Source organism: Buchnera aphidicola (Cinara strobi), assembly GCF_900560745.1.
GTDB lineage: Bacteria > Pseudomonadota > Gammaproteobacteria > Enterobacterales > Enterobacteriaceae > Buchnera_F > Buchnera_F aphidicola_AJ.
This window is the reverse complement of record NZ_LR025085.1, coordinates 173,015-288,357: the sequence shown is the minus strand read 5'-3', so window position 1 is coordinate 288,357 and position 115,343 is coordinate 173,015. Positions and strand designations below refer to the sequence as shown.

The following is a 115,343-nucleotide window of genomic DNA, read 5'->3' as shown; positions in this document are numbered from 1 at the left end:
GATGGTAGAATTGATCCAGTTGGTGCTTGCGTAGGAATGAGAGGAGCGCGTGTTCAAGCTGTTTCTAATGAACTATGTGGAGAGCGTATTGATATTATTTTGTGGGATAAAAATCCAGAAAAATTTGTAATTAATTCTATGGCTCCAGCTGAAGTTTCATCAATTGTTCTAGATAATTGTAATCATACAATTAACGTGGCTGTTGAATCATGTAACTTAGCTCAAGCAATTGGCAGAAATGGACAAAATGTTCGGTTAGCATCACAATTAACTGGTTGGGAATTAAATGTCATGACATCTGATTCTTTATTACAAAATAAAAAATTAGGAAAAAATAATTTATTTTATATTTTTAAGAAAAAGTTTAATCTAAAAGAGGAAGATATTTCATTATTAATACATTCAGGATTTTCTTCTATTCAATCTATTGCAGATGCTTCATTAACACAACTATTATCTGTAAGAGGAATGAATACAGATTTAATTATTAACATACAAAAAAAAGCTATATTTATTTTGAAAGATCATCAAGAAAAATCAGTACAAATATTTCGAAAAAATTATTTAGATTCTGAATTATCTCATTTAAAAAATATTGATGAAGAGTTACTTCAAAAATTAATAGAAAAAAAAATATATACCTTAGAACATCTTGCTGAACAGAGTATTGAAGATTTAAATGATATTTCTATACTAACGTCTACTCAAGCAGGGAAATTAATTATGGAAGCTCGCAATATTTGTTGGTTTAATGATACTAAATAAATTAGAGTAAAATATGAGAAACATAACAGATATCATTATTAAAATCTTAAACAGTATAAAAGAATTTTTAGAGAATTTTTTTAATATGTGTTAGAAAAAAAAATAAAATTTATTAGTAATAACTATTTATTTATAAATAAAACGTCTATTTTAGACGATATTGTTTTTAAAATAATATTTTTATTATTTTAAATTAAATCTATATATAATTACAAAAAATTATTTAATAACTAGTTTTTATTTAATTAATGAAATTGTAAAAATAAAAGAGATTATTTTTAATATTGTAATTAAAAACAACATTAAATAAGGATAATAAAATTGTCAAAAAAAGATCAAAAAAAAGTATTGGTAAAGAAAAATAGAAAATCTACAGATTTTAGATCTTTTAATTCTCGTTTTTCTTCTTCAAATAAAAATAAAGATTATATTAACATCTTATTAGAAAAAAAAATAAAAAGTAAAAAGTCTTCTCATCAATTGTTAAATAAAAATAATATATTAAAAAATAAGAAGATAGATGATAATTCTTTAATTAAAGAGGATAAATTAAAAATAAAAAATAATAAAAGTGTTTATCAGATTAACAATAATTCTATAAATCAAAAAAAAATAGTTTTACCTAAAAATATTCGAAAAAATAAAAAAAAAAGTAATTTATTTACATCTTCTAGATTTGATAAATTTATTGGAGGAAGTAGTAATAGAAAATTTAAAGAATATAAAAAAAAGAGTTCTATTTTGCAACAGAAATTTCATAAACCTTTAAAGGCTTTTAGCAAACCAATTATTATACGAAATAAGATTTCTGTTTCAGATTTATCTAATAAAATGGCCGTTAAAAGCTCAAAGGTTATAAAAGAATTACTACTTCTAGGTGTTTCTGTAACTAAAAATCAGATTTTAGATCAAGATACAGCTCAATTAGTAGCTGAAGAAATGGGTCATCAAGTATCGATATGCAGAGATGATGAATTAGAAATTTCTATGATGAAAGATCGTGATTTAGGTGATTCAATAGAAAAAATACGTCCTCCAATAGTTACCATGATGGGTCATGTAGATCACGGAAAAACATCTTTATTAGATTATATTAGATCTACTAAAACAGTAGATCGAGAGAAAGGAGGTATTACACAGCATATTGGGGCATATCATGTAAGAACATCGCAAGGTGTTGTTACTTTTTTAGATACACCGGGGCATGCAGCCTTTACTTCTATGAGAGCCCGTGGAACACGAATAACAGATATTGTTGTTTTGGTAATTGCTGCAGATGATGGAATTATGCCTCAAACCATTGAGGCAATTAAACATGCTCAAAATGCAAAAGTTCCTATTATTGTTGCTATTAATAAAATTGATAAAACAGATGCTAACACAAATAAAATTCAAAAAGAATTATTAAAATATTCAATTATTTCTGAAAATTTTGGAGGAGAAAATATTTTTGTATCAGTTTCAGCAAAAACAGGTTACGGAATTGATAATTTACTATCTTCTATTTTATTACAGTCAGAAATTTTAGAATTAAAATCTGTTTATAATCGTATGGCTTCGGGGGTAGTAATTGAATCTTTTTTAGATTCTAAACGTGGCCCAGTAGCTTCTGTATTAATATATCAGGGAACATTGCGTGTTAATGATGTTGTTATCTGCGGATTAGAGTATGGAAAAATTAAATTACTGAAAGATGAATTCCAGAAAAATATTTTTTTTGTTGAACCTTCAATTCCGGTAGAAATCTTTGGTTTGTCTGGAGTCCCGAAGGCAGGTGACTTATTAAAAGTAGTTCGAAGTGAAAAACAAGCTAAGGAGGTATCGTTATATCGAAAGAAAAAATTTAGAGAAATTCGACTTTTATCTCATAAAAGAGTTCACATAGATGATTTATTTACTCATTTAGAATCAAAAAAAACATCAGAATTAAACATTATTTTGAAAGCTGATGTTCAAGGTTCCTTAGAAGCAATATTAGATGCATTGCGATTAATATCGAATCAAGATATTAAAGTTCATGTTGTTATATCTGGAGTTGGGGCAATTACAGAAACTGATGCATCTTTAAGTATCACTACTTCATCAGTTCTTATAGGATTTAATGTTCGAGCTAATTCTTCTTCAAAAAAGATTATAGAGGAGGAGAATTTAGATATCCGTTATTATTCAATAATATATGATTTAATTAATGATGTCAAATCATTAGTATCTGGTTTAGTTGTTCCGGTAAATAATCATAAAATTATAGGTTTAGCGGAAGTTAGAGATGTTTTTAAATCACCAAAATTTGGATTAATTGCTGGTTGTATGGTAATTGAAGGTGTTATTAAAAAAACTTGCCCCATACGAGTTTTAAGAAATAATATTGTAATCTATGAAGGTGAATTAGAATCATTACGTCGTTTTAAAGAAGATGTAACAGAAGTTCGAAATGGAATAGAATGTGGAATAGGTGTAAAAAATTACACCGATGTTCGTACCGGGGATATCATTGAATTATTTCAAATATTCAAATAGTTAATTAAGATATTAAATTAAACTTTAAAAATTTTTACATGTCCTTAAAATGAGAAGTATATTCATTATTAATAGGAAATATAATGTTAAAGGGTTGTCATCGAGCAGTAAAACTAGAACGGAATTTACATAAAGAAATTGCTATTATTATTCAACAACGTTTAAAAGATCCTCGATTGAATGAATTTATAACAATCTCAGAAGTAAAGTTATCTTTAGATTTAAGTTATGCAAAAATATTTGTTACTTTTTTAAAGGAAAAAAATAAGAAAAAAATTAAACTTATGTTATTCGTTCTTCAACGTTCTTCTAGCTATATTCGTTCTATCTTGAACAAGAATATATATTTACGAATTGTTCCGAAGTTATTTTTTATTCATGACGTATCTTTTTTAAATGGAATTTTTATTTCTAAATTGATTGACAAAAATATGCCAAGTTAATTAATTATTTAAATATATTTTTTTTGGGATTAATAAATGGATTATGTTAAATATTTTAATTTTAATGGAATATTATTATTAGATAAACCAAAAGGTATAACATCTAACTGCGCTTTGCAACAGGTTAAGAGAATTTTTTTTGCTAAAAAAGTAGGTTATACAGGATCTCTAGACCCCTTAGCTACAGGTATGTTACCAATTTTATTTGGAAATGCAACAAAATTTTCTAGATATTTAACTAATTCAATAAAAAAATATCATGTAATTGTTAAATTAGGGGAAACTACTGTAACTGGAGATTTATCTGGAGAGATATTAAAGAAGCGATCAGTGTGTTTAAATATTCATAATGTTAAAAAAATCTTAAAGACTTTTGTTGGAGAAATAAAACAAACTCCGCCAATGTTTTCAGCTTTAAAATATAAAGGAATTCCTTTATATAAATATGCTCGTTTAGGTATATCTGTTCCTAGAAAAAATAGGAATTTAATTATTTATCAGTTAAATTTTATTCAATTAATTGATAATTTTTTAGAATTTACAATTGTATGTTCTAAAGGAACATATATTCGAAGTTTAGTAGACGATGTTGGAAAAAAATTAAAATGTGGAGCTCATGTTATTTACTTATGTCGTTTGCAGGTTGGTTTATATGTTTCATCTCAATTAATTAATTTAACTAAGTTATATTTTATTGAAAATCAAAATATTAACCAAACGCATAGATTTTATCTTTTTAATATGTTGAGTACTTTTTTATTACCTATTAGTTCTTTTTTTTTAGAATATCCAATAGTGAAATTAACGAGTCAAGATGCTGATAATTTTAAAAAAAAATTATGTATCTATCTAGTAAATTGTTTTAAAATTGGTTTAGTACAAGTAACTACAGGTAAAAAAAATATATTTTTAGGAATTGGACGACTTAGTGCTTTAGGATTATTGACTCCGGAGTGCATTTTATTGAGTTGAATTTTATTAACTATTTTAAAAGTTTATTTTTAATAAAATATATGCGTGGAGTATGATTAATGTTAAAAAGCGATATAGTAGTACGAGAGTTAATTTTAAAATATGGAAAAAATTTTAAAAATAGTGGGTATTCATCAGTACAAATTGCTTTATTAACTAGAAAAATAAATTATTTACAAAAACATTTTTCTGAACATAAAGAAGATCACTGCGGGCGAAAGGGTTTATTAAGTATGGTTTCTCGTCGTAGAAAATTATTAGATTACATGAAATCAAGGAAATATAAAAAATATCTTTTATTAATTCATGAGTTAGGTTTACGCCATTAAGTGAATATAAATAATTATTTTATAATAAAAATTTTATTTAATAATTAAATGTGATACTTTTTATCCAGAAAAGAGCTATGTCAGCTCTTTTCTTAATATTTATTTTTATAAATATAAAAAATATTTTTATAAAAATTTTTTATTAGATGATAATGTCATAAAATGTAAATATTTTTTAAAAATTTTTTATTTCTTTTAAGGATATGAATTTTGTTAAAACCAATTATACATAAATTTAAGTATGGTCAACATTCTATTATTTTAGAAACGGGGGTGATTGCTCGACAAGCTACTGCTTCAGTGTTAGCAAAAATGGATGATACTACAGTATTAGTCACTATTGTTAGTGATGAATCAGTTCAAGCCGGACAAAAATTTTTCCCTTTAGTTGTAAATTATCAAGAACGAACTTATGCAGCTGGACGAATACCCGGGGGGTTTTTTCGTCGCGAAGGACGGCCTAGTGAAAATGAAATTTTAGTTTCTCGATTAATTGATAGACCGATACGTCCTTTATTTTCTAAAGATTTTTTAAATGAAGTTCAAATTATCGCAACTGTTATTTCTGTGAATCCTCAAATTAATCCAGACATTATTTCTATTGTTGGCGCGTCAGCTGCTTTATCTTTATCAGGATTACCGTTTTTAGGTCCAATAGGAGCAGCTCGTGTTGGATTATTAGAAAATCAGTATGTTTTAAATCCTTCTACAGAAATTATGAAAAATAGTTCTTTAGATTTAGTTGTTTCAGGAACAAAAGATAATATTTTTATGGTAGAGGCTGAAGCTAATATATTATCAGAAGAAAATATTCTGAATGCTATTTTATTTGGACACGAAAGTCAAAAATCGTTAATTGAGAATATTTTTTTATTTGCTAAAAAAGCAAATAAACTTCCCAATATTTATTCTAATGTATATCAACCAGATTTACAGTTATATGAATTAGTATCCGATAAGATTAGAAAAGATATTGAGAAAGCATATTATATTTTATCTAAAAAGGAAAGATTGATTAAACTTTACGATATTAAACAAAAAACTCTTTCAGAATTACTAAATGATAATAATAATATAAACAGTTCTGCTGTTGAAGAGATTATTTGTTACATAGAGCGTAGTATTGTTAGAAGTCGTATTTTACAAGGTAAGGCAAGAATTGATGGTCGATCAAATTATTCTATTAGACCCATTGATGTTCGGACTGGAGTTTTGCCGCGCGTACATGGTTCAGCTTTGTTTACGCGAGGAGAAACTCAAGCACTTGTGTCAGCTACTTTAGGTACATCGCGAGATGCACAAAATTTAGATGATTTGCTAGGAGATAGAACTGATAATTTTTTATTTCATTATAATTTTCCTCCATACTCTGTAGGAGAAATTGGAATTGTAGGATCCCCTAAACGAAGAGAAATTGGTCATGGAAAATTAGCTAAGCGTAGTTTTTTAGCTGTTATGCCAAAAATCGAAGATTTCCCATATACAATTCGTTTAGTTTCAGAGATAACAGAATCTAATGGTTCTTCTTCTATGGCTTCTGTATGCGGTGCATCTTTAGCATTAATGGATGCAGGTGTTCCAATTAAATCGGCAATTGCAGGGATTGCTATGGGTTTAATTAAAGAACATGATACATATGTAATTTTGTCAGATATTTTAGGAGATGAGGATCATTTAGGCGATATGGATTTTAAAGTTGCAGGAAGTAGGGTCGGCATTACAGCTTTACAAATGGACATTAAGATTTCTGGTATCACTAGTGATATTATTAAATCAGCGTTATATCAAGCAAAATCTGCAAGATTAAAGATTTTAGATATTATGGAAACTACATTACAAATTCCTAGAAGTGACATATCTAAGTTTGCTCCTAGAATCTATACTATGAAAATTAATCCTGAAAAAATAAAAGATGTAATTGGAAAAGGTGGTTCTATTATCCGTACATTAACTGAAGAAACAGGAACTGTAATTGAAATTAAAGATGATGGGGTGGTAAAAATTTCAGCTATAGTTGGTGAAAAAGCTAAACATGCAATGCGTAGAATTAAGGAAATTACTGAAGATATTAAAATTGGAAAAATTTATTTAGGAAAAGTAACACGTATCTTAGACTTTGGAGCTTTTGTCTCTATAGGATGGGGTAAAGAAGGATTAATACATATTTCTCAAATTTCACATAAAAGAGTAGATAAAGTTATTGATCATTTAAAAATTGATCAAACTATTTATGTAAAAGTTTTAGAAGTAGATCGACAAGGACGAATTCGTTTAAGTATGAAAGATATAAGAGTATCAAAAAAATAATAATATAAATATATTTTTATACGAATATTTATGATTGGAAGATACTATCTTATTTAGATTTTTTATTGTATAATAAAATTTTATTCATTAATTTTAAGATATTAATTATTTTAATATAAACTGTTTTTATTAAAATAATTTATTTTGTTTTTTTTTAAAGAAAATTTATATAAATCTAATTTAGCCGGTTTATACTCTTTAATGAAAATAGATAAAAAATTTTCATCATGGGTTGTGTGGTAGACTGGCCATTTTTGAAAAATAAGAGGCTCATACTCTACATGACTCAAATTCATAATTCTTTTTCCGTTTTTGGACTTAATTCTTTTTTACTTCAATCTTTGAAAGAGTTAGGATATATTAAACCTTCTCCTATACAATCTGCTTGTATTCCATCTTTATTATTAGGACAAGATGTATTAGGAATGGCTCAAACAGGTAGCGGAAAAACTGCTGCTTTTGCATTGCCTTTATTAAATAATATTAATATTGCATTGCGGTCTCCTCAAATTCTTGTTCTTGCTCCTACTCGAGAATTAGCTGTTCAGGTAGCCAGAGCATTTTCTGATTTTTCTAAATATCTAATCGGAATAACTGTATTAGCTATTTATGGAGGTCAACGGTATGAAATTCAGTTACAATCTTTAAGGAGAGGTCCTCAGATTATTGTAGGAACCCCGGGTCGTTTATTGGATCACTTAAAAAGAGGGACTCTTAGCTTAATGAATTTACGTAGTTTAGTATTAGATGAAGCTGATGAAATGTTACGAATGGGTTTTATAGAAGATGTAGAAAATATTATGTCAAAAATCCCCAAAAAACATCAAACAGCATTATTTTCAGCTACTATGCCAAATGCTATTTTACGAATATCTAGGCAATTTATGCTAGCTCCAAAGGAGATAAAAATACAGTCTACAGGAATGACAAAACCTGATATACAGCAAAGTTATTGGATAGTTCGCGGTAAAAAAACTGATGCTTTAATTAGATTTTTGGAAGTAGAGGATTTTTCTGCAACAATTATTTTTGTTAGAACAAAAAGTGCAACTTTAGAAGTTTCAGAAGCTTTAGAAAAAAATGGTTATAACAGCGCGGCTTTAAATGGTGATATGAATCAATTATTGCGTGAACAAACTTTAGATCGATTAAAAAACGGAAGATTAGATATTTTAATTGCTACCGATGTTGCTGCTCGGGGGTTAGATGTAGATCGAATTAGTCTTGTAATTAATTATGATATTCCTATGGACGCTGAATCTTATGTTCATCGTATTGGTAGAACGGGGAGAGCTGGGAGAACTGGTCGTGCTTTATTGTTTGTTGAATACCGTGAGCGTAGGTTATTGCAAAATATTGAAAGAACTATTAAACAATCTATCGTAGAAATTGAGTTACCAAAATCAGAGTTATTAATGGAACGTAGATTAAAGAATTTTTCAGAAAAAGTTCAGAAAAACTTAAATAGTCCGGACTTAAATGAATATAAGTTATTATTAAATAAATTAAATTTGAATGATAATTCAAACTTTGAGAATCTCTCAGCAGCTTTATTAAAATTAGCTCAAGGAGAACGACCATTAATTATTCGTCCTGACAAAAGATATCCATCATTATCTTTTAAAAGAAATAATTTATATTCAATTAATTGCAAAAAAAAATACACCTATAAGAAAAATTCTTTTATACGTCGTGGACGTAATAATGATGATCGAAAAAAAATAGAAAATATTTTAGTTTTTCGTATAGATGTTGGTCGAAATGATGGTGTAGAAGTTCGACATATTGTTGGTGCAATTGCTAATGAGGGTGATATCAGTAGTCGATTAATTGGAAATATTAGATTATTTCCTCATTATTCTACTGTAGAATTACCAAAAAATCATTCGAAACGTATATTAATTCGTTTATTACGTACCCGCATCTTAAACAAACCTATTAATATTAAATTATTTACAGATAATAAACTATCATTTGAAAATAGAATTTACAAAACACATTTGAAGAGAAATAATTATAAAAAAAATAAAATTTAATATTACCTTATGATTAAGAAGTTTTGTAACTTTATGCCACTGAGTGGCATATAAATATTTTATTCGACAGATAGTGATGCTACTGCTTCTATTTCAATTGCTACGTTTTTTGGTAATTGTGATACACCGATGCAAGATCTTGCTGGATACCTGATATTATTTTTTTTAAAAAATTTTTTATAGGATAAATTAATTTCATTTAATTTATCCATTTTAGTAGTAAAAATAGTTATTTTGACAATATTTTTTAATTTTAGTTTGTTTTTTTTTAATAAAATATAAATATTTTCTAATATCAATGTAGTTTGTTCATTAACGCCTTGTGGTATTATACCTGTTGTTGCATTTACTGGAATTTGTCCAGAAAGAAAAAATAAATTATCTGTTTTTATAATCGGGGAATATGGTCCAAATAATTTTCTGACAGTATTTTTTTTTTTAAACATAAGATATATTTTCCTTTTTTTTGAATATTTATAATTTTTTGTATATTAAATATTCTTATTTTTAATAAATTATTGAAATAATTAGAATGTATTTTTTTTAGTTTTAAAAAAATTTTTTTTTTGATAAACATGATACTAGTAAGGCTTTTAGTGTATGCATCTTATTTTCAGATTGCTGTAATATTATAGATTTATTAGAATAAAATATATCATCTGTAATTTCTAATCCATTTTTTAAATTAAATTGATTATGGATCTTTAATCCTATAGTAGATTTTTTATCATGTAATGCTGGTAAGCAATGTAATACTTTTACATTTGGATTATTGGTCATTTCAAGCATAGTCTTATTAACCTGGTAGGGGAATAATTCTTTTATTTTTTTTTTCCACTCAATTTTTTTTTCGCCCATCGAGATCCATACATCTGTATAAATAAAATCGACATTTTTTATTCCTTTTTTAATATCATCGGTATATAAAATATTTTTTTTTGTATTTAATTTTTCAGTTCTTGTAAAGATAATATTTTTTTTAGGCCAACATGATTTTGGAGCTACGATATTAAGTTTTAAATTTAATATAAACGCTGCCTCTAACAATGAGTTAGCGATATTATTTTGAGCATCACCAACATATGCACATTTAATCTTATTTAACGGAGTATTAGGATGAATTTCACTCATTGTAAATAGGTCTGATAGAATTTGAGTAGGATGGAATATATCTGTTAATCCATTCCATACAGGAATATTAGAATATTTTTGTAAGTTTTCAAGAATTTTCTGACAAAATCCTCTATATAATATTCCATTATAAATTTTTCCTAAAACGGCTGCTGAATCATGAACAGATTCTTTATATCCTAAATGTGTGTCGTTTGGTCCTAAATAAGTAGTTTTTGCTCCTTGATCATGTGCAGCTATTTCAAATGAACATCGAGTTCTTGTTGACGGTTTTTCAAAAATTAATACTATATTTTTCCCCTTTAGATATTTTTTTTCGGATTTACAATTTTTCATTTGTTTGAAAAATTTTGATAATTTAATTAAATATTGAATTTCTTTATGGTTGAAATTAAATAACCGTAAACAATTTTTTTGATATAATGTTTGCATTGAATCCTCTAAAATATGTAAAAATTTTATAAAAGATGTTAGTTTAATAAAAATAAAATATTTAAATTAATGGTTTTTTTTTAAGATGTTATCTAATAATTATTTTGATTTTTATTCTTGAAATATTATAATATTTAATTAAATTTTAAAAAATATTATATATTAATATATATTAAAAAACACTTTAACAATTATTATATATAATAAAATTATTTTAATTTATATGGTTTTAAAAAAAATAGATAAATCTTAAAATTTGACTAATGATTTTTTTAAAGATTGAACTATTTTTTCAATAAAAATAATATTATAATTTTTTTAAAAATAAGAATTTTTTAATATATTTTGTATATAAATTTTAGATGTTTTGTAATTTTGTAATTAAATATATAATTTAATAATAAATTATATATATTATGAGATATTTAGTATAAATATTAGTATTATTAATATTTGTAATTTTATTATCTTTATTACATTTAATATATCATTATTTCTTATGATATTGATATAGTAATATACGATATAAAAATATTTATTAAAAAAATATTTTTTTTTATTGTTTTTTTTAATTTTAAATATAACTATTCATTTTTTATGAATCAATACATGTGAATAAATAATAATATGGAAAAAAATTATAATTTTAAAGTTATTGAAAAGATAATACATAGGAATTTAGAAAAAAATAAATTTTTTTTTAATCAAAATGATTATTTAAATAGAGAAAATTTTTGTATTATGGTCCCTCCTCCAAATATTACTGGATATTTACATATGGGTCATGCTTTTCAACAAACTATTATGGATGTTATAATACGATATAACAGTATGATTGGAAAAAATACATTATTGCAGATGGGGACAGATCATGCAGGGATTGCAACTCAGATGGTAGTAGAGCGTTATTTATTTAATAAAGAGGGTAAGATTAAAAATGAATATACTCGAAAAGAGTTTATAAAAAAAATTTTTAGTTGGAAAAAACAATCTGAATCTATTATGTTTAATCAAATTAAAAAATTAGGTCATTTAATTGATTGGAAATCAGTTCGCTTTACTTTAGATTCTGAATTTTCTATAGCTGTCAATAGAGTTTTTATCTCTTTATATAAAGAAGGATTAGTTTATAGACGTAAAAAGCTAGTTCATTGGGATCCTAAGTTACAAACTGTAATATCTGATTTAGAAGTAGATAATAGAATTTGTAAACAAACTATGTGGTATATAAAATACTTGATTCTAAATAATAATAACCACATTTTTAATAAAAAATATTTAGTAGTAGCGACTACTAGACCTGAAACTTTATTAGGAGATACAGCATTAGCTGTTCATCCATCTGATAATAGATATACTAAATATATTGGCTCATTTGTTAAAGTTCCTTTAATTAACCGAGTTATCCCTATTATTAGTGATTCTTCTATAGATATATCTAAAGGAACTGGTTGTGTTAAAATAACACCAGCGCATGATTTTAATGATTATGCAATTGGCTTACGTCATAAATTATTAATGATTAATATTTTTACAAAAGATGGAAAAATATTAAATAAATTAAATATTTTTAATTATAACGGTAAAATAATAAAAACAATTGATAACAGAGTCCCGGAAAATTTAAAAAACCAAGATCGTTTTGTTGCAAGAAAAAAAATTTTATTTTTTTTAAAAAAAAATAATTATTTAAAAAAATTTATTTCATATAAAATTAGAGTACCTTACGGTGATAGAAGTGGTGTAGTATTAGAGCCTATGTTAACAAATCAGTGGTATCTGAGTATGAAGCAGTTATCTATATTAGCAATAAAAGCTGTTAAAACAGAAAAAATAGTCTTTGTACCTAAACAATATAAAAATATGTATTTATCGTGGATGAATAATATTCAGGACTGGTGTATTTCACGTCAATTATGGTGGGGGCACAGAATCCCTGTGTGGTATGATTCACAAAATAATGTTTATGTCGGAGAGAATGAAAAATTAATTCGAAAAGAATATGTCTTATCACAGGATATTATTTTGTATCGAGACCCAGATGTTTTAGATACTTGGTTTTCTTCAAGTTTATGGACTTTTGCTGGTTTAGGATGGCCTAAGAATACTAAAAAGATCAGTATTTTTCATCCAACTGATGTATTAGTTTGTGGTTTTGACATTATTTTTTTTTGGATTTCTCGAATGATTATGATGACAATGCATATTATAAAAGACAAACATGGAAGTCCTCAAATCCCTTTTAAAACCGTTTATGTAACTGGATTAATAAGAGATGAAGAAGGGAAAAAAATGTCAAAATCGCATGGAAATGTTTTAGACCCCCTAGACATGATTCATGGAATTAGCTTATCTAAATTGATAAAAAAAAGAACTAAAAATTTAATAAATTCAAATATGATAGATTTTATTACATCAAATACTATAAAAAGCTTTCCAAAAGGTATCTCTGCTCATAGCACTGATGCTTTAAGATATACTTTTTTATCGTTAGCATCAACTAGTAGGAATATTCACTGGGACATGAATCGTTTACAGGGATATCAAAATTTTTGTAATAAAATTTGGCATGCTAGTTGTTTTATAATAAAGCATATAAAAAAAAATAATATGAAACAGGTTTTTTTTAATTCATTTTTATTAAATGAATGGATTTTACTAGAATTAAATAATATTATTAAAAAATATCATCATTATTTTCATTTGTTTAGATTTGATAGTATCTCACAATTATTATATCAATTTGTATGGAATAAATTTTGTGATCAATATTTAGAGATAATTAAACCTATCTTAAAGAATGGTTCAGATTATGAAAAAAAGGTTATTAAAAACACATTGCTATATCTGATTAAAACTATTTTGATCTTACTTCATCCTATTATGCCATTTATTACTACATATTTATGGGATATTTTTCAAAAAAAAAATCAAACTCAATTAAATTCTATAATACTTTTAAATCCTATTCCTAAATATAATGTATATTTCAATAATATTAATATTATTAAATTTATGAATTGGTTTCAAAAAATGATTTTAGTATTTCGGAATATTAGATCAGATTTTAAAGTAAAACATACTAAATTACTAAAAGTATATTTAAAAAATCTTTCTTATAAAATTAGGATATTTTTACAAGAAAATTATTCTTTATTAAAAAAAGTAGCATATTTAAAATTTATGATTGAAATTCAGGAATTTAAAATCCCTTCTCCTTATATTATTCGTATTATTGATAATATTGAAATATTTATTTTAGTTGATTCATTTTTAGATGTTAATTTAGAATTACAGCGTTTAAATAAAAAAATTATTTTATTAAAAAACCAAATCAATAATATAAAAAATTTATTATTAAATAAAAATTTCTTAGTTGGAGCTCCTTCGCATGTGATTAAAGAAAAAAAATTTTTGTTAAAAGACAATATTCGTTTTTTAAAAAAAATAAATAATCAAAAAACAGTATTATTGAAAAAAATTTAATCTAATTATTTATTTTTTCTTAATATATTAAGATCTTTTTAAATTATTTATTTTTTGAACATAGTCGTTTATATTTTTAATATTTTATTTCAAATAAAGATGAGTTTTATTACATGTTTAAAAAAAATCAATTAGTTTTTAAAAAATATTTAAATAATTTTTGTGAAGACATACATTGTAAAAAACGTGTTATTTTATCTTTTTACAAATATTTTTTAATTATTAATCCTGAAAATTTATTTAATTTTCTTCAATTTCACTTAAAAAATAAAAATGTTTTAGGTCGTATTTATATTTCTAAAGAAGGGATTAATGCTGTTATTAGTATTCCATTCATATTATATAATTACTTTAAACGTTTTTTTAGAAATTTATATTCTAAAACTAGAAAAATGTATATTAATTATTTTTTTGAGAATAAAAAAATAGCGTTTTGGGATTTACGTATAAAGATTAAAAATCAACTTGTATCCAGTAAAATAATAAATTTTAATTTTTATCCTAATAATTGTGGAATTTATTTAAATGCAAGTTTAGTAAACAAATATCTTTTTAATAAAAATTTTATTTTTGTTGATATGCGAAATTCTTATGAATATGAAATCGGACATTTTTCTAATTCCTTATCTATACCATCAAAAACCTTCCGAGAACAACTAAAAAAATTACCTTATTACTTAAATTCTTATAGAGACAAAAATATTGTTTTATATTGTACCGGGGGGATACGTTGTGAAAAGTCAACAGCTTTATTAAAATATTATGGTTTTTCTAAAATATATCATATATATGGAGGAATTTTAAGTTATATTCAGCAGGTCAAGCAAAATAACTTACCAAATTATTTTAAAGGAAAAATTTTTGTTTTTGATTCTCGTTTATTTAAAAAAATTACTAACGATATTTTATCTAAATGTATTACTTGTAAAAAAAATACAAATCGGTCGCATATTAATTGCTTTAATAATTTTTGTCATCGTTTATTTATTCAATGTAAAAAATGCTCTATAAAATTAAATTCTTGTTGTTCTGTAGAATGTAGACGTATTCTTTATAAAAAGATATATTTATAGATTACTAGAAGAAATTTTTTATTTTATATATCTTTAAGTAGATTTTTTGTTGATAGTTTTTTAAAATTTTATTAAATTAGTACATATAAAAAATTTTTATCAAATAATGCAATTATTTAATGAAACATCTTGAATTATCGATATTTTCATGATATTTCATGAATATGATACAATTTATCTTTTATATGAATTTTTAATTACCAATATAGTGAATATAGATTAAATAAAATGTTATTCAAATTAACTCTTAATTTACGAATAAGTAGGTGTGCATATTTTATATATTGTTGTTAAAAACATTAATCTGTAATATTACTGGAAATTATTATGAAAATAATGTCTATATTAGAAATTTATTCTACAAATAACTGTTTACATAAGTTAGTAGTAATAAGTGGATGGATTCGAAGTAAAAGAGTATCTAAAATTGGAATATCATTTTTAACTGTTTATGATGGTTCTTCTATTCATTCTATTCAAGTTATTGCTTGTAAATCCTTATTAAATTACTTTACTGAAGTTTTAAAATTAACAACAGGTTGTTCTGTTATAGTAACAGGTTATTTACAATTATCTAGAGGATTATTACAAGTATATGAAATTAAATCTTGTAATATTCAAGTTATAGGGTGGGTTAATCATCCGGAATTATACCCTATGTCAGCAAAAAGACATACTGTTGAATATATTAGAAATTTTTGTCATTTAAGGCCCCGTACTAACTTGATTGGAGTAGTAACTCGTATTAGAAATATGGTCTTTCAAGCTTTAAATAAATTTTTAAATAATTATGGTTATTTTTGGGTTTCTACACCTATTATTACAAGTATTGATGCTGAAGGTGCCGGTTCTGTATTTAAAGTATCATTATTAGATTCGAATAGTAATTGTAAAATACAGACTAGATCTGAAATAAATAAGAAACTAAATTTTTTTGGAAAAGAAGTTTTTTTGACAGTATCGGGGCAATTAACTTTAGAGGCTTATGCTTGTTCATTATCTAAAGTATATTCTCTTGGTCCTACTTTTAGAGCTGAAAATTCGAATACAAAAAAACATTTAACAGAATTTTGGATGCTGGAGGTAGAGAGATCTTTTACAAATATAGACAAGATTTCTCAATTTTCAGAAAAATTATTAAAATATACAGTAAGTTATGTATTGGATCATTGTATTTCTGATTTAGTTTTTTTACAAAAAATAATTGATCCTAATATTTTTAACAGGTTAAATGATTTCTTAAATATAAAGTTTATTAATATTGAATACAGTGATGTTATTAATATTTTAAAAAAAAATAATATCAATAATAATTCTGTTATTTCTTGGGGTGATGATTTATTATCTATTCAAGAAAAATATTTGACAGATAATTATTTTAAATCTACAGTTATTATTAGAAATTATCCTAAATCTTTAAAAGCATTTTATATGAGAGTTAATGATGATAATCGAACAGTATCTGCATTTGATATTTTAGTCCCTAGAATTGGTGAAATTATTGGCGGATCTGAGAGGGAAGAAAGATTAGATTTTTTAGAAAATAGAATGAATGAAATTGGATTAAACAGTAATAATTATTCTTGGTATAAAGATTTAAGGAAATATGGGACTGTCCCCCATTCTGGTTTTGGATTAGGTTTAGAAAGATTAGTATTATTTATTACAGGAATTAAGAATATTAGAGAATCTATTCCTTTTCCTAGAACAGTAGGGAGTGCAGATTTTTAAAAAAATATTTCTATAAACAGATTTTTGAAAATAATATATATCAATATATATATTTTAAAAGTGCATATATCGTATATTATACATATATTTAATATTGGAAATTATAAAGATTATAAAATAACAACTTAATAAAAATGTTTTATAAAATTTAATGAAAATTTTTATTTTTTATTGAATAGAAATAATTTTTATATGCGTACAAAGATAAGATAAAATTTTTTAATATTTTATTTTCAGTAAAAAAAGATCAAATTCAAGATATTTTTATATAACAAAATATTTTTTATATTTAAATATAATTTATTAATTTTTATATATAAATATATTTTTTATTTTTATATACGTTAATAATCTAATTTAAATTATTCAATTAAACTGTCAAATTATTATTTATATTAAATAGTTTATAAAAATTTTTTTTTAATATATTAGATAATTCACTAAAATTTTTTTTAGTACATTTTTGAATAGTTTTAGCTATATAATATAAAAATGCTGGTTGGTTTCTCTCTCCTCTATGTGGCTCTGGAGACAGATAAGGTGAATCTGTTTCTATTAATAACCTATCTAGTGGTATGTATTTTACAATTTCTCTTAATTCGAATGATTTTTTAAATGTAATAATCCCAGAAAAAGAAATATAAAAACCAAAATTAAGGAATTTTCTTGCTAATTCAATATTTCCAGTAAATGAATGTATGACTCCAGGAGAATTCAGAAGATAACTTTTATTATCATCGAATATCTTAATAATATCTTTTTCAGAACATCTGTTATGAATAATTAGTGGTTTTTTTGATTGATAGGCGATGTAGATGTGTTTCTTTAATAATTCTATTTGAATTTCCTTTTTTTGTTTTGATTTATAAAAATCTAGTCCAGTTTCTCCAATAGCTATAACTTTTTTTTGATGAGATAATATTTTTAAATTTTTAATGTCACTAGAATTATGTGAATAACTTGGGTGTAATCCACATGATAAAAAAATATTTTCATATGGATCAGTTAGTTTAGATAAATCCATAAAATCTTGGATAGAGGTTGAAACAGATAAAAATTTTTTAACATTTTTAGAGTATGCTTTTTTTAAAATTGTATCTATTGAAATACTTTTTTTAGAATTACATAAATTATTTATATGGCAGTGTGTATCAATTAAAAACATATTTTTATCCTGATTACTTGTTTTTGAATATTATTTTTTAAAAATATCAACCCATAACAAAAATTGTTCCGTAAAAATTAATTTTTTATCTACTTTATATGAGTTAGATAATAAATATTTACATTTTATCCAAGATAATAAGTTTTTATTTAATACTTGTAATTTATTAACTTGAGTAATTTTTTTAATTAAATATACTTGATCTAAATTTTTAATTCTACATTTTTTTGAAATACTATAATTGATAGTATCAAGTAATAGATAACAAATCCATTTAATTACTTTTTGTTCATTATAATTATATATTTTTTGTAAAAAATTAATTTTTTTATGATCAAAAATATATTGATTTATTGCTTTCATTAACAGATTTCTTTCTTGAAAGATTTTTTTTTTAAAAAATTTATATGCAGCAATAGGGGCGTTTCGATTAATCCTTAAAGCTGTTACTATTTGAACTAACGAATATATTTTAATTTTATTATTTAACCATAGTATATTATTTTTTTCCTTAGGTGTATTAATATAATAAATATTTGATCTACTTTTTATTGTAGGATGAATTTGCATTATATTGGTGGTATGTAAAAAAAAAAATGTATTATTAGGTGGTTCCTCAAGTGTTTTTAATAAAGCATTATTTGCTTCATTAGTAATTTTATTGATATTAGAAAACCAAATTATTTTAGATCCCCCTTGTTGAGAAGTATAGTTGATATTATGTATCATTTGCCTGATAACATTAATGCCAATTTTTTTAGTTTTATTATAAAATATATAAAAATCAGGATGATTTTTTTTTTTTATTAATTGACATGATAAGCATTCATTACAGCTTTTATAATGTTTTTTTTTATAACATAATATCCATTTAGAAATTTTATAAATTAATTGTGAAATTCCAATACCTTTACATGCTTGAATTAAAATTATTGGATGTAACTTATATTTACAATACTTTTCGATAATCTCTATATATTGAGATTTTAACCAAGGATAATGTTTCATTATATTACCGTTTATTTTTTTTTATTTCGCTTTTAACACATGAAGCAAGATCGTATATATTCTTTATTTTTTCTGATTCTATATTAAATAATTCAATATTAAATTTTTCTTCTAGCAACATGATTAATTCTACAAAATCTAATGAATCTAATTTCAAATCTTCCTTTAATTCACTTTTTAATGAAATTTTTTTATTGCTTATTTTAAATTTTTTTTTAATTATTTTTTTTATATAATTAATAATGTCATTCATATTATAATTTCCACAGTATTAACTAATAGTAATTGAACTATATTTTTATAAATTATTAAAAAATATTTTTATATATCAAAATTTATATATGCCCCCCCATTTACATGAATATTTTGTCCTGTAATGTAAGATGATTTTTTTGAAGATAAAAAAGAGACAATGTGAGCTATATCTTTTGGTTTACCTATATACCCCATAGGTATTTTTTTTAAAATTTCCTTTTTGTGACGAGATAAAAAATTTTTTGTCATATTGGTTTTAATATAACCCGGTGATACTATATTTACAGTGATACCTTTAGTTGCCACCTCTAATGCTAGTGATTTTGAAAAACCAATTAAACCAGCTTTAGATGCCGAGTAATTTGTTTGTCCTTTTTGCCCTAAGTTACCAGATAACGATCCGATGATAATGATTCGTCCATATCTTTTTTTTATCATATAAGGTATTATGATTTTTGTTATGTAAAATATAGAAGATAAGTTGATATTAATTACATTATTCCATTCAGATTCTTTCATAGTTATTAATAAATTATCATATATTATTCCTGCATTATAAACAAATATATCAATAATTTTAAATTTATTAATTGTTTCTTTAATTTTATTTTTAGTATCAATAATATTTTTTAAATCGAGTATAATTCCTGTACCATTTTTTTTAAAATTTTTTTGTATTTCTTTTTTTCCTTTTTTAGTAGTGGTAGTTCCTATAACATATCTTCCTGATTTTATTAATTCTGTTGAAATGTTTTTTCCTATTCCTTTACTAGACCCAGTTACTAATGCAATTTTTTTATTTTTCATAGTTTTTTTATCGTCTCTCTAGTTAGTGACAGCGATTTTTTATGACAAGTAGAATAGAATAAAATTTTTTTATTTTTTGGATTTAAATTAGTTAATATTTCTCCAGGTCCAGATTCAATAATAATATCTATTCCAGAAGACATTATTTTTTTTATACTATTATGCCATTGTACTGTAGTATATAATTGTTTTAATAAAGAAGAATAGATTTTTTTTGGGGAACTAATAATATTAGCATTATGATTGCTGATTATTAAACTTTTTCCAGGAACTATTTTTATTTTCTTTAAGTAATAAGAAAATTTTTTTTTATAATGTTTAATTAATGGGCAATGTGGTGAAATTAACATTGGTAGTTTAATGACACGTGCAGACATTTGTTTTTTAAAAATTTGTCCAGTAGTATAAACTAAAGAATAATGTCCAGTAATAACAACTTGTGTGTTTGAATTAATTATCGAAATAAATACTTTTTTTTTATTAGAAACGAATTTACAAAATTTATCTATAATTCGATAGTTTAATCCAATAATAATTAAATTTAATATACGAGTATCTTTTACTGCCATTAACATAATATCATGGCGTATTTTAATAATTTTTAGCGCATCTGTAAATAATATATTTTTATTACAAACTAAGGCTGAATATTGTCCTAAACTATGTCCAGCCATAATTTTAGGAGTAAAATCAGATTCCTGAATTAACAATTTATATATTGCAATAGATGAAGTAAATATTAATAAATATAAATTATTATAATAATAAATAGAATTTTTTTTATTTTTTAAAAAACTTTCATATATATTGTAGTTTAATATACATGATGCTTCTTCAAATGTTTTTTGTACTAAATTATATTTTTTAAAATATAATTTTAAGAATTTCATATTATGAAATCCAAATCCTGGAAAAATCACTGCACATTTTTTCATAAAAAATTACCTATTTTAATTCTATATACTATTTTATATAGTATATAGACAATATTTTTTATTCTTTTTATGTGTTATTTGATAATAAGTTATTATGTATAGATATATTTATTTTAAAAATATTTTTTATTTGATAAATATTTTTATGCATAAAATTTTTTATGATTGTTATATATTTATTTTTTTTTAGATAACACATAAAATAAAGATGTTTTTTTACCTTTATAGTATCCTGTTTCTGTTATATGATGACGAAAATGTATTTCTTTTGAGATTTTATCTATAGACATTTTTCTTAATTGTAAATGATCATGAGATCGTCTCATCCCTCTCCTGGAGCGACTAGGTTTACTTTTTTGTACAGCCATTTTTTTTCCTATAATAATTAAAATTTATTTTTTATTGGTCGAAAATTATATATAGATATATTGTTTATTTTAATAAATATTTTTTTTAAAATATTTTAAACAATTTTTAAACTTCTTATCTAATGGAGCGATTATGCAAATTTTGATATTATTTTTTGGATGAAGAAAGGATATTTTGTGTGCATGGAGTAATAATCTATAGTTTTTTTTAATGATTAGGTTATTTTTTAATGTTTCTTCCCCATATCTTGAATCAAATATTATTGGATGTCCAAATTGTGATGTATGTACTCTAATTTGATGTGTTCGCCCAGTAATAGGCTGAATAGATAGTAGGGTAGTGTTTTTAAAATATTTTTTGACTGTAAAAAGAGTTTTAGCTGGTTTCCCGTTTTTATGAACACATACTTTTTTTTTTTGGTTATGGTTATTTTTTTTTAATAAGGGTAATGTTATGGCTGTATTTTTTTTTGACCAATATCCTTTAACTACTGCTATATATTCTTTATATATATTTTTTTTACGTAAATTTTCATGCATTTTTTTTAGAATAGAGCGTTTTTTTGCAAGTATAAGTATACCAGAAGTTTCCTTATCAATACGATGAACTAATTCTAGTGATAGTAGATCTTTTCTAATATTACGAAATATTTCTATTACGCCAAAACTAACTCCACTGCCTCCATGTACAGCGAGCCCACAAGGTTTATTGAAAATAATAAAATATTTATCTTCAAATAAAATATTTTTTAAAAATAAATTAATAGTAGATTTTTTTAAATAGATTTTTTTTTTTTTTAAATTAATAGTTATTGAATATATAGTTATATAATCGTTAGTTTTTAATTTATAGCTTGGTAGTATTTTTTTTTTATTGATTTTAATTTTTCCGACTCTTAAACTTCGATATATTAAATCTTTTGGTAAACTTTTAAATCTTTTAAATAAAAAATTATCTATTCTTTGTTCAGACATGTGTTTTTCAATTAAAATTGAATGATTTTTAGAATTTATTATATTTATATATTTTTCTTTTGTATAAAAATTTTAATGTTATATATTTAATTATATATGATATTTTTCTTTTGTATATTTTTTTTAAATAATATATTTAAATTTTAATATATTTTTATTTTATTTTTAATAAATACATTTTTGTTAATTATATCAAACAAAATTTTATTTATGATTTTTTATGGATTAATATTTTTGATTAAATCGTTTAAAGTTAATATAAGTTATTTTTTAATATGTTTTATTGATTAATTCGTAATATTAAAAATATAAAATAATCACTTTTTTTTTATAAATGAAAAAAAGGAAATTATTTTAAAGTTTTTTTTATAAAAATTTTTAATGATTATATAAATTGTTATAATTATTTTTTATTCTTTTTCCGTTAAAATAGAATCATTATTGAATAATGATAGATTTTTTATCTATATTTTTTCTAATAGTTATTAGAAAATTTTTAATATTTTTAATTTCTTATATTTTGATAGAATGGTTGTTTTTTTATTTTTATCTAGTATAATAAAATGTTGGAATAATTTTTAACTATTATTTATAGTTAGATTTTTTCTTTTAGAAAGAGTTTTATTAGAGAGAGAGCATTATTAAATAATTAATATATGAATACGTTTTATCGATATTTATTGTTTGTTTTTTTAATGTTTAGTAATAAATTATATTTTATGTATTTAGAATTTTAACAGTTTAAAAAATTTATTAAAAATGAATTTATTTTTGGGAATGTATAAAAAATAGTTAAAAACTAATATCAATATATTATATGTTGATATATAACATAATTTTGAATTTTTTATTATGAATAAAAAGTTTTCATGATCTTTTAGTATTGATTTTTTACAATCAATATTATAATAACTGTTGATTTATAAAAAGATAAAATAATTATTAAATTCTCGGTTTTTGTTATGTATTTTATTATGTGTTTAATATATATTTTTTTTAAAAGAAAAATTTTAATATATCGATGATAACATAATTTTTTATTTAAACGACATTTCGAAATACTTTCGATATGTTTTTTCGTTAAATAATATGATTATATTATCACCAATTTCGTATTTTTTAGTTAGTAAATCATTATGAATAATTTTTATTTTTTAGATTAACAAATATACAGTTGAATTTTTTAAAAATAGTTCATTTGATGAAATATCTTTATAAGATTAATTCTTTATATAAAATAAAGGTTATAAATATATTTATAAAAATATTTTTATATTTTTGAATAAAGAACTCTATCATTCAATATTATATATTTGATGATGATTAATATATACAATCATTTAAATTAAAAAATAATATTTTATAAATAAAAAAAATAATTTTACTATTTTTTTTGAAATACAAGTGATATTGATAACAAATTGTTAATGTAACATCTTTTAAGTAAAAATATTTTTTATAGAAACTGGTGCAATCTAGTTTCTATATTTTTTACTTAAAAGTTTTATTTTAATTTTTTTAAAAATTATTAATACTAATTATTTTCCGGTATTAATTTCATATCAGATTCAAGTGTTCTAACTACATTTAGTTTTTTAATTAGTTTTTCAGTTTCTTTTTCATTTTTTTCTATAATTTTTTGATTAGATAAAAATCTTGTTTCTAATTCTATTTCATTTTTTTTATATTTTTCAAATCCTGAGTCATTTAAATCACAAACTTTGCTATTATAACGTTCAACAATGTCATTGTTACTTAATGAAATAAATTTTAATTGCCCCAAAGATATTGGTTTTTTATTTTGTTTATTATGTTTTTCTTTTATTACAACTATCCCACCTAATTTAACAAAAATTTTTTTATTTTCTGGTACTTTAATTGGTTGATCTTGAATATTCAATAATACATAATTATTTATTGATACTTCATGATTTTCATTGACATCAATATTTCCTTCACGTAAAAATGCTTCATTCCCTTGTTCATCTAAAATAGAGAACCAACCAGTTTCTTTTTCATCATTTTTTATAGAAGATGGATTTTGTATTTTTGGTTTTTTAACATGTATTGAATCTAAAGTAACATCTTGTTTATTTATTATTTTTCCATATTCGGGATGAATTTTTATTTTGTAAATAAATTGCTTTTCAAAATTATTTTTTACCTGATCTTCTTTTTTCTTGTTTCTGATTTGACAATTGATTAGATATTTATTGTTAGATTCCATGAAAGGATTTATGATTTTGCCCATATATTACTCCGTATGATTTATCGAGATATAAATTTTTATTGTTAATATTTTAAATATTTGAAATTTTTTTATTTTTCAGTACATATCAAAATTTTATTAGATTTAATATTTAAATAATTTTAATAAACTTAATATTATATTTAATATTTTTTGAGATATATACTTTGTTTTATATTTTATATATTTGATATATTAATTTATCTACAATTTTTTGTGATGGCAATATCATTTTTAATATATTATCTTAATTATGTTGATAATACTACATATATTTTAAAAATCAATTTTATTAAGCATATTTTATATAAATTTTAAAATATTTATATTAAATTTTTATTTTTAGAGATTATATTTATAATAAATAATTTATATTATATATAATTAATGATTTTTAAAATATTTATTAGACCAAGCTATTTTTAATTGTCTAAATAATATAATGTTTTATTTAAATTAATAAAAAAATTTTTATATTATGATTAATGTATTGTATAATTATTACTATAAAAGAAAATATAATACATTTTTATATATATATTTTAATATGAATTTATGTAATATTAATTATTGAAAATAATTAATTATTTTATAAAAATAATTAATTATTTTATTAAAAAAATATTTTTAAGTATTTTATATATAAATTGTATTATTTATATCTTTTATTATTTTGTGTATATATAATTTATATATATATTTATACAATTTAATAAAAACTTTCTAGTTTTTAGAAATTTTTATAATTTTAATTGTTATTGATTTTTTTTAAACAGATACATTTATAATTTTATACTTTTATTCGTCTTTATTTGATTCTAGTGTGATATCTTAGTTATACTATCTTGATATAATATTCATTATAGTTTTTATAAGAGTCTTAAAAAAATTAATATATATTTATTATTTAATTTCAGTTAAATGATAATTGTATATGAATTAAAGAATTTTCATTTTGAGTGATTAAATTGTTATTGATTCAATATGAAGTGATTTTTAGTTTTACTTTTTTATGACAGTTATTTTTTATGTTAATATTTTTCTATTTTTTATTTATTATATAAATGTTTAATATATTTGAAAAAGATTTTTTGAATTAAGATTAGAATCTTATATATACAATTGATTTTTTTTATTGAAAATAATATGATTGTTTTTGTATAATAGTAAAATATTTTTGCTTTAATCTATGAAATAGATAATTCTTATATGTATTATTATTCTAATAATATAACTGATTTTATATATTATATATGTTTTTATATATTAGTTATTTTGGATTACAAAAACTAGTTATTTTAAGATTTTTTAGTATTTTTTTCTGTTTTTTTTCTAATGATTGAATATTTTTATGAAAAATACAGGTTAATAGTGAGATGCTATGTTATATATATTGAAATATTTATTACTTTAAAATCAGTTTAGTTAATTGTATAAATAAAAAATTTATATAATTGTTTATTAAAAAGCATGTATAACAATTTTTGTTGTTACACAATTAAATAATTATATAATAAAAATTATAAATATTTTTAATGTACATATTATATTAGATATTTTTTTATTTATAAAAATATATTTATTATAATTTGTATTTTTATACATACTGTTTAGTTAATCTAAGATATTTATTAACCAATAAAACAAAGATATAAATATATATAATTTATTATAGAAACATAAATTAAAGATCATTAATGATGAAAATTAAGGAACATATATGAAAAAAATTACTATTGTATTGATGTTATGCTTATCTAGTTTTTTTTCAGTAGCAGAAGCAAAATCTTTACCCGTTCACAGAAAATGGCATTTTGGTATTCAATGTAATTCATTACACCCTATTCAGATATTAAGGAAATATAAAACTTTATATCATTATCACTGTTATTCTATTATTCAAGGACTTTCAGCATTAAATCCTGGAGTTTTTCTAAAGTATAAATTTAATTCCTACTGGAATTTAGAATTAAAATCTAATATGATTGAAGATCGAATTAAAGATATTAAAGAACATGCAATGCGCACATATTCTTCAAATGTAGAATATGTAGCTAATGTTATATACCCAATTAGAGAAAATATTAAATTTTATACTAAAATGGGAGCACAGTTAACAGCTCATGTAAATGAGAAAAATTTAATAGATGTTTTTATGTTGAAAAAATATAAAAAATTTGCTCCTATATTTTCTGTTGGATTCCAGTATTTATATAATAATTACATTAATTTAAATATGAATTTTAATTTAAATAAATATTTAAATCAAGTTAAATGTAGCTTGTCTTCTTCAATATTAGAAAATGTTAATATAGGGGTATCATGGCAGTTATATCCATACCAAAATTTTTCTGATAAAATTTTAAATAAAAATAATGGAAAAGTATTTCTTCAAAAAAATACAAATCCTGTATATCAAAAAAATATAAAAAAATATACAACTATCCCTCAAAATAATTCTTTATTATCATCTACTTACTGTAATACTTTAAAGTTTTTAAAAAATAAAGTTTCTAATATAAAGAAAAATAGTATTTTTCTAAATCTAACTAGTTATTCCAAAATTTTAAAAAAAAAAATTTATAACTGTAAGTTACCCGCACAAAAAATTTTTAAGAACTCAAAATATTTTTTAAAAAATAGCTTTATAAATAAACAGTTATTTTCTAAAATCTTCCGAAGTAAAAAATCGATAGAATATATCACTTTTAATTAAAATATGTATTTAATTATTAAAATTTATTTTTATTTGATAGATTTTTGAATTATTTTAATTTAGATATTTTATTTAAAAATATTTTTTGATTTAAATATATATAAAAATTATTTTCTGTAATTTTATTTCTAAAAATATATTTTTAAGTTTTTAGTTAAATGATTTTGTTTTTAAATACGTTTTTTATAAATACTTTACTTTTTTTATTTTTTAGTATAATATATTTAACATATTAAACTTTGGAGGAATGGCCGAGTGGTTTAAGGCAGCGGTCTTGAAAACCGCCGATGAGAAATTATCCGAGAGTTCGAATCCCTCTTCCTCCAAAAATAATATAAAAGAAAAATTTTTAAGGCGCGTTGGCAGATTGGTTATGCAACGGATTGCAAATCCGTAGAATCTGGTTCAATTCCAGGACGCGCCTATAATTAAAGTTATTTTTAGTAAATAAAAATAATATTTATGCCCGGATGGTGAAATCGGTAGACACAAGGGACTTAAAATCCCTCGGCTTTTATAGCTTTGCGGGTTCAAGTCCCGCTCCGGGTATTAAAAATATTAAATTTATTTTTTATAAACGCTTTAATTACTTTATAAGATTTGTTTTTTTTTATTATTTCATATTTCATTTTATTTTTATTAAAGATTAATTCACAGGAAATAAAAGAATTTACTACAATTCTAATTTCACCGTTTTTTTTTAAGTATTTTTTCGATTTTTTTATTATTATATTTAATACTTTTAAATTAATTTTTCTATCGCTATGAATGGGGGGATTGGATATAATTAAATTATATTTTTCTTTTATATTAGAGTAAACATCGCTCAATAATACTTTTCCTTTTATATTATTATTCAATAAATTATTTTTACTGCACCAGATAGACAAATTATAATTATCTGTTAATGTTAAATTTATTTTTGGGTTATTTTTTGCTAAAGCAATTCCAATAATTCCCGTTCCTGATCCTACATCTAATATTTTTCCTTGAATATCTTTTTTAAATGTAGATATAAGTAGTTTACTTCCTTTATCTATTTTTTTATATCCAAATACTCCAGGTAAACTGTTAATTCTAATATTTTTCCAGGTATATGTTTTAATAAATTTCTGAAATAAAAATTGTGGTTTTTTTTTTATATTTCCTTTATATAAACAACAACTTCTTGCATAACTTTTTTTTTTAAAAGTAACATTTTTTTTTAATGTTTTTGGAACACTATTTATCCCGCTTTTTTTTTTTCCTATTATGTATATAATACATTTACTTGAAATACAGGATAATAAATATGTTAATTGTAAATTATTTTCACTTTTATTTTTTGTCCAAAAATAAATTAATTGCTGATATTTATAAAACGGATTATAGTGTTCAGTAAGATTAAGAATTATTTTTTTAATATTTTTTTTATACATCATTTTATATACGTCATAATATTGAGTATATATAATTAATTTTTTAAAAAAATTTTCATGAAATAATTGAGAAGGTATTAATCCAGATATAATAGTAGTTTTATTTTCAAATAATGAAAAATTTTTTATTAAAATTTCATATTCTTGTGATATTTTTACTGATTTAGAGTACATAATTTTTATTTTTTTTAAACTAAAATAATTTTATTATATTAATAATACATAATTGGTAATTTTATTTTTGAATTTTTATCTTATTTATTATTATATTTAATTTTTTATTCTATGTATTTTCATTAATAAATCATATAATGTTAATATGTTACTTTAGATTAAATTTATATACAACAATTTTTTTATTAAAATCACTTATATATAATTATATTGTTAGTATTTCGGATTAATTACTTATGAAAGATAAATTAATAACTTTTAAAAAAAATAATTTTACTGTTTTAGTAATTTATTTAAACAATATAACATTTAATTGTTTTAAAAAATTTTTACTCAAAAAAATTACCGAGTCTCCTAATTTTTTTAAAGATATACCTATTTTATTACATATAAAAAGATTATCTTGTTCTTTTGATTGGATTAATATTAAACGCTTTATTTTATCTATTGGTTTATTTTTAATAGGAATTACAGGATATCTAGATAAAAATTTAAAAAATATTATTTTACAGTCTGGTATAACTATTTTTCCTAAAAAAAAAAAAATTTGCAAAATATATAAAAATAATTATTTTACATATCCTAATAATAAAAAATCTAAAACATTATCTATTTCTTCGAAAATTATAGAAAATCAAAAAAGTTACTTAGTAAGTTCTTTAGTTCGATCTGGACAAAAAATATATACTCCGAATACTGATTTAATTATAACTAATAATGTAAGTTCCGGAGCCGAATTAATTGCAGGGGGGAATGTTCATATATATGGTATTATGCGCGGAAGAGTATTAGCTGGAGTGAATGGTGATGTTACAAGAAAAATTTTTTGTACACAACTATTTGCGGAATTAATTGCTATTGCAGGTAAATATTGGACTATTGAAAAAATTCCAAACCAATTTATAGGAAAAAGTGTAGAAATTAGTTTAATTAATAAAGCTATTTACATAAAAAGATTTAATTAAAAATATATATCATTTTATAAAGAGGTATTAATTTTATGTCCCGTATTATAACTATTACTTCAGGTAAAGGTGGGGTTGGAAAAACAACATCAAGTGCTTCTATTGCAACCGGTTTAGCTTTACATGGAAAAAAAACTGTTGTTATTGATTTTGATATAGGATTAAGAAATTTAGATTTAATTATGGGATGTGAGCGTCGTGTAGTATATGATTTTATTAATGTGATTAAAAAAGAGGCAACTATTAATCAAGCATTAATACGAGATAAGTATACAAATAATTTGTTTTTACTTCCCGCCTCTCAAACTAGAGATAAAGACTCTTTAACTAAAGAAGGGGTAGAAAATATTTTAAAAATACTCTTCGATATGAATTTTGATTTCATTATATGTGATTCACCTGCAGGGATAGAAATGGGAGCAATTTTAGCACTTTATTTTGCTGATGAGGCTATTATTGTAGCTAATCCAGAAATTTCTTCTATACGAGATTCTGACCGAATATTAGGTATTATTGCATCACGATCTAAGAGAGCTGAAAATTATGAAAAACCAGTTAAAGAGTATTTATTATTAACTAGGTATAATCCAGTTAAAGTAAATCAGGGGGATATGTTAAGTGTAGATGATGTCTCAGAAGTTCTTCAAGTTCCTTTAATAGGAGTCATTCCTGAAGATATTTCAGTTTTAAAATCTTCTAATAAGGGTTTGCCGGTTATATTAGATGTTATTTCAACTGCAGGGAAAGCTTATTCTGATACAGTAAAACGATTATTAGGTAATAATATTCCCTTGAGGTTTTTACTAGAAGAAAGAAAAAATTTTTTACAATGGTTATTTAGGAGATAAATGTGATATTATTAGATTTATTTTTATCAAAGAAAAAACCTACTGCACATACAGCAAAAAAGAGGTTACAAATTATTATTAATAATCAAAGAAATTTATTTAAAGAACCGGATTATTTTCCGCAATTAAAAAATGATTTATTATTAGTAATTGCGAGATATATAAAAATTAAACCAAATACAATATCAATTAAGTTAGAAAAAAATAGTGAGAATATGTTTATATTAGAATTAAATATTTCTAAAAAAAATAATGTTCGTTAAATATAATCTTATTATTATATAGAATATAAATATCTAGGATATATCTGTGTAGTATGATGTTTTTTATGTAAATTTAAATATTTAATAGTATAATTAATAATATCTTTAGAGTGTGGTGTAAAAATTTTTGTTTTAATTAACTTCATTGATCTTTTAAAAAAATTCATATTAAAATCTAATCCGATAGAAGACCAAGTTCCTCTTTGAGAATATACCATTTTTCGAATAATATTTATATTATGGTATAATTTCTCTGTATGTATTCCGATCCATAGACCGGATTTATTTTTTAAGTATTTTGCCCAAAATATTCTTTTTTTAGAAATTGGAATGGCAATTAAAACACGTTTAATTTGATTTATTCTCCAACTTTGCTCAGATAAAATTTGCAATGTCGAAAATCCAATAATTGGAATTTTATAAATAATAGAAATAGTTTGTGATACACCAATAGAAATTCTAATTCCTGTAAAACTTCCAGGCCCTATAGTGCAGGCAATATATCTAATTTTATTTAAAGTAATATTTACTTGTTGTAAAATTTTTTTAATCATAAACAAAATATTTTTTTCATGGTTTTTTTGACATAGCTTAAATAAGCTATATATTTTTTTTTCATATAATAATGATACAGAGCATGAATGTAATGTTGTATCTAAAGCTAAAACTGTATTATGAAAATTCATATTAAATATTATTCCTATAAATTTTATAGATTTAGTATTTGTTAGTTTAAATGACTTTTAAGAGTATTTTTTAGTTATATCTTTTGTTATTTTTACCAAATGTATCTGATATGAGTTAGATTTTAATATTTTAAAATGATAAGGAGAGAAATAAATATTTTCCCCTGTTTTAGGAATTTTTTTACATTTTTCTATTAAAAGATCAGCTAGAGAGCTACAATTCTTATTTAGTTTAGAAATATCTAAGTTTAAAATTTCTTTTAATAATCTAATTTTAACAGAACCTTGCATTATCCAATGATTTGGATTTAAAATAATTTTTGGAATATTATAAATCTTAGTTGGAAACTTACCAATTATTTTTTTAAAAATGTCTATAGGTTTTATTAATCCTTCAATTCCTTTTTGTTCATTATTAATTAAAAAAATATTTTTTTTCGAAAAAAGTAATATATGAAATATATGTATGATATTTAAAGTGTCAGGTATAATAATTGGAGGGTATTGTGTAGAAAAATTATATATATCTTCATTGTTATCTATAACAGAAATTAATTTTTTTGAAGAAACTATTCCTATAACGTCATTTAATTGATTATTACATATAGGCAACAGTTTATATGAAGTACGTAATATAATTTTTTTTATATCTTCATAATTACTATTGATATTAATCCAGGTAATTTTTTCTTTAGGGATCATAATTTCTTGAAGATTAGTATCACCTAATTTTATTATATTAATAATCGTGTTTATTTCATTAGGATGGATTATTTTTTTGTCTACATAGTTATTAATAAATTGATAGTTATTTAACGTATTTTTTTTAAAATTTAATATTTTATTTTTTTTATATTTTTGATTTTTGTTAATTACTTGATGTATATCATCTATAAATTTTTCACGAACTGTGCTATTTTTTTTAAAAATAGTTGAATTATAATTTTTAACTTGGTTAATTATTTCTATAAACACAGCAAATATTATTGATATATATAGATGTTTTGGAGAAATATAAATACCTAACGATTCTAAAATTAAATTAATACTAATCACTAATAATAAACTTAAACATAGTGTTGTTATTGTTTTTTGTGAGTGAATAAATTTAACTAATATTTTTGATAAAAAAATCATTATTATGGTAGATATTGTTACTGAAAATATGATTAAGAACCAATTATCTATCATTCCAACGGCGGTCATTACTGAGTCAATTGAAAAAATTGCATCTAATACTGCTATCTGAAATACAACATACCAAAAATTTGAGCTAGGTTTAGGTTTTTTTTTTTTTTGAACTATATTAAAAGTATGATGAAATAATTCTAATATCACCTTAATAAATAAAAAAATACCTCCAACTAACAAAATTAATTCTTTAGCTGAAAAAACAAAGAGTTTATTTACCAGAATTGGTTTTGTTAAATGAACGAGCCTTGATGTAATAAATAATAAACCACAACGCATAAATAGCGCTAATATTAAACCGGTATATTGAGCCTTATCACGCTGATCTTGCGGCAACTTTTTAGATAAAATAGCAATAAATATTATATTATCAATACTTAAAATAATTTCTAAAAATATCAGTGTAAACAGACCCGCCAAAATAGATGGATCTAAAAAAGAAGGCATGACAAATACTCCAAAAAAATTAATATTATTAATTATAAAAATAATATTTTAATTAAGAAAATATAAATAAAAATTTAACTATTTTAGTAAAAAATTAAGTATTGTAATCATATATATCTTCTAAATATAATAAAGAATATTTATTTTAAAATTTATTTTTTATTATATATTTAGATCTTTATGATAACATTTTAATGTTATTTTTGAAAACCGATATATGATTTTTAATGTTAATACTTAATTGATCATTTTTTATAAAAAATTAATTCTTTATTGAATTATAGTATTAATAAAAATATCTTAATAGTAATTTATGTATAATATAATATTTCTTATTTTAAGAAAATAAATATTTTAATATAGAATATATAAAAATATAAAATAAAATTCTATTTTAGTAAAAAGTATATTTTTCTTAAAATTAAAAATTAGGCTATTAATTATAAATATCTTTGTTCTTGAATAGCTTTTATTCTATCATCTATAGATGGATGTGAGGATAAATAATAAAATAGTAAATTACTATTTCCATTTATTCCTAAATTATTTATAAAAATAGATTCATCATACATGTAATGTTCCTTTAATCTAGTTAATGCTGCAATCATTTTTTTAGATCCTACCAACTTAACAGATCCTGCGTCTGCATGAAATTCACGTCTTCTGGAAAACCACATAATAATCATGGTAGAAAAAATACTGATAGTAAATTTTGTTATAGAAGTTGCTAATGAAAATAAAAATGATTGTCTATCAAGACATATGCTGCATATTTTAGAACATGAACAATTTCTATACTTTTTTTTCTTGAATATAGGAAGAAATTTTAAAAAATATCGTGAAAAAAAATTCATGAGAATATTAATATAAATATTTGAAATCCCTCGTATTAAAATCATAGTTACCATATCTCCGCTGGTAATATGAGAAATTTCATGAGCAATTACAGCTTCTATTTCTCCTCTATTCATTTTTTTTAATAACCCGCTAGATATTGAGATTAAAGAGTTATTTTTTTTAAATCCAGTTGCAAAAGCATTAACACTTTGAGATTCATAGATTCCAATTTCAAGATTTTTAATACCAGACAACTCAGATTGTTTTTTAACTATTTTTAATAACCATTTTTCCATGTTATTTTTTGGCAAATAAATTACCCTTCCATTTAAAGATCTTAATGTGACATATTTTGATAAAAATAATGAAATTATTGATCCTAGTATACTGAAAAGAATTGAAGAGAATATAATTTTATATATATTATTTAATGATACCCCAGTTATACTTAATCCTCCACCAATTACTACAAACATAGATATGTTAGTAATTAAAAAAAGAATGATACGCATCATCATAATTTTATTTTCCTGACTATTTATCACATATTTTTAAATGTACAAAAACTGATATATTCTTTAAGTTTAAGTTTTATTTTGAAAATACGCTATTATTTTGAATATAAAAAATATTTTTATAATTAAAAATATTAATATTTTTTATTATTCTGATTGCTATGTTAGTATATATATTATATTTTATATTTTAATTATTTAAACAATTATTTTTATTAATTAAATTATATTTAATCATATTAGTTTTTTATGAATTATTCCATTGTCTTCTATCTTTTTTTATTAGAAGATCGGATGACTGAGGACCCCAGGTTCCTGCTGAATAATTTTGTAATAAGGATGGATTTTTTTTATATGCCTGTATTATAGGGTCTATCCATTTCCAGGAATATATAATTTCTTTAGGATGAACGAATAAAAATTGATTATCTTTTATACTTTCCAATATTAGTGTTTCATATTCACTCGGTATGTAGGAATTCTTAAAAAATAATTGATAATTAAAATTTATTTCACAAGGTTTTAAAATAAATTTAGAATTTAAGCTTGGTTTTTTATTAAAAAATTTTATTTTAATATCATATGGAGGTTGTAAATTTATTATTAATTTATTTTCTACATTTTCTAGTTTAGGTATTGAGAATAGTAAATTTATATTTTTTTTAAAAAAAATAGTAATTTTTGAACTTTTTTTAGATAATCGTTTTCCAGTACGTACATAAAAAGGTATATTTTTCCATTTTTTTGTATTAATAAATAACTTTATAGCAACAAATGTTTCTGTTAAACTGCCTGATTTAGCTCCTCTTTCATTAAGATATGATTTTTTAATTTTATTATTAATTTTTCCTTCAGAGTATTGACCGAAAGATACATGATTACTAATATTAGCATCATTAATTACACATAAGGATTTTAAAATTTTTATTTTTTCTTCAGAAATATGTTTTTTAGTCAGTGACTTTGGAGTATTCATAGCTAAGATGGAAATTATTTGTAATATATGATTTTGAACCATATCTATGATTTGACCAGTTTGATTAAAATAATTCCATCTTTTTTCTATTCCAAGTATTTCTGACAATGTAATTTGAATGTGATCAATATTATTTTTTTTGAAACAGTTACTGAAAAAAGAATTAGCAAATTTTAATGAAATAAGATTTAAAATAGATTCTTTTCCTAAATAGTGATCAATTCGGAATATTTGTTTTTCAGTAAAGTATTTTTTAATAGATTCATCAATATTATAAAAATTTTCTAAAGATTTTCCAATTGGTTTTTCTATAATTATTTTAGAATTTTTTTGATTACATTGAATAAACTTTAAACCTTTACAAATCTTTGTAAAAATTTCTGAAGAAACAGCAAAATAATTCACTAGGATTTTATTAGTTTTTGTTAATATTTTTTTTAGTTTTATAAAGTCATTGATGTGATTAACATCCATTTGACAGAAAATTAATCGTTCTTTAAATATATTCCAAGTCTTTAAATGTAAATCTTGATTAAAAAATATTTTTAATGATTTATAGATTATTTGAGTATACTCGTTTAAAGTATAATTTAATCTACTTATACCAATAATTTTCATTCTTTTGTTTATTTTTTTTTTCTGTTCCAGTTTATATAAGGCAGGGAAAAGTTTTCTAATAGATAGATCACCAGTCGTTCCAAAAATAATTAAATAATAATAGTTCCTATTTTTTATCATATTTAACCTTTTGATATATGAATATGTATAAAATGTATGTTTTTATTAAGTATAATACATTTTACTTTAAATAAAAAAATATATTTTTTCTGATAAAAAAATTTAATAACTAATATAAATGATGTATATCTTTTATTTTTCATTTATAATTAATAAAAATTTTTAATAAAAATTTATTTTTTATTTAATAAATATTAAAAATACAATATGCATCATAAAAGATGTTATATAAATAATATATATTATTTTAAAAATTATTTTTCAACAAAAGAAATTACTTCGGTATATATTTTTCTTAAAATTAATTATGTAAATTTTAGAACAGAAACATAACCTACTATTTTAGTAGAAAGTTTTATTTTTCTTAAATATATAAATAATATTCAATATTTTAAATAATTATTACAAGGACTATTACATGTCTACTTCTACTAGAAGAACAAAAATTATTTCTACTTTAGGCCCTTCAACAGATGATGAGAAAATATTAAAAAAATTAATACAATCTGGAGTAAATGTATTTAGATTAAATTTTTCTCATGGTACTTCACAAGATCATATCAATCGGGTAAAAAAAATTCGCTTACTTGAAAAAGACTTAAATTGCTTCATAGCTATTATTGGTGATTTACAAGGTCCTAAAATACGTATTTCTAGTTTTAGTATGAAAAAAATTTTTTTAAAATCTGGGGATAATTTTTTATTAGATTTAAATATTTCTAAAAAACAAGGAAATGAACGTTCAGTAGGTATTAATTACATTAATCTTCCAAAAGAAGTCTCATGCAATGACATTCTCTTATTAGATGATGGAAAAATACAACTAAGAGTTCTTGAGACTAACATGACTCAAATATTTACAGAAGTTATTATTGGCGGTTACTTATCAGATCATAAAGGTCTAAATAAGTTAGGAGGAGGTTTATCGGCAGATGCTTTAACTAAAAAAGATAAAGAAGATATAAAATTAGCAGCTATGATTGATGTAGACTACTTAGCAGTATCTTTCCCTCGATCTAAAACTGATTTAAAAAATGCTCGATTATTAATGAAAAAGGCAGGAGGTAAAGCAAAAATTATTGCTAAAATTGAGAGAGCAGAAGCTGTTGCATCTGATAAAATTATGAAAGATCTTATTTTAGAATCTGATGTTATTATGATTGCAAGGGGAGATTTAGGTGTTGAAATTGGTGATCATCAGTTAATTGGGGTACAAAAGAAATTAATTAAAATGACTAATTCATTAAATCGTGCAGTTATTACTGCTACACAGATGATGGAATCTATGATTTCAAATCCATTTCCTACTCGCGCTGAAGTTATGGATGTAGCTAACTCAGTCTTAGATGGAACAGATGCAGTAATGTTGTCTGCAGAAACTGCATCAGGTAATTTTCCGGAAACTACTGTCAGAACTATGTCAAAAATTTGTTTAGGAGCAGAGAAGGTTTCATGCATAAATTCCTTTCAAAATCGTTTAAATAAAAAATTTAATAGTATCTCGGAAACAATTTCAATTTCGGCAATGTATGCTGCAAATCATTTTGAGAATATAGCTGCTGTTGTTATTATATTAACATCTAATAAAATTGCTTTATTTGCATCAAGAATTGAATCTAGTGTACCAATTTTTTACATATCGAATTCTATTAAAAATCTTCGTTTATCAGCATTATATAAAGGTGTCATTCCAATATTTTTACAAGATATTGGTACTTACGAAAAATCTACTAAAGTAGTAGTACAATTTCTAAAAAACAAAAAATTTTTAAAAAAAGATGATATAATTGTTGTTATAAAAAATGGAAAAGAGAACCATTCTAGGTTAGTAAATACATGTAAAATTATCAATATATGTTAGAAATATTTTAATAATACATATATATTTAGCATAGTCTGTTTTGACTACATATGATCAAACGGACATAAATTATCAATGTACAAATTACAAATTATATAGTAAAAATAACTAATAGTTCTTAAAACAAATTATGTATATTTTTAATGTAAAAATTTTAAATGTTTTATCATATATAGTCAATTCAGAAAATAGTTTTTTTAATTAAAAATTGAAAAATTCAATAATTGTAAAATAATATTAACTATAAAATATAAAAAGATTATTTTTTATATTTTTTATTATAAATAAATATTAAAAAGGAAAAATCTTTGTATACTTCTTATAAATAGATATTATATCTTAGCATTATGAATAACTTCTATAGTTTCCTTTAATTTTTTTAGATTCATAATCATGTTTATAAGAACTTTTTTATTTTCGTCATCAATAGGATATATGTTTTTAGGTTGAACTGTAAGTTTAAATGAACTGAATTGAATTCCGGATATTAAAAAATATTTTTTTATTTCTTTAAAATTACTCTTCTGAATTTTAATTACTAAGTATTGTTTTTTTATTCTATAATCTATTATAGATTTATTATGTTGTACTAAATTAGTAACGATATTTTTTTTATATGTGTCAAGATTTATTTGAATAGTAAATAAAAAATTAAATAGGTATTTAATGCTATTAAATTTTATTAAATGACTATTAAATTTAGAAAAAATATTTCTTATTTGAGATACTGTTCTATTACTATTATTTGTATTACAATGTATAATTATGGCTGTCCCTGAAGGGCCGTACCCTGAATATTTTTTGTTGTAAAAAATATCTTTTTTAGAATTTTTAGTACTTCTTTTTATTGCTTTTTCAATAATATCTTTTCCTACGTTAAATAAACGTGCTTTTTCTAAAAGATTTCTTAATTGAAAATTTTTATTGCTATCTGGACCGTTATTCATGCTAGATATTGTAATATCTTTAATGATTTTTGTAAAAATTTTACTTTTTTTAATATCTTGCGCAGTTTTCCTATGTTTAGTATTTGCCCATTTACTATGTCCAGCCATGAATCCTCATATATAAAATAAAATATTTTTAAGTAAAAGAATAGTGTTTATTAACACAACTATAGTTAAAAAATAAACATAAAAGTTACAGTATAGAAAAAATACTGTTATATTAGAATTAACAGGGAGCACCAGTCATTAAACATGTAGCAGAATTAGTTTTTGGAAATGCAATAACATCAGTAATAGTATCGCTATCTGTTAGAAGCATAACTAATCGATCTAAACCTAGAGCTAGCCCAATATGAGGCGGGGCTCCATATTTTAAAGCATTTAAAAAAAAACTAAATTCTTTTTTTATTACATTTTTTTGGTTTAATTCTAATAAATTAAAAATATAAGTTTGTAATTTATAATTATGAATACGTTGAGATCCACCTCCAATTTCATGTCCATTGATTACTAAATCAAATGCACTTGATATAATTTTTAAAGGATTAAGAGATTTAAAATCATCTAATTTATTTTTTGGGGATGTAAAAGGATGATGCATAGATTTTAAATGATTTCTTTTATTTTTTTTAAATAAAGGAAAATCAACAACCCATACTGGATATATTTTTTTTTGATCTGTTATTTTTAAATCAATTCCAATTTTTAATCTTAATTGACTTAAAATTTTATTAGCAAGATGATATTCTTCTGCTACTATAAATAAAATATCTCCGTTAGATACTAATGTATGTTGAAATAATTTTTTTAAAAATTCTTGATTAAGTTTATCCTTTAGATTATTGTCACATTCAATAATAAAACACTTTATATCAATAACTTTAATACATATAAAATAATTTAAATGTAAATCTTTTAAAAATTTTTTATAAAAATTTATTTTTTTATTTGAAAGAATAGTTACCCCGTTAGGGATATTAATTGAAACAATGCGATATTTAATATTTTTTGATAACCATGGAAATATATCATTAATATAATTACGAAAGATATTTTTTAATTCTATAAATTTAATTGGATTTCTTAAATCAGGTTTATCAGTTCCATATGTAAATAAACTATCACGATAACTAATCGTTTTAATTTTTTTTAATTTAACATTCTTAAAATAAAACCATAATTCTTTTATTAAATCTTCTATTAATGTTCGTAAAAAATCTGATTTTGTAAAAGCCATTTCAACATCTATTTGAGTGAATTCTGGCTGTCTATCTGCTCGTAAATCCTCATTTCTAAAACATCTTGCAATTTGATAATATCTATCTATACCAGATATCATTAATAGTTGTTTAAATAACTGTGGGGATTGAGGTAAAGCATAATATTTTTCTGGATATAATCGACTTTTTACTAAATAATCCGATGCCCCTTCTGGAGTAGATTTTGTAAGAATAGGCGTTTCAATTTCTAAAAATTTTTTCTTAGTAAAAAAATCTCTAATTAATGTTGTGATTTTACTTCTTATTTTAATTTTAGAAAACATTATTGAGCGACGTAAATCTAAATAACGAAATTTAAAACGTATATCTTCTTTATTTTCTTTCTTATAATCTAAAGGTATAGGAATGGTTTTATTAAAAATAGCTAATTTAATAGCTATTAATTCTATCGGATAATTAGATAATTTTTTATTTAAGGAGTAAATAGATTTTTTTAAAACTACTAATCCTTGAACTTGTATACAAAAGTCGTTTCTTAAATTAGATGCTAATGAAAAAAAAGAAACATTATTTTTTTTGAAAATTATTTGGATTATTCCTGTAATATCACGGATATTCACAAAAATTATTTCTTTCAATATTCTGATTTGATCAACCCACCCACATACAAGAACTGTTTCATTTATATTGCTAGATGTTATTTCCTTACAGTACTTTGTACGCATATATATCCTGTTTTTAAAATTACTAAAAAATTTATTAACTAATTGTTTATATCAAAAGTTATGGTAAAAATTAATAACTGTTAAAAAACGATATTTTTTAATTATATAAATTTTATTAATTATATTTATCTACTACGAAAAATTATTCTTCCTTTACTTAAATCATAAGGAGTTATTTCTAAAGTTACTTTATCTCCAGTTAAAATCCTTATATAATTTTTTCTCATTTTTCCGGATATATGTGCTATAATAACATGTTTATTTTCTAATTCTACTTTAAACATGGTGTTTGGTAAAGTATCTATTACTATACCTTGCATCTCTATACATTTTTCTTTCATAAGACAAACTCCTTATTTTTATTTTAAGCTGAAAAAAAATATTAAATATTATTTAAATATTTTTCAGCGTCAATAGCTGCCATACATCCACTAGCAGAAGCTGTGATAGCTTGTCTATAAATATGATCTGAAACATCTCCGGCAGCAAATATTCCGGGTATGTTCGTTTGTGTTTTTATAGAATTATTGTCATAGTTAATTTTTACATAATTATTTTTAATGTCAATAAATTTAGAAAAAATTATAGAATTTGGAGTATGTCCAATAGCAATAAATAAACCTGAAATATTTATAATCTTAGTTTTTTCATTTTCTTTTGAATAAATCTTAATACTTTTCATTTCATCATTATTTCCTAAAATGTCTAATACAATTGTATTAAATAATATAACAATATTTTTATTTTTTTTTATTTTTTCATATAAACGGCTAATTAATATTTTATCTGCCCGAAATTTATTGCGACGGTGAATTAAATAAACAATACGAGAAATATTCGATAAATAAATTGTTTCTTCAATAGCCGTATTACCACCTCCTACTATAGCAACATGCTTATCTTTATAAAAAAACCCATCACATACTGCACATGTAGATACACCTTTTCCCATATATATATTTTCTGCTGGAATATTTAATAATCTTGTAGAAGATCCAGTTGCAATGATAACTGCTTGACAAAAATATTGATATTTTTCTCCATTTATCTTAAAAGGGCGGTTTTCAAAATTTACTGATATAATAATGTCATCTATTATATTAATAGAAAATTTTTTAACATGATTAAACATACGATTCATTAAATTTATTCCGCTGAGATTATCATAATCTCCTGGCCAATTTTCAATTTCATTTGTTTTTATTAACTGCCCTCCGCGTTCTGGACCAGTTACTAAAATGGTATCGATATTAGATCGAGCTGCATAAATAGCAGCTGTGTATCCTGCCGGGCCTGATCCAATAATGATTAATTGTGAATATTTATTATTTAATTGATTCATGATGCATTCCTTTCTATAAAGGTATTTTTGTAAAATATTTTAAAAAAAATAGTTAATATTATAAAATAAAGATTTGTGTATAATTATATTATTATACAATATATTTTGTATACTAAACGTTGTTTGATGTATAAAATATAAGTAATAAACTTTATTTATATAAATAATACTTACAAAAGGAAGTATTAGAAGTTATTTAGAAACTAAAAATATTTTTTAATTATTTTTTATTAAAAATTTTTATAAAAGTAATGAATTAATTATTAAATAATTTATTGACTTTTTAATCCATAAATACCTAAAGATTATAAATTCTATGTTAAATTTTAATGATATTAAAAATAATTATTCTTTTTTTAAAAAACAACTAAAAAAAAGAAACTATCTTTTAGATATTAAACAGTTTAAAAAATTAGAAAAAAAACGGAAGAAATTACAAATAAATAGTGAAAATAAAATATCAGAACATAAAAGATTATCTAAACACATGATTTATCGAAAGCAAATTTATAGTGAAATAGATATTTTAAAAAATCAATTAATTTATTCTCGAAATTATATTTCTGCTTTAAAAAAAAAACTAGATGCAGTAAAAAAAAAAATATATACGATGTTAAGCTTTATTCCAAATATACCACATCCACACACTCCTATTGGAGTAGGAGAAAAGAGTAATAAAATAATTTATTATTGGGGTGAAAAAAGAAAATATAATTTTTCTGTTATTAACCATATAGACGTTGGAAGTCGATTACAAGGTTTTGATTGGAAATCTTCTGCACATATATCTGGATCAGGATATATTATTATGAAAGGTTCTATTGCTCATTTACATAGAGCTTTAGGTCAATTTATGTTAGATATCCATACTAATTTACATGGATATCAAGAAGTATATGTCCCTGTCGTTGTTAAAAAGTCTTGTATGTATGGTACTGGACAGTTACCAAAATTTCAAAAAGATTTATTTCATATATATACCCCCCAAAACAATGATAGAAAAGTAGAAGATAGTGATTTATTTTTAATTCCTACATCAGAAGTTCCATTAGTAAATTTAGTAAAAAATAAGATTATATTGTCTAAATTATTACCCTTAAAATTTACTGCTCTCAGTTCTTGTTTTCGATCTGAGTCGTCTACTTATGGTAAGAATGTTCGCGGGCTTATCAGAAACCGTCAGTTCGATAAAGTTGAAATAATACAAATTGTTCACCCTAGTCAGTCTGAAGAAACATTAGAAATATTAACTCATCATGCAGAAAAAATATTACAATTATTAAAACTACCATATAGAAAAATATTATTATGTACTTCAGAATTAGGGTTTTCTTCACAGAAAACTTATGATTTAGAGGTATGGTTACCATCAGAACAGTTATATCGTGAAATATCATCATGTTCTTTAATTGGTGATTTTCAGTCTAGACGAATTAACGCACGTTATAAAGATAATAGCAACAAAAAAAATTTTTTTTTACATACATTAAACGGTTCTGGTTTAGCTGTAGGGAGAACTTTAGCTGCTATTTTAGAAAATTATCAGTATTCAGATGGACGTATAAAAATACCTAAAGTTTTACGATCTCCATATATGAATGGAATAAAATATTTAAAAATACTATAAGTATATGACGTATACTACGTGATAAATAAAAAAAATAATCATATTTTTGTATATAAAAATTTTAGTTATAAGCTATAAAATAATTATTGGTGAAATTTATGCTTAAAAAATATAATTTTAATCCAGGTCCAGCAATGCTTCCTAAAAAAGTTTTGTCAAAAATAAAAAAAGAATTTCTTAATTGGAATAATTCTGGTTTTTCAATTACTGAAATTAGTCATCGAAGTCAAGGATTTATAGAAAAAACAATGCAAATTGAAAAAAATTTACGGTTTTTATTAAATATTCCTGAAAATTATTATATTTTATTTTGTCATGGGGGAGCAAGGGGGCAATTTTCAGCAATACCTATTAATTTTATAAAAAAATCATCTTTTCAACCAGATTATATTAATAGTGGATATTGGTCTCTATGTGCTGCAGAAGAATCTAAAAAGTATTGTAAACCTAATATTCTTAATGTTAAACAAGTTACAGATACTAAAAAATCATATATTTTACCAGTATCAAAATGGGAAATATCATCTCGTCAAGCATATTTACATTATTGTCCAAATGAAACTATTGAAGGGATAGAAATTTTTGAAGAACCAAATTTTTTTGAAAAAATTGTTATAGGAGATTTTTCGTCTACTATTTTATCTCGTGTTATTAATATAAAAAAATATGGAATGATATATGCATGCTCTCAAAAAAATATTGGTCCGGCTGGTATTACATTAGTTATTATACGTGATGATTTGTTAAAAAATACTAATAGAAAATCCCCTTCTATTTTAGATTATCAATTATTAGCTCAATCTCAGTCTATGTTAAATACACCAAGTGTATTTTCATGGTATGTTGCTGGACTGATTTTTAAGTGGATTATAAGTTTAGGTGGGCTAGGTGTCATAGAAAAAATTAATAAAAAAAAATCAAAATTATTATATGAATATTTAAATTCTACTCATTTTTATACAAATAAAATATTTCCAGAAAACCAATCTCGTATGAATGTAACCTTTGATTTAAATGAAAATCAATTAACTGATTCTTTTGTTAAAGAAGCAGAAAAATATGGATTATATGGATTGAAAGGACATTCCTTAGTGGGAGGGATTAGAGCTTCTATTTATAATGCAATGCCTATTGAAGGTGTGCGTAGTTTGATTAATTTCATGAAGATATTTGAAAAAAAATTTGGTTAATTAAAACAATTCATTATTTAGATTATGTCTATGATATTAAAATTTATAGGATAAGACTTATTATGCAAAACTCTTTAACTTTAAAACCTGTTAAACATATTTTTGGTGAATTAACATTACCTGGCTCTAAAAGTATTTCAAATCGAGCATTACTTTTATCGGCTCTATCTAAAGGTCAAACAATTTTAAAGAATTTATTATATAGTGATGATACAAAGTATATGTTAAGTGCTTTATCTAAATTAGGAATATCATATATTTTAGATAAAAAAACAATGACATGTACAGTTCAAGGATTTTCCGGTCCTTTGTTTTCAAAACAAAAAATTAAATTATTTTTAGGTAATGCTGGAACTGCTATGAGACCTTTATTGGCAGTATTGTCTTTAAAAAAAAATAAGATTATTTTAACTGGTGAGGAAAGGATGCAAGAACGACCTATTCATCATTTAGTAGATTCGCTACGACAAGGGGGGGCAAAAGTTGATTATTTAAATAAAAAAAAATTCCCGCCTTTATATTTAAGAGGCGGTTTTTTAGGTGGAAAAATTATTATAAATGGAACTATTTCTAGTCAATTCTTAAGTTCTTTGTTAATTGCAGCTCCTATGGCAGATATGGACACAGAAATTGTTGTACAGGGTACATTGGTATCAAAGCCATATATTGATTTGACTATTAACTTAATGAAAATTTTTGGAGTTACTGTAAATATTTTAAATGATTATAAATTATTTTATATTTTAGGCAATCAAAAATATATTTCTCCTCAAGAATACTTAGTAGAAAGTGATTTATCCTCGGCTACTTATTTTTTAGCTGCTGCAGCAATAAAAGGTGGTTGTGTTAAGATTCATGATATTAAAAATAATAGTATACAAGGGGATCGATATTTTATAGATGTATTAAAGCAAATGGGGGTATCAATTATATGGAAAAAAAATGTTTTAATTTGTACTAAAAAAAAATTATTTGGTATTACTATAGATTGCAATCATATCCCTGATGCAGCAATGACTCTTGCTATGCTAGGCTTATTTGCTAAGCAACTTGTATATATTAAAAATATATATAACTGGAGAGTTAAAGAAACAGATCGTTTGTATGCTATGGCAAAAGAATTAAAAAAAGTTGGTGCTCAAGTTCAAGAAGGATCTGATTTCATTATTATTCATCCAGTAAAAAAATTCTTTCACGCTACCATTGATACGTATAACGATCATCGTATGGCAATGTGTTTTTCTTTAATTTGTTTATCGGGGACACCTGTTACGCTATTAAATCCAGCTTGTGTAAATAAAACATTTCCTTCATTTTTTGAAAAATTTTATTCTATTTGTCATTATTAGAATAATGTTTAAAAATTGCAATTAAATTTTTACTTAAAATAAATATGTAGTTACTTTTAATATAAAGATATATTTAAATAAATATATGTAATTAATACCATTAAAAATTTTTATTATATAATCAATATAGTTATATTGTTTTTATATTTAATGAATAGAAAATAAATATTGTTTCTAATATGTTTTAAACACATATAAGAATAGTTTTATATAAATTTATATTCATATTTTACTTTTAATTAAACATTATAATTATTTTAAAAATTATTTTAAAGAAAATACTAAAAATAAAGAAAATATTATTTTTTTTTAAAAATTTATAATAATTTTTAGAAAAAATTATTTTTTTTTTAAAAAAATCGTTATTATATATAATAATTAATTAAAAGTAATAAAAGATACCTATTTTTAATTTTATACTTTTATACCTAACACCATTTTAAAATATAAATGGTTTTTATTGACCGCATTATTTGTATTTAATTAATTTTAAAATTCAATTGATTTAAATACTGATAATCTAATACTAATAGATTATTTCATATGACTACATCTTTTGCAGAATTATTTAAAGAATCATTAAAAAAAATAGAGACACGACCCGGATCTATAATTAAAGGTACAGTTATATCCATAAATAATGAAGTAGTTTTGGTAGATGCAGGATTAAAATCCGAATCTTCTATTCCAATAGAACAATTTAAAAATTCTAAAGGAAAAATTGAAGTAAAAATAGGAGATGTTGTAGATGTTTCTTTAGATTCTATGGAGGATGGTTTTGGTGAAACTATTTTATCCCGTGAAAAAGCAAAACGTCATGAATCATGGATGAAATTAGAAATAGCTTACAAAAAATCCTGTAATGTAGTAGGTATTATTAACGGAAAAGTAAAGGGAGGTTTTACTGTAGAATTAAATGAAATAAGAGCTTTTTTACCTGGATCTTTAGTAGACATCCGACCTATTCGAGATACATTGTATCTTGAAGGAAAAGAATTAGAATTTAAGGTTATTAAATTAGATCAAAAAAGAAATAATGTCGTTGTTTCTCGTAAAGCCGTCATTGAATCTGAAAATAGTGCAGAACGTGATCAGCTTTTAAAGAATTTGCATGAAGGAAGTATTATTCAGGGAACAGTAAAGAATTTAACAGACTATGGTGCTTTTATTGATTTAGGTGGTGTAGATGGATTATTACATATAACTGATATGGCGTGGAAACGCGTAAAACATCCAAGCGAAATAGTAAAAATTGGTGATGATGTTCAAGTGACAATATTAAAATTTGATGCAGAAAAAACAAGAGTATCATTAGGTTTAAAGCAACTAACAAAGGATCCATGGATTAATTTATCAAAACGTTATCCTGAAGGAAGTCGACATTCTGGTTTCGTTACAAACTTAACAGATTATGGTTGTTTTGTAGCAATAGAAGATGGAGTTGAAGGGTTAGTGCATGTTTCAGAAATGGATTGGACTAATAAAAATATTCATCCGTCTAAAGTAGTTGTATCTGGAGATAAAATAAGTGTTTCTATTTTAAATATTGATGAATCAAGAAGACGAATTTCCCTAGGGATAAAACAATGCCAAATTAACCCATGGACAAAATTTTCCGAAAAATATAATAGAGGTTCACAAGTAGAAGGGAAAATAAAATCTGTAACTGATTTTGGGATTTTTTTAGGACTAGAGGGCGGGATAGATGGTTTAGTTCATTTATCTGATTTGTCGTGGTTTGTTCCAGGAGATCTAGCTGTTAAAAAATATAAAAAAGGTGATGATATTATTGCGGTTGTTTTACAGGTTGATCCTGAAAGAGAGAGAATTTCTTTAGGTATTAAACAACTACAGGAAGATCCACTTCATCAATATATATTAAAAAATAAAAAAAATACTATTATTTCTGGAACTATTCAATGTATTGAAGAAAAATCTATATTATTAAATATAAAAGAAGGAGTTCAAGGATGTTTAAAATTTATAGATATTCCAGAAAACTATCGAAAAATATATCTATCTGATATAGAAGTTGGTAAAGATTTATTTGCACAAATTTCAGGAGTTGATAAAAAAAATAGGCTAGTCTATTTGACAATAACAGAAGAAATTCATGCAAAAAATATAAAAAATCAGTTTTTAAAAAAAAAAATAATAAATTCAGATTCAATAGATAATATTATGGTACAAGCTTTTGAAGATGCTAAAAATTAGAAATTACTAAAATATAAAATATTTTATAATATTTTTATTAGAGGGTTTATGAAAAAATCAGAATTATTTAACAGAATAACTGAAAAAAACACTCATATTCCTGCCAAAATTATTGAATATGCAGTAAAAAATATTTTAGAATATATGTCTTTATCTTTAGAAAAAGGTAATAGAATTGAAATTAGAGGGTTTGGTAGTTTTTCTTTACATTATCGGTTTGCTAGAGTTGGAAGGAATCCAAAAACAGGCGAAAAGGTTAATTTAAAGGGAAAATATGTTCCTCATTTTAAACCTGGAAAACAATTACGGGATCGAACAAATAATATATTTAAAAATATCTAGAAGAATTTATGTTATTCTATTATATAATTATATTGCTTGCGTAAATCTTTTTTATAATTCAGCAATTATTTGAGTATATCATATACTCCAATAATTGCTTACATAGGTACTTTTGAAATGATAAAACCTATTATTATAGGAAATTGGAAGTTAAATGGAAATACAAAATTAATTAGAAATTTCTTTAAACCATTAAATCTATTCTTAGAATCATATTCTAATAATTGCACTACTATTATTGCTCCACCAATTTTATATGCTAACATTATTCAAAATTGTATACCTTTAGATAAAAAAAATTTTTTTTTAGGAGCTCAGAATATTGATTGTCATTTAAGTGGTTCTTTTACAGGAGAAATTTCTTCTTTAATGATAAAAGATATAAAAATAAAATATGTTATTATTGGTCACTCAGAAAGACGTTTTTATCATAATGAAACTAATGCAATGATTGCGAAAAAATTTTGTATTCTAAAAGAACAAAATTTAATTCCAATTTTGTGTATTGGTGACACTATAAAAGAAAAAGAAGAAAATAAAACTAAAGAAGTGTGTATTCAGCAAATAGATACAATATTTAATATGAATCCTTATAAAACAAATATCTTTGATAACTCCATTATTGCTTATGAGCCTTTATGGGCTATTGGATCTGGACGCGCTGCTAATCCTAAGTCAGTACAATCAATAATTCATTTTATACGTAATTATATAATAAAAAAATCAGATCATAAAATTAAAAATCTTTTTATGCAATATGGAGGTTCTATTAATAAAAAAAATGCAAAAGAATTTATATATCAAAAAGATATTGATGGTCTTTTAATAGGAGGCGCTTCCTTGAAGATCAAAGAATTTACTAAAATTATTGAAATAATAAATACTTAACATATTCAATTTTTATTGTATTGAAATATATCTTCTGTTCTTATATAAAAATAGTTATAATTAAATTGTTAAAAATATTTTTATAATAATTATTAGGTTTCTTTTTATAAAATGAAATATAAGCGCCGGACTACCGGCACTTATAACAAATTTTATAGCTGGTTTTATATTTTAAATATCTATATTATGATAATTTTTGTAAAACATATAACCATTCTTTTTTGAAAGACTTTTTCATATATTTTAATGCATAATTAATATTATGATGAACCATTTTTTCATTAATTATCCCTACACATATCCCTTGATATCCTTTTAATAATAACTTAACTGCGTATTCTCCCATTCGAGATGCTAGAATTCTATCAAATGCAACTGGAACTCCTCCTCGTTGAATATGCCCAAGTATTGTAGCACGTGTTTCTTGATTAGTTTTTTTTTGAATATATTTAGCTAACTTAGATACATCGCATACATGTTCAGTAATCGCAATAATTGAATGGTTGTTCCCCTTCTTTATACTTTTCTTTATTTCTAGTAATAATAATTCTTTTTTATAAATAATTTCTGGAATAACTGTAAATTCACATCCCCCAGCAATAGAGGCTGATAATGTTAAATCTCCGCAATGACGACCCATAATTTCTACAATAGAAATTCTATTATGAGAAACAGAAGTGTCTCTTAATTTATCAATAGCAGCTACTACCGTTTCTAATGCTGTAAAAAAACCAACTGTATAATCAGTCCCTGAAACATCATTATCTATAGTTCCGGGGATTCCTATACAAGGAACACCCATATCTGTTAAAAATTTAGCTCCCATATATGAGCCATCTCCACCAATTATAATTAAAAAATCAATTCCTCTCTTAAGAATATTTTCTATAGCAGTTAATCGGGTTCTCTCTAACTTAAATTCTGAAAATCTAGAAGAACCTAAAAATGTTCCACCTTTATTAATTAAATGAACAACATTATGATAACCTAAAGGTATCATATCATTTTGATATAATCCTAAAAAACCATTACATATACCTAATATCTCTAGATTATTATTTAAAGCAGTGTATACAATAGACCGAATAATTGCATTCATCCCCGGAGCGTCACCACCGCTTGTTAAAACTCCTATTTTTTTAATCATTATAATTGCATAACCTTAATATTTTATATATATTTTATGTCGTAAGATCATTTTATGTTTAATGAAATTTAATTAAAATACGAATATTGAGAATATATAAAAAATAATTTTATTTATATACATTTATATATTTAAATATAATGTAATCTTAAAAATATTTAAAATATAATTTATAGAATATTTTTAATACCTGTTTATGTTTTAATAAACATGTTTTTATAAATAATAATATTTTAATGGCTTCATTTCATTAGAAAATTCATATATTAGTGGAGATCCAGTAGCAATATCTAAATTCATAATATCTTTATTATTAATATTACCTAAATATTTCATTAACCCCCGTAATGAATTACCATGAGCGACAATAATAACTGACTTATTTTGTTTTATTTGAGGAACAATGGAAGAATTCCAATAAGAGACTACTCGTTTTAATGTCATTTCCAAATTTTCACTAGCGGGTATTTTCGTTTTTTCTATTTCTTTATATTTTCTTTCATTTTTTAAATTTAAATGGCTAACATTATCCATATTAGGTGGGGATATTAAAAAACTTCTTCTCCATAGTAATACTTTTTCTGAACCATATTTTTTTACTGTTGTTTCTTTGTTTAAACCTTCTAGTGCACCATAATTACGTTCATTTAATTTCCATGATTTATGTGTTGGTATCCACATTTGGTCTAATTGATCTAAAAGTATCCATAAGGTATGAATAGCTCTTCTCAAAACCGATGTATAAGCTATATCAAAAAAAAAATTGTTTTTCTTTAATAATTTAGCTGCATATAACGCTTCTTTTTTTCCTTTTTCAGATAACTCAACGTCTTTCCATCCAGTGAATTGGTTTAATTGATTCCATTGACTTTCTCCATGTCGCATTAATACTATTTTTTTGTTTTTCATAATTATATCCAAAATTTTTTAATAAAAAAATAATTGTATATGTTGCTTAATATATTTTCTTTATAGAAAATAAATATTATTATCTAAATTTTATTGATGTTTATAAGCACAAGCATATGTAGTTACTAAAAGTAAAAGTCATTGATTAAAATGATTATTTTTATTTAATTAATTATTAATATGATAATAATATTAATTAATTAATATTGTTTTTTTATAATTATCTCCTGGTACTGAATATATATATTTTAATAAATAAAATATTTTTTTTAAGTACATATTTACATATATCAGTTTTTTACTATCTTATTATTATAAATCTAATAGAATTCTAGAAATATCTTCTATGTTTTCTTTAACACATTTTAAAAATTGTATAGCCTGTTTACCATCAATTAATTGATGGTCATAAGATAATGCTAAATACATCATTGGTTTTATTAAGATTTCATTATCTATAACTACAGGTCTATTGATGATATTATGCATTCCTAAAATTGCTACTTGAGGAGGATTAATAATAGGTGTTGACATTAATGATCCAAATACACCACCATTAGTAATTGTAAAAGTTCCAGATTCTAAATCTTCTAATTTTAGTTTTCCAGATTGACCTAGGTTAGAAAAATATTGAATTTTTTTTTCAATTTCTAACATAGATAAGCAATCAGTGTTTTTTAAAATAGGAGTTATTAATCCTCTTGGTGTAGATACAGCGATATTGATATCATAATAATTATGATATAAAATATCAGTACCTTCAATAGATGCATTTAATTCAGGAAATTTTTTTAATGCCTGAGTAACAGCTTTAATATAAAAAGACATATAACCTAATCGTGATTTATGTGTATTTTTAAAAATATCTTGATAATTTTTTTTAATTAAAATAATTTGTTGCATATTAACTTCATTAAATGTCGTTAACATTGCAGTATTTTGAATAGTTGATAATAACCTTTCAGATATTTTTTTTCTTAAAGGACTCATTGTAATTCTTTGAATATTACGTATATTTTTTTTTTCTTTTGAATTGATTGATTCTTGAAATAATATGTTTTCTTGTTTTCTTTTTTTTTTATTTTCTTCATTTGTAATGATAAAATTATCTTTAGTAATTTTACCATTCATTCTTACTCCTTTTATATTTAATTTATTTATTTTATAGTTTGATATTAATCTTCTCATTTTTGGAGTAAAAAAATATGTAGAATTATATTTCTTATGAGATATGTTAGAAATATATTTTGTAATATTCTCATTTTTTTTTTGCTTTATATAACCTAAGATAGTTTTTGATTTTATTTTTTCTCCTGTTAATAACATTTGTGAGTATAAAATTCCACTTGCAGGGGATGCAACTTCTAATATAATTTTATCAGTTTCAATTTCAATGATTAATTCATCTTCTTTAACAACATCTCCTATTTTTTTATGCCATTTTAGTATTATTGCATTATTAATAGATTCAGGTAAACTCGGAGCTATAATTTTAATGTTTTTTTTCATATTTTCTGCTTTTTAATAAATTATTTATAAACAAAGAATGCCTTTTTTATAATTTTTTTTTGATTTATTTGATGATCTCTAAAGTTTCCTTCTGCAGTAGAAGATAATTTAGATCGACCAACATATCGTAATAATTTTATATTATTTTTTATAAATATATATTTTTTAAAATAAAAATAAATATATGTCCAGCTACCCTGATTCATAGGTTCTTCCTGACACCATACAAAATTTTTTAAACTAGGGTATTTGATTAAAATATTATTTATTTTTACAAACGGAAAAGGATATAATTGTTCGATACGGATTATTATAGTATCCATAATTTTGTTTTTTTTATAAAAATTTAATAATTCATAATATATTTTCCCGGAACAAAAAATAACACGATTTATTAAATTTACTTTATTTTCTGGAATTATAAATAATATTTTATGAAATTTTTCATCTGATAATTTTTTAATAGAAACAAATGTTAATGGATTTCTAAGAAGAGATTTTGGTGTAAAAATAATAAGAGGTTTTCTAGAATAGGACCATCCTTGATTTAATAGTATATGATACATTTGAGAAACTGTAGTTGGTATGCAAATTCTAATATTTTTTTGAGCGCATAGTTGTAAATAACGCTCTAATCTTCCTGAAGAATGCTCCGGTCCTTGACCTTCATAACCGTGAGGAAGTAAGATCACTAATGGAGAAGAATAACCCCATTTTTGAAAACTAGATACTAAAAATTGATCAATAATAATCTGCGCGCCATTAGAAAAATCACCAAATTGAGCTTCCCATACATTTAATAATTTATTTGAAACCATAGAATACCCATATTCAAACCCTAAAACAGATTCTTCGGATAAAACTGAGTCCCAAATATAAAATGATCCTGGAAATTTAGATAAATTTTTTAATGGAATATATATTGTATTATTTTTTTGACATATAATAGTTGCGTGTCTATGAGAAAATGTTCCTCTACCAACATCCTCTCCAGTTAATCTACATGTAATCCCGTAATACATGAGTGTAGCATATGCTAAATTTTCTATAGCTCCCCAATCCAGCTTCATTTTATTTACGGCCATTTGAGTACGATTATAAAAAGTTTTTTTTACTTGTTGATGCATTACAAAATTTTTTGGAAGCGTAAATAATTGACTAGCTATACTTTTTAAAGTTTTAGAACAAATTCTTTTAGGTAATAATTGTTCTGATAATACATATTTTTTTTTTAAAATTTTTAATTTTTTTTGAATCATTGGTGATGATTTTAGCTGAATGTATAATTTTTTTTTAAAATGATGACATAAATGATTATACAAATTCTCGTTGTTATTTTCTTTTTTAATTATTTTTTTTGCATATAAGCTACATACACGTTCATGGTTTTTAATTAAATGATACATATATGGTTGCGTGATGTAAGGATCATCTGCTTCATTATGTCCTAATCGTCGATAACCAATAAGATCTATAAAAACATCTTTATTAAATAAGAATCGAAATTTTAAGGCTAATAAAACTACAAAAATCACTGACTCAGGATGATCGGCATTTACATGAAATATCGGCGAATCAATCATTTTAGCAATATCTGTACAATATGCGCTACTTCTTAAATATTTTTTTTTAGAAGTTGTAAAAGCGATTTGGTTATTTATGATAATATGTATACTTCCACCAACATTATATCCTGGAACTTGCGACATATTAAGGGTTTCCTGTATTACTCCTTGCCCAGAAAAAGCTGCATCTCCATGTATAATAATTGGTAATATATTATTGAAGTTATATTTTTTTTCTATAAAAAATTTACAGCACCCAATAACTACAGGGGTAATAATTTCTAAATGAGACGGGTTGTCTAATAAATTAATTTCGATTGATTTTTCTTTTATTTGAATTTTTTTTTTTAATCCTATATGATATTTAACATCTCCAGTTCCATTAAATTCTTTATATTTTTGAAACGAATCTTGAAACATTTTTAATACATTATAATTTAATATATTATGCATGACATTTAATCGTCCGCGATGAGCCATTCCTAAAAATATTTTTTTAATTTTTTTTGTAAAACTAAATTTTATTATAGTTTTTAATGCTGGAATAAGAGCATCACAACCTTCTAGAGAAAATCTTTTACTTCCTGGAAATTTAGTATGAATAAATTTTTCAAATATAGTAGATTTAATTAAATTTTTTAATAATTCTTTTTTTTCATGTGATAATAAAAAATTTTCTAAATTATTATTTTCTATATAATCTTGTAACCACTTTCTTTCCTTTAAATTATTAATATGCATATATTCAAACCCAATGTTACTACAATACTTTTTTTTAAAAAATAAATATACTTCTTTAAAAGAATTAGAATTTTTTTTAAAAAATAACAAATCAAAATTAATTAGTCGATTTAATTGTTCTTTTTGTATATTATAAAAATATTTAGACAACTCAGGAATTTTATTTTTTTTTTTATACTGTAACGGATTTAGTTTAGATATTTGATGTCCAAAAAAACGATAAGCGTTTATTAAATTAAAAAATCGTTCTTGTAAACAAACTTGATCATGGATATATGATGTTTTTTTTGAAAAAATATTACTACTTATATCATTTTGATTTTTTTGGATGATTTTATTGCAAGTTCCATTATTTTTAGAATCGATAGTATTCGATATATCAGAAAATATATTTCTCCAATATATATTTAATTTTTTAGGATTAAGCAAAAACTTTTGATAAAAATTTTCTAAGAATAATCGATTATTTACATATAACCATCCATAATCAGAGATTGATTTTTTTTTATTATTTTTTTTCATATTTTTTTTACTAATATTATATGTAATAAAAAGAATGATTGTGTATTGTTTATATGATGATTAAATAGGGTTATGTATATCAATAAAAGTTATAATTAAACTATTATCTTTCTGATATAACCATTGTCCTAATTTTTTAATTCCTGATTTTTCTGTTGCATGATGACCTAAAGAGAAAAAATGAATATTATTTTCTTCAGCTATGTGTATTGTTTCTTCTGATACTTCGCCTGTTAAATAAGCATCAATATTTGAAGTTATTGCTTGGTTAAAAAAATTTTGCCCTTTTCCGGTACACCATGCAATATTTTTAATATATTTAGGACCTGTTTGTCCATAATGAAAAGGTTTTCTTTTTAATTTCTTTTCTATAATATTTTTTAATGATTCGGCAGTATGAAATCGATTAAATTGACCAAATAAAACGTATTGTGATATTTTTCCTTGAATAGAAATATTTAATAATTTTCCTAGTTGAACATTATTTCCAAATTCAGAATTTATATCTAACGGTAAATGCCAACTATAGAGATTTATATCATGAGATAATAGTGTTTTTAATCGCTTTTTATACATTCCTAAAATTTTTTGATCTTGATTTTTCCAAAAATACCCGTGATGAACAATAATAGCATCTGCATTATATTTAATTGCTTGATTTAATAATTTTTGACAAGCTGTTACACCAGTAATAATTTTTTTTATTTCCGATTTTCCTTCTACCTGAAGACCATTTGGTGAAAAGTCTTTCACATATTTTTTGCTATTTAGTTTATCATTAACTAGTTTTTCGAGAAAAAAATTATTCATAAATATTGTTTAGCCCTATTAGTAAATACGATAAATTTTATCGTTTTTAATTTAAATATAATTTAAATTAAAATTTATTAAATAATAAATACAATAAATTTTCTTAATTTCAATAAAAAGTTGACATAAAAACTCTTTTTATCTATTTTAGGCTGAGATATAATGTATTTTTTTTAAATTAATTAGTAATTTTATAGTTTTTTAAAATTTTAGATGTAAATAGAATGTAACAACAAAAAATTCTAAATGTTGTATAATTATTAATTTATATACATATTTTGATATGTATTAACAATTTTAATTATATATGTATAATCAAAGTAAAAATATTTATTAAATGTTTCTATAGTAATAGAACAGAATAAAATAATTCTATCTATTTTTTTAATTCACTGATATCTATTTTAAATAAAAATATTTTTAAAATTTTATTTTGAAGAAATTGATTTTTTTTAATTTATAATATTGTTACATACTAAATTTAAGTTAAAATATTATTTTTATATTTTTGTTCTAATGATTATTAGAACTTTTAAAAAAATTAACATATGAGAAAATATAGTAATATTTTATATTTATTAGTTTTATAATAACTACAAATAATATTGTTATATATATAGAATTCTTATTTATATTACAAATTTAATTAAGTAAATTATTATCTTTAATTTATTAAAAAAATATCAGAAAGTTCAATATTCATAATGAAGATATTAGTTATTAAGGTGATTCAAATAAAACATGCTTATTAAGCAGTGATTTTTAAATAAAATAAAAAAATAATATTTTTGTAAAAAAAATATTCTTTAATATAAGAATGTTTTCTTATTTAAATAAAAATATGTTTTTAATATATATTTTATAACATTTAAGTAAAGTTATTAATATGTCATTAAAATATATAATTAAAAATATTTTTTTTAAAACATAATATAACATACTATATGTATAGTATAAACAAAATACTTTTTGTAGTATTTCTACATCTATTTTATGGATATATTAATCATTATTGACAGATCATTTAAAAAAATAAATTATTCAAAATTTATTTTTTTAAATATTCTGAGTTGCTATACTCTTAAATAGTAAACAACATTCAAATATGAATATTATAATTATTTAAACCTATAACTTGATATACTTAACTTAAAAAAGGTTAAAAATGAAAAAAATTGGCATTTTTTATGGTAGTGATACTGGAAATACTGAAAAAATTGCTTATGAAATACATCATGAACTAGGAAAAAACCAATCAGAAATATTTGATATTTCTAATGCTCCATTAAGTAAAATAGAAGAATTTAATATTTTATTTTTCGGGATATCTACATGGTATTATGGTGAACTCCAGTGTGATTGGGAAGACTCGCTTCCTATATTAGAAAAAATAAACTTAAACAAAAAAATAGTTGCTTTATTTGGATGTGGGGATCAAGAAGAATACTCAGAATATTTTTGTGATTCTATTGGTATAATGTATCATTTTTTAAAAAAAAAAAATGTACAATTCGTTGGTAGTTGGCCGGTAATAGATTATTTTTTTGAATGTTCTAAAGCTCAAAAAAATAAAAGCCATTTTTTTGGATTACCAATTGATGAAGATAATCAATCAAGATTAACTAATAAACGAGTAAAGAAATGGATCCAATTAGTTAACTCTGAAATTAATTACTTAAAATTACCAGCTGTATAACTTATTAGTTTTACTAACCAGCCTAATAGGCTATATCTAGTATATTTTTAAATTTATTTAATACAAATTTATTTATTTTATTAAATCTTTTTACCTGTAATTATATTTTTTTATGTATACGTGACAGTATCAAAAAGAACTATTTTTAATACTGTCAAAATTAGTTAATTTAAAGAATAAATAGTAATGAATCTTAAATTATTTTGATGTAATCCATTCAGCTAAATCTAATACTTTATTAGAGTAACCTACTTCATTATCATACCATAATACTAATTTCATAAAATTTTTGTTTAATGATAAACCAGCTTTTTCATCAAATATAGATGTTAAATGAGATCCGTTAAAATCATTAGAAACTAATTCTTCATTTGTATAACCGATTACATCTTTCATATATGTTTTAGAAGCTAATTTTATTACTGAACACAAATCTTGATAGTTGATTTTTTTATTTAATCTTACAGTAAAATCTACTACTGAAACATTTGCAACTGGAACTCTAAATGCAATACCTGTAATTTTATTATTTAATTCAGGTAAAATTTTTCCTACTGCTTGAGCTGCCCCAGTAGAAGCTGGAATTATATTTTGTAATGCGCTTCTTCCTCCTCTCCAATCTTTTAAAGAAACCCCATCTACAGTTTTTTGTGTAGCAGTAGTTGCATGTACAGTAGTCATTAATCCTTCAATAATCTCAAATTCATCATTTAAGATTTTTGCTAACGGGGCTAAACAATTGGTTGTACAAGATGCATTAGAAACTATTTTTTGATTATTATATTTACTAAAATTAACTCCTCTTACAAACATAGGAGTATTATCTTTTGGAGGGCCAGTTAATATAACCTTATTAGCTCCAGATTCTATGTGTGAAAGAGCTAAATCAGTTGTTAAAAATATTCCAGTAGATTCAATCACAACATCAATATTAAGTGATTTCCAATCTATTTTTTTAGGATTTTTTTCTGAAAAAATATAAACGGTTTTTTTATTAACAGTTAATATATTACCATTATCTTTAATAGATCCAGAAAATATACCATGAGTAGAATCATATTTTAACATATAAGCAATATATTTTGCGCTTGATAAATCATTAATGGCTACTACTTCTATATTCGGTCTGTTTTGAGCTATTCTAAAAACCATTCTTCCAATACGTCCAAAACCATTGATAGCGATTTTAATTGTCATATTAAAAATTATCCATAAATGTAAAATATATATTTATATAGTATATATTTAAAACAGTTTTTTATTAAGTTACGATTATTACTTAATTTAAAGATTAATAAAAATTATTATCTTGATACTGAGTTTTTATTTTAATATTTTATATCATGATATAATAAAAGTATAATAATTTATATAATAAAAATTATAAAATTTAATCTCTTTAAATAAAATATTTTTAAGATACATAAAAATATGCGTAAACAATATATTTATCATCTAATAAAATTCAGTAAATAATTACTTAAATTAAAATAATTTTTGATAACTATACTCTAATTATTTTTTTAAATAAAATGTAAAAATTTTTAAAAAATAATATTTTTATTTATTTATGTATACATTATAAATTAATATTTTAATGTTAAATATTATCAATAATATAACAGAGATTATAATTATTTAAAATTTTTATAACATTTAATATGTATATTTTCAAAAGATAAGAATTTTTAAAAAATTATTATAAATATTATTTCAATTTTTAAAAATAGTTATTAATGATATTAACAGAATTTTATCTATATAAAATTTAAATTAAAAATATAAATATACTATATGGAATTTTTAATTTTTATTTAATAAAATAGTAAGTTAATTACGTATAATTTAATAAAAATAATTATTATTATTTCTTTATTTTTACTATATCTGGAAAATATACATTCAATGAAAAAAAAAATAATAAAATATATTGAAAAAAATAAAATACAAGCACTTTTTCGAAAAAAAAAAAAATATTTAAAAAAAATCAATTAGTTGTTCATGTTCAATATGGAATTGGAAAATATATTGGGTTAAATTCATTAAAAAAAAATAACATAATTGCAGATTATTTTGTTATCCAATATGCTAATAAAGCAAAGTTATATGTTCCAGTTACTTCACTCCATTTAATTAGTATATATAATCGTATAAAAATTTCTAAAATTTCTTTAGATACTTTAGGAAATAAAAAATGGTTAAAGGAATGTCAAAAAATAAAAAAAAATATGTGTGATTTAGCAGTTCAATTAATTGATATCAATTCTCATCGATCTTTACAAAAAGGTTTTTCTTTTAAAAAAGATTCTTTAAAATATAAAAATTTTTGTAAAAATTGTTCATATAAATTGACAGATGATCAAAAAAAATCTATTCAAGAAATTATAATAGATATGAAAAGTTCTATTCCTATGGATCGTTTATTATGTGGTGATGTTGGTTTTGGAAAAACAGAAGTAGCAATGAGAGCTGTATTTATTGCTTTAAATAACAATAAACAAGTTGCAGTTCTTGTTCCAACAACAATTTTAGCTCAACAACACCATGAAACTTTTAAAAATCGATTTTCTAAATATATTTATAATATTGATATATATTCACGTTTTACGAAAAAAAAACATGAATTATCTATTCAAAAAAAAATAAAAAATGGATTAATACATATTTTAATTGGAACTCATAAAATTTTATCAAAACATTTGGTATGGAATAATTTAGGATTACTGATTATTGACGAAGAACATCGTTTTGGAGTACGTCACAAAGAAAAAATTAAAGAATTATATCTTAATATTGATATTTTAACATTAACTGCTACACCAATTCCAAGAACTCTTAATATGTCTTATTTAGGAATACGTGATATATCAATTATATCAACCCCTCCTAAAAAGCGCTTAAAAATAAAAACTTTTGTTCATTTTTTTTGTTCTAAAGTTATAAGAAAAGTTATTTTATCAGAGTTAAAAAGAAACGGGCAAGTATATTATGTTTACAATTCTATAAAGAATATAGAAGAAAAAAAAGAATATTTATCTAAACTAATACCAGAAGCTCGTATTAAAATCAGTCACGGAAAAATGAATAGAAATGATTTATATAAAATTATGTATGATTTTTGCCATAAAAAATTTGATATTTTAGTATGTACTACAATTATAGATACTGGAATTAATATTAGTAACGTTAATACAATGATTATAGAAAATGCTGATAAATTTGGACTGTCACAATTACATCAATTACGTGGACGAATAGGTCGTTCTAGTCGACAGGCATATGCTTTTTTTTTAATATCACATACAAAAAAAATTAAAGAAAAATCGAAAAAAAGATTAAATCTCATAAAATCATTTAGCAATTTAGGTTCTGGGTTTACCTTATCAACCTATGACTCAGAAATTAGAGGAGTTGGTGAATTACTAGGAAAAAATCAAAGTGGACATATTAATACTTTAGGAATTGAATTATATAAAAAATTTTTAAATATAGCAATTAAAAGATTGTTAGAAAATAAAGATATAACCTCAATGGATCAGTTAAATAATAATATTAGAGAGGTTAAACTCAAACTAAACGTATCTACAGTTTTACCAGAAAATTATATTTCAGATATCAATGTACGACTAAATTTTTATAGAGAAATCGCATGTACAAAAAAAAACAAAAAATTAAAGAAAATTAAAAATAAAATGTTTTTTTTATTTGGTCAATTACCGAGATATACAAAAAATTTATTTTTATTAGCTCAAATAAAGATTTTTTCAAAAAAAATTGGAATAAAAAAAATTCAATATTATTCAGATAAAGTTTGTATATCTTTTTTTAAAGATAATGTCTTAAATGTTTCTTGGTTGTATAAAAAAATTATTAAACATCCAAAAGTTTGGAAGGTATTAAAATATAAAATATATATATATAAAAAATTTTTAAATGATACATTTTTACTAAAATGGATAAAAAAGTTTATAAAATCTATTATTAATCATAAATAATTAATCTCATATAGAATATTATATTTATTTTTAAATTCAAATATGTTTTGTAGTATGTAATTCATATTTCTTCAATTAACACCTATGATTCTTATTATTTGAGTAATAAAATGAAAAATTTTTTATAATAGTTTATTCGAAGTAAAGTAATTTATACAGGATGAAATATGAAAAATAATATCTTTATTTCTTGTTCTAAAGGAAAAAAAGTTGAATATTGGATTTTAAAAAAAAAAAATATGTTACTAAATAAACAAGTTATTGATACAAATGGATTTCCTCAGCCATTAGCTTACTGTAAAGATAATTGCTTATTATATATTGGAGAAAATTTTCCTCATAAGATCCTTATATATAAAATGTTTCCCGATTATAGATTAAAAAAAATACAAGAAACTAGTATGTTTAACACATCTAATTACATTTCTTTAAATCACAATAAAAAAATATTACTTTGTGCATCTTTTCATGGAAATGGATTTAGTATTTATTTGTTAAATAAGTCTGGATTAATTAAAAAAAATATTTATTTTTTTCAAAATATTAAAGGATGTCATTTTATAAAAATGCATTATAAATATAATTTAATTTTTGTTTCAGCTTTAAAGGAAGACAAAATATATATTTTTGATATAAATTTAGATTTTAAAAAAAAAATTAATATTTCTTTAAAAAACATCATCCAAACAAAAAAAAATAGTGGTCCTAGGCATATTTCGTTTCATCCATCAAATAATTTTTTATACTCTATTAATGAGTTTGAGGGAACAATTAATGTATGGATAATTAATCATATAAAATCACAATTATTGTTCCTACAATCTATCTCATTAATTGTTAAACCTTATAAAAAAACTCCGTGGTCTTCAGATATTCATATTCATTCAAACGGACTTTATTTATATGCTTGTGATCGCGCAAACAATATTATTTCACTTTTTACAATTAATATTGAAACAGGTTTTTTATTTTATATACATACTTATCAAACTGTTCTACAGCCCCGTTCTTTTTATATTAGTAAAAATGGAAAGTTATTAATAGTAGTTGGAGAAATCTCTAATTCTATGAATATATATAATATTAATTTAAAAAATGGTTATTTAGTTTTAAAAAAAAAAAAATTATTAGGAATAAATCCTTTATGGATTTTAATTAAATAAGTTTATTATAAAAAATGTCAATATCGTTATGGTAAATATTATTTATTATTCATTATATTAAATAATTCAATATGAGTTATTTATTAAATAGCAATTTAATTTTTATAAAACCAATATTTTTTATTTAATATTAATGAATAAATTTATATATCTTAAAATAAGAAAATATTTAGAATAAATATATAAAAATAATCACAAAATTATTATTTTAATAATATAAAAAATATTTAATGTATGTTATAGATTATAAAATAATATTATTTATATATAATTTTTCTAAAGAATAAAAATATATATAAAAATTATGTTTTACATAAATCTTTTAATATTTTTGATAAATTATTTAAAAAAATTTTAAAGATGATATATTGGATGTTTTTTACATATTTTCTTAATATTTGTTCGTATATTATTTATTTGAATTTTATCGTTTGGATTATTCAAGATATCACATATCCAATGTGTTATCTTGATAACATCATCTTTTTTAATTTTTCGTCTTACAATAGCAGGTGTTCCAATTCGAATACCAGATGTGATAAATGGTTTTTGTGGATCATTAGGAATAGTATTTTTATTTACTATAATATTTGCACTTGCTAGTATATTGCTAGCCTTTTTTCCTGTAATTTGATTTTGAGATAGATCAATTAAAAATAAATGATTATCTGTTTTCCCAGAAATAACGGAAAATTTGCGTTTAAGAAAAATTTCAACCATAATTTTTGAAAAATTTAAAATTTTTTTTTGTAATAATAAAAATTTTGGATTCAATGCTTCTTTAAAAGCAATTGCTTTAGCTGCAATTACATGCATTAAAGGACCTCCTTGACTTCCCGGAAATACTGCTGAATCAAGTTTTTTATACAAACTTTTATCTTGACTGCAAGAAATTATCAAACCTCCTCTTGGACCTCCTAACGTTTTATGTGTTGTTGTACTGACAACATGTGCATATTTTAATGGATTAGGATATAATCCTGCAATAATTAATCCAGCAACATGCGAGATATCTACAAAAAAATAAGCATTTACTTGATCTGCAATTTTTCTCATATATTTCCAGTCACATATACCCGAGTATGCCGAAAATCCACCAATAATTACTTTAGGACGATATAAATATGCTAAGTGTTTAAAATTTTGATAGTCTATTTCACCAGATTTATTTAAACCATATGAATATGATTTATAAATTTTTCCTGAAAAATTTATAGGAGAACCGTGAGTTAAATGCCCTCCATGACTTAAATTCATACCTAATATGACATCATTATTTTTTAATAGCGCTTGAAAAACAGCAAAATTAGCTTGAGAACCCGAATGAGGTTGAACATTAGCATAATTAACATTAAATAATTTTTTAGCTCTACGAATGGCTATTTTTTCAATCTCATCGATAACTTCGCATCCATTATAAAAACGATTTGAAATATAACCTTCAGCATATTTATTAGTTAAGCAGGACCCCTGAGCTTCTAATACTGAATTACTAGCATAGTTTTCTGAAGCAATAAAATTAATACATGACTCTTGTCTAATTTTTTCTTTTTCAATTAAATTCCATATTTTAAAATCATTTTTTTTCATAATTTGAAATGTCATATAACTTATATCCTTGACAAAATATTAATAATTTTGAGCATTAAAAATGCTATAAAAATAATTACGTGATTCATAATCATGAATTTAATATTATTTCTGTATTTATAGAATATTATTTTTTAAATATACATGGATTTTGAAAAATTCTATTCAATGGAATATACGTTTCTTTATGAAACATGTTTTTAATTAAAATTTTATTCATATTTAATGCTCTTGAACTAAAAACTAGTAAAAATTTTGATTTTATATTTTTAGAAAATTTAGTATAATTTTTTTTCTTAACTACCTGTAAACAAGTATTAATTTTTAAATCTGGCCAAGTAAGACGTAGTTTTTCTGATACATTAATAGCTAACATTAAATATGCTACTTCTACTACTAGGACGTTAATATCAATTGTTAAATAATTAAAATAAAATGTATCAACTGATTTTTTAATAATTAATAATCTTTCTATTCCAATAGCAAACCCCATTGCAGAATTTTTTTTTCCTCCTAAATATTCTATTAAATTATCATAACGACCTCCGGAACAAACTGCATGATTAGATCCTAAATTATCTTTTGATTTCCATTCAAATACAGTATCATTATAATAATCTAATCCTCGAACTAATTGATGATTTATAATAAAATCTATCTTTGAAGAATTTAATAAATTACATAATTGTTCAAAACGAGTATATGATGATTTACTGAGATAATTATTTAATTTTGGAGCTAATTTTAATAACTTAACAATATTTTGATTTTTACTATCTAAAATACGAATAGGGTTCCTAGATAATAAGTTTTTTTCATGTTTTGTTAAATGAATTATATGCTTTTGAAAAAATTTTTTTAAAACTAATGAAAAATTTTTTCTATCTTTTAAAGTTCCGATTGAATTAATTTCTAATTTTACATTAGATAATAAATTTAAATTTTTTAAAATATTTACTGTTAAAATAATAATTTCATAATCTACTACTATATCATTGCAACCAAAGTATTCTACTCCTAATTGATAAAATTGTCTAAAACGTCCTTTTTGAGGTCTTTCGTATCTAAACATAGGTCCATGATACCATAATTTTTGAACCTGAGATTGATAAAACATATTATTTTGTATGCATGCACGTATACAACTAACAGTTCCTTCTGGTCGTAAAGAAATTGTTTTTTTCTTTTTGTCATAAAAATTATACATCTCTTTATTAATAATATCTGTGTTTTTTCCAATAGCTTTTTTAAATAAACCAGTTTCTTCAACAACTGGAAAACGAATTTCAAAATATGCATGATGATGTAAAATATTTTTTATATATTCTTCTATTGAATGAGAATAAGTCGCTTCAACAGGAAGAAAATCATGCATACCTCTAATTGATCGATATACGGTACCCATATAATTTTAAAACCTTTTTAGTATCTTTGTTAATTATTTTGATTTTAAAAAACTTATTAAATAATAAAATCCTTAAAAATTAATTGTTTTTATTACATCTTATTTTATTTTCCCAATCAATTGCCCGCAAGCTGCATCAATGTCAGACCCTCTATTCTTTCTAATAGTTACAGTATAACCATTACTTTTTAAATAGTTAAAAAAAATAATAATTCTAGTGTAATTACTGCATTTATAGAAAGAGTTTTTAATAGGATTCCATGGAATTAGATTAATTTTACATGAGATATCTTTTAATAAATTGATTAATTCTTTAGCATGCTTTAATTGATCATTAATATTTAATAACATTACATATTCTATTGTAACAATACTCTTATTGGCTTTAGAGTAAAGTAAATAATTTTTTACAGATGAAAGCAGTGAATTAATATTATAAATTTTATTGATAGGCATAATCATATTACGTATTATATCATTAGGTGCATGTAAAGATATAGCTAGCGAAATATCAATTTTACCTGCAATTTTATTTATTGCCGGAACAATACCTGAAGTTGATAAAGTGACTTTATTTTTAGAAAAATTAAAACTATGACTATTTAAAATAATATCTACTGCAATTAAAACATTTTTTAAATTTAATAATGGCTCACCCATTCCCATCATAACAATATTTTTTATTTTCGGGAGAGCTGGATTTTTAAATTGATATTCACGTATTTTATTGATAGCAAACCATATTTGACCAATAATTTCTGAAACCAATAAATTTCGTTTATATCCTAAACTACCAGTAGCGCAAAAACTACATTTGAGCATGCAACCAACTTGAGAAGAGATACATAAAGTTGCTCGTTTTTTTTCAGGAATATATATTGTTTCAATAAAATCAGAACCAAATAAAAAATTCCATTTTATTGTACCATCAATAGATTTTTGTTTTTTTATACATTCCGGTAAATTAATATTAGCTGTTTTTTCTAGCTTTTTCTTTAACTTATTACTTAAGTTACTCATTTTACTAAATTTTGTATTATATTTTTTATAAATCCAATTCATAACTTGTATAGCTCTAAATTTTTTTTCTCCTAAAGTTAACATAAAATTAATCATTTGAGTTAAATTAAAATCTAATAGATTAACCTTTTTTTCATTAATAATCTTTGATTTTTTTTTTTTTAACATATTTTCCCTGATTTTTATATCTGATATTTTTATGTTACATAAAAATGAAATAAAATTTTTAAATTTATTAAAAATGAGTATAATAACATTTTTATACATATAAATATTATTATGAAATAATTAGTTTATCTGCTTAATAAAATTTAAAATACACTAATTTTAACTGAGATCATTATTATATGAATCCTATATTAAATATCGCTATTCGAGCTATTCGAGTAGGTGGAAAGATTATTACCCAATACTATGATTCAAAAAATATAGCTAATAATTTAGAAAAAAAAAAAATTAAAAATTATTTAAATCAAATACAAAAAAAAACTTTTATTGCAATATTTTCTATTATACACAAATCATACCCAGAACATTCTATTATAAATAATTTTTCTAAAAAAAAAAATTATCCTAATAAAAATAAGTGGTTAATTAATCCATTAAACGGAAAAATTAATTTTATTCAAAAAATTCCTCATTTTTGTTTATCAATTTTATTTCAAGAAAAAAATAAAACATATTTATCAGTTATTTATGATCCTATTAAAAATGATTTATTTACAGCTATTAAGGGTCAAGGGGCTCAATTAAATGGTTTTCGTACAAGATGTTGTGAATATAATCAATATATTCATAATACAATTATTACTATTTATTTAACAGGTAAAAATAAAAGAAAAACATATTTATATATGTTATTTTTAAAAAAAATACTTCAAGAAAAATTATTTTTAAGACAAACTGGATGTTTAATTCTAGATTTAGCATACTTATCTTCTGGAAAAATAAGTGCTTATATTGGATTTAATATAAAATACTCATATATTATTTTTGGAGAGTTGCAAATAAGAGAATCTGGAGCCTTAATAACAGATTTTACAGGTGGGCATAACTATATTGAAAATAAAGTAATGTTAATTGGACACTCTAACATTTTAAAATTTATTTTAAAAAAAACACGTGATATTAACTTAAAATCTTAATAAATGTATTGTTATACAATAACTGAATCGTTTCTGATTTTTTTATCAACTAGTGTATGACATTAAAATATATTATTTTTAAATATATAATATATAAGTATATTGTTTTATTAATATCAACATATATTATTTATTAATAATATTTATCTTCATTATTAAAGATAGAGGGAAAATTCTGATATTATTTTTTTAATTAATTTTTGTACAAATAGATGTTTATTAAACATGTAATTTATAAATTAAGTTCAAAGGTATTTGTTGATATTAGTTTTATAAATTATCTATTATTTAGTAAATATATTTATTATAGTATAAGTTAACTGAATAAAAAACATTTTTTATATATTGAGAGTTTAACTTTAATAAATTTCCAGTTTTAAGAGATTGAGGTAATTTTATTATTCCATAACTAATACGAATAAGTCTGCTAACTAAAATTCCTACATATTTCCATAACAAACGTATCTCTTTGTTTTTACCTTGAAATAAAGATACTTTAAACCATTTATTTTTATTTTTTCCATACATATAAATAATATCATGAAATTTAGAAATGGAATTATTTATTTTAATTCCTTTCTTTAAAGTAAAAATCATTTTTTTTGATATTATTCCAAATACTCGAACTAGATATTCTCTCTTAATATTATAACTAGGATGCATTAATCTGTAAGCTAGTTCACCAAAATTGGTGAATAGTAGTAAACCTGAAGTATTTATATCTAATCTTCCAACGCTAATCCAATTAGAATTAATTAATTTAGGTAATTTATTAAAAACAGTAGTCCTATTCAGTGGATCATTTTTAGTACATATTTCTCCAATAGGTTTATGATATAAAATAATTTTAATTGTATCCTGTTTTAAAGGTATTTTTTTTTTATCGACATATACACACTGAATTTCTTTTTTTAAAAAAAGTTCTCCAGGTTGAACTAATTTTTTATTAATTTTAATTAAACCTTGACAGATTTTTTTTTCAATATTACGACGTGATCCCAATCCATAATTAGATAATATTTTTTGAATTCTTTCTTTCATTAAAAATCCTCAAAATCTATATAATTAATTAAATGTTATTTTATAGATTATATCTAATAAACTGATTTTTCAGAAAATTATTATTAAAACTGAGTTAATAGTATATAATTCATAAAAACTAATATTCAATAAAATTTTTTATAAAAATACATTTTTTTCAATAACTCTTCTTTAATTAAAGATTATTTTTATTATTTTATTGATAAATGCGCTACTAATAAATTTATTCATAAAAAACAACAGTAGCTTATATCTGAAAGAATTGATATATATTAAATATTTTTATAATAAAAAATTCTAAAAAATATAAACATAGTATTAAAAAATTTTAAAAAATAAAATGAAATAAATATTCAAATAGTAAATAAAATAAATAAAAATTAAAAAAGAATCTAATGAAAAAAATTTCTATAATAACTAAAAAATAATTACATTTTTTTAATAATAATATGAATTATAATAGAAAGTTAAAAAATAATCAATATCATTATTGTTTAATCCAATTACTACTAAATAATCAAAATTAAAAAATTAGAAATACAAAAGAATTTTTTATATAATTCATATATTTTATTAAATAAAAGATTTTTCTAAAAAATTTTAGATAAATAAAATTCAAAATTTTTTCTAATTGATATTTATTTATTTTGATAATTAACTTTATAAAATGAAAAAATTTTAATTAAAAATTAATAAAATATTCAAAATATTTATAAAATATTATTCATTATGTATTATAATTATGTTATATAATCTTTTTAAAATAAAATAAATTACATATAATAATTACTAATATCTGATAATAAAAATTATTCTATAACTGGATGTATAAATAAATAATGAAAAATTTTTTGAAAAAAATTTATAACGGATCATATTTAAGTGAATTAGAAAGTTATAACTTGTTTAATAATATTTTTAATAAAAAATTTAATGACATACAAGTATCTTCTATACTTTCTATTTTATCTTCTCGAAATGAAAAATATGAAGAAGTAATGGGCGTATACAAAGCAATTAAAAAAAATAGTAAATATTTCCCTAAAATAGATTATAATATATCAGATATTGTAGGAACTGGGGGGGATCAAAAAAATAGCTTTAATATTTCTACTGTAAGTTCTTTAGTTGCTGCATCATATGGAATTAAAATTGCAAAAATATGTAATTTTAGTGCTTCTAGTCATACAGGATCTGCTGATCTTCTAAAAAAACTTAAAATAAATATAAATATTTCAGCAAAACAATCTAAGTATATTTTAGATAAATGTAATGTTTGTTTTTTATTAGCTAATTCTTATTATAAAATTTTTAAAGACCTTTCGAAAATACGAGCTTTATTAAAGATAAAAACAATTTTTAATATATTAGGTCCATTATTAAATCCAGCTCAACCAAATCATATATTAATCGGGGTATATAAACCTGAATTGATGTCTTTATATGAAAGAGCGTTATATCAATTAAAATATAAAAAATATATGATTATTCATAGCGGGGGAATTGATGAAGCAACTCTATATGATAAAACAAATGTTGTTGAAGTAAAAAATAATAATATTCTTAAATATACACTATTTCCTAAAGATTTTGGTTTAAAAAAACAACCCAGAGACTGTATTCTTTATAAAAATCCAACTGAAAATTATTTAGAAACTATAAAACTGTTTCAAGGAAAAGGGGAACCGGTATATACTCAAACAATTGCCATTAATGTAGCGTTATTAATGAAATTATTAGGGAATAATGATATATCTAAAAATACATTAAATATTATTAATTTTATTAAAACAGGAAAAGTATATCCTTTTGTTCTTAAATTATCTCAATTATACAAAAAATTTAATTAAAATACCATGAAAAAAGATATACTATCTAAAATATTAAGTAGCACCTATCAATGGATTGAATATAAAAAAAATAACATTCCATTAAATTACTTTAAGAATAAAATTATCAAATCAAATAATTGTTTCGAGAATGCATTAAAAAAAAAACCTGCATTTATTTTAGAATGTAAAAAATCATCTCCTTTAAACGGAATTATTAGAAAAAATTATAATATTTCTCAAATAATTAGTATTTATAATAAATATGCTGATGTAATTTCTGTTATTACTGAAGAAAAATATTTTCATGGAAATTTTCAATATTTATTGCAGGCTCGAAAACAAACAAAAAAACCGTTATTGTGTAAAGATTTTTTTATTGATCCGTATCAAGTATATTATGCTCGTTATCATCAAGCAGATGCTATTTTATTAATGCTATCTATTTTAGATGATGATACTTATAGAAAATTATCTGATGTTGCTAAAAGCATGAATTTAGGTATTTTAACGGAAGTGCATACCTTAGAAGAATTAAAACGAGCATTATATTTAAATGCTACTGTTATTGGAATTAACAATAGAAATTTAAATAATTTGTCTGTAAGTATAAAAAATACGGAAATAATAGCACCTTTAATTCCAAGAAATAAAATTATTATCTGTGAATCCGGTATTCAAAGTTATCAAGAGATTCGAAAATTAAGTAAAATAGTTCATGGTTTTTTAATTGGAACATATTTAATGCGTTCTAAAGATTTAGAGTTACGGGTTCGTAAAATCATATATGGTGATAATAAAATTTGTGGTTTAACAGATAAAAATAGTGCAAAATCTGCAAAAAAATATGGCTGTATATATGGAGGTTTAATTTTTGTTTCTCATTCTCTTCGTAATGTTACAGACTTACAAGCTGAAAAAATTATAACTAATTCTTCATTAAACTATGTTGGTGTATTTTGTAATTCTAATTATAAATATATTTTAACTAAAGTAAAAAAATTTAATTTATATGCAGTTCAGCTTCATGGATTAGAAGATAGAACATTTATTAAAAGATTAAGAAAATACCTTCCAGAAAATGTTCGTATTTGGAAATCTATATCAGTCAATAAAGATACTGTTATTAAAAAAAATAAATATATTGATCGCTATGTTTTAGATAATGAATCAGGTGGAACTGGAAAAATGTTTGACTGGAATTTAACTAAAAAATTCAATGTATCTAATATGATGTTAGCTGGAGGATTAACTTTGCATAATACTTTTTTAGCATCTACACTAGGTTTTAAAGGATTAGATTTTAATTCTGGATTAGAGAAATCTCCAGGTTTAAAAGATTCAAAAAAAATTAAATCAATTTTTGAAATATTACGATTTTATTTAAAAAAATAAAAATTATTTTTAAAAAATTAAAAAAATATTATAAATATAAAAATATGACAATATTAAATTCTTATTTTGGAGAGTTTGGTGGAATGTACGTCCCCCAAATTTTAATTCCAGCACTATGTGAATTAGAAAAAATTTTTGTTGAAACACAGTATGATAAAAGTTTTAAAAAAAAATTAAATTATTTACTACATTACTATGCAGGTAGACCAACTCCGTTAACGTTATGTAAAAATATTACAAGAAACACAAAAACTCGAATTTATTTAAAAAGAGAAGATTTATTACATGGAGGGGCTCACAAAACAAATCAGGTACTCGGGCAAGCTTTATTAGCTAAACGCATGAATAAAAAATTTATAATAGCAGAAACGGGGGCAGGACAACATGGTGTAGCATCTGCTATTGCTTGTGCATTACTTAATTTAAAATGTCGTATATACATGGGGGAAAAAGATATTAAACGGCAGTCGCCTAATGTTTTAAGAATGAAGTTGTTAGGAGCTGAAGTCATTACAGTTAAATCTGGATCGGGTACACTCAAAGATGCTTGTAATGCAGCTTTACAAGATTGGTCTAATAGCTATTCTAATTCTCATTACATGATTGGAACAGCTGCTGGACCACACCCCTACCCTACTATTGTAAAAGAATATCAAAAAATCATTGGGCATGAATCAAAAAAACAAATTTTGTTACAAAATAAAGATTTGCCAGATTTTGTTATTGCTTGTGTTGGAGGGGGATCTAATGCAATAGGAATTTTTTCTTCTTTTATTAAAAAAAAGTCAGTAAAATTAATTGGTGTAGAACCAGCCGGGATGGGATTGCATACAAATCAACATGGATCTCCTATTCATTCTGGAAAATTAGGAATTTATTTTGGAATGAAATCATATCTTATGCAAGATAATGATGGACAAATTAAACCATCGTGGTCTCTTTCTGCCGGTTTGGATTTTCCATCAGTTGGCCCCGAACATGCCTGGTTACATTATAAAAAAAGAGTAAAATATGTATCAATTACTGATCAAGAAGCCGTAGATGCATTTTTAAAATTATCTAAATTTGAAGGCATTATACCAGCTTTAGAGTCGTCTCATGCAATAGCATATGCTATTAAATTAATGCGCCGTCAACCTAATAAAAAACAAACAATTATTATTAATCTATCCGGCCGCGGTGATAAAGATCTAGCAACTATTAATAATCAAATTAATAAAAAACATGAGTAACCTTATGAAATCTAGATATAAGTTTTTATTTCAAAATTTATCTTTAAATAATGAAAATTGTTTTATTCCTTTTGTTGTATTAGGAGATCCTTCTATACAAGTTTCTTTAAAAATTATTGATCTATTGATTAATAATGGAGCAGATGCCTTAGAATTAGGGATACCATTTACCGATCCTATAGCAGATGGTTTGATAATTCAAAATTCACATATCAGAGCATTACGTAATAAAATTACCTTACAGCAATGTTTTAATATGATAAATATTATTAGAAATAAACATACTAATATTCCAATTGGATTATTAACTTATTCTAACTTGGTTTTTTGTAGAAAAATACCTGTTTTTTATTCTCTTTGTAAATCAAATGGCATTGATTCTGTATTGATCGCTGATTTACCGTTAGAAGAATCGCTTCCTTTTCGTAAAAATGCAAATAAAAATAATGTTTCGTCAGTATTTATCTGTCCTCCAAACTCTGACATTAATTTTATAAAAAAAATTATTAAACATAGTAAGAGTTATATATATCTTGTTTCTCGACCAGGTATTACAGGGGAACAAAAAATTAATTCAGATGATTTTTTGAAAAAAACAATAAAAAAATTAAAAAAACATCAATCACCACCTATTATGCAAGGATTTGGTATTTATAAAAGGAATCAAATAAAGAGTATTTTAAGAAACGGTGTAAATGGAATTATATGCGGGTCTTGTATTATTAAGATAATAGAAAAAAATCTCGATGATACATATCAAATGATGAAAAAAATTAAAAAAATTATAATTATGTTTAAAAAAGAAACAAAGAATATTTAAATTTATAAAACTAAATAAATATTATTATAAAAATCTTATTGCTGATTTAAAAAACAATAACATTATTTATTTTAATAAAAATATATTATTTATTTCATATAAGGAGAATATATGTTATCGAACATATATATTATAGTGCACGACGCGCGTAAATTTTTTCATGAAAATATAATAAATATATTGATGTTATCAATTTTTAGCGCATTAATAAGCGTAGCAATACAAAAATTCTTTAGTATTAATATTACTGAATTATTAATATTATATAATAATCATTATTATAAATCTTTACCTTTAAAAAAAATAATAATGGATATGCAGCTTGATCAAAAAAAAATTGTTTTTTATATGAAATATATAAATATTATTTGCATAATTTTTAGTCATGCATTTTTATGTACTTCAATTAAATATTTAATAAAATCTTTTCCTTTAAGTTTTTTAAAAAAATCTTCTTATATAATCATGAAAACATTAAAGTATTTTTTTTTATTAATGCCAATTATATGGCTTAAATTAACTTTAATAGAGATTGGATCTAATTTTTTTATAATCTTTAATTTAATTGTTCATATTTTATTTTCATTATCACCTATTATTTGTTTAATAGAGAAAAAAAACATCTTAGATTCATTACATAATAGTTTAATTATTTCATGGAAATATATATACGTGATTACACCTGCTGTTTTATTTGGATTAATGGTAAAATCATTAATGATAGTTATTTTTAAGACAATTTTTATTTTTCCGACATATATAAATTTTTTTATTTCTGATGTTATTTTGAATATAGGATTTATTTATGTGACGATATATTTATTTAGGTTATATCATTTTTTTAAAATAAAAAATATTATTCAATAAAAATTGATAATACAAATAATCAATAATAATTAACCTATAACTTTACCAGTGAACCTAATGTTAAATTATAAAAACTACAATATAATAAATAATGAAGATTTAGTATTAAAAACTATTGCTATGCCATCTAAAAAAAATGTTAATGGGAATATTTTTGGAGGATGGATTATGTCTCAAATGGATATTGGAGGAGGTATTTTAGCTAAAGAAATATCAAAGGGTCAAGTATCTACAGTACATGTAAAAAATATAAATTTTTTAAAACCAATCTCTGTAGGTGATTTAGTATGCTGTTATGCTCGTTGCATAAATATAGGAAATACTTCTATTACTACACAAATAGAAATATGGATTAAAAAAATAAATTCCCATCTATTTGGTAAATCATATTGTACAACTACAGCAATATTTATTTATGTTGCTATCGATCAATGCGGGAAACCTAGAAATTTCCAATAAATGCTAAAATAAACAAAATACTTATTTTTTTATAAAATTCTTATTTGAATAAGAATTAATAATACTTTTTTATAAAAATTAATTAATTATAATTTTAAAAAATTACTTTTAAAAAGTATCAAAAAATAATTTTATTCAAATAAAAATTAGAATACTCATTAATTCTAAATAAATTAATTAAAAATTTTTATTTTAATAAAATAGTTTTTAAAAACTGTTTTTTTGTTTTAAATTTACATTGGTAAATTTTTATTTTTTATAAAAATGAATTTTACTTATTATTTTAAATAAATATATTTTAATATATATATTTATATAAAGATATATTTTTAAGAAAGATATTATCTTTATATCATAACATGTAAATTATTTATATATGTCCATATAATAAAAATGTTTATATAAAATATTTTTAAAGAATTAAATGATTAGGGGAGTTTATATAAAAAATGACAATATTTTTTAAAGCTATAGCAAAAATTCTGATATGGGTATATAAATTATTAAAGTTTATTAGAGAAGTATTCTTTAATATAATACTACTACTCATTATCAGTGTTTTTATTTGGATAATGTGGGGAGATAAAAAAAATAATTTTTTTTCTGATAACAATAATCAACACGGGGTATTAGTTATAGATTTAAAAAATGTATTTGATGAAATCCCTATGTCAGATATATCTCAAAAAATTAATCCCTTTAATTTTTTTAATAACAATGATGACAAAAAAATACATATTTCTATTTTTGAAATAGTTAAACAAATTCAACAAGCTGAAATTGATCCAGCAATTACTGGAATAATATTAAAAGCAGAAAACTGTTTTTCTTGTAATCAAGTAGTTTTAGAATATCTTGGAAAAAAATTACAGCACTTCAAGAAATCCAATAAACCGTTTATCGCTATTGGGGATAGTTATTCACAAAGCGAATATTATCTAGCAAGTTTTGCAGATAAAATCTTTTTGTCAAAAAACGGAACGGTTCAAATCAATGGTTTTTCAAATAATAAATTATACTTTAGAGATTTATTTAATATATGTAAAATACACTTACATGTGTTTAGAATTGGAAAATATAAATCTGCAGTTGAAACATTTCTAAGAAATGGGCCATCTTCAAAGGCGAAAAAAATAGATCAAAGTATAATTCAATATAAATGGAAAAGTTTTTTGCAAACTATAGCTTGTAATAGACATATTACAATACAAGACATTTGTCCCAATCCTAGTGTATTCTTTCATCGATTAAAAGATCATTATAATAATTATTCTCAATATGCGCTACACTATCATTTAATAGATCATATTATTAAAAAAAATAATATTATCGAACATTTGAATAATATTTTTAAAAAAAATAAAAATGAAAAAAATATTCATTATCTTGATATTCATCAATATCATATTCGAGAAAATATAAAAAAAATATCTTCAGATAAAATTAAAATAATTATGGCTAATGGAATTATTGGAGGCGATTCTGATGATTCTAAAAACATGGATATTGATAATGTTTTAAACGAAATATATTATGCGAAAAATAATAATGATATTAAAGCTATTGTTTTAAGAGTTAATAGTCCTGGAGGGAATGTAGGAGATTCTGAAAAAATAAGACAGAAGTTACTTGAACTACATAAATGTCATAAACCAATTGTAATTTCTATGGGAGAGGTTAGTGCTTCTGGTGGTTACTGGATATCTACTGCAGGTGATTATATCATTGCTCATCCAACAACTATTACTGGTTCTATTGGAATTTTTTCAGTTATTCCAACAATAGAAAAATTATTATCTACTTTTGGTATAAATGCACATAGAATAAGATCTCAATATTTTAGTGAATTAAGTATATTCCACGATTTATCTTATCAAGATAAACAAAAAATTTTCTTAAATCTTTCCAATGGATATAAAAAATTTATAAATCTTGTGGCAAAATCTCGCCATAAAACATTAAAGGAAGTTCATTTAATTTCTCAAGGAAGAGTATGGTTAGGCGCTCAAGCTAAAAAAATAGGATTAGTAGATCAAATCGGGGACATAGATACAGCAATTGAAAAAGCTGCTGAGTTAGCTAAAATCAAGCATTATAATGTAATGTGGCCAAAAAGAGAACCAACTTTTTTTAAACAGTTAAAAACTAAAATGAATTTATCAATTCATTCTAGTATTAAAAATATTTTTCAAATATTTTTTTCTAAATCATTAGTAGATAAAATCTATACATTTTACAATAATATTTATATAGTATTTAATTACTTAAAATTAAATAAATTATTTGTTCTTTATTTAGATAATTATAATTTTATATAATAAAATTATAAAAAATAACATATAATTAAAAACACCAATAAAAAATTAGATAATATTTTTTTTGGTGTTATTATTAATAATAATAGATTCTTTTATTCTTTAATAAAAATATGTTTTTATTAAAAATATATATTTTTAAAATATTAGACTGATATAAATATTTTTTAAAAATTTTTATAAAAAAAAATTCATTTATTTGTTCATTAAATAAATCTAATGAACAAATAAATATTGTATTTTAATTCATAAAATAAATTTCATACAAAAATAATACATATTAATGTAATAAATACTGTTTATGCGCATGATATGACGAACGAACTAAAGGTCCACAAAATACTTTATCAAACCCTAAGGATAAAGCTATATCTTTAAGTATAACAAACTCTTTAGGGGTAACATATTTTTGAACAGATAAATGATTTTGACTAGGTTGCATATATTGCCCAATAGTAATTACGGATACACCAACTGATTTTAAATCTTTTAATACATCAATCACTTCTTGTTTACTTTCTCCTAAACCAAGCATTAATCCAGATTTTGTAGGAATTTTAGGACACATATTTTTAAATTTATATAATAAATTTAAGGAATTGTTATAATTTGCTCCAGGGCGAACAATAGAATATAATCTAGGGACATTTTCAATATTATGATTAAATATATCTGGTGGATATTTATTGATAACATCTAAAGCTACTTTTTCTTTTTTTCTAAAATCAGGGACAAGAATTTCTATTTTAATATCTTTTTTTTTTCGAATTTCGTAAATACAATTAGAAAAATGTTGAGCTCCTCCATCTTTTAAATCATCTCTAGAAACTGAAGTTAAAACTATATATTTCAGATTTAATTGAACAGCGGTATTAAATATTTTTTTAGGTTCTTCTGTATCTAAGGCAAGAGCTCGACCTTTTTTAACTGCACAGAAAGGACACTTTCGAGTACATATATCCCCTAAAATCATAAATGTTGCTGTTCCTTGATTAAAACATTCTGGTAAATTTGGACATTGAGCTTCTTCACATACTGAATGTAATGTATTTTTTTTTAAAATTTCTTTTACTTTATTAATTTTATTAAAATTAGATGGTAATCGTATTTTTAACCAATTAGGTTTTTTTAAAATTGATTGAGTAACATTGGAGGGTAAAATTTTAGAAATCGTATGTACATCTATATCTTCTGTTTTATTGAACTTAGTATATTTTTTTTTGTAAACCATATTTTTTTCTCTATATTTACTTTTTAATTTCTAATCTCGATTATATAGGTAATAATATCTTATTAATTCCATATATCTTATATACAAAATTATTAATCATAAGTTACTAAATAATTAAATAATTTACAAAAATTTTTTATAAAAATATTTTTTATTTTTTGCATAGAAACATTTTTTTTAAAATGATCTACTTGAGTCATGATAATAGTTTTATTTCCACAGGGATTAATATAACTAAAAGGAGTTAAATCCATTTTTATGTTGAGTGATAACCCATATAATGAACAACCCCGAGTAATCCTAAAACCTAATGAACAAATTTTTTTTTTGTTAACATATATACCCGGCCATAAATTATTTAAATGTGATAATATATTTAATTCTCTTAATAATTTTATAATAAGTATTTCAGAATTTTTTACAAATTTATAAAATTTAATTTTTTTTCTTCTGAGATCTATTAAAAAATAGATAACTAATTGACCTGGTCCATGATATGTAATTTTACCACCTCTATTTGCATATAAGACAGGTATTCCTTTTATATTTGATCCATAGTTTTTTGTTTCTAATAAACCATAAGTAAAAACAGGAAAATGCTCTACAAACCATAATTCATCAATTGAATTACTATCTCGTTGATTAGTAAAATCTTTCATTTCGCGATTAATTTTTAACCAATCACATAAACCTAAATCTCGAACAATCATATTCATATTTTTTATAAAATTATATAAATTAAAATATTTAATATATTTTAATTTTTATGAAAGAATAAAATTATTTTTTTAAAAATTACTTATTAAAAATAAAAAAATAATTTTTATACTAAAGACATCGTATTTTTTATATATAAACACAAACTTAATATTAATTGTTTATCTAAAAATTAACCATTTATCAAGATATAACCTTATAAGGAGAGTTTTAAAGAATTTCAAATCATAATATTAAAAAAAATCAAGATTAAGAAAATTATAAATGAATCAATAAAATTTTATTAAAGATTGATTTAATTAAATCTATAATAATAAAAAAATAAAAAATTTTATATATAAGAATTAATTGATACTTTAATACTAAATATATTTTTTAAAGATAAAATATATAAATTATTATTAACGGTCAATAAATATTTCTATTCAAAAATAAATAATTAGTTTTTATACTCAAAAATATATTTTTAAAATTAACATATTAATATGTTAATTAATTAAAGATGCAAATATCGTTTTTTTTTCCTGATTAATATATAGTATTTTGACTGTAATAATATCAGATACTTGATAATAAATTTTATTTCTTAAATATATCATACCACATTCCGGGCTACATATTAACTCTTTACGAATCTTATGAATATAAGAAGCTGGGATAAAAATAAAAGCACCATTTTTTAATAAACGTGCACGTAAACCTCCTTTAAAAACATCTACAATTTTTGCTTGATAAAATTTATTATGATGATCTATGTTTTTAAAAAATTTTATATACAACCATTCTTCTATTTCTTTTGCTGCCATACGCATTTTACGTTTTCTATTAATAATATTTGATATAATTGTATTATTAGGAGGGGTAATTCTTTTATTTCCCATTATTACTGATTTAATTAATCGATGATTAATCATATCGCTATATTTTCTAATAGGAGACGTCCAGGTAGCATAAGAAGATAAACCTAATGAAAAATGTGGTTTAGAAAAAATACTAATTTCTCCAAAAGATTGGAATCGACAAATACGATAATCTAAATATCCATTGGATAATTGATTTAATAATCTTTTTAGTTTACAAAATCCTGATAAAGTCATAATCTCTTCTATAGAATAAGAAATATTATATTTTTTTAAAAAAAGAACTACATTTTTTGCATTAAAAATATCAAAACCAGTATGCGCACTATATAATCCAAATCCTAACTTTTTTTCTAAAAAATATGCAGCACAGATATTAGCTGAAATCATTGATTCTTCAACTATTTTATGAGCAATACGTCTATTTTCTATAGATATTTTTAAAACTTCCCATTTTTTAGATAAATGAAATCTATATTCTGGACGATCTTGAAATATCAAGGCATTTTTTTGTCTCCATAAATTTCTAATATTATATATTTGTTGTAACAACAATATTTGTTTTTCAATCCTTATGTTCTCTGGTTTCCATGAACCAGATTTTTCTAGCCAATTGGATACTTGTTCATAAGACAATTTACTTTGAGATTTAATCCATGCTAAAAAAAATTCTATTTTATCCATAATAATATTTCCATTATCGTCAATAATAATGCGACAAGCTAATACAGGTCTTTTTACCTGAGGAAATAGAGAACATACATCTTCAGACAATTTTTTTGGTAGCATGGAGATATTAAAACCTGGCAAGTAATTTGTAAAAATACGTTTTTTTGCTATGAAATCAACTTCAGTATCAGCTAATATATATTCTGTCGGATCAGCTATAGCAACAGTAAGAATCAATCTATTAGAACTACTTTTTTCTACAAATAAGGCATCATCAATATCTTTTGTATAGCAGTTATCAATGGTAATAAAATCTAAACTAGTCAAATCTACACGATTATCATTAGGAATAGTTTGTTTCAATAATTCTATAGAATTAATGATAGGTGATGTTAATTCTAAATTATGTCGAGATAAAATTACATACCATGGTGATAATGGATTATTTTTTTCAGAGATAAATTTTTTTATATGTGCATAAAAATGATGACTATTCTGTAACTTGTGTTTTTTTAACTCTGCTACTACCCAGTCTCCATTTTTCCAAGATCTAGATATCGAAGTTTTATATCGATGAAAAACAATATCACGTATATAAGGATAATAAGATCGTATATAAATACAATTATTTTTTTTTACAATAGATCCAATAAATATTTTTAAAAATGATTCTATCAATTTTTCAGGATGAAAAATTTCTTTATTATTTTCTATTTCAATTGATCCTGCTATCCTATCACCATGAATAACTTTTTTCATATTTTTCTGAGGAATAAAATATGTTGTTTTAGAATCAACCTCTAAAAAACCAAAACCTTGAGAAGTACTTTTTACAATTCCCTCTACTATAAGTTTTTTTTTACGTAACTGATTTTTTAATTCTATAAGCAAAGAATTATCCTGAAACATATCGTTATAGCCTAATTATTTTAATTGTATTAAAAATAGCATTTAAATCGATATCTGTTACATTAAAAATATAAGTATATTTAAAAAAAAATAAATTTTATTTATTTAAAATAAAAATAGTTACAAAAAAATATTTATTTAAATTATATTAACTTAAATTTATAATAGTAAAAATATTACATATCAATAATTTGAAGATTAAAATACTATTCACAAAAATATTTAATTTTATATAATCAATAAAAAAATTAAAAAACAGTAATTGACTCTTATGAATTTAAATATTTATTTATATTTTTAGTGTTTTATATAAAATTAAACAATATTATTTCCAGCATCTACATAAATAACCTGTCCGGTAATACCGCTAGATAAATTAGAACATAAGAATGAGGCTACATTTCCAATTTCTTCAATTGAAACAGTTCTTTTAAGAGGACTATAATTTTTACATTTTTGAAATATTTTATAAAAATTTTTTATTCCGTAAGAAGAAGATGTTTTTATTGGACCTGGGGAAATTGCGTTAATACGTATATTTAATTTACCCATAGAATAAGCTAAATATCGAACATTTGCCTCTAATGATGCTTTTGTAACACCCATTATATTATAATAAGGAACATATTTTATGGATCCAATATACGATAAAGTTAAAATAGTAGAACTTGAATTAAGAAATTTTTTAGAAATTTTAGCAATAGCTACTAAGCTAAAAGAGTTTAGTTCATGAGCATTTAAGAAATCTAAACGATTAATAATCTGCATATAATCATAATTAAGTTGAAAAATAGGGACGTATGCAATAGAATGAACTATTCCATCAAATAATCCCCAGATATTAAATAGATTATTGAATAAATTTTTTATTGAATCATCAGAATTAACATTACATTCTAAAATAATGTTAGATTTAACACTTTTAGCTAATTTTATGATATTTTTTTTTGATTTTTTACTATTATATGTAAATGCTAATTTTGCTTTTTGTTTATACATAGAGGTAGCAATACCCCAAGCAATAGAAAACTTATTTTTTACACCAAAGATTAATATCTTTTTATTTTTTAATAAAGTCATAAGCTAAACAATTATCCGTATAATATTATTAATCAATCAATTTATATTAAAAATACAATTAAATATTTATTTTCTTTAATCATATCATGAATTAATTTATTCTAAATTAATATAACGTTCATGTATATTATTTTTTTATGGTAAATACGGTATATTTTTTTTTATAATTGCTCCACCTAAGCAATGATCATGTAAGTAAAATACTGCAGATTGACCTGTAGTAACAAATAAACTAGGTTTTTTAAAAAAAACCTGTATATATTTTTTTTGATTCTGTTTAATAATTAAGCACATATGGGGTTTCTGCCTATACTTTATTTGTACTTCACATTGTATTGGAAATATATATGTATTAAGTGAAATCCAAGAAATTTTTTTTATTATAAAACCAAATGATAATAAATACGGGTTTCTAGATCCTTGAACTACTGTAATAGTATTTAAATAAATATTCTTTTTTACTACATACCAAGGATACATATTTTTATTTTTTTTTCCTCCAATTTTTAAACCTTTTCTTTGCCCAATAGTATAATACGAATAACCAGAATGCAATCCTAAAAATTCCCCGGACATTGTAATTATTTTTCCTATTTTAAATGGTATGTATTTATTAAGAAATAAATGAAAGTTTTTAGGTTGAATAAAACAAATTCCAGTAGAATCTTTTTTATTAGCTACACTTAATTGAATTTTTTGTGCTATTTTTCGTATTTTTGATTTATGAAAGTTTGCTAATGGGAATAAAACTTTTGATAAAGTATTGGACTGTATTGTATAAAGAAAGTAACTTTGATCTTTATTTTTATCTGTAGCTCTGTATAAACAATATTCATTTCTAATTTTTCTAATATCGGCATAATGACCAGTTGCAAAATAATCTGCCTTTAAACATTGAAAGGCAAAATTAAAACAAATATTAAATTTTATTACTTTATTACATAAAATATCTGGATTAGGAGTTCGTCCCTTTTTATATTCAACAATGAATTTTTTAAATACTTTTTCCCAATATTCCATAGAAAAATTAACTGTATGTAAAACAATACCTAATTTTTTACATACTGAATTAGTATCAATAAAATCTTTTTTAGAAGGACAATGATCCTGAAAATCTTCTTCATCCCAATTTTTCATAAATAAACCTTCTACTACATATCCTTTTTTTAATAACAGCCAAGCTGAAACAGACGAATCAACACCTCCTGACATTGCTAAGATAACTCTTTTTTTTTTCATTTTTTCTCATTTTTTTTAAAAAGAATGTAATTATTTTTTATACATTATAATTTAACATATAAAATTGTTTCATTATATTAGTTATTCGATATTATATTCAATTTAATTGAAATTTAAATAAGTAAAATAAAAATTTTTTTTATATCAGAATTTTATAAAAAATATTATATATAGGAAAATATTTTTACTAAAAAATTTTTATTAAAAAGATTTAAATTACATACAATCATAAAATAATAGTGTATTATTTATATAAATAAATTTTATTACCCTTACATGACAATAAAATGGTATATATAGTTATATGATGAAATATATAAGAAATTTTTCTATTATTGCTCATATTGATCACGGAAAATCTACTGTATCTGATCGTTTAATACAAGCATGCGGTGGATTATCTGTTAGAGAAATGTCGGAACAGGTATTAGATACTATGGAGCTAGAACGAGAACGAGGTATTACTATTAAAGCGCAAAGTGTTGCAATTAATTATACCTCAAAAAAAGGAAAAAATTTTTGTTTAAATTTTATTGATACACCAGGACATGTTAATTTTGCTTATGAAGTGTCTCGTTCATTATCAGCTTGTGAAGGAGCATTATTAATTATAGATTCTACTCAAAGCGTACAAGCTCAAACAGTTGCAAATTGCCATAGTGCTTTGCGAATGAAACTATCTATTTTACCTGTTTTAAATAAAATTGATTTACCAAATTCTCAACCTGATCGAGTTTGTAGAGATATAGAAAATATTATTGGAATATCTACAAAAAATATTGTTTGCTGTTCAGCAAAAACAGGACAAGGGATACCTGAATTATTAGAAAAAATTATTACAGTTATCCCGGCTCCAATAGGAATAGAAGATAATCCTTTACAGGCATTAGTAATTGATTCTTGGTTTGATAAATACTTTGGAGTAGTATTATTAATACGTATTAAAAATGGTTTCATAATGGTTAAGGATAAAATCCTAGTCATTAGGACAAAAAAAATTTATAAAGTTGATCAACTAGGAGTATTTACTCCGAAAAGAATATTTAAAAAGTCTTTATTTTGTGGAGAAGTTGGATGGATAATTTGCGGAATTAAAAATATTTCTTCTATACAAGTTGGGGAAACAATTACATCTTTTAAAAATCCTTCTTTTAAAATGTTATCTAGTTTTAAAAAAATAAAACCTAAAATTTACGCTGGAATATTTCCTATTAAAAACCACCAGTACAATCAATTAAAACAAGCTCTTAATAAACTTCAATTAAATGACTCTTCTTTATTTTATGAATTTGATAATTCACAAGCATTAGGTTTTGGATTTCGATGTGGATTTTTAGGTATGTTGCATATGGAAATTATTCAATCAAGATTAGAAAGAGAATATAATATAGAAGTTATTTTAACAGCCCCTACAGTAATATATGAAATTATATTAAAAAAAAATAAAAAAAAAATTTATTTAGATAACTTAGAAAAATTTCCTAAAAAAAACTTAATTCAAGAAATCAGAGAACCAATAGCATTATGTAATATTCTTACCCCCACTAAATATATAGGAGAAATTATTAATTTATGTATTAAAAAAAGAGGTATTCAAATAAATTTAGTATATCATGATAAAACAACTGTTATTCAATACGAAATTCCATTATCTGAAGTAATTTCTAATTTTTTTGATCAACTCAAATCTATATCTAGCGGGTATGCTTCACTAGAATACAATTTTATTGGATTTAAAAAAAGTGATTTAGTTAAAATTGATATATTGATTAATTCTACAAAAATCATAGCATTATCTTCTATTTGTCATAAAAAAAATTCTATTTTTATAGCAAAAAAAATAATAGAAAAAATTAAAACAATCATACCTAGACATCAATTTAATGTTCCAATTCAAGCTGCTATTGAAAACAATATTATTTCCCGAACTACTATTCAACAACTAAGAAAAAATGTATTATCAAAATGTTACGGAGGGGATATTAGTCGCAAAAAAAAATTATTACAAAAACAAAAAAAAGGAAAAAAAAGAATGAAAACTTTCGGAAATATTAACCTTCCTCAAGAAATATTTTTTTCTGTTCTAAAAATTGACCAATAACCTTTAAAAATAGGATTCCATACATGAAATATATGTTCCTAATGTTAACCAGTATAATCATTGTATTATATTCATTTAATTATAAAAAAAATTTTAATTATATAAATTTTCAAAAAAAAAAAAAAAAAAAAAAAAAAATAATAGAATTAATTAAAAATTTTTTAATATTAATTCTAATTTTAATAGTTCGTTTATTTTTTTTTGAATCATACATAATCTCTTCTGGTTCTATGAAACCAACATTATTTACTGGTGATTGTGTAATAGTTCAAAAATTTTTTATTAATACTAACAATCACAATTATCATATCTGGAAAAATTTTTATAAACCTAAAAGAAATGATGTTATTGTTTTTAAAAATATACATGATAATAATATTAATTATGTCAAAAGAATTGTTGGGGTACCTGGAGATATAATTTTTTATCATCCTTTTGAAAAAAAAATTTATATTATAAAAAATAAGAATTTTTTTTTAAAAAAAAAAGATAAATTTCTTTCTAGTAATTTTATTAAAAATCATAAATATAAGAAATTAAATTTTATTAATACATATCATACACTCAGACTTATATGCTGTACAGAAAAACATAATGGTTATTCTCATGATATAATTATTATAAAAGGGATAAAAAATTGTTTATTTTCTATAAATAGAGGAAATAAATATATTCAAAAATGGGTTTGGATTATTCCAAAAGATCAATATTTTGTTATGGGGGATAATAGAGATAAAAGTTTTGATAGTAGATTTTGGGGGGTAATTTCAAAAAGAAATATTTTAGGAAAAGTAAAATTTATCTGGTTTAGCTGTAACTATACTAGTAAAATTTGGTTAAAAATAGTACGATTTAACAGAATTTTTAAAAAAATTCAATAAATTTTTATATATTATTAATATTTAATATATTATTATGGTTTGAAAAAACATTAAAAATACTAATTATTAAATTGTGTTAATATGAGCTCTATAATGATAAAAAAAATACAAAAATTTCTTGGTTATACTTTTACTAATGTATCATTATTAAAACATGCTTTAACCCACAGAAGCGCTAGCACAAAACATAACGAAAGATTAGAATTTTTAGGAGATTCTATTCTTAGTTTTATTATTGCAAAAGCATTATATCATCATTTTCCAAAAGTAAACGAAGGGGGAATGAGTAGAATGAGGGCTACCTTAGTTCGAGGGAATACATTAGCAGAAATAGCATCAGAGTTTTCTTTAGGAAAATATCTTAAATTAGGGCAAGGAGAAAAAAAAAGTGGCGGATTTAAACGTGAATCTATATTAGCAAACGCTATAGAGGCAATTATAGCTAGCATTTTCTTAGATAGTAATATCTATACTGTAGAAAGAATTGTTTTGCAATGGTATAAAAACCGTTTTAAAAAAATGAGCCCTATTGGAACAAAAAAGGATCCTAAAACACGATTACAAGAATACTTACAATCAAAACACTCTCCTTTACCAATATATCATGTAGAGCAAATATACGGAGCAGCACATAACCAAATTTTTACTATTTCTTGTAAAATACAGGGTTTGTCAGAAGTATTAATTGGTATAGGTGCTAGTAGAAGAAAAGCAGAACAAGATTCTGCTCAAAACGCTCTAATACGATTAGAGGTAGAATAAAATTTATGAAAAAAGATAATGTTTTTGGAAAAATTATTATTGTAGGGAGAACTAATGTAGGTAAATCTACTTTAGTTAATCAGTTAATACAATCTAACATTTCTATTATTTCACATAAAATTCATACAACTCAAACACATATAACTGGGATTTATACTTCTAAAAACATGCAATTAGAAGTAATTGATTCCCCAGGATTGCAAAAAAAATATTATAATTATATTGATAAAAAGAAAATAAGAGATACTATTCATTTAATTGATGAATCAAACTTGGTAATTTTTTTACTTACTTGTTTTGTTTGGAGTGTTCAAGAAAAAAAATTATTAAAATACATTCAAAAAAATAATAATCAATGTATTTTAGTAATTAATAAAATTGATTTGATTGATGATAAAAAATTATTATTACCATTTATTTTAAAAATTAGTTCACTTGCTCCAAAAAATGAAATTTTTTTAATTTCAGCTAAAAAAAAAACCTGTTTAGAATATTTAATATCAAATATTAAAAAAATATTACCTAAATCTAATCACAAATACCCGAAATATAAAAAAACTACTTGTAAAAAAAAGTTTTTAATCTCTGAAATGATTCGTGAAACCCTTATTCACACTTTACATCAAGAACTAGCATATTCATTTAAAATATTTATTAATGAATTTTATCAAAAAAATAATGGAGAATACTTTATTTTTAGCACTATACTAGCAAAAAATCTAAGACATAAAAAAATTATTATTGGAAAAAAAGGAAAAAAGATTCAAAAATGTCAACTACATTCTCGTTATAAAATAGAGAAATTTTTAAACAAAAAAGTGAATTTAAAATTAAAAATATGTATATAATAAAAAAATAATTTTTAAATTTTTTTATATAATAAAGGAATAATAGTAATGTCAATAATAGGAATTGGAATAGATATAGTGAATAGCCATCGTTTCAAAAAACTAATTTTAAATTATGGATTTAAAATACCAAAAAGAATTTTGTCAATAAAAGAACTGTATGAATACAAAAAAATATCAAAAAAATATATATTTTTAGCTAAAAGATTTACAGCAAAAGAAGCTGCAGCAAAAGCAATGGGAGTTAGTATATACCAAAATATGTTTTTAAAAAATTGTGAAGTTATTCATAATTTAAAAGGAAAACCGAGTTTAAAAATGTTTGGTCCTGTATATGAAAAATTGAATAAACTAAAAATAAAAAAAATATTTTTAAGTATTTCTGATACTGAAAAATATACCCAATCTATAGTTGTTATGGAAAATTAACAAAAAATTTATAATTAAACTGAATTCCTCTTATTTTGAAAAAAAATTTTTAATAAATTAGAGCATTCATATAATAGAACCCCCGACCGTATATCTTTTATATGATGCTTAACATTTTTAATATACAATAAATTCATAAAATTAGAAAAACTATTTTTATTTGAACTATAAGAACCATACACAACTCTATAAATTCTAGAATTTATAATTGCAGCCGAACACATAAAACATGGCTCATGAGTTACATATAAGCTAGTATTATTTAATCGGTAATTTTTTAGTTTCTTACCAGCCTCTCTAATAACTAACATTTCAGCATGAGCACTAGAATCTAATAAAGAAAGACAAGAATTATGAGATGAACAAATAAGATTGTTATCTTTTACTAAAACTGATCCTATAGGAATTTCTCCATTTTTTTTTCCAAATAAAGCCTTACGAAATGCATGCTTCATCCAATAACGATCATTAAATGTCATTTTAATTAAAACTCTTTAATAAATTAAATTAATTAATCTTTTTTAAAGATAAACGTTTAAATATCGTATTTTTTTCTTTTTTCCAAGAATCATTTTTTTTATCTAATCTTTTATCTCTTAAAGATTTTCCTTTTACTACCCCAATTTGAATTTTGCACCAAGATTTTAACCAAAACAATTTAATAGGAATTAAAGTATATCCTTTTTTTTGAGTATAAATATTTAAATTATTAATTTCTTTTTTTTTTAATAACAATTTTCTAATTCTACTCGGATTACACAAAAAAACATCTGATGTTGTTATTAACGGCTGAAAAAAAACTCCGAATAAATAAGCTTCATTTTTTTTTATAACAACATAACTTTCTGTTATTTGAACTTTACCTGCTCGAATTGATTTTACTTCCCATCCTTTTAAAGAAATACCAGAAACTATCGTTTTTTTTATATAAAAATTATATTTTGCTTTTCTATTGATAAAATATTTTTTTATATTATTTTTTTTTTTTTAAAGTTTTTCAAAATTCTTCCTTATATTAAGATTTAAAAATATCTTAATATATAATTTTTTATTTTAAGGATTAATAAATTTAGTAAAATTTATTTTTATTTGATTTGAGAAACAGATACTAGAGCTGGTCTTAATAATCGATTATTTAATGAATAACCTTTTTGTATAATACATGCAACAAAATTGTTTTCATATTTTCTAGAAAAATCAATAGAAATAGCTTGATGTATTAATGGATCAAATGGAATATTAACAGAGTTAATAGCTACAACATTAAATTGATCAAAAACAGATAAAAATTTTTTCTGTATATCTTTTAATTCAGAATAAATTTCTTCAAGATTACTATGAGATCGATCAAGCAAACTTATCGATGCATCAATACTATCAATGACCGGCAAAATAGATGAAAAATATTTTTCTAAAAAAAAATTATATGTATTAAAAATTTTTTTGCTTAATCTAGTTTTTATTTTTTTAATTTTGCTTGTATATTTTTCAGACTTTTTTTTTAATTCTGACTGAAAATCTAATAATTTAATTTCTTTTTTGGATAATTTGTTTAACGAGGATTCATTAGAATCTTTAGAAAAATTTTTTTCTTTATCACATCCAGAATCGTTAAAAATATTATTTTGATTCATTCTCATAATTCCAAATTATATTTATAAAAATAAATTTTATAAAAATGATTTTTTGATTTGTAAAATATAAATTAATTTATAAAAAATACCAATATTACTAAAAATATATAAATTTATATATATAAAAATATAAATAAAAATATAAAAATATTTACGGTGTGGACGGGACTCGAACCCGCGACCCCCGGCGTGACAGGCCGATATTCTAACCAACTGAACTACCACACCATTTTATAAATTATAATATTTATTATATCCCTTAAAAATAAAAAATCAATATAAAAATTTCTAAAAAATTTTTTTTTTTATCATATCCATATATTTTTTATGTTTTATATTTTCTTGAAGTGAAGAGTAAAGAATTTTAAAAGAATTTTCGGGTGTAGTAATTTTTTTTTTATCTAATTGTAAAAAAGAATTATTTTTAACGTTAAATTTTATTTTTTTTTGCTTACTCGTCATATATAAATATATTTTCATTAATATTTTAGCATCTAACAATGCACTGTGTACATTTCTATTGACATTAATAATTTTATATCTATTACATAATGCATCTAAACTATTTTTTTTTCCAGGAAATAATTTTCTAGCAAGTAACAAAGTATCTGTAATAGTAGAAAATTCTTTTATTTTTTTAATTCGGTTTTTTAATAAACTAAATTCATAATTTAAAAAACTGATATCAAAAACAGCATTATGAACAATAATATTAGAGTTTTTAATAAAATTAATAATATTTACATAAATATCTGAAAAAAATGGTTTGTCTAATAAAAAATTTTCAGAAATCCCATGTACTTTATAAGCTTCAGGTTCAATTCTTCTTTCAGGATTTAAATAATAGTGTAAATACTTCCCTGTATATTTTCTATCAATAATTTCGATAATTCCGATTTCTATAATTTTATGATTTAAGTATATACAACCATATTTATTCATTCCAGTTGTTTCTATATCTAAAACAACTTGTCTATTATTAAATTTATTTATCATATTTAGGATAGTATTTTAATAATTAAAAAATATTAGAATAGAATAAAATAAAATTATTCATATATTCTGAAAAAATTAGACATGAATATTTTCTGATTTAACGAATTACTTTAAATTTAAGAAAATAAACTAAATAGAAAGGATATAATAAAAATATAATTTATAAAAAGCATACATATTAAACTCTTTATAATTTATTAATAAAAATAAATAAAAAAAATAAAAAATTTTTTAATAAATTTTGGAGCTAAGCGGGATTGAACCGCTGACCTCCTGCGTGCAAAGCAGGCGCTCTCCCAGCTGAGCTATAGCCCCCCTTTTCTTTTTTTACTAAAAGGAAAGAATAATATAGGCCTGAGTGGACTTGAACCACCGACCTCACCCTTATCAGGGGTGTGCTCTAACCGGCTGAGCTACAAGCCTGTTTTATTGATATAACAAAAAGTTTATATGGGCACACTCCAATTAAATGCTAAATATTTTAAGGAGGTGATCCAACCGCAGGTTCCCCTACGGTTACCTTGTTACGACTTCACCCCAGTTATGAACCACAAAGTGGTAGACGTCCTCCAAAAAATTGGTTAAACTATCTGCTTCTTTTGCAACTCACTCCCATGGTGTGACGGGCGGTGTGTACAAGGCCCGGGAACGTATTCACCGTGGCATTCTGATCCACGATTACTAGCGATTCCGACTTCGTGGAGTCGAGTTGCAGACTCCAGTCCGGACTACGATACACTTTATGAGGTTTGCTTATCTTTGCAGAGCTGCTTCTCTTTGTATGCACCATTGTAGCACGTGTGTAGCCCTGGTCGTAAGGGCCATGATGACTTGACGTCGTCCCCACCTTCCTCCGGTTTATAACCGGCAGTCTCCCTTGAGTCCCCGGCCAAACCGCTGGTAACAAAAGATAAGGGTTGCGCTCGTTGCGGGACTTAACCCAACATTTCACAACACGAGCTGACGACAGCCATGCAGCACCTGTCTCATAGCTCCCGAAGGCACTTCTATATTTCTACAGAATTCTATGGATGTCAAGACCAGGTAAGGTTCTTCGCGTTGCATCGAATTAAACCACATGCTCCACCGCTTGTGCGGGCCCCCGTCAATTCATTTGAGTTTTAGCCTTGCGACCGTACTCCCCAGGCGGTCGACTTAATGCGTTAGCTTCGGAAGCCATTTCTCTATGGATACAACCTCCAAGTCGACATCGTTTACAGCATGGACTACCAGGGTATCTAATCCTGTTTGCTCCCCATGCTTTCGCACCTCAGTGTCAGTTTTCGTCCAGGAGGTCGCTTTCGCCACAGGTATTCCTCCAGATATCTACGCATTTCACCGCTACACCTAGAATTCTACCTCCCTCTACGAAACTCTAGTTATCCAGTTTCAAATGCAGTTCCTAGGTTAAGCCCAGGGATTTCACATCTGACTTAAATAACCACCTACGCGCTCTTTACGCCCAGTAATTCTGATTAACGCTTGCACCCTCCGTATTACCGCGGCTGCTGGCACGGAGTTAGCCGGTGCTTCTTTTTCAGGTAACGTCAATTAATAATGATATTAGCATTATCACTTTCTTCCCTGACGAAAGTACTTTACAACCCGAAGGCCTTCTTCATACACGCGGCATAGCTGCATCAGGCTTTCGCCCATTGTGCAATATTCCCCACTGCTGCCTCCCGTAGGAGTCTGGACCGTGTCTCAGTTCCAGTGTGGCTGGCCATCCTCTCAGACCAGCTAGAGATCGTTGCCATGGTGAGCCATTACCTCACCATCAAGCTAATCTCGTCTGGGTTCATCTAAATGCACAAGGTCTATTAAAAATTCTTATAAATCCCCTGCTTTAGTTTTTCAACATTATGCGGTATTAGCCACCGTTTCCAATGGTTGTCCCCCTCATTTAGGTAGATCCCCAGATATTACTCACCCGTTCGCCGCTCGCCGCCAAAAATATAAATATTTTTGCGATGCCGCACGACTTGCATGTGTTAGGCTTGCCGCCAGCGTTCAATCTGAGCCATGATCAAACTCTTCATTTAAGTATAACTTTTTTATTACACAAGTAATTTTATTTTTCAATAAAATTAATCATGAATAATTTTTATCTGAACATTTAATTTTCATGTGCCCACATAAACTTTCTGAAATATTTTTTTAAAGAACATTTTTATTACAAGATCTATCTTATTCCTTTTTTGAAAAAAGTCAACATATTTTTAATTTAATTAATAAGAATTATATTTATAAAAAACATAAAAATGTACAGCATTTACAACATTACCTAGTCATTATATAATAAAATTTAAAAGTATTAATAAAAATAATATTAAGAGATTAGAACAATTATCTAAAAATATAGTAAATTTCTCAATACAGGTACATCTATGAACATACAAAAATATTTAAAAAAAAAAATACAACAAATCTGCATAAAAAATGGATTAAAAAAAAATTTTGATCCTTTAATTAAAAAAAATATAAAAAGTAACGATATCGATTATCAAATAAATGGTATTATCAAATTGAAAAATACAATGCCGGGTTCTTTGTATGAATTAGCAAAAAAAATCTCCTGTGATATGGAAAAATCTAATATTTATAAAAAAATATCAGTTTCTAAAAATGGTTTTATTAATATTACCCTAAGATCTAGTTGGTTATGTAAACATGTAAACAAAATGTTTATTTCAAAGAATTTGAATATTTCAAAAAAAAAAAAGAAAACTATAGTTATTGATTATTCTTCCCCTAATATAGCAAAAAATATGCATATAGGTCACCTACGATCAACCATTCTAGGGGATGTAACTGCTCGAGTAATGGAGTTTTTAGGTCATAATGTTATAAAGCAAAATCATATTGGTGATTGGGGAACTCCGTTTGGTATGCTGATTACACAATTTCAACTTAAAAAACCTTCTATTAATCAAAGTAATGATATTACATATCATGATGCCTATTTAAATTATAAAAAAGATCCATTTTTTGCCAGTCAAGTAAAAAAAAACATAGTTAAACTTCAAAAGAAAAATAAAAAGTGTTTAAAAATATGGAATATATTAGTTCAATCAACTATAAAAAAAAACAAATTAATATATAAAAAATTAAATGTTTCTCTAACTGATAAAGATATTCGCGGGGAAAGTTATTATCATTTTATGATACCTGAAATAATATCTGATTTAAAAAAAAAAAAAATTGCAATTAAATATAATAAATGCACGTTAGTATATTTAAAAAAATTTACAAATCGATTAGGAAAAAAAATGGGAGTGATTATAAAAAAAAAAGATGGAGCGTTTTTATATACAACAACAGATCTTGCATGTCTAAAATACCGTTGCGAAACCCTTCATGCTGATCGAATAATTTATTATATTGATAGTAGGCAAAAACAACATCTTTTACAAGTATGGGATATAGCAAAACAAGCAAATTATATACCTAAAAAAACAATACTAGAACATCATTCCTTTGGAATGATACTCGATAAAAATAAAAAACCCTTTAAAACACGTAACGGAATAACTATTCAATTAATGGATCTGTTAAATGAAAGTATTTCCAGAGCAAAAAAAATAATAATAAAAAAAAATAACATTATATCTAATAAAGATATAAATAAAATTTCAGAACGTATAGGAATAGGATCTATTAAATATTTTGATTTATCAAAAAATAGAACCTTAAATTATATTTTTAATTGGGATCAGATGTTGTCTCTAGAAGGAAACACTGCTCTTTATATTTTATATGCCTATACTAGGATTCAATCAATTATGAATAAAGGTAAATTAAAATATCTGTGCAACAAAAATAAAATAAAAATTTTTACGAATTACGAACGAAAATTAACTTTTTCTATTCTTCAATTTGAAAAAACTCTACTAATGCTAGAAAAATATGGAACACCGCACTTGATGTGTAATTACTTATACGACCTAGCTGAAAAATTTTCAAAATTTTATGAAAATTGTTCTATACTATCCGCAAAAGAAAAACACATCAAAGCAAGTAGAATGAAATTATCTTCTTTAACTGCAAAAGTAATTAAAAAAGGACTATATTTACTAGGGATAAAAACAGTAAAAAAAATGTAAATTTTAATATAATTTTTCTATATATAAATTATGAATCTAAATTCATACCAACAAAATACGTTATTTTAATTACACAATCTTCAGAAATCTCTAAAAAAGATAATACGGTTAAGTTAGAAATACTTTTCGAAAATAATTTAGACAATAAAATACGTAATTGAGGGTGAGTTACTAATACTAATGGAAGATTATCTTTTTCTTGAAGTAAAATAGTTTTTTTAGTTTGTTCAATTAATTTTTCAGAAAAAATCGGTTCTAATTGATTATCTTTATCACTAACTAATTTTAACAAAATTGATTCTATTTTAGAACTTAATCCAATGGCATAAATATGTTTGTTTTTCAAAAAAAATTTTTGTGTAATAAAATCCTTTAATTCCATTCGAGTGATAGACGTTAATTGATCAATATTATCCTTAAAACTATTACCATGCTTTATTAAAGTTTCTAAAATTGTTCTAATATCTTTAATAGGAATACCATCTTTTAATAAGTTTTGTAATACCATTTGCAACGTAGTTAAAGAAATAATATTTGGTATTAAATAATCAACTAATTTTGGAAAACTTTGAGAAACACGCTCTAATAATTGCTGTGTTTCTTGAAATCCAAATAATTCAAATAAGCGATTTCTAATAATGTTATTAACATGAGCAATAATAATTGAACTTGAATTTATTATTGTAAGTTTTTTTTTTATAACTTTTTCTTTAATATCTTCATCTATCCAAAAAGCCTCAGAGCAAAAAAATGGTTCTATTACTTTAATTCCAGTAATTTTAATAAATGTTTGTTGATTACCTAAAACTAATATCTTATCTAAAAAAATATCTCCAGATCCTAATTCAACGCCCTTTATTAAAAATCTATATTGTCCATTCTTTAATTCAGGGTTATAAGTAATATGAATTTTAGAAATTAAAAATCCAAAATCTTGAGAAATATCTTTTCTTAAAATATATAAATTTTTTAATAAATAACTATGTTTATCTTGATACATCGATTTTAAGAAAACAGGACTTAACTCTAAAGTAGATAAATATTCAAAGTGAATATCATTCCATGAGAAATTAGATAATTTCTTTTCTTCTATATATACCATTGAATTAGAAAGTTTATTTATAAAATCACGTTTGTATAAATACCCGGATAAAATAAATAAAATAACTGAAAAAAATAAAAAAATAAAGTTCGGCATTCCTGGAATTACACCAAAAATAAAAAAAATAATACCGCTGGAAAAAATTACTTGATAATTATTAAAAATCTGATTAACTATTTCCCCACTAATATTATTTTTATCAGAACTAGTTTGAGTTAAAATAACACCAGAAGCAATGGATATCATCAATGAAGGGATTTGAGCTACTAATCCATCACCAATAGTTAAAGCACCGTATGTTTTAATCGCCTCAGAAAAAGACATCCCATGCTGCAACATTCCTATAACAAAGCCTCCTATAATATTTATAGTCATTATTATAATTCCAGCGATAGCATCACCTCTTACAAATTTACTCGCTCCATCCATAGATCCATAAAAATCCGCTTCTCGGTGAACATTAATTCGTCTTCTTGTAGCTTCTTTTTCAGAAATAATTCCTGCGTTTAAATCTGCATCAATTGCCATCTGTTTCCCTGGTAACGCATCCAAAATAAATCGAGCGCTAACTTCCGCAATTCTCCCAGAACCTTTAGTTATAACTAAAAAATTTATAATAATTAAAATACAAAAAATAATGAAACCGATAAAAAAGTTTCCTTTAATTAAAAAAAAACCAAATGATTCTATAACTCGCCCTGCAGAAAAAGAACCTGTATGTCCATTTAATAAAATTATACGAGTAGAAGCAATATTCAAAGATAATCGTAACAATGTCGAAAATAATAAAACAGCAGGAAAAGAAGAAAAATCTAAATTTTTTTTAAGAAACATGGAAACAATTAAAATAATAATCGAAGTAACAATATTAAATATAAAGAATACATCTAAAATAAAAGTAGGTAGCGGCAAAATAAGTAAAATTAAAATCATCAAAATTAACAATGGAACAGATAAGAAATACCAAGTATTAGCATTAATCTTTTTAAAAAATCGTAATAAAAAAAAAATATTTTCTATCAATGACTTATTCTCCTAAAGAAGGGTGTATTAATTATGAAAAATACAATATAATTTATATATAAATAAAAAAAATAATTTTTAATATTTTATTTTTTAGCCTGTGACAAAATATAAACAATAGATTTATGAATATTATCCGGTATATCATTTCTAGGAAATGTATGATAGTATAAAAATACAGCTAAAGACTTTGAAAAAAAAATAGGAATATTATTTTTTTTTGCAATTTTTATAATTCTTAATGCAAAATTCCCTAAACCTTTAGACACTACCTTAGGAAAAGATATAGTTTTTGTATTATATTTTATAGCTACAGCGCAGCAATCGACTGAATTAAAAATAATTATATCTGATTGTACTAATTCAGGTACAATAAAATTTTTTATTGTTTTTTGTTTTAATAATCCAATTCTTTGTTTAACTAATGGATTACCTTCTAATTCTTTATACTCTTCTTTTACTTCTTGAATAGTCATACGAATATTTCGCAAATATTGTATATACTGCATTAATGTATTTATAATTGCTATTACTAAAATAGAACCTATTAAAATAAAAATATATTTAAAAATAAAATTAATACAAAAAAATAAACTAAAAAATAATGAAAATCTAGATAACCTATATAATAAAATATAATTTTTATGTAAGAAATAAAAAATAACCATGGAAATAAAAAAAATTTTAAAAAAAATAAATACACTTTCAAGAAATGAACTAAAAAAATTCTTTTTTTTAATATGACTTAAAAAATTTAAAAAAATTAGTCTAATTCCTAAAAATCTAATCCTAATAGTTTTTCCATAAATAAAAGTTGGCAAAAAAACCAATATGGATAATATTCCAAAAAAAAATATTGAAAAAAAGAAAATAAAAATTTTTATGTTCTTAAATAAAATCATAAAAGTTAATTCTTCAATATTTGCTATAGTTGAATTAAACGTTAAACTAGATATAAATAAATTTATAAAATATAAAAAAACAAATTTTTTATTTATATAAAAAAATAAAAAAAAAAATAGTAATATAAAAAATGAATTTAAATCATATAAACATCGTGTTTCTCCGCTATCTTTAAATTTTTTAATTTTATGAGGAGTGGGTTCTTCTGTTTTATCTTCATATGAATTGTTGCTCATCAAATTATACCTTACTTAAAAATTATTTAATATTAATTCAATTTTTTTTAGAAAAAAATTACTAATTCTATTAATTAAATTAAAAAATATTTATAAAAATGAATCTTATATGAATCATATATTCATTATTTTTATTTAAATTTAATTTCTTCAAGATATAATAATTCTATCTTATAAATATTTTTTATTATACTTATTGATCATGTATTATGATACTTACTAATAATTATAAATTAAATACTCTAATATTAAAAATATTAATATATAATAATTATTATTATATCCAAAATATATATTATATGTACTCACATACAAAATATTACATTTAATTAAAATAATTAAGAAAAATTTATTTATAATAAATAAAAATCATAAAATTTTTTAATTACATTTATTTTGTATATTAAAGGAGTTGAAATGTATACTACTAAATATTTACTTTCTACCATAAAAGAAAAACCTATCAATACTGAAGCTATTAGTCATCAACTAATGTTACGAGCAGGAATGATTCGCATGTTATCTTCTGGAATATATACCTGGCTTCCGACTGGCTACAGGGTAATTAAAAAAGTTATAAACATTATTTCTAATATTATGGACAAAAATGGATACCACGAAATTTGTATACCTATAATACATCCTATTAGTTTATGGAGTCAAAGCGGGCGAAACAAACTATACGGGGAAGAGTTAATACACTTTCTAAACCGAAAAAAACAAGAATATGTATTAAATCCAACAAATGAAGAAGCAATAAATCATATCTTTAGTCAAGAAATCTATTCATACAAACAATTACCAATTGTATTTTATCAAATACAAAAAAAATTTAGAGATGAAATAAGACCTAGATTTGGTGTCATTCGATCGATAGAATTCATTATGAAAGATGCATATTCTTTTCATATGAATAAAAAATCATTAAAAAAAACATATGAAAATATGAAACAAATTTATATAAAAATATTTAAAAAATTTCACTTAAATTTTAAAGTTGTTATAGCTGATTCAAAAATCATGGGGGGGTCTGTTTCACATGAATTTCATGCAATATCTAATACAGGAGAAGATAAAATAGTTTTTTCTAATCAATCACATCACGCAGTACATTTAGATAAGTTTAACAAAAAATCTAATAAAATTAAATTTTACTTTCTACAAACAAAAAGTGATCAAAATCAGTATAAGTGTGCTGTTTTATTAATACGGGAATATGAAACTTTCAGTATAAAAGATTTAAATAATATTCCCGTTCTTTCATATCCTGTTAATTTTATTAAAGATAAAAAAATAGATGACTTCTATAAAGAAGATGCGAATAAAAATTTTTATATTAATAAAAAAATATTTATTATTGCAGATTCTAGAATTATCGATATGTCATATTTTGTTATAAAAAAAAAAATAAAAAAGAAAAATTTTATTCCAATTATATGGAATAAAAAATTTTTTTTTAATAAAATAATAACTATTCAGAATATTAAAAAAATTTTTTATTATAAAACAAAAGAAGAACAGCTAACAACAAAAAATAGTATTGAAATTGGTCATATTTTTCAAATTGGTAAAAAATACTCCAAATATATTAATTTTTCTCTTCAGGATAAGAAAAATAATAAAAAATTATTATATATGGGTTGTTATGGAATCGGAATAAACAGAATTATAGCTTCTATAATTGAACAAAATCATGATCATAATGGTATTTTATGGCCTAAATGTATTTCTCCATTTACGATTTTTATTATCCCTATTAATATGCATAAAAATAAAAAAGTAAAAGAAGTAGCAAAATCAATATATATAAAGCTAATAAATAAAAATATTGACGTTTTATTTGATGATCGTAAGGAAAATATAGGAAAAATGTTCGCTGATATGAACCTTATAGGAATTCCTTATGGAATTATTATTAGCAATAATAATATTACATCTAAAATAATTGAATTTTATTCAAGAAAAAATAATTCTAAAATACAAGTCCCAATAAATCAAATTATTTCTTTTATCATAAAAAAAATAAATTAGTTATTAAAAATAATAATCAAGATATTTCTTACAAAATATATCTTCTCATTTAGAATTATTTAAAAAAAATCTATAAATTAAAAGATTATTTAAAAAAATTTAATTTTATTATTATTTTTTTTGAAAAAATTTTTAAATAATTTAAAAAATTATTATCGGGATATATAGTATATATGGAGTTAAATAATTTATGGTTCATATATTTTTTTTTACGAGCAAGAAAACAAACAACTACATCTCCCTTTTTTACTCTATTCTGTAGGTAATTATTCAATAAATCAAATATGTTATAATTCTGAAAATATTGATTTTTAATAAAAATTTTAATTCTACGAACTTTTTTAGATCTAATTTTTTCAAGATTATATATTTTATTCACTAATACTCTAGACCGATAAGTAAAAGAATCAAACGATATTTTCCCTTGCAACACTACAATCATATTATCTTGATTAAATAAAAAATCTATTTTACTATGAGTATTAGTGAAAAAAAATACATCTAATCGACTATATGAATCATCTAAAGTAATAATATAAAATTTCTTTCTTTTCTTTGTAAAAGCTATTTTTATCGCAAATACCATTCCAGCTAATACTATACTACAAGTCTGATTCTTTAAAACACACTGATTCAATGTTACTCCATTAGTATAATAAGAAATTTCATTTAAAAAATTTTTAATCGGATGTCCAGTTAAATATAATCCTAACGTTTCTTTTTCCCATTTTAAAGTTTTTAAAAATAAATGATAAAATTTTAAATTATCAAAATTACTTGTATTATTATTTAGTATTAAATATTCGGATGATAAAAAATCATTAAATTGAAATAAATCATTTTGTTGTGATTCTTTTTCTATAATTTTTTGTTTAGCTACTTTCATAAAGTATTCAATATTCTGAAACAACTTTATCCTACATACTTTAAAGCAATCACATGTTCCTGACATAACTAATATTTCAAAAATATGTCGTGTTATTTTTTTTGAACATAATCGAACACAAAGATCTAAAAAACTAGTAAAAGGTGCACTATTATTTCTTCTTTCCGAAATGATAATATCAATAGATGCTTTCCCTAATCCTTTAATCGCTCCTAATCCATAAATTATTTCTCTTTTTGAATTAACAGAAAATGAATAATAACTAATATTAATATTAGGAGGAATAATCTTTAATTTCATACGACGAGAATCATAAATTAAGTTAACAATTTTATTAGTATTTGTCATATCTAAAGTCATAGCTGATGCCATAAACTCAGGAGCATAATTTGCTTTTAACCACAACGTTTGATACGCTAATAAAGCGTAAGTAGTCGAATGGGATTTATTAAACCCGTATGCAGAAAATTTCTCTAATAAATCAAATATTTTTTTTGATAAATTAGGGCAAATGAAATTATTAACTGCTCCTAATTGAAATAGTTTTCTTTGTTGAGCCATTTCTTTAGGATTTTTTTTTGCCATAGCTCTTCTTAAAATATCTGCTTCACTAGGTGAAAAATTAGATAAAGTTTGAGCAATTTTCATAACTTGCTCTTGATATACAACAATTCCATATGTTGATTTTAAAATTGGTTTTAATAATTTATGTTGCCATTTAGAATCTGGGTAGGAAATAACTTCATATCCATGCTTACGATTAATAAAGTTATCGACCATTCCTGATTGCAACGGGCCTGGTCGATATAACGCTACTAATGCAATAATGTCTTCAAATGAGTCTGGTTTTAATCGTTTAATTAAACTTCTCATACCAATAGATTCTAACTGAAAAATAGATGTAGTTTCAGATTTATTTAGTAATAAAAAACTTTTTTTATCACTAAGATTAATTTTGTTAAGACATAATTCTTTTTTTTTATAAAACCTATTTGTCTTGTTAATCATCTTAATAGTTGAATCAATCATTGTTAAAGTCTTTAAGCCTAAAAAATCAAATTTTACTAATCCAACATACTCAATATCATTTTTATCAAATTGTGTTATTTGATTAGAACCAAAAGAATCACAGATAATTGGAACAAAATCAGATAATTTAGTAGGAGCAATAACTACTCCCCCTGCATGTTTCCCAATATTACGTGTTACACCTTCCAGTTTTTTAGCAATATCAATTAATTTTTTTATATCATGGTTATGATGATATAAATCTATTAATTCTTTTTGTATAGAAAATGCTTTTTTTAAATTCATTTTTGAATCCAAAGGAACTAATTTAGAAATTTTATTTATTAAACCATAAGGATAACCAAGAACACGTCCAACATCGCGTATTACAGCCTTTGCAGCCATAGTTCCAAATGTTACTATTTGAGCAACAGATTTTTTACCATATTTTCTAGAAACATGATCAATTACTAAATCTCTTTTATCCATACAAAAATCAATATCAAAATCTGGTAAAGAAACACGATCAGGATTTAAAAATCTTTCAAATAATAAATCAAATTGTAAAGGATCAATTTCAGTAATATTAAGTGAAAATGCAACTAAAGATCCAGATCCGGATCCCCTTCCAGGTCCTACTGGTATATCATTAATTTTCGCCCATTGAATAAATTCCATTACAATAAGAAAGTAACTAACAAAACCCATTTTTTTTATAATCAATAATTCATATCTAAGTCTAGAAAAATATATTTTTTTTATTTTATTTCTTTTTTTTTTATCAGGAAATATATCTCGCAAACGTATTTTTAAACCTTTTATAGATTTCTGAACAAAAAAATTATATGGGTCCAATGACCCTGTAGGAAATATTGGTAAAAAATAAGAACCAGAAGGAATAATAACATTACATCTCTTAACTAACTCAAGACCATTAATAATTGATTCAGGAAAATCACTAAATATTCTGATCATATCTTGTTGACTTTTAAAAAATTGATTCTTAGTATATGGATATATAAATTTTTTATCCATGATAGTTTGTTTTTTATAAACAGCTACTTTAATTTTATGCACATTGAAATCATCCGATTTTAAAAATAAAACCTCATTAGTAGCAACAACTGGTATAGAATGAATACTAGAAATATACTTAATATATCTAATATATTCTTCTTCATAAGGCTTTTCTAATCTAGAAATTTCTAAATAAAATTTATTAGGAAAATATTTTTTATAAAAAACAATACAGCGATTTAATGAATCTATATCATTGTCAAAAATACATTTACCGATATCACCAGACATTCCTCCAGATAAAATCAATAAACCCTTCTTAAAACACAATAAATGATTCATTTTTATTACTAAACCGCGATCATCATACCCTGATTGATACGATTCAGACAATAACTCTATTATATTGTTATAACCTTTATTATCTAAAGCTAATAATGTTAAGTTATGATTAAAATTATCAATTATCTGTGATGATACAAGAACATCTATTCCAATTATCGGTTTAATCCCTAATCTACAAGCAGAAGAATAAAATTTAATAACACCATGTAAATTATTTACATCAGTCATACCTAATGACATCATATTCATTTTTTTAGCACATTCTATTAGCTTTTCAGGTTTCACTAACCCATCAATCATAGAAAAATCGCTATGCGATCGTATATGTACAAAACTATTCATACGTATATATAACCTAAAATGATAATATAAAATATTATAAAAAATTAAAAATATGTAATCGTAAATAAAAAAATACTATATAAAAATAACAATTTATTTTATTTTTAAAAATCTACTCAATCATATTTTTTTTAAAAAACAATATATGAAATATAAATTACCTAAAAAAATTAAAAAAATGATAAAGAAATTGTTGATTTACAAATAACAATATTATCTACTATAATAGAACCATCAAAAAAATAAAAATTAAACAATTTCTTTTTTAAAAAAACCTCTATTAACATTTGATCCCCAGGATATACTGGATGTATAAAACGAGTATTTTTTATACTTGATAATGAAAGCTTTTTTTTCTTTAAAAACTGATTTTTTTCATGAAATAAAAGCAATAAACTGCTTACTTGTGCAATTGATTCTACCATTAATATACCAGGGAAAATAAAATTTTTTGGAAAATGGCCCATAAAAAAAAAATCATTTGCAGTAATATTTTTTAAAGCTTTTATATAAATTTTTTTTTTATAATCCAATATTTTATCAATTAAAATAAAGGGAAAACGATGCGGCAAAATCTTTAAAATATCACTGATATTAAAAATATTGTTTTTATTTATTAAATTTATCATTATGAAGTCTCTAAATCTATTTGATGGATAAAAAGTATTTTTTAAAAAACAGTAAATTATAAAAACTCTTAAGTAAAATTCACATCAAATTTATTTATAAATCGATTAGGAATATCTTTAGGAAGCAAGGGGTTCGAAAATACAAATGTGATAGGCCCTAAAAAAGAAAGCCAACGTATAAATATACCAGTAGATATGTAAGTATTGCTAGGATTGTTAAAATTTTCTGTTTCATGAAGTGAAAATAATGAAATACTATTTTTCCATTGAGTATCCCAAATATTTATAGCATCTAAAAAACAACCGGCCTGAAAAAAACGAAAAAGCCTTTTAAATAATTTAAAAGTAGGGAATAATAACTCCATATTTGCATGAATCATCATATTTCCACCAATAAAATCAGTAGAAGGATAAAATTTTAAAATAGATGTCCTATTTTTATTTGAATTTATATAAGGAATAAATTTATAATAAATTGCTACAGGTCCTATAAAATTATCTTTGAAACCACTCTTTAATGAACTATTAAAAAATTTGTAATTTTCATACAATGGAAAAAGGCGAAATCCTGAAGAAAAACCGGTTCCAACTTCTAAATGATTATGAAAAATTGCATTAAAAATACTTCTTATAGGAACATATTGATCTAAATTAAAAAAAATTTTATGATAAAAATTATCAGAAAATGGCAACATGAACTTTCCTATAAGTTTCATATGCATTCCTTTTTTATAGAAACCTTTTTCAATGATATTATTAAAATCAAATATATATTTAATGAAAAAATCATTAATAAAAAAATTATTTTTTATACGTCTTGAAAAAGGATTTTTTGATAATGAAGATAAATATCGAAATAACGAAACATGGGGAATAATATTTACAATCCTGATATTTTCATATCCACAAGATAAAGCTAGAGTTTTATTTCGTATTGTAGGAGTATAAAGAGAAGTACAACAACCAAAAACTTTATTAGCAAAATTATGAGGAAGATGACTACTATTCCTTAAAATATTTAAAAAAGCATCTGATTTTAAAACAAATCTCTTAAATAATCCTAACGGTTTTAATAAATGTAACTTTATATTAGTGTCTACAAAATTTTTTAAAATATCTAAATAAAATTCATTCCCACTTTTAAAAATATTTTTTTCTAAAAAAATAAATTTTAATAAAAAACCTCTATTTGGATCATAATTAGTAGACATATTAACATTTTTAGTTTTTGAATTTTCTTGAATAACATAATTAACATTTACATCATTTATACTTCCTAATTTTTTCGTTATATGTACTTTAATAAATTGAAATAAATCTGTTTCAAATAAATGGTAACATACATCTTTAATAGATTGTTTATCAAAAAAACATCTAGAATTATGATTAAATATATTTTTTAATAATCTTTGAGATAAATACTTATTTCCCGAAAAGGATATTTTATCAATAAAATATCGTTTTTTTAAAGTGATTAAGGTATAAAGAAAAACCTTCTTATTATTTCGATCAACATCTACATGTAATGATACAGATATATTTGGAAACCCTAATTTTAAAAAAATATCTTCTATTTTATTTTTTATTGTACTAATATTCTGATTATTAAGTGGAGATCCCTTAAAGGATTTTATCACTTCATTAATATTTTTATTAAAACAATTTTTATTTTTATTATAAATAAAAAGGTTTTTTATAAAATACTTCTCTCCTTCATGAATATTAATATATATATTGATTTTTTTTTTATCTTTTGAATAAATTTTTTTTATTTCCTTAATTTTAAAGTCTAAATATCCATGATCAATATAAAATTTTCTTAAATCTATTAATAACTTCTTAAATTTAAAACCATCGTAGGGTTGCAGTATAAAATTATTATAGAATAAACTTCTATTACAGTAAAATAAACTCGTCAATAATTTATTTTTAGAAAAATATTTATTTCCATAAATATTAAATTTTACAACTGAAGATCTAGAATTTTCAGAAATTATAATTTTTATATTTATAGTATTTTTAGATAATAAAGTTTTTTGTAAATCATATTTTACATTAAAATATCCTTTATTCTCATATTTTTTATTTAATAAAAATAAAAAATTTTTAAAATCATATAAATTAAGAAAAATTTTATCTTGAATATTAAACTTCTGTAAAAGTTGATCTATATATTCATTTGAAAAAGAATGGTTTCCACTAAAACTAATTTTTTCAACAAAAGGGGATTCCTTTAAAAAAGCAATCAATTTATTATTTTTTTTTACCAAACGTATATTAGTAAAATTTTTCGTATTAAATAAATAATTTATGTTTTTTACAGCGTTATTCTGTATATTTTTTCGTAAAGAACTATGATTTAAAATCTGTAGTATTTTTTGAGAAGGGATATTCTGAATTCCGTGTATTGAAATCCGATGCATATTATCTATATTAGTGGCTGAGGCAAAAGTAGAAAAAAATAAAAAACTTACAAAAAAAAATTTTTTAAATAACATACATTTAAAATTATCCTCCTTATACAATAAAAAATTTAAAAAAAAATATATCAATAAAATTATTTTAAAAAGTAATAAATTTACTATTCAACATCATCGGTATATACCAAATTTCCCTAAATATAAGCTATTAGATAAGAAAATAAAATTTAATTTTACGTTAATTAGGTATTTAAAAAATCAGTATTTATTAAAAACTAATATTTATTAAAAAAAATTTCATTGTGAATTATATATATAAAAAAATTATTAATAATAATCTATTCTAAAATATTCTTATATAGTTAATAACTCTTTTTCTTTTAATTTAACAAGATCATTAATTTTTTTAATAAAAAAATTAGTATTTTGTTGAATGTTTTTTTTTGTTTCTTTCTCTATATCCTGAGTTATATCACCTATTTTGAGGAATTTTTTTAACTGATCATTAGCTTCTCGTCTTATTTTTCTAACAGAGATACGAGAATTTTCTGCATCATTAAAAATAATTTTAATTAAATCTTTTCTCCGATCTTCAGTTAAATTCGGAACTTGAACACGAATATCTGAATCAAGAGAAACTGGGTTTAACCCAAGATTAGAATTTCTAATAGCTTTTTCAACAGCACTTTTTTGAGATATATCAAATAAAGTAATTTTTAATGTAGTATTATTTTCTACAATAATATTAGATATTTTTTTTAAAACAGTCGACACTCCATAGTAATCTATATAAATCGAATCTAATAAAGCTGGAGAAATTTGATTAGTACGTACTTTATTTAAATCTTTTTGAAATAAAAGAAAACATTTGTTCATTTGAATATAAACACGCTCTTTTAAAATATTTATCATAATATTTTACTCTCATATCATACATTTCAAAATAAATATAATAAAAACGGACAATTTATTCCGTAATTAAAGTACCAACTTGGCGCGATTCTAAAAGAATTTCATATAAAATTTTCGGATTACTCATGTTAAATACCAAAATTGGCAATTTATGTTGACTAGCTAAAATTAACGACGTATAATCCATAACATTTAATTCTTTATTAATTAAATCTTTATATTTTAATTGATGATATATCGTAGCTGATTCATTAATATTCGGATCTGATGAATAAACTCCGTCTACTTTAGTTCCTTTTAAAAAAATATCTGCTTTTATAGCAATCCCATGTACACACGCAGAAGAATCCGTAGTAAAAAAAGGAACTCCTAAACCAAAACAAAATAAAACAACGCAATTATTTTCTAATGCTTGATTCACATCATCTAATCTATATTTTTCACAAATCCCACCTATAGTAGTTGACGAAAAAATTCTAGACTGACAATTCATTCTTTTCATAATTTCATAAATCGATAATGCATTTATAACAGTAGATAACATTCCAATCTGATCAGAGACAGCTCGTCGCATACCTATCTTTTCTAAATCAGATCCACGAAATAAATTACCACCACCAACAACTAAACCAACTTGAATTCCCAATTTTACTAATAGTTTTATTTGTGATATTAAATTTTTTAAAAAAAGAAAATTGATACCACTCTCGTTTGAACTTTTTAAAAACTCACCGCTAATTTTTAATAAAATTCTATTATATTTATTTTTTTTTGATTTATACATAAAAATATACCAGTTTTGTTCATATAAATAAAAATCTCTATACTAGCTGAGATCAAAAAACGAAAAATTCATATAGAATATAAATATTAACATTATTCATATTTATAAAATATTATATCTTTTCACTAACCTGAAAACGTATAAATGAATTTATCGATAATCTATGTTTTTTTAAATATTCACCTACTGTTATCTTCGGATTTTTTATAAAACTTTGACGAATCAATGAAATTTCATTAATAAATTTATTCATTCGACCTTGAATAATTGCCTGTAAAACAGTAGGATTTTTTCCGGTTTTTTCGGCGATTTGAGATTGAATATTTTTTTCTCGAATCATAATATCTGAAGGAATATCAGTCTCAGATAAATACCGAGGATTAGTTGCGGCAATATGCATAGCTACATATTTAAAATGTTTTTTTTGACTACAAGAATTCAATGAATTAGTTCCTGACAAAATAACTCCAATTTTTCCTAAATGCATGTATGATGTAATCATATTACCTGTTAAATATTGAATTCTACGAATCACAATATTTTCAGAAAATTTTGAAATTAATAAAATCTTTTTTTGTTCAAAAAAATTATTTAATTTTTCTATATCAAATAAATTATTAGATCCAGCAAAATCAATAATCATTTGTCCAAAATTCTCAAACTCTTTGTTACTAGAAACAAAATCAGTTTCAGAATTTAATTCTAATAAAACACCTAGATTCGATTGTTGGTATAGAAATATTCGACCAAATTTAGTTTTACGTAATATTTTTCTTTCAGCTAAACACGCTCCAGCAGTTCTTAAATAATCAATAGCATGAGCCAAGTTTCCATTAGACTTCTGTAACGCTACTTTACATTCTAAAAAACCTGACCCAGTTTTCATTCGTAATTCTTTAATAAGTTTTATTGAAGTTACCATAATATTTATTACCTAAAGTTAACTTAATATACATATTTTAATAATTTAAAATTATGATTCTTGAAATCTCTTTTTTAAAAGAAACGATTCAGTTTTTTCTCGATAACATGTTAATAATGCATGAGAAATCATTCCAAAATAAAGATTAATAGATCGAACAGCATCATCATTTCCAGGTATTACATAATTTACTCCTTCCGGACTAGAATTAGTATCTACAATAGCAAAAACAGGGATACCCAAATGATTTGCTTCCCGTATCGCAATATGTTCATGTGAAGCATCTACAACAAAAATAGCATCTGGTAACCCACCCATATTTTTAATTCCACCTAAACTATTTTCTAATTTATCTAATAATCGTATTCGAAGTAATACTTCTTTTTTAGTTAATTTTTCAAATGTTCCATCAGTAGATTGTTTCTCTAAATCCTTTAATTTATTTATTGACTGTCTAACAGTTTTCCAGTTTGTTAACATTCCACCTAACCAACGACGATTTACATAAAATTGGTTACAGGATAACGCAACTGATTTTATCGCTGGACTAGCTGCTCGCTTAGTTCCTACAAAAAGAATTTTTCCGTTATATTTAATTGTTTTTTGAAGAGATCTAATAGCTGATTGTAATAAAGGTATTGTTTTTTCTAAATTAATAATATGAACTTTATTTTTTATTCCAAAAATAAACGGTTTCATTTTTGGATTCCAGTATCGAGTTTGATGTCCAAAATGTGCTCCAGCTTTAATCATATTTTTCATTAATGCAATATCCATTACTACCTTCCTTTCTAATTATTAAAATAAAAAAAAATATGTTATCATAATATTATTTAACTTATTTTTCTTATAATAAAAAATATTATTTAATTTTTAAAAAAATCAATAAACCATCTATCACTTATTAATTTTTAATTATTATATCATAATATAATAATATTATTGAGATCGTTTTTCATATCTAAAGAAAGTAAAAATTTTTTTGAACCCTTCGAAAATTATAAACCATCTCTAAATAGAGATTTAATAAAAAAATAACTATTACTATAAATTATATACTAAAATGAAAAAAATCTTAAAAAATAAATACGACATTCAACAAATGCGTTTATCCGGAAAAATTACAGCCGATGTCTTAACTATGATCAAAAATCATATATATCCTGATATTTCTACCCAAGATATTAATAACATTTGTCACCATTATATTACAAAAATAAAAAAAGCTGTCCCGGCATGTTTAGGATATAAAAGTTTTCCTAAATCTATCTGTATTTCCATCAATGATATAGTATGTCATGGTATCCCAGATAAAAATATTTTATTAAAAAAAGGCGATATTGTTAATATCGATGTTGCTGTAATAAAAAATAATTACTATACTGATGCATCGAAAATGTTCTTTGTAGGAAAAGTAAACACCAAAAAAAAACTATTATGTAAAATTACAAGAAAAAGTTTATACCAAGCATTAAAATGCATAAAACCTGGAATAAAAATAAATAATATTGGAAAAAAAATACAAAAGTATGTAGAAAGTCAAAAACTCCACGTAGTAAAAGAATATTGCGGACATGGAATAGGAAATAATTTTCACGAACCACCGCATATCTTACATTACTATAATAAATACGATTGCTTGAAAATGCAAGCTGGGATGATATTTACAGTAGAACCTATGGTAAATACCCGATCTCAATACGTAGAATGCATGAAAGATGGTTGGACTGTAAAGACTCGAGACGGAGGTTGTTCAGCTCAATATGAACACACAGTATTAGTCAACCAAAAAGGCTGTGAACTCCTCACACATCAAAAAAATGAAAAAATCCCAAAAATTTTTATTAATAATTAGAATATATCATCAAAAAATACTTATAAATTTTTTATTCCCATTTACTCCGTTAGGATAACCATTATTACGTAAATTAAAATTATTATTGTTATCAATATATTTGAATAAATAAAATTTATTTTCTAACGGTCAAAATTTACACAATTAATATAGGTTAAATTCCGATGATAAAAATCAAAAATAGAATAGAAGAAATTTTTCAAAAAAAAATAAACATTAATAATTATCAACCTATCAAAAAAGAGAAAGAAGATGTACTAAAAGCTATTAAATTATTAAATTCCGGAAAAATTAGAATTGCAGAAAAAAATAATAATCAATGGATTACAAATCAGTGGATAAAAAAATGTGTTTTACTCTATTTATATTTTAATAAAAATAAAATTATTAAAACATCGGAAAATTCTTTTTATGATAAAATACCTTTAAAATATAAAAATTATAATGAACTACAATTTTTAAAGGATGCTGTACGAATTGTACCTGGAGCAGTAGTAAGATTTGGTTCATTTATTGACAAAAATGTAATTATTATGCCTAGTTTCATAAATGTAGGGGCCTACATTGGAAAAAATACAATGATCGATACTTGGGCAACTATTGGTTCCTGCGCACAAATTGGCTGTAATGTTCACATATCAGGCGGCGCTGGAATTGGAGGTGTTCTAGAACCCCTACAAAGCAATCCAACAATTATAGAAGATAATTGTTTTATTGGAGCCCGATCTGAAATCGTTGAAGGTATTATTGTAGAAGAAAATTCAGTCATTTCTATGGGTGTATATATTGGGAAAAGCACAAAAATTTTTGATCGAGAAACAGGAAAAATATT

Annotated in this window: 88 protein-coding genes, 6 tRNA genes and 1 rRNA gene (2 of these 95 running past the window's edge); 44 read left to right on the top strand and 51 right to left on the bottom strand. The window is 22.8% G+C overall.

Annotated elements, in window-relative coordinates; genetic code table 11:
• From nusA to EAO23_RS01175, 7 genes are all read left to right on the top strand, one after another.
• A protein-coding gene (gene nusA / locus EAO23_RS01205; RefSeq protein WP_158349119.1) for a transcription termination factor NusA crosses the window boundary here: on the top strand, positions 1-765 show its 3' portion. 723 nt of this gene lie to the left of the window's left edge; only the last 765 of its 1,488 coding nucleotides appear in the window; the start codon falls outside the window, past its left edge; it ends in the stop codon at positions 763-765.
• 321 nt (positions 766-1,086) lie between these two features.
• On the top strand, positions 1,087-3,282 hold the full coding sequence (gene infB / locus EAO23_RS01200) for a translation initiation factor IF-2 (RefSeq protein ID WP_231996014.1): 2,196 nt from the start codon (positions 1,087-1,089) through the stop codon (positions 3,280-3,282).
• An 83-nt stretch (positions 3,283-3,365) separates the two neighbouring features.
• Positions 3,366-3,725, top strand: a complete 360-nt coding sequence (gene rbfA / locus EAO23_RS01195) for a 30S ribosome-binding factor RbfA (protein ID WP_158349117.1) — start codon at positions 3,366-3,368, stop codon at positions 3,723-3,725.
• Between the two features lie 36 nt (positions 3,726-3,761).
• Positions 3,762-4,697: a tRNA pseudouridine(55) synthase TruB gene (gene truB / locus EAO23_RS01190; protein ID WP_158349116.1), complete on the top strand. Its 936-nt coding sequence runs from the start codon at positions 3,762-3,764 to the stop codon at positions 4,695-4,697.
• Between the two features lie 59 nt (positions 4,698-4,756).
• Positions 4,757-5,026: a 30S ribosomal protein S15 gene (gene rpsO / locus EAO23_RS01185; RefSeq protein ID WP_158349115.1), complete on the top strand. Its 270-nt coding sequence runs from the start codon at positions 4,757-4,759 to the stop codon at positions 5,024-5,026.
• A 210-nt stretch (positions 5,027-5,236) separates the two neighbouring features.
• A complete protein-coding gene (pnp, locus tag EAO23_RS01180) occupies positions 5,237-7,333 on the top strand; it encodes a polyribonucleotide nucleotidyltransferase (RefSeq protein ID WP_158349114.1) in 2,097 nt (698 codons plus the stop codon).
• Between the two features lie 281 nt (positions 7,334-7,614).
• The gene (locus tag EAO23_RS01175) at positions 7,615-9,369 is read left to right on the top strand and encodes a DEAD/DEAH box helicase (RefSeq protein WP_158349113.1); all 1,755 of its coding nucleotides are present in this window, start codon (positions 7,615-7,617) and stop codon (positions 9,367-9,369) included.
• A gap of 59 nt (positions 9,370-9,428) precedes the next feature.
• Here the strand turns inward: EAO23_RS01175 and EAO23_RS01170 are convergent, their stop codons facing one another.
• Positions 9,429-9,815: a Rid family detoxifying hydrolase gene (locus EAO23_RS01170; protein ID WP_158349112.1), complete on the bottom strand. Its 387-nt coding sequence runs from the start codon at positions 9,813-9,815 to the stop codon at positions 9,429-9,431.
• 103 nt (positions 9,816-9,918) lie between these two features.
• Positions 9,919-10,932 carry an ornithine carbamoyltransferase gene (gene argF, locus EAO23_RS01165; RefSeq protein ID WP_158349111.1) on the bottom strand — a complete coding sequence of 338 codons (1,014 nt, stop codon included), beginning with the start codon at positions 10,930-10,932 and terminating at the stop codon, positions 9,919-9,921.
• Between the two features lie 627 nt (positions 10,933-11,559).
• Here argF and EAO23_RS01160 point away from each other — a divergent pair.
• From EAO23_RS01160 to asnS, 3 genes are all read left to right on the top strand, one after another.
• Entirely contained in the window at positions 11,560-14,418 is a 2,859-nt protein-coding gene (locus EAO23_RS01160) for a valine--tRNA ligase (RefSeq protein ID WP_158349110.1), read from the top strand.
• Positions 14,419-14,531: 113 nt separating this feature from the next.
• Entirely contained in the window at positions 14,532-15,491 is a 960-nt protein-coding gene (locus EAO23_RS01155) for a rhodanese-related sulfurtransferase (RefSeq protein WP_158349109.1), read from the top strand.
• Between the two features lie 327 nt (positions 15,492-15,818).
• Positions 15,819-17,222 (top strand): asparagine--tRNA ligase, encoded by a 1,404-nt coding sequence (gene asnS, locus EAO23_RS01150; RefSeq protein ID WP_158349108.1) that lies wholly within the window; start codon positions 15,819-15,821, stop codon positions 17,220-17,222.
• Between the two features lie 370 nt (positions 17,223-17,592).
• Here the strand turns inward: asnS and EAO23_RS01145 are convergent, their stop codons facing one another.
• From EAO23_RS01145 to EAO23_RS01110, 8 genes are all read right to left on the bottom strand, one after another.
• Positions 17,593-18,387 carry a TatD family hydrolase gene (locus tag EAO23_RS01145; RefSeq protein ID WP_158349107.1) on the bottom strand — a complete coding sequence of 265 codons (795 nt, stop codon included), beginning with the start codon at positions 18,385-18,387 and terminating at the stop codon, positions 17,593-17,595.
• 30 nt (positions 18,388-18,417) lie between these two features.
• Positions 18,418-19,395, bottom strand: coding sequence for a DNA polymerase III subunit delta' C-terminal domain-containing protein (locus EAO23_RS01140; protein WP_158349106.1), 978 nt, complete (start codon positions 19,393-19,395; stop codon positions 18,418-18,420).
• Positions 19,396-19,399: 4 nt separating this feature from the next.
• Positions 19,400-19,648: a phosphopantetheine-binding protein gene (locus EAO23_RS01135; RefSeq protein WP_158349105.1), complete on the bottom strand. Its 249-nt coding sequence runs from the start codon at positions 19,646-19,648 to the stop codon at positions 19,400-19,402.
• A 68-nt stretch (positions 19,649-19,716) separates the two neighbouring features.
• Positions 19,717-20,457, bottom strand: coding sequence for a 3-oxoacyl-ACP reductase FabG (fabG, locus tag EAO23_RS01130; protein ID WP_158349104.1), 741 nt, complete (start codon positions 20,455-20,457; stop codon positions 19,717-19,719).
• Positions 20,454-21,392 carry an ACP S-malonyltransferase gene (locus EAO23_RS01125; protein ID WP_158349103.1) on the bottom strand — a complete coding sequence of 313 codons (939 nt, stop codon included), beginning with the start codon at positions 21,390-21,392 and terminating at the stop codon, positions 20,454-20,456. The genes fabG and EAO23_RS01125 overlap by 4 nt, the downstream gene beginning before the upstream one ends.
• Positions 21,393-21,568: 176 nt before the next feature.
• A complete protein-coding gene (gene rpmF, locus EAO23_RS01120) occupies positions 21,569-21,760 on the bottom strand; it encodes a 50S ribosomal protein L32 (protein ID WP_158349102.1) in 192 nt (63 codons plus the stop codon).
• A 69-nt stretch (positions 21,761-21,829) separates the two neighbouring features.
• A complete protein-coding gene (locus tag EAO23_RS01115; protein WP_172575451.1) occupies positions 21,830-22,735 on the bottom strand; it encodes an RluA family pseudouridine synthase in 906 nt (301 codons plus the stop codon).
• Positions 22,736-24,269: 1,534 nt separating this feature from the next.
• Entirely contained in the window at positions 24,270-24,986 is a 717-nt protein-coding gene (locus EAO23_RS01110; protein ID WP_158349100.1) for a hypothetical protein, read from the bottom strand.
• Between the two features lie 1,717 nt (positions 24,987-26,703).
• On the opposite strand from EAO23_RS01110, the gene EAO23_RS01105 reads away from it, so the two are divergent.
• The 4 genes from EAO23_RS01105 to EAO23_RS01090 all read left to right on the top strand — a co-directional run bounded on the left by EAO23_RS01105 (position 26,704) and on the right by EAO23_RS01090 (position 28,248).
• Complete coding sequence (locus EAO23_RS01105) at positions 26,704-27,699, top strand: porin family protein (protein ID WP_158349099.1); 996 nt, start codon at positions 26,704-26,706, stop codon at positions 27,697-27,699.
• A gap of 241 nt (positions 27,700-27,940) precedes the next feature.
• Positions 27,941-28,025 (top strand) — tRNA-Ser (locus EAO23_RS01100).
• Between the two features lie 27 nt (positions 28,026-28,052).
• Positions 28,053-28,123: transfer RNA gene (locus tag EAO23_RS01095), tRNA-Cys, on the top strand.
• Positions 28,124-28,163: 40 nt separating this feature from the next.
• Positions 28,164-28,248: transfer RNA gene (locus EAO23_RS01090), tRNA-Leu, on the top strand.
• Here the strand turns inward: EAO23_RS01090 and EAO23_RS01085 are convergent.
• On the bottom strand, positions 28,230-29,291 hold the full coding sequence (locus EAO23_RS01085) for a methyltransferase (RefSeq protein ID WP_158349098.1): 1,062 nt from the start codon (positions 29,289-29,291) through the stop codon (positions 28,230-28,232). The two genes, EAO23_RS01090 and EAO23_RS01085, sit on opposite strands and share 19 nt — an antisense overlap.
• A gap of 236 nt (positions 29,292-29,527) precedes the next feature.
• Here EAO23_RS01085 and minC point away from each other — a divergent pair, with 236 nt between their 5' ends.
• Genes minC through minE form a run of 3 tightly spaced genes read left to right on the top strand, consistent with a single transcriptional unit; the run spans position 29,528 to position 31,367 of the window.
• Positions 29,528-30,256, top strand: a complete 729-nt coding sequence (gene minC / locus EAO23_RS01080) for a septum site-determining protein MinC (RefSeq protein WP_158349097.1) — start codon at positions 29,528-29,530, stop codon at positions 30,254-30,256.
• A 35-nt stretch (positions 30,257-30,291) separates the two neighbouring features.
• A complete protein-coding gene (gene minD / locus EAO23_RS01075) occupies positions 30,292-31,104 on the top strand; it encodes a septum site-determining protein MinD (protein WP_158349096.1) in 813 nt (270 codons plus the stop codon).
• Positions 31,105-31,109: 5 nt separating this feature from the next.
• Positions 31,110-31,367, top strand: coding sequence for a cell division topological specificity factor MinE (gene minE, locus EAO23_RS01070; RefSeq protein WP_420021827.1), 258 nt, complete (start codon positions 31,110-31,112; stop codon positions 31,365-31,367).
• A gap of 14 nt (positions 31,368-31,381) precedes the next feature.
• Here the strand turns inward: minE and tsaB are convergent, their stop codons facing one another.
• The 4 genes from tsaB to zwf form a co-directional block, all read right to left on the bottom strand.
• Positions 31,382-32,053, bottom strand: a complete 672-nt coding sequence (gene tsaB / locus EAO23_RS01065; RefSeq protein ID WP_158349094.1) for a tRNA (adenosine(37)-N6)-threonylcarbamoyltransferase complex dimerization subunit type 1 TsaB — start codon at positions 32,051-32,053, stop codon at positions 31,382-31,384.
• A gap of 57 nt (positions 32,054-32,110) precedes the next feature.
• Positions 32,111-33,691 carry a TerC family protein gene (locus EAO23_RS01060; RefSeq protein WP_158349093.1) on the bottom strand — a complete coding sequence of 527 codons (1,581 nt, stop codon included), beginning with the start codon at positions 33,689-33,691 and terminating at the stop codon, positions 32,111-32,113.
• 440 nt (positions 33,692-34,131) lie between these two features.
• Entirely contained in the window at positions 34,132-35,046 is a 915-nt protein-coding gene (gene htpX / locus EAO23_RS01055) for a protease HtpX (protein ID WP_158349092.1), read from the bottom strand.
• A gap of 244 nt (positions 35,047-35,290) precedes the next feature.
• Positions 35,291-36,757 (bottom strand): glucose-6-phosphate dehydrogenase, encoded by a 1,467-nt coding sequence (zwf, locus tag EAO23_RS01050; RefSeq protein ID WP_158349091.1) that lies wholly within the window; start codon positions 36,755-36,757, stop codon positions 35,291-35,293.
• Positions 36,758-37,175: 418 nt separating this feature from the next.
• Between zwf and pyk the strand changes: the two genes are divergently transcribed.
• The gene (pyk, locus tag EAO23_RS01045) at positions 37,176-38,618 is read left to right on the top strand and encodes a pyruvate kinase (RefSeq protein ID WP_158349090.1); all 1,443 of its coding nucleotides are present in this window, start codon (positions 37,176-37,178) and stop codon (positions 38,616-38,618) included.
• A gap of 332 nt (positions 38,619-38,950) precedes the next feature.
• Here pyk and EAO23_RS01040 read toward each other — a convergent pair whose 3' ends face one another.
• The 4 genes from EAO23_RS01040 to trxB all read right to left on the bottom strand — a co-directional run bounded on the left by EAO23_RS01040 (position 38,951) and on the right by trxB (position 42,852).
• Positions 38,951-39,673 carry a YebC/PmpR family DNA-binding transcriptional regulator gene (locus EAO23_RS01040; protein ID WP_158349089.1) on the bottom strand — a complete coding sequence of 241 codons (723 nt, stop codon included), beginning with the start codon at positions 39,671-39,673 and terminating at the stop codon, positions 38,951-38,953.
• Between the two features lie 118 nt (positions 39,674-39,791).
• Complete coding sequence (gene aspS, locus EAO23_RS01035; RefSeq protein ID WP_158349088.1) at positions 39,792-41,510, bottom strand: aspartate--tRNA ligase; 1,719 nt, start codon at positions 41,508-41,510, stop codon at positions 39,792-39,794.
• A 125-nt stretch (positions 41,511-41,635) separates the two neighbouring features.
• Complete coding sequence (infA, locus tag EAO23_RS01030; protein ID WP_158349087.1) at positions 41,636-41,851, bottom strand: translation initiation factor IF-1; 216 nt, start codon at positions 41,849-41,851, stop codon at positions 41,636-41,638.
• Positions 41,852-41,892: 41 nt separating this feature from the next.
• Positions 41,893-42,852 carry a thioredoxin-disulfide reductase gene (gene trxB, locus EAO23_RS01025; protein ID WP_158349086.1) on the bottom strand — a complete coding sequence of 320 codons (960 nt, stop codon included), beginning with the start codon at positions 42,850-42,852 and terminating at the stop codon, positions 41,893-41,895.
• Positions 42,853-43,168: 316 nt separating this feature from the next.
• On the opposite strand from trxB, the gene serS reads away from it, so the two are divergent.
• The 6 genes from serS (at position 43,169) to tpiA (ending at position 50,462) form a co-directional block, all read left to right on the top strand.
• Positions 43,169-44,479: a serine--tRNA ligase gene (serS, locus tag EAO23_RS01020; protein WP_158349085.1), complete on the top strand. Its 1,311-nt coding sequence runs from the start codon at positions 43,169-43,171 to the stop codon at positions 44,477-44,479.
• Positions 44,480-44,577: 98 nt separating this feature from the next.
• On the top strand, positions 44,578-45,669 hold the full coding sequence (gene serC / locus EAO23_RS01015) for a 3-phosphoserine/phosphohydroxythreonine transaminase (protein WP_158349084.1): 1,092 nt from the start codon (positions 44,578-44,580) through the stop codon (positions 45,667-45,669).
• A gap of 62 nt (positions 45,670-45,731) precedes the next feature.
• Positions 45,732-47,018: a 3-phosphoshikimate 1-carboxyvinyltransferase gene (aroA, locus tag EAO23_RS01010; protein ID WP_158349083.1), complete on the top strand. Its 1,287-nt coding sequence runs from the start codon at positions 45,732-45,734 to the stop codon at positions 47,016-47,018.
• 543 nt (positions 47,019-47,561) lie between these two features.
• Complete coding sequence (rpsA, locus tag EAO23_RS01005; RefSeq protein ID WP_158349082.1) at positions 47,562-49,232, top strand: 30S ribosomal protein S1; 1,671 nt, start codon at positions 47,562-47,564, stop codon at positions 49,230-49,232.
• A gap of 36 nt (positions 49,233-49,268) precedes the next feature.
• On the top strand, positions 49,269-49,574 hold the full coding sequence (gene ihfB, locus EAO23_RS01000) for an integration host factor subunit beta (RefSeq protein ID WP_269460656.1): 306 nt from the start codon (positions 49,269-49,271) through the stop codon (positions 49,572-49,574).
• Between the two features lie 117 nt (positions 49,575-49,691).
• Entirely contained in the window at positions 49,692-50,462 is a 771-nt protein-coding gene (tpiA, locus tag EAO23_RS00995) for a triose-phosphate isomerase (RefSeq protein ID WP_158349080.1), read from the top strand.
• Between the two features lie 184 nt (positions 50,463-50,646).
• Here tpiA and pfkA read toward each other — a convergent pair whose 3' ends face one another.
• The 5 genes from pfkA to EAO23_RS00970 all read right to left on the bottom strand — a co-directional run bounded on the left by pfkA (position 50,647) and on the right by EAO23_RS00970 (position 57,665).
• Entirely contained in the window at positions 50,647-51,609 is a 963-nt protein-coding gene (gene pfkA / locus EAO23_RS00990) for a 6-phosphofructokinase (RefSeq protein ID WP_158349079.1), read from the bottom strand.
• Positions 51,610-51,825: 216 nt separating this feature from the next.
• Positions 51,826-52,518, bottom strand: a complete 693-nt coding sequence (gene gpmA, locus EAO23_RS00985; protein WP_158349078.1) for a 2,3-diphosphoglycerate-dependent phosphoglycerate mutase — start codon at positions 52,516-52,518, stop codon at positions 51,826-51,828.
• Between the two features lie 312 nt (positions 52,519-52,830).
• On the bottom strand, positions 52,831-54,027 hold the full coding sequence (gene sucB, locus EAO23_RS00980; RefSeq protein ID WP_158349077.1) for a dihydrolipoyllysine-residue succinyltransferase: 1,197 nt from the start codon (positions 54,025-54,027) through the stop codon (positions 52,831-52,833).
• Between the two features lie 20 nt (positions 54,028-54,047).
• On the bottom strand, positions 54,048-56,855 hold the full coding sequence (locus tag EAO23_RS00975; RefSeq protein ID WP_158349076.1) for a 2-oxoglutarate dehydrogenase E1 component: 2,808 nt from the start codon (positions 56,853-56,855) through the stop codon (positions 54,048-54,050).
• 60 nt (positions 56,856-56,915) lie between these two features.
• Positions 56,916-57,665, bottom strand: a complete 750-nt coding sequence (locus tag EAO23_RS00970; protein ID WP_158349075.1) for a Nif3-like dinuclear metal center hexameric protein — start codon at positions 57,663-57,665, stop codon at positions 56,916-56,918.
• Positions 57,666-58,830: 1,165 nt separating this feature from the next.
• On the opposite strand from EAO23_RS00970, the gene fldA reads away from it, so the two are divergent.
• Positions 58,831-59,361 (top strand): flavodoxin FldA, encoded by a 531-nt coding sequence (gene fldA, locus EAO23_RS00965; protein WP_158349074.1) that lies wholly within the window; start codon positions 58,831-58,833, stop codon positions 59,359-59,361.
• A 198-nt stretch (positions 59,362-59,559) separates the two neighbouring features.
• On the opposite strand, the gene gap is transcribed toward fldA, so the two are convergent.
• Positions 59,560-60,558, bottom strand: a complete 999-nt coding sequence (gene gap, locus EAO23_RS00960; RefSeq protein ID WP_158349073.1) for a type I glyceraldehyde-3-phosphate dehydrogenase — start codon at positions 60,556-60,558, stop codon at positions 59,560-59,562.
• Positions 60,559-61,334: 776 nt separating this feature from the next.
• Between gap and mfd the strand changes: the two genes are divergently transcribed.
• Positions 61,335-63,356: a transcription-repair coupling factor gene (gene mfd / locus EAO23_RS00955; protein WP_158349072.1), complete on the top strand. Its 2,022-nt coding sequence runs from the start codon at positions 61,335-61,337 to the stop codon at positions 63,354-63,356.
• 167 nt (positions 63,357-63,523) lie between these two features.
• Entirely contained in the window at positions 63,524-64,519 is a 996-nt protein-coding gene (locus EAO23_RS00950; protein WP_158349071.1) for a beta-propeller fold lactonase family protein, read from the top strand.
• Between the two features lie 354 nt (positions 64,520-64,873).
• On the opposite strand, the gene glyA is transcribed toward EAO23_RS00950, so the two are convergent.
• From glyA to rlmN, 3 genes are all read right to left on the bottom strand, one after another.
• Positions 64,874-66,124: a serine hydroxymethyltransferase gene (glyA, locus tag EAO23_RS00945; RefSeq protein ID WP_158349070.1), complete on the bottom strand. Its 1,251-nt coding sequence runs from the start codon at positions 66,122-66,124 to the stop codon at positions 64,874-64,876.
• Positions 66,125-66,236: 112 nt separating this feature from the next.
• Positions 66,237-67,514, bottom strand: coding sequence for a histidine--tRNA ligase (hisS, locus tag EAO23_RS00940; RefSeq protein WP_158349069.1), 1,278 nt, complete (start codon positions 67,512-67,514; stop codon positions 66,237-66,239).
• A gap of 99 nt (positions 67,515-67,613) precedes the next feature.
• Positions 67,614-68,702, bottom strand: a complete 1,089-nt coding sequence (rlmN, locus tag EAO23_RS00935) for a 23S rRNA (adenine(2503)-C(2))-methyltransferase RlmN (RefSeq protein ID WP_158349068.1) — start codon at positions 68,700-68,702, stop codon at positions 67,614-67,616.
• A 179-nt stretch (positions 68,703-68,881) separates the two neighbouring features.
• Between rlmN and EAO23_RS00930 the strand changes: the two genes are divergently transcribed.
• Positions 68,882-69,679 carry an inositol monophosphatase family protein gene (locus tag EAO23_RS00930; RefSeq protein WP_158349067.1) on the top strand — a complete coding sequence of 266 codons (798 nt, stop codon included), beginning with the start codon at positions 68,882-68,884 and terminating at the stop codon, positions 69,677-69,679.
• A gap of 288 nt (positions 69,680-69,967) precedes the next feature.
• Here EAO23_RS00930 and EAO23_RS00925 read toward each other — a convergent pair whose 3' ends face one another.
• Positions 69,968-70,720 carry a pseudouridine synthase gene (locus EAO23_RS00925; RefSeq protein WP_158349066.1) on the bottom strand — a complete coding sequence of 251 codons (753 nt, stop codon included), beginning with the start codon at positions 70,718-70,720 and terminating at the stop codon, positions 69,968-69,970.
• An 839-nt stretch (positions 70,721-71,559) separates the two neighbouring features.
• On the opposite strand from EAO23_RS00925, the gene trpD reads away from it, so the two are divergent.
• The 7 genes from trpD (at position 71,560) to sppA (ending at position 79,640) form a co-directional block, all read left to right on the top strand.
• Entirely contained in the window at positions 71,560-72,570 is a 1,011-nt protein-coding gene (trpD, locus tag EAO23_RS00920; RefSeq protein ID WP_158349065.1) for an anthranilate phosphoribosyltransferase, read from the top strand.
• A 6-nt stretch (positions 72,571-72,576) separates the two neighbouring features.
• Complete coding sequence (trpCF, locus tag EAO23_RS00915; protein ID WP_158349064.1) at positions 72,577-73,944, top strand: bifunctional indole-3-glycerol-phosphate synthase TrpC/phosphoribosylanthranilate isomerase TrpF; 1,368 nt, start codon at positions 72,577-72,579, stop codon at positions 73,942-73,944.
• Positions 73,945-73,988: 44 nt separating this feature from the next.
• The gene (gene trpB, locus EAO23_RS00910; RefSeq protein ID WP_158349063.1) at positions 73,989-75,176 is read left to right on the top strand and encodes a tryptophan synthase subunit beta; all 1,188 of its coding nucleotides are present in this window, start codon (positions 73,989-73,991) and stop codon (positions 75,174-75,176) included.
• Positions 75,177-75,180: 4 nt separating this feature from the next.
• On the top strand, positions 75,181-75,996 hold the full coding sequence (trpA, locus tag EAO23_RS00905; protein ID WP_158349062.1) for a tryptophan synthase subunit alpha: 816 nt from the start codon (positions 75,181-75,183) through the stop codon (positions 75,994-75,996).
• A 111-nt stretch (positions 75,997-76,107) separates the two neighbouring features.
• Positions 76,108-76,863, top strand: coding sequence for a YciC family protein (locus EAO23_RS00900; RefSeq protein WP_158349061.1), 756 nt, complete (start codon positions 76,108-76,110; stop codon positions 76,861-76,863).
• Between the two features lie 57 nt (positions 76,864-76,920).
• Positions 76,921-77,322 (top strand): acyl-CoA thioester hydrolase YciA, encoded by a 402-nt coding sequence (gene yciA, locus EAO23_RS00895; protein ID WP_158349060.1) that lies wholly within the window; start codon positions 76,921-76,923, stop codon positions 77,320-77,322.
• A 449-nt stretch (positions 77,323-77,771) separates the two neighbouring features.
• The gene (gene sppA, locus EAO23_RS00890; RefSeq protein ID WP_158349059.1) at positions 77,772-79,640 is read left to right on the top strand and encodes a signal peptide peptidase SppA; all 1,869 of its coding nucleotides are present in this window, start codon (positions 77,772-77,774) and stop codon (positions 79,638-79,640) included.
• Positions 79,641-79,917: 277 nt separating this feature from the next.
• On the opposite strand, the gene lipA is transcribed toward sppA, so the two are convergent.
• The 5 genes from lipA to mnmA all read right to left on the bottom strand — a co-directional run bounded on the left by lipA (position 79,918) and on the right by mnmA (position 86,342).
• Positions 79,918-80,868 (bottom strand): lipoyl synthase, encoded by a 951-nt coding sequence (gene lipA / locus EAO23_RS00885; RefSeq protein WP_158349058.1) that lies wholly within the window; start codon positions 80,866-80,868, stop codon positions 79,918-79,920.
• 92 nt (positions 80,869-80,960) lie between these two features.
• Positions 80,961-81,578: a lipoyl(octanoyl) transferase LipB gene (gene lipB / locus EAO23_RS00880; RefSeq protein ID WP_231996024.1), complete on the bottom strand. Its 618-nt coding sequence runs from the start codon at positions 81,576-81,578 to the stop codon at positions 80,961-80,963.
• Positions 81,579-82,073: 495 nt separating this feature from the next.
• On the bottom strand, positions 82,074-84,023 hold the full coding sequence (locus EAO23_RS00875; RefSeq protein WP_158349056.1) for an exoribonuclease II: 1,950 nt from the start codon (positions 84,021-84,023) through the stop codon (positions 82,074-82,076).
• A 315-nt stretch (positions 84,024-84,338) separates the two neighbouring features.
• Positions 84,339-85,103 carry an enoyl-ACP reductase FabI gene (locus tag EAO23_RS00870; RefSeq protein WP_158349055.1) on the bottom strand — a complete coding sequence of 255 codons (765 nt, stop codon included), beginning with the start codon at positions 85,101-85,103 and terminating at the stop codon, positions 84,339-84,341.
• A 135-nt stretch (positions 85,104-85,238) separates the two neighbouring features.
• Positions 85,239-86,342 carry a tRNA 2-thiouridine(34) synthase MnmA gene (gene mnmA, locus EAO23_RS00865; protein ID WP_158349054.1) on the bottom strand — a complete coding sequence of 368 codons (1,104 nt, stop codon included), beginning with the start codon at positions 86,340-86,342 and terminating at the stop codon, positions 85,239-85,241.
• 307 nt (positions 86,343-86,649) lie between these two features.
• On the opposite strand from mnmA, the gene lepA reads away from it, so the two are divergent.
• The 5 genes from lepA (at position 86,650) to acpS (ending at position 91,363) form a co-directional block, all read left to right on the top strand.
• Positions 86,650-88,443 (top strand): translation elongation factor 4, encoded by a 1,794-nt coding sequence (gene lepA / locus EAO23_RS00860; protein WP_158349266.1) that lies wholly within the window; start codon positions 86,650-86,652, stop codon positions 88,441-88,443.
• A 41-nt stretch (positions 88,444-88,484) separates the two neighbouring features.
• Entirely contained in the window at positions 88,485-89,324 is an 840-nt protein-coding gene (gene lepB, locus EAO23_RS00855; protein ID WP_172575450.1) for a signal peptidase I, read from the top strand.
• Between the two features lie 81 nt (positions 89,325-89,405).
• Positions 89,406-90,086, top strand: a complete 681-nt coding sequence (gene rnc / locus EAO23_RS00850; protein WP_158349052.1) for a ribonuclease III — start codon at positions 89,406-89,408, stop codon at positions 90,084-90,086.
• A 5-nt stretch (positions 90,087-90,091) separates the two neighbouring features.
• Positions 90,092-90,934 (top strand): GTPase Era, encoded by an 843-nt coding sequence (era, locus tag EAO23_RS00845; protein ID WP_158349051.1) that lies wholly within the window; start codon positions 90,092-90,094, stop codon positions 90,932-90,934.
• Between the two features lie 48 nt (positions 90,935-90,982).
• Complete coding sequence (acpS, locus tag EAO23_RS00840) at positions 90,983-91,363, top strand: holo-ACP synthase (RefSeq protein ID WP_158349050.1); 381 nt, start codon at positions 90,983-90,985, stop codon at positions 91,361-91,363.
• 14 nt (positions 91,364-91,377) lie between these two features.
• On the opposite strand, the gene tadA is transcribed toward acpS, so the two are convergent.
• The 8 genes from tadA to EAO23_RS00800 form a co-directional block, all read right to left on the bottom strand.
• Entirely contained in the window at positions 91,378-91,842 is a 465-nt protein-coding gene (gene tadA / locus EAO23_RS00835; RefSeq protein ID WP_158349049.1) for a tRNA adenosine(34) deaminase TadA, read from the bottom strand.
• A gap of 28 nt (positions 91,843-91,870) precedes the next feature.
• Positions 91,871-92,335, bottom strand: a complete 465-nt coding sequence (gene smpB / locus EAO23_RS00830; protein ID WP_158349048.1) for an SsrA-binding protein SmpB — start codon at positions 92,333-92,335, stop codon at positions 91,871-91,873.
• A gap of 113 nt (positions 92,336-92,448) precedes the next feature.
• The gene (locus tag EAO23_RS00825) at positions 92,449-92,997 is read right to left on the bottom strand and encodes a nucleotide exchange factor GrpE (RefSeq protein ID WP_172575449.1); all 549 of its coding nucleotides are present in this window, start codon (positions 92,995-92,997) and stop codon (positions 92,449-92,451) included.
• A 154-nt stretch (positions 92,998-93,151) separates the two neighbouring features.
• Positions 93,152-93,225: transfer RNA gene (locus EAO23_RS00820), tRNA-Asp, on the bottom strand.
• A 60-nt stretch (positions 93,226-93,285) separates the two neighbouring features.
• Positions 93,286-93,993, bottom strand: a complete 708-nt coding sequence (gene dnaQ / locus EAO23_RS00815) for a DNA polymerase III subunit epsilon (RefSeq protein ID WP_158349046.1) — start codon at positions 93,991-93,993, stop codon at positions 93,286-93,288.
• Positions 93,994-94,235: 242 nt separating this feature from the next.
• A tRNA-Ala gene (locus tag EAO23_RS00810) sits at positions 94,236-94,308 on the bottom strand.
• A 34-nt stretch (positions 94,309-94,342) separates the two neighbouring features.
• Positions 94,343-94,416, bottom strand: a tRNA-Ile gene (locus EAO23_RS00805).
• Between the two features lie 59 nt (positions 94,417-94,475).
• Positions 94,476-96,035 (bottom strand): 16S ribosomal RNA (locus EAO23_RS00800).
• A gap of 345 nt (positions 96,036-96,380) precedes the next feature.
• Between EAO23_RS00800 and argS the strand changes: the two genes are divergently transcribed.
• Positions 96,381-98,096, top strand: a complete 1,716-nt coding sequence (gene argS / locus EAO23_RS00795) for an arginine--tRNA ligase (RefSeq protein ID WP_158349045.1) — start codon at positions 96,381-96,383, stop codon at positions 98,094-98,096.
• Positions 98,097-98,124: 28 nt separating this feature from the next.
• Here the strand turns inward: argS and EAO23_RS00790 are convergent, their stop codons facing one another.
• Together EAO23_RS00790 and EAO23_RS00785 are read right to left on the bottom strand one after the other, a co-directional pair.
• Complete coding sequence (locus EAO23_RS00790) at positions 98,125-100,218, bottom strand: flagellar biosynthesis protein FlhA (RefSeq protein ID WP_420021826.1); 2,094 nt, start codon at positions 100,216-100,218, stop codon at positions 98,125-98,127.
• Between the two features lie 89 nt (positions 100,219-100,307).
• Positions 100,308-101,360 (bottom strand): EscU/YscU/HrcU family type III secretion system export apparatus switch protein, encoded by a 1,053-nt coding sequence (locus tag EAO23_RS00785; RefSeq protein ID WP_158349043.1) that lies wholly within the window; start codon positions 101,358-101,360, stop codon positions 100,308-100,310.
• Between the two features lie 417 nt (positions 101,361-101,777).
• Here EAO23_RS00785 and proS point away from each other — a divergent pair, with 417 nt between their 5' ends.
• Complete coding sequence (proS, locus tag EAO23_RS00780) at positions 101,778-103,391, top strand: proline--tRNA ligase (protein WP_158349042.1); 1,614 nt, start codon at positions 101,778-101,780, stop codon at positions 103,389-103,391.
• 85 nt (positions 103,392-103,476) lie between these two features.
• Here proS and dnaE read toward each other — a convergent pair whose 3' ends face one another.
• The 7 genes from dnaE to rpsB form a co-directional block, all read right to left on the bottom strand.
• The gene (gene dnaE / locus EAO23_RS00775; RefSeq protein WP_158349041.1) at positions 103,477-106,989 is read right to left on the bottom strand and encodes a DNA polymerase III subunit alpha; all 3,513 of its coding nucleotides are present in this window, start codon (positions 106,987-106,989) and stop codon (positions 103,477-103,479) included.
• A gap of 170 nt (positions 106,990-107,159) precedes the next feature.
• Positions 107,160-107,618: a 3-hydroxyacyl-ACP dehydratase FabZ gene (fabZ, locus tag EAO23_RS00770; protein WP_158349040.1), complete on the bottom strand. Its 459-nt coding sequence runs from the start codon at positions 107,616-107,618 to the stop codon at positions 107,160-107,162.
• A 68-nt stretch (positions 107,619-107,686) separates the two neighbouring features.
• Positions 107,687-110,116, bottom strand: coding sequence for an outer membrane protein assembly factor BamA (gene bamA, locus EAO23_RS00765; RefSeq protein WP_158349039.1), 2,430 nt, complete (start codon positions 110,114-110,116; stop codon positions 107,687-107,689).
• A 276-nt stretch (positions 110,117-110,392) separates the two neighbouring features.
• Positions 110,393-110,950: a ribosome recycling factor gene (frr, locus tag EAO23_RS00760; RefSeq protein WP_158349038.1), complete on the bottom strand. Its 558-nt coding sequence runs from the start codon at positions 110,948-110,950 to the stop codon at positions 110,393-110,395.
• A gap of 55 nt (positions 110,951-111,005) precedes the next feature.
• Positions 111,006-111,734: a UMP kinase gene (gene pyrH, locus EAO23_RS00755; RefSeq protein WP_158349037.1), complete on the bottom strand. Its 729-nt coding sequence runs from the start codon at positions 111,732-111,734 to the stop codon at positions 111,006-111,008.
• Positions 111,735-111,846: 112 nt separating this feature from the next.
• Positions 111,847-112,656, bottom strand: coding sequence for a translation elongation factor Ts (gene tsf / locus EAO23_RS00750; protein ID WP_158349036.1), 810 nt, complete (start codon positions 112,654-112,656; stop codon positions 111,847-111,849).
• Between the two features lie 51 nt (positions 112,657-112,707).
• Positions 112,708-113,433 (bottom strand): 30S ribosomal protein S2, encoded by a 726-nt coding sequence (gene rpsB / locus EAO23_RS00745; RefSeq protein WP_158349035.1) that lies wholly within the window; start codon positions 113,431-113,433, stop codon positions 112,708-112,710.
• 286 nt (positions 113,434-113,719) lie between these two features.
• Between rpsB and map the strand changes: the two genes are divergently transcribed.
• Positions 113,720-114,511, top strand: coding sequence for a type I methionyl aminopeptidase (gene map, locus EAO23_RS00740; protein ID WP_158349034.1), 792 nt, complete (start codon positions 113,720-113,722; stop codon positions 114,509-114,511).
• 164 nt (positions 114,512-114,675) lie between these two features.
• Positions 114,676-115,343, top strand: the 5' portion of a protein-coding gene (gene dapD / locus EAO23_RS00735; protein ID WP_158349033.1) for a 2,3,4,5-tetrahydropyridine-2,6-dicarboxylate N-succinyltransferase. The gene runs 160 nt beyond the window's last position; the window shows 668 of its 828 coding nt (coding positions 1-668); the start codon lies at positions 114,676-114,678; its stop codon lies beyond the right edge, outside the window.

Bases quoted from the DNA above. Each gene is read 5' to 3' on its own strand.
- rbfA (WP_158349117.1), top strand. From the start codon at position 3,366: ATGTTAAAGGGTTGTCATCGAGCAGTAAAACTAGAACGGAATTTACAT.
- truB (WP_158349116.1), top strand. From the start codon at position 3,762: ATGGATTATGTTAAATATTTTAATTTTAATGGAATATTATTATTAGAT.
- rpsO (WP_158349115.1), top strand. From the start codon at position 4,757: ATGTTAAAAAGCGATATAGTAGTACGAGAGTTAATTTTAAAATATGGA.
- EAO23_RS01175 (WP_158349113.1), top strand. From the start codon at position 7,615: ATGACTCAAATTCATAATTCTTTTTCCGTTTTTGGACTTAATTCTTTT.
- EAO23_RS01170 (WP_158349112.1), bottom strand. From the start codon at position 9,815: ATGTTTAAAAAAAAAAATACTGTCAGAAAATTATTTGGACCATATTCC.
- argF (WP_158349111.1), bottom strand. From the start codon at position 10,932: ATGCAAACATTATATCAAAAAAATTGTTTACGGTTATTTAATTTCAAC.
- EAO23_RS01160 (WP_158349110.1), top strand. From the start codon at position 11,560: ATGGAAAAAAATTATAATTTTAAAGTTATTGAAAAGATAATACATAGG.
- EAO23_RS01155 (WP_158349109.1), top strand. From the start codon at position 14,532: ATGTTTAAAAAAAATCAATTAGTTTTTAAAAAATATTTAAATAATTTT.
- asnS (WP_158349108.1), top strand. From the start codon at position 15,819: ATGAAAATAATGTCTATATTAGAAATTTATTCTACAAATAACTGTTTA.
- EAO23_RS01145 (WP_158349107.1), bottom strand. From the start codon at position 18,387: ATGTTTTTAATTGATACACACTGCCATATAAATAATTTATGTAATTCT.
- EAO23_RS01140 (WP_158349106.1), bottom strand. From the start codon at position 19,395: ATGAAACATTATCCTTGGTTAAAATCTCAATATATAGAGATTATCGAA.
- EAO23_RS01135 (WP_158349105.1), bottom strand. From the start codon at position 19,648: ATGAATGACATTATTAATTATATAAAAAAAATAATTAAAAAAAAATTT.
- fabG (WP_158349104.1), bottom strand. From the start codon at position 20,457: ATGAAAAATAAAAAAATTGCATTAGTAACTGGGTCTAGTAAAGGAATA.
- EAO23_RS01125 (WP_158349103.1), bottom strand. From the start codon at position 21,392: ATGAAAAAATGTGCAGTGATTTTTCCAGGATTTGGATTTCATAATATG.
- rpmF (WP_158349102.1), bottom strand. From the start codon at position 21,760: ATGGCTGTACAAAAAAGTAAACCTAGTCGCTCCAGGAGAGGGATGAGA.
- EAO23_RS01115 (WP_172575451.1), bottom strand. From the start codon at position 22,735: ATGTCTGAACAAAGAATAGATAATTTTTTATTTAAAAGATTTAAAAGT.
- EAO23_RS01110 (WP_158349100.1), bottom strand. From the start codon at position 24,986: ATGGGCAAAATCATAAATCCTTTCATGGAATCTAACAATAAATATCTA.
- EAO23_RS01105 (WP_158349099.1), top strand. From the start codon at position 26,704: ATGAAAAAAATTACTATTGTATTGATGTTATGCTTATCTAGTTTTTTT.
- EAO23_RS01085 (WP_158349098.1), bottom strand. From the start codon at position 29,291: ATGTACTCTAAATCAGTAAAAATATCACAAGAATATGAAATTTTAATA.
- minC (WP_158349097.1), top strand. From the start codon at position 29,528: ATGAAAGATAAATTAATAACTTTTAAAAAAAATAATTTTACTGTTTTA.
- minD (WP_158349096.1), top strand. From the start codon at position 30,292: ATGTCCCGTATTATAACTATTACTTCAGGTAAAGGTGGGGTTGGAAAA.
- tsaB (WP_158349094.1), bottom strand. From the start codon at position 32,053: ATGAATTTTCATAATACAGTTTTAGCTTTAGATACAACATTACATTCA.
- EAO23_RS01060 (WP_158349093.1), bottom strand. From the start codon at position 33,691: ATGCCTTCTTTTTTAGATCCATCTATTTTGGCGGGTCTGTTTACACTG.
- htpX (WP_158349092.1), bottom strand. From the start codon at position 35,046: ATGATGATGCGTATCATTCTTTTTTTAATTACTAACATATCTATGTTT.
- zwf (WP_158349091.1), bottom strand. From the start codon at position 36,757: ATGATAAAAAATAGGAACTATTATTATTTAATTATTTTTGGAACGACT.
- pyk (WP_158349090.1), top strand. From the start codon at position 37,176: ATGTCTACTTCTACTAGAAGAACAAAAATTATTTCTACTTTAGGCCCT.
- EAO23_RS01040 (WP_158349089.1), bottom strand. From the start codon at position 39,673: ATGGCTGGACATAGTAAATGGGCAAATACTAAACATAGGAAAACTGCG.
- aspS (WP_158349088.1), bottom strand. From the start codon at position 41,510: ATGCGTACAAAGTACTGTAAGGAAATAACATCTAGCAATATAAATGAA.
- infA (WP_158349087.1), bottom strand. From the start codon at position 41,851: ATGAAAGAAAAATGTATAGAGATGCAAGGTATAGTAATAGATACTTTA.
- trxB (WP_158349086.1), bottom strand. From the start codon at position 42,852: ATGAATCAATTAAATAATAAATATTCACAATTAATCATTATTGGATCA.
- serS (WP_158349085.1), top strand. From the start codon at position 43,169: ATGTTAAATTTTAATGATATTAAAAATAATTATTCTTTTTTTAAAAAA.
- serC (WP_158349084.1), top strand. From the start codon at position 44,578: ATGCTTAAAAAATATAATTTTAATCCAGGTCCAGCAATGCTTCCTAAA.
- aroA (WP_158349083.1), top strand. From the start codon at position 45,732: ATGCAAAACTCTTTAACTTTAAAACCTGTTAAACATATTTTTGGTGAA.
- rpsA (WP_158349082.1), top strand. From the start codon at position 47,562: ATGACTACATCTTTTGCAGAATTATTTAAAGAATCATTAAAAAAAATA.
- tpiA (WP_158349080.1), top strand. From the start codon at position 49,692: ATGATAAAACCTATTATTATAGGAAATTGGAAGTTAAATGGAAATACA.
- pfkA (WP_158349079.1), bottom strand. From the start codon at position 51,609: ATGATTAAAAAAATAGGAGTTTTAACAAGCGGTGGTGACGCTCCGGGG.
- gpmA (WP_158349078.1), bottom strand. From the start codon at position 52,518: ATGAAAAACAAAAAAATAGTATTAATGCGACATGGAGAAAGTCAATGG.
- sucB (WP_158349077.1), bottom strand. From the start codon at position 54,027: ATGAAAAAAAACATTAAAATTATAGCTCCGAGTTTACCTGAATCTATT.
- EAO23_RS00975 (WP_158349076.1), bottom strand. From the start codon at position 56,855: ATGAAAAAAAATAATAAAAAAAAATCAATCTCTGATTATGGATGGTTA.
- EAO23_RS00970 (WP_158349075.1), bottom strand. From the start codon at position 57,665: ATGAATAATTTTTTTCTCGAAAAACTAGTTAATGATAAACTAAATAGC.
- fldA (WP_158349074.1), top strand. From the start codon at position 58,831: ATGAAAAAAATTGGCATTTTTTATGGTAGTGATACTGGAAATACTGAA.
- gap (WP_158349073.1), bottom strand. From the start codon at position 60,558: ATGACAATTAAAATCGCTATCAATGGTTTTGGACGTATTGGAAGAATG.
- EAO23_RS00950 (WP_158349071.1), top strand. From the start codon at position 63,524: ATGAAAAATAATATCTTTATTTCTTGTTCTAAAGGAAAAAAAGTTGAA.
- glyA (WP_158349070.1), bottom strand. From the start codon at position 66,124: ATGACATTTCAAATTATGAAAAAAAATGATTTTAAAATATGGAATTTA.
- hisS (WP_158349069.1), bottom strand. From the start codon at position 67,514: ATGGGTACCGTATATCGATCAATTAGAGGTATGCATGATTTTCTTCCT.
- rlmN (WP_158349068.1), bottom strand. From the start codon at position 68,702: ATGTTAAAAAAAAAAAAATCAAAGATTATTAATGAAAAAAAGGTTAAT.
- EAO23_RS00930 (WP_158349067.1), top strand. From the start codon at position 68,882: ATGAATCCTATATTAAATATCGCTATTCGAGCTATTCGAGTAGGTGGA.
- EAO23_RS00925 (WP_158349066.1), bottom strand. From the start codon at position 70,720: ATGAAAGAAAGAATTCAAAAAATATTATCTAATTATGGATTGGGATCA.
- trpD (WP_158349065.1), top strand. From the start codon at position 71,560: ATGAAAAATTTTTTGAAAAAAATTTATAACGGATCATATTTAAGTGAA.
- trpCF (WP_158349064.1), top strand. From the start codon at position 72,577: ATGAAAAAAGATATACTATCTAAAATATTAAGTAGCACCTATCAATGG.
- trpB (WP_158349063.1), top strand. From the start codon at position 73,989: ATGACAATATTAAATTCTTATTTTGGAGAGTTTGGTGGAATGTACGTC.
- trpA (WP_158349062.1), top strand. From the start codon at position 75,181: ATGAAATCTAGATATAAGTTTTTATTTCAAAATTTATCTTTAAATAAT.
- EAO23_RS00900 (WP_158349061.1), top strand. From the start codon at position 76,108: ATGTTATCGAACATATATATTATAGTGCACGACGCGCGTAAATTTTTT.
- yciA (WP_158349060.1), top strand. From the start codon at position 76,921: ATGTTAAATTATAAAAACTACAATATAATAAATAATGAAGATTTAGTA.
- sppA (WP_158349059.1), top strand. From the start codon at position 77,772: ATGACAATATTTTTTAAAGCTATAGCAAAAATTCTGATATGGGTATAT.
- lipA (WP_158349058.1), bottom strand. From the start codon at position 80,868: ATGGTTTACAAAAAAAAATATACTAAGTTCAATAAAACAGAAGATATA.
- lipB (WP_231996024.1), bottom strand. From the start codon at position 81,578: ATGATTGTTCGAGATTTAGGTTTATGTGATTGGTTAAAAATTAATCGC.
- EAO23_RS00875 (WP_158349056.1), bottom strand. From the start codon at position 84,023: ATGTTTCAGGATAATTCTTTGCTTATAGAATTAAAAAATCAGTTACGT.
- EAO23_RS00870 (WP_158349055.1), bottom strand. From the start codon at position 85,103: ATGACTTTATTAAAAAATAAAAAGATATTAATCTTTGGTGTAAAAAAT.
- mnmA (WP_158349054.1), bottom strand. From the start codon at position 86,342: ATGAAAAAAAAAAGAGTTATCTTAGCAATGTCAGGAGGTGTTGATTCG.
- lepA (WP_158349266.1), top strand. From the start codon at position 86,650: ATGAAATATATAAGAAATTTTTCTATTATTGCTCATATTGATCACGGA.
- lepB (WP_172575450.1), top strand. From the start codon at position 88,485: ATGTTAACCAGTATAATCATTGTATTATATTCATTTAATTATAAAAAA.
- rnc (WP_158349052.1), top strand. From the start codon at position 89,406: ATGAGCTCTATAATGATAAAAAAAATACAAAAATTTCTTGGTTATACT.
- era (WP_158349051.1), top strand. From the start codon at position 90,092: ATGAAAAAAGATAATGTTTTTGGAAAAATTATTATTGTAGGGAGAACT.
- acpS (WP_158349050.1), top strand. From the start codon at position 90,983: ATGTCAATAATAGGAATTGGAATAGATATAGTGAATAGCCATCGTTTC.
- tadA (WP_158349049.1), bottom strand. From the start codon at position 91,842: ATGACATTTAATGATCGTTATTGGATGAAGCATGCATTTCGTAAGGCT.
- EAO23_RS00825 (WP_172575449.1), bottom strand. From the start codon at position 92,997: ATGAATCAAAATAATATTTTTAACGATTCTGGATGTGATAAAGAAAAA.
- dnaQ (WP_158349046.1), bottom strand. From the start codon at position 93,993: ATGATAAATAAATTTAATAATAGACAAGTTGTTTTAGATATAGAAACA.
- argS (WP_158349045.1), top strand. From the start codon at position 96,381: ATGAACATACAAAAATATTTAAAAAAAAAAATACAACAAATCTGCATA.
- EAO23_RS00785 (WP_158349043.1), bottom strand. From the start codon at position 101,360: ATGAGCAACAATTCATATGAAGATAAAACAGAAGAACCCACTCCTCAT.
- proS (WP_158349042.1), top strand. From the start codon at position 101,778: ATGTATACTACTAAATATTTACTTTCTACCATAAAAGAAAAACCTATC.
- dnaE (WP_158349041.1), bottom strand. From the start codon at position 106,989: ATGAATAGTTTTGTACATATACGATCGCATAGCGATTTTTCTATGATT.
- fabZ (WP_158349040.1), bottom strand. From the start codon at position 107,618: ATGATAAATTTAATAAATAAAAACAATATTTTTAATATCAGTGATATT.
- bamA (WP_158349039.1), bottom strand. From the start codon at position 110,116: ATGTTATTTAAAAAATTTTTTTTTGTAAGTTTTTTATTTTTTTCTACT.
- frr (WP_158349038.1), bottom strand. From the start codon at position 110,950: ATGATAAATATTTTAAAAGAGCGTGTTTATATTCAAATGAACAAATGT.
- pyrH (WP_158349037.1), bottom strand. From the start codon at position 111,734: ATGTATAAATCAAAAAAAAATAAATATAATAGAATTTTATTAAAAATT.
- tsf (WP_158349036.1), bottom strand. From the start codon at position 112,656: ATGGTAACTTCAATAAAACTTATTAAAGAATTACGAATGAAAACTGGG.
- rpsB (WP_158349035.1), bottom strand. From the start codon at position 113,433: ATGGATATTGCATTAATGAAAAATATGATTAAAGCTGGAGCACATTTT.
- map (WP_158349034.1), top strand. From the start codon at position 113,720: ATGAAAAAAATCTTAAAAAATAAATACGACATTCAACAAATGCGTTTA.